The sequence below is a fragment of the Pseudomonas sp. GW458-11-26-14-LB4 genome, assembly GCF_059423925.1.
The window spans coordinates 54,250-169,592 of sequence record NZ_JBWKYU010000011.1 but is presented as its reverse complement, the minus strand read 5'-3'; the positions used below and the strand labels follow the sequence as shown (position 1 = coordinate 169,592).

97 protein-coding genes, 2 tRNA genes and 2 pseudogenes (2 of these 101 only partly in view) are annotated in these 115,343 nt (G+C 60.4%); 50 read left to right on the top strand and 51 right to left on the bottom strand.

All coding sequences use genetic code 11. From position 1 onward, the window contains the following. The 6 genes in view from AC07XZ_RS16715 to AC07XZ_RS16690 are tightly spaced (at most 15 nt apart) and all read left to right on the top strand, a layout consistent with a single transcriptional unit that may run on beyond the window. A protein-coding gene (locus AC07XZ_RS16715; RefSeq protein WP_102686667.1) for a non-ribosomal peptide synthetase crosses the window boundary here: on the top strand, positions 1-3,541 show its end. Its footprint begins 5,468 nt before the window's first position; only the last 3,541 of its 9,009 coding nucleotides appear in the window; its start codon lies off the left edge, out of view; its stop codon occupies positions 3,539-3,541. Continuing rightward, entirely contained in the window at positions 3,538-7,650 is a 4,113-nt protein-coding gene (locus AC07XZ_RS16710) for a non-ribosomal peptide synthetase (RefSeq protein WP_102686668.1), read from the top strand. The genes AC07XZ_RS16715 and AC07XZ_RS16710 overlap by 4 nt, the downstream gene beginning before the upstream one ends. Further along, the gene (locus AC07XZ_RS16705; protein ID WP_102686669.1) at positions 7,647-16,742 is read left to right on the top strand and encodes a non-ribosomal peptide synthetase; all 9,096 of its coding nucleotides are present in this window, start codon (positions 7,647-7,649) and stop codon (positions 16,740-16,742) included. Before AC07XZ_RS16710 ends, AC07XZ_RS16705 begins: the two co-directional genes overlap by 4 nt. After that, positions 16,739-17,428, top strand: coding sequence for a hypothetical protein (locus tag AC07XZ_RS16700; protein WP_256590523.1), 690 nt, complete (start codon positions 16,739-16,741; stop codon positions 17,426-17,428). Before AC07XZ_RS16705 ends, AC07XZ_RS16700 begins: the two co-directional genes overlap by 4 nt. Then, positions 17,421-17,627: an MbtH family protein gene (locus AC07XZ_RS16695; RefSeq protein ID WP_102686670.1), complete on the top strand. Its 207-nt coding sequence runs from the start codon at positions 17,421-17,423 to the stop codon at positions 17,625-17,627. Before AC07XZ_RS16700 ends, AC07XZ_RS16695 begins: the two co-directional genes overlap by 8 nt. Positions 17,628-17,642: 15 nt before the next feature. Further along, complete coding sequence (locus tag AC07XZ_RS16690) at positions 17,643-18,512, top strand: TauD/TfdA dioxygenase family protein (protein WP_102686671.1); 870 nt, start codon at positions 17,643-17,645, stop codon at positions 18,510-18,512. A 45-nt stretch (positions 18,513-18,557) separates the two neighbouring features. Here the strand turns inward: AC07XZ_RS16690 and AC07XZ_RS16685 are convergent, their stop codons facing one another. The 5 genes from AC07XZ_RS16685 to AC07XZ_RS16665 form a co-directional block, all read right to left on the bottom strand. Continuing rightward, the gene (locus AC07XZ_RS16685) at positions 18,558-19,247 is read right to left on the bottom strand and encodes a hypothetical protein (RefSeq protein ID WP_102686672.1); all 690 of its coding nucleotides are present in this window, start codon (positions 19,245-19,247) and stop codon (positions 18,558-18,560) included. Continuing rightward, positions 19,216-20,256: a GSCFA domain-containing protein gene (locus tag AC07XZ_RS16680; protein WP_102686673.1), complete on the bottom strand. Its 1,041-nt coding sequence runs from the start codon at positions 20,254-20,256 to the stop codon at positions 19,216-19,218. The genes AC07XZ_RS16685 and AC07XZ_RS16680 overlap by 32 nt, the downstream gene beginning before the upstream one ends. Before the next feature lie 37 nt (positions 20,257-20,293). Further along, positions 20,294-20,809 carry a GNAT family N-acetyltransferase gene (locus AC07XZ_RS16675; RefSeq protein WP_085747531.1) on the bottom strand — a complete coding sequence of 172 codons (516 nt, stop codon included), beginning with the start codon at positions 20,807-20,809 and terminating at the stop codon, positions 20,294-20,296. A 166-nt stretch (positions 20,810-20,975) separates the two neighbouring features. Next, positions 20,976-21,389 (bottom strand): cupin domain-containing protein, encoded by a 414-nt coding sequence (locus AC07XZ_RS16670; protein WP_102686674.1) that lies wholly within the window; start codon positions 21,387-21,389, stop codon positions 20,976-20,978. A 30-nt stretch (positions 21,390-21,419) separates the two neighbouring features. Next, the gene (locus tag AC07XZ_RS16665; protein WP_102686675.1) at positions 21,420-22,175 is read right to left on the bottom strand and encodes an SDR family oxidoreductase; all 756 of its coding nucleotides are present in this window, start codon (positions 22,173-22,175) and stop codon (positions 21,420-21,422) included. Between the two features lie 251 nt (positions 22,176-22,426). On the opposite strand from AC07XZ_RS16665, the gene AC07XZ_RS16660 reads away from it, so the two are divergent. Beyond that, positions 22,427-23,995 carry a winged helix-turn-helix domain-containing tetratricopeptide repeat protein gene (locus AC07XZ_RS16660; protein ID WP_102686766.1) on the top strand — a complete coding sequence of 523 codons (1,569 nt, stop codon included), beginning with the start codon at positions 22,427-22,429 and terminating at the stop codon, positions 23,993-23,995. Between the two features lie 4 nt (positions 23,996-23,999). Here the strand turns inward: AC07XZ_RS16660 and AC07XZ_RS16655 are convergent, their stop codons facing one another. From AC07XZ_RS16655 to AC07XZ_RS16645, 3 genes are all read right to left on the bottom strand, one after another. After that, a complete protein-coding gene (locus AC07XZ_RS16655) occupies positions 24,000-25,049 on the bottom strand; it encodes an NAD(P)-dependent alcohol dehydrogenase (RefSeq protein WP_102686676.1) in 1,050 nt (349 codons plus the stop codon). 151 nt (positions 25,050-25,200) lie between these two features. Continuing rightward, complete coding sequence (locus AC07XZ_RS16650; RefSeq protein WP_102686677.1) at positions 25,201-26,049, bottom strand: AraC family transcriptional regulator; 849 nt, start codon at positions 26,047-26,049, stop codon at positions 25,201-25,203. Positions 26,050-26,217: 168 nt separating this feature from the next. After that, on the bottom strand, positions 26,218-28,185 hold the full coding sequence (locus AC07XZ_RS16645) for an alkyl/aryl-sulfatase (protein WP_102686678.1): 1,968 nt from the start codon (positions 28,183-28,185) through the stop codon (positions 26,218-26,220). Between the two features lie 105 nt (positions 28,186-28,290). Between AC07XZ_RS16645 and AC07XZ_RS16640 the strand changes: the two genes are divergently transcribed. From AC07XZ_RS16640 to AC07XZ_RS16620, 5 genes and pseudogenes are all read left to right on the top strand, one after another. Further along, positions 28,291-29,214: a LysR family transcriptional regulator gene (locus AC07XZ_RS16640; protein WP_102686679.1), complete on the top strand. Its 924-nt coding sequence runs from the start codon at positions 28,291-28,293 to the stop codon at positions 29,212-29,214. A gap of 91 nt (positions 29,215-29,305) precedes the next feature. After that, positions 29,306-30,516 (top strand): annotated as a pseudogene (locus AC07XZ_RS16635) (colicin E3/pyocin S6 family cytotoxin). Continuing rightward, positions 30,513-30,743, top strand: a complete 231-nt coding sequence (locus tag AC07XZ_RS16630) for a DUF7683 domain-containing protein (RefSeq protein WP_085688188.1) — start codon at positions 30,513-30,515, stop codon at positions 30,741-30,743. The pseudogene AC07XZ_RS16635 and the gene AC07XZ_RS16630 overlap by 4 nt, the downstream one beginning before the upstream one ends. A gap of 71 nt (positions 30,744-30,814) precedes the next feature. After that, positions 30,815-31,066 (top strand): pyocin S6 family toxin immunity protein, encoded by a 252-nt coding sequence (locus tag AC07XZ_RS16625; protein WP_102686680.1) that lies wholly within the window; start codon positions 30,815-30,817, stop codon positions 31,064-31,066. Next, positions 31,011-31,382, top strand: coding sequence for a colicin E3-like toxin immunity protein (locus AC07XZ_RS16620; RefSeq protein WP_371921026.1), 372 nt, complete (start codon positions 31,011-31,013; stop codon positions 31,380-31,382). Before AC07XZ_RS16625 ends, AC07XZ_RS16620 begins: the two co-directional genes overlap by 56 nt. A 75-nt stretch (positions 31,383-31,457) precedes the next feature. On the opposite strand, the gene AC07XZ_RS16615 is transcribed toward AC07XZ_RS16620, so the two are convergent. Continuing rightward, positions 31,458-32,789 (bottom strand): amidohydrolase, encoded by a 1,332-nt coding sequence (locus AC07XZ_RS16615; protein WP_102686681.1) that lies wholly within the window; start codon positions 32,787-32,789, stop codon positions 31,458-31,460. A gap of 193 nt (positions 32,790-32,982) precedes the next feature. Here AC07XZ_RS16615 and solA point away from each other — a divergent pair, with 193 nt between their 5' ends. Together solA and AC07XZ_RS16605 are read left to right on the top strand one after the other, a co-directional pair. Then, positions 32,983-34,146 (top strand): N-methyl-L-tryptophan oxidase, encoded by a 1,164-nt coding sequence (gene solA, locus AC07XZ_RS16610; protein WP_173892759.1) that lies wholly within the window; start codon positions 32,983-32,985, stop codon positions 34,144-34,146. Positions 34,147-34,272: 126 nt separating this feature from the next. Further along, positions 34,273-35,091, top strand: a complete 819-nt coding sequence (locus AC07XZ_RS16605) for a DUF2971 domain-containing protein (protein WP_102686682.1) — start codon at positions 34,273-34,275, stop codon at positions 35,089-35,091. 194 nt (positions 35,092-35,285) lie between these two features. Here AC07XZ_RS16605 and AC07XZ_RS16600 read toward each other — a convergent pair whose 3' ends face one another. From AC07XZ_RS16600 to AC07XZ_RS16580, 5 genes are all read right to left on the bottom strand, one after another. Beyond that, positions 35,286-37,304, bottom strand: coding sequence for a hypothetical protein (locus AC07XZ_RS16600; protein ID WP_158247725.1), 2,019 nt, complete (start codon positions 37,302-37,304; stop codon positions 35,286-35,288). Next, entirely contained in the window at positions 37,261-38,409 is a 1,149-nt protein-coding gene (locus AC07XZ_RS16595) for a DEAD/DEAH box helicase (RefSeq protein ID WP_102686684.1), read from the bottom strand. Before AC07XZ_RS16595 ends, AC07XZ_RS16600 begins: the two co-directional genes overlap by 44 nt. Beyond that, positions 38,399-39,211, bottom strand: a complete 813-nt coding sequence (locus tag AC07XZ_RS16590; protein ID WP_102686685.1) for a Hachiman antiphage defense system protein HamA — start codon at positions 39,209-39,211, stop codon at positions 38,399-38,401. Before AC07XZ_RS16590 ends, AC07XZ_RS16595 begins: the two co-directional genes overlap by 11 nt. Positions 39,212-39,555: 344 nt before the next feature. Then, on the bottom strand, positions 39,556-39,918 hold the full coding sequence (locus AC07XZ_RS16585) for a DUF6124 family protein (protein WP_102686686.1): 363 nt from the start codon (positions 39,916-39,918) through the stop codon (positions 39,556-39,558). A gap of 530 nt (positions 39,919-40,448) precedes the next feature. Next, positions 40,449-41,459, bottom strand: a complete 1,011-nt coding sequence (locus AC07XZ_RS16580) for a zinc-dependent alcohol dehydrogenase family protein (protein WP_102686687.1) — start codon at positions 41,457-41,459, stop codon at positions 40,449-40,451. A gap of 172 nt (positions 41,460-41,631) precedes the next feature. Here AC07XZ_RS16580 and AC07XZ_RS16575 point away from each other — a divergent pair, with 172 nt between their 5' ends. From AC07XZ_RS16575 to gabP, 3 genes are all read left to right on the top strand, one after another. Then, a complete protein-coding gene (locus tag AC07XZ_RS16575) occupies positions 41,632-42,546 on the top strand; it encodes a LysR family transcriptional regulator (protein WP_102686688.1) in 915 nt (304 codons plus the stop codon). A gap of 60 nt (positions 42,547-42,606) precedes the next feature. Next, the gene (locus AC07XZ_RS16570; protein WP_102686689.1) at positions 42,607-43,821 is read left to right on the top strand and encodes an aldose 1-epimerase family protein; all 1,215 of its coding nucleotides are present in this window, start codon (positions 42,607-42,609) and stop codon (positions 43,819-43,821) included. A gap of 329 nt (positions 43,822-44,150) precedes the next feature. Further along, on the top strand, positions 44,151-45,557 hold the full coding sequence (gabP, locus tag AC07XZ_RS16565) for a GABA permease (RefSeq protein WP_039771089.1): 1,407 nt from the start codon (positions 44,151-44,153) through the stop codon (positions 45,555-45,557). A gap of 58 nt (positions 45,558-45,615) precedes the next feature. On the opposite strand, the gene AC07XZ_RS16560 is transcribed toward gabP, so the two are convergent. The 5 genes from AC07XZ_RS16560 to AC07XZ_RS16540 form a co-directional block, all read right to left on the bottom strand. Next, positions 45,616-46,242, bottom strand: a complete 627-nt coding sequence (locus AC07XZ_RS16560) for an eCIS core domain-containing protein (protein ID WP_256590524.1) — start codon at positions 46,240-46,242, stop codon at positions 45,616-45,618. 75 nt (positions 46,243-46,317) lie between these two features. Continuing rightward, positions 46,318-47,829, bottom strand: a complete 1,512-nt coding sequence (locus AC07XZ_RS16555) for a GGDEF domain-containing protein (RefSeq protein WP_102686691.1) — start codon at positions 47,827-47,829, stop codon at positions 46,318-46,320. Between the two features lie 157 nt (positions 47,830-47,986). Continuing rightward, positions 47,987-48,493: a peptide-methionine (S)-S-oxide reductase MsrA gene (msrA, locus tag AC07XZ_RS16550; protein ID WP_011333723.1), complete on the bottom strand. Its 507-nt coding sequence runs from the start codon at positions 48,491-48,493 to the stop codon at positions 47,987-47,989. Positions 48,494-48,710: 217 nt separating this feature from the next. Continuing rightward, positions 48,711-49,046, bottom strand: coding sequence for a hypothetical protein (locus tag AC07XZ_RS16545; RefSeq protein ID WP_158247726.1), 336 nt, complete (start codon positions 49,044-49,046; stop codon positions 48,711-48,713). Positions 49,047-49,591: 545 nt separating this feature from the next. Continuing rightward, on the bottom strand, positions 49,592-51,193 hold the full coding sequence (locus tag AC07XZ_RS16540) for a sensor domain-containing diguanylate cyclase (RefSeq protein WP_085747581.1): 1,602 nt from the start codon (positions 51,191-51,193) through the stop codon (positions 49,592-49,594). 219 nt (positions 51,194-51,412) lie between these two features. On the opposite strand from AC07XZ_RS16540, the gene ycaC reads away from it, so the two are divergent. Beyond that, a complete protein-coding gene (gene ycaC, locus AC07XZ_RS16535; protein WP_007958138.1) occupies positions 51,413-52,045 on the top strand; it encodes an isochorismate family cysteine hydrolase YcaC in 633 nt (210 codons plus the stop codon). Between the two features lie 88 nt (positions 52,046-52,133). Here ycaC and AC07XZ_RS16530 read toward each other — a convergent pair whose 3' ends face one another. Continuing rightward, positions 52,134-53,123: a zinc-dependent alcohol dehydrogenase family protein gene (locus tag AC07XZ_RS16530; RefSeq protein WP_102686692.1), complete on the bottom strand. Its 990-nt coding sequence runs from the start codon at positions 53,121-53,123 to the stop codon at positions 52,134-52,136. Positions 53,124-53,249: 126 nt separating this feature from the next. Between AC07XZ_RS16530 and AC07XZ_RS16525 the strand changes: the two are divergent. The 3 genes and pseudogenes from AC07XZ_RS16525 (at position 53,250) to AC07XZ_RS16515 (ending at position 56,614) form a co-directional block, all read left to right on the top strand. Continuing rightward, positions 53,250-54,131 (top strand): annotated as a pseudogene (locus AC07XZ_RS16525) (LysR family transcriptional regulator). Between the two features lie 107 nt (positions 54,132-54,238). Then, positions 54,239-54,313 (top strand) — tRNA-Lys (locus tag AC07XZ_RS16520). A 24-nt stretch (positions 54,314-54,337) separates the two neighbouring features. Beyond that, positions 54,338-56,614, top strand: a complete 2,277-nt coding sequence (locus AC07XZ_RS16515; protein ID WP_102686693.1) for a hypothetical protein — start codon at positions 54,338-54,340, stop codon at positions 56,612-56,614. 77 nt (positions 56,615-56,691) lie between these two features. Here AC07XZ_RS16515 and AC07XZ_RS16510 read toward each other — a convergent pair whose 3' ends face one another. The 4 genes from AC07XZ_RS16510 to xylA all read right to left on the bottom strand — a co-directional run bounded on the left by AC07XZ_RS16510 (position 56,692) and on the right by xylA (position 61,924). Beyond that, complete coding sequence (locus AC07XZ_RS16510; protein WP_102686694.1) at positions 56,692-57,828, bottom strand: sugar ABC transporter permease; 1,137 nt, start codon at positions 57,826-57,828, stop codon at positions 56,692-56,694. Further along, positions 57,829-59,385: a D-xylose ABC transporter ATP-binding protein gene (gene xylG, locus AC07XZ_RS16505; protein ID WP_102686695.1), complete on the bottom strand. Its 1,557-nt coding sequence runs from the start codon at positions 59,383-59,385 to the stop codon at positions 57,829-57,831. Between the two features lie 78 nt (positions 59,386-59,463). Further along, positions 59,464-60,465, bottom strand: a complete 1,002-nt coding sequence (xylF, locus tag AC07XZ_RS16500) for a D-xylose ABC transporter substrate-binding protein (RefSeq protein WP_102686696.1) — start codon at positions 60,463-60,465, stop codon at positions 59,464-59,466. A gap of 142 nt (positions 60,466-60,607) precedes the next feature. After that, positions 60,608-61,924 carry a xylose isomerase gene (gene xylA / locus AC07XZ_RS16495; RefSeq protein WP_102686697.1) on the bottom strand — a complete coding sequence of 439 codons (1,317 nt, stop codon included), beginning with the start codon at positions 61,922-61,924 and terminating at the stop codon, positions 60,608-60,610. 202 nt (positions 61,925-62,126) lie between these two features. Between xylA and AC07XZ_RS16490 the strand changes: the two genes are divergently transcribed. Continuing rightward, complete coding sequence (locus AC07XZ_RS16490; protein WP_102686698.1) at positions 62,127-63,302, top strand: XylR family transcriptional regulator; 1,176 nt, start codon at positions 62,127-62,129, stop codon at positions 63,300-63,302. Between the two features lie 8 nt (positions 63,303-63,310). On the opposite strand, the gene AC07XZ_RS16485 is transcribed toward AC07XZ_RS16490, so the two are convergent. From AC07XZ_RS16485 to AC07XZ_RS16465, 5 genes are all read right to left on the bottom strand, one after another. Then, a complete protein-coding gene (locus tag AC07XZ_RS16485; RefSeq protein ID WP_102686699.1) occupies positions 63,311-64,573 on the bottom strand; it encodes an NAD(P)/FAD-dependent oxidoreductase in 1,263 nt (420 codons plus the stop codon). Beyond that, positions 64,563-66,155, bottom strand: coding sequence for an aldehyde dehydrogenase (NADP(+)) (locus tag AC07XZ_RS16480; RefSeq protein ID WP_102686700.1), 1,593 nt, complete (start codon positions 66,153-66,155; stop codon positions 64,563-64,565). Before AC07XZ_RS16480 ends, AC07XZ_RS16485 begins: the two co-directional genes overlap by 11 nt. 80 nt (positions 66,156-66,235) lie before the next feature. Beyond that, entirely contained in the window at positions 66,236-67,183 is a 948-nt protein-coding gene (locus tag AC07XZ_RS16475; RefSeq protein ID WP_102686701.1) for a dihydrodipicolinate synthase family protein, read from the bottom strand. Positions 67,184-67,237: 54 nt separating this feature from the next. Next, positions 67,238-68,164 (bottom strand): 4-hydroxyproline epimerase, encoded by a 927-nt coding sequence (locus AC07XZ_RS16470; protein ID WP_102686702.1) that lies wholly within the window; start codon positions 68,162-68,164, stop codon positions 67,238-67,240. 22 nt (positions 68,165-68,186) lie between these two features. Then, positions 68,187-69,818 (bottom strand): APC family permease, encoded by a 1,632-nt coding sequence (locus AC07XZ_RS16465; RefSeq protein WP_064595752.1) that lies wholly within the window; start codon positions 69,816-69,818, stop codon positions 68,187-68,189. Between the two features lie 239 nt (positions 69,819-70,057). Between AC07XZ_RS16465 and AC07XZ_RS16460 the strand changes: the two genes are divergently transcribed. Together AC07XZ_RS16460 and AC07XZ_RS16455 are read left to right on the top strand one after the other, a co-directional pair. Beyond that, complete coding sequence (locus AC07XZ_RS16460) at positions 70,058-70,828, top strand: AraC family transcriptional regulator (RefSeq protein ID WP_085747504.1); 771 nt, start codon at positions 70,058-70,060, stop codon at positions 70,826-70,828. Positions 70,829-70,889: 61 nt separating this feature from the next. After that, a complete protein-coding gene (locus tag AC07XZ_RS16455) occupies positions 70,890-71,171 on the top strand; it encodes a hypothetical protein (RefSeq protein WP_102686703.1) in 282 nt (93 codons plus the stop codon). 57 nt (positions 71,172-71,228) lie between these two features. Here the strand turns inward: AC07XZ_RS16455 and AC07XZ_RS16450 are convergent, their stop codons facing one another. Further along, positions 71,229-71,657 carry a hypothetical protein gene (locus tag AC07XZ_RS16450; protein ID WP_102686704.1) on the bottom strand — a complete coding sequence of 143 codons (429 nt, stop codon included), beginning with the start codon at positions 71,655-71,657 and terminating at the stop codon, positions 71,229-71,231. A 144-nt stretch (positions 71,658-71,801) separates the two neighbouring features. Here AC07XZ_RS16450 and AC07XZ_RS16445 point away from each other — a divergent pair, with 144 nt between their 5' ends. The 14 genes from AC07XZ_RS16445 (at position 71,802) to AC07XZ_RS16380 (ending at position 87,368) form a co-directional block, all read left to right on the top strand. Then, entirely contained in the window at positions 71,802-73,928 is a 2,127-nt protein-coding gene (locus AC07XZ_RS16445; RefSeq protein WP_102686705.1) for a TonB-dependent receptor family protein, read from the top strand. A gap of 60 nt (positions 73,929-73,988) precedes the next feature. After that, a complete protein-coding gene (locus AC07XZ_RS16440) occupies positions 73,989-74,471 on the top strand; it encodes a hypothetical protein (RefSeq protein WP_178084654.1) in 483 nt (160 codons plus the stop codon). Positions 74,472-74,479: 8 nt separating this feature from the next. Next, positions 74,480-74,920 carry a hypothetical protein gene (locus AC07XZ_RS16435; RefSeq protein WP_102686706.1) on the top strand — a complete coding sequence of 147 codons (441 nt, stop codon included), beginning with the start codon at positions 74,480-74,482 and terminating at the stop codon, positions 74,918-74,920. Between the two features lie 86 nt (positions 74,921-75,006). Then, the gene (locus AC07XZ_RS16430) at positions 75,007-75,270 is read left to right on the top strand and encodes a PAAR domain-containing protein (RefSeq protein ID WP_039771176.1); all 264 of its coding nucleotides are present in this window, start codon (positions 75,007-75,009) and stop codon (positions 75,268-75,270) included. A 183-nt stretch (positions 75,271-75,453) separates the two neighbouring features. Further along, positions 75,454-76,506, top strand: coding sequence for an isopenicillin N synthase family dioxygenase (locus tag AC07XZ_RS16425; RefSeq protein WP_102686707.1), 1,053 nt, complete (start codon positions 75,454-75,456; stop codon positions 76,504-76,506). A gap of 27 nt (positions 76,507-76,533) precedes the next feature. Then, the gene (locus AC07XZ_RS16420) at positions 76,534-77,343 is read left to right on the top strand and encodes a MetQ/NlpA family ABC transporter substrate-binding protein (protein ID WP_102686708.1); all 810 of its coding nucleotides are present in this window, start codon (positions 76,534-76,536) and stop codon (positions 77,341-77,343) included. Next, complete coding sequence (locus AC07XZ_RS16415) at positions 77,340-78,140, top strand: methionine ABC transporter ATP-binding protein (protein WP_102686709.1); 801 nt, start codon at positions 77,340-77,342, stop codon at positions 78,138-78,140. Before AC07XZ_RS16420 ends, AC07XZ_RS16415 begins: the two co-directional genes overlap by 4 nt. After that, positions 78,137-78,808 (top strand): methionine ABC transporter permease, encoded by a 672-nt coding sequence (locus AC07XZ_RS16410; protein ID WP_074690781.1) that lies wholly within the window; start codon positions 78,137-78,139, stop codon positions 78,806-78,808. The genes AC07XZ_RS16415 and AC07XZ_RS16410 overlap by 4 nt, the downstream gene beginning before the upstream one ends. Before the next feature lie 8 nt (positions 78,809-78,816). Continuing rightward, positions 78,817-80,373 carry a sugar ABC transporter ATP-binding protein gene (locus tag AC07XZ_RS16405; protein WP_102686710.1) on the top strand — a complete coding sequence of 519 codons (1,557 nt, stop codon included), beginning with the start codon at positions 78,817-78,819 and terminating at the stop codon, positions 80,371-80,373. After that, positions 80,366-81,391: an ABC transporter permease gene (locus AC07XZ_RS16400; protein WP_007955505.1), complete on the top strand. Its 1,026-nt coding sequence runs from the start codon at positions 80,366-80,368 to the stop codon at positions 81,389-81,391. Before AC07XZ_RS16405 ends, AC07XZ_RS16400 begins: the two co-directional genes overlap by 8 nt. A 31-nt stretch (positions 81,392-81,422) precedes the next feature. Next, positions 81,423-82,478 (top strand): substrate-binding domain-containing protein, encoded by a 1,056-nt coding sequence (locus tag AC07XZ_RS16395; RefSeq protein ID WP_102686711.1) that lies wholly within the window; start codon positions 81,423-81,425, stop codon positions 82,476-82,478. Positions 82,479-82,487: 9 nt separating this feature from the next. Beyond that, the gene (locus tag AC07XZ_RS16390) at positions 82,488-83,153 is read left to right on the top strand and encodes a sulfite oxidase-like oxidoreductase (protein ID WP_102686712.1); all 666 of its coding nucleotides are present in this window, start codon (positions 82,488-82,490) and stop codon (positions 83,151-83,153) included. A gap of 387 nt (positions 83,154-83,540) precedes the next feature. Next, complete coding sequence (locus tag AC07XZ_RS16385) at positions 83,541-85,928, top strand: TonB-dependent receptor plug domain-containing protein (RefSeq protein WP_102686713.1); 2,388 nt, start codon at positions 83,541-83,543, stop codon at positions 85,926-85,928. Between the two features lie 42 nt (positions 85,929-85,970). Then, positions 85,971-87,368: an APC family permease gene (locus AC07XZ_RS16380; RefSeq protein ID WP_102686714.1), complete on the top strand. Its 1,398-nt coding sequence runs from the start codon at positions 85,971-85,973 to the stop codon at positions 87,366-87,368. Between the two features lie 131 nt (positions 87,369-87,499). On the opposite strand, the gene AC07XZ_RS16375 is transcribed toward AC07XZ_RS16380, so the two are convergent. Further along, on the bottom strand, positions 87,500-87,961 hold the full coding sequence (locus AC07XZ_RS16375; RefSeq protein WP_102686715.1) for a DUF3574 domain-containing protein: 462 nt from the start codon (positions 87,959-87,961) through the stop codon (positions 87,500-87,502). Positions 87,962-88,351: 390 nt separating this feature from the next. Between AC07XZ_RS16375 and AC07XZ_RS16370 the strand changes: the two genes are divergently transcribed. Further along, complete coding sequence (locus AC07XZ_RS16370) at positions 88,352-88,861, top strand: hypothetical protein (RefSeq protein WP_007955499.1); 510 nt, start codon at positions 88,352-88,354, stop codon at positions 88,859-88,861. A gap of 65 nt (positions 88,862-88,926) precedes the next feature. Here AC07XZ_RS16370 and AC07XZ_RS16365 read toward each other — a convergent pair whose 3' ends face one another. The 6 genes from AC07XZ_RS16365 to AC07XZ_RS16340 all read right to left on the bottom strand — a co-directional run bounded on the left by AC07XZ_RS16365 (position 88,927) and on the right by AC07XZ_RS16340 (position 93,504). After that, positions 88,927-89,517 carry a helix-turn-helix domain-containing protein gene (locus AC07XZ_RS16365; RefSeq protein WP_162130482.1) on the bottom strand — a complete coding sequence of 197 codons (591 nt, stop codon included), beginning with the start codon at positions 89,515-89,517 and terminating at the stop codon, positions 88,927-88,929. 53 nt (positions 89,518-89,570) lie between these two features. Beyond that, positions 89,571-89,732, bottom strand: coding sequence for a hypothetical protein (locus AC07XZ_RS16360; protein ID WP_173892762.1), 162 nt, complete (start codon positions 89,730-89,732; stop codon positions 89,571-89,573). A gap of 112 nt (positions 89,733-89,844) precedes the next feature. Beyond that, positions 89,845-90,729 (bottom strand): LysR family transcriptional regulator, encoded by an 885-nt coding sequence (locus tag AC07XZ_RS16355; protein ID WP_102686716.1) that lies wholly within the window; start codon positions 90,727-90,729, stop codon positions 89,845-89,847. 105 nt (positions 90,730-90,834) lie between these two features. After that, the gene (locus AC07XZ_RS16350) at positions 90,835-92,022 is read right to left on the bottom strand and encodes an MFS transporter (RefSeq protein ID WP_102686717.1); all 1,188 of its coding nucleotides are present in this window, start codon (positions 92,020-92,022) and stop codon (positions 90,835-90,837) included. A 153-nt stretch (positions 92,023-92,175) separates the two neighbouring features. After that, on the bottom strand, positions 92,176-93,207 hold the full coding sequence (gene ahr, locus AC07XZ_RS16345; protein ID WP_085747480.1) for an NADPH-dependent aldehyde reductase Ahr: 1,032 nt from the start codon (positions 93,205-93,207) through the stop codon (positions 92,176-92,178). Positions 93,208-93,258: 51 nt separating this feature from the next. After that, on the bottom strand, positions 93,259-93,504 hold the full coding sequence (locus AC07XZ_RS16340) for a hypothetical protein (protein WP_085655376.1): 246 nt from the start codon (positions 93,502-93,504) through the stop codon (positions 93,259-93,261). A gap of 163 nt (positions 93,505-93,667) precedes the next feature. Between AC07XZ_RS16340 and AC07XZ_RS16335 the strand changes: the two genes are divergently transcribed. The 3 genes from AC07XZ_RS16335 to AC07XZ_RS16325 all read left to right on the top strand — a co-directional run bounded on the left by AC07XZ_RS16335 (position 93,668) and on the right by AC07XZ_RS16325 (position 95,288). After that, on the top strand, positions 93,668-94,315 hold the full coding sequence (locus AC07XZ_RS16335; RefSeq protein WP_102686718.1) for an ATPase: 648 nt from the start codon (positions 93,668-93,670) through the stop codon (positions 94,313-94,315). A gap of 85 nt (positions 94,316-94,400) precedes the next feature. Next, entirely contained in the window at positions 94,401-94,742 is a 342-nt protein-coding gene (locus AC07XZ_RS16330; protein ID WP_102686719.1) for a YajG family lipoprotein, read from the top strand. A gap of 153 nt (positions 94,743-94,895) precedes the next feature. After that, the gene (locus AC07XZ_RS16325) at positions 94,896-95,288 is read left to right on the top strand and encodes a DUF1801 domain-containing protein (RefSeq protein WP_102686720.1); all 393 of its coding nucleotides are present in this window, start codon (positions 94,896-94,898) and stop codon (positions 95,286-95,288) included. Positions 95,289-95,338: 50 nt separating this feature from the next. Here AC07XZ_RS16325 and AC07XZ_RS16320 read toward each other — a convergent pair. The 3 genes from AC07XZ_RS16320 to AC07XZ_RS16310 all read right to left on the bottom strand — a co-directional run bounded on the left by AC07XZ_RS16320 (position 95,339) and on the right by AC07XZ_RS16310 (position 97,325). Next, positions 95,339-95,413: transfer RNA gene (locus tag AC07XZ_RS16320), tRNA-Gln, on the bottom strand. 229 nt (positions 95,414-95,642) lie between these two features. Then, on the bottom strand, positions 95,643-95,849 hold the full coding sequence (locus AC07XZ_RS16315) for a hypothetical protein (RefSeq protein WP_007955480.1): 207 nt from the start codon (positions 95,847-95,849) through the stop codon (positions 95,643-95,645). A 138-nt stretch (positions 95,850-95,987) separates the two neighbouring features. After that, positions 95,988-97,325, bottom strand: a complete 1,338-nt coding sequence (locus tag AC07XZ_RS16310) for a 2-hydroxycarboxylate transporter family protein (protein ID WP_085747475.1) — start codon at positions 97,323-97,325, stop codon at positions 95,988-95,990. A 131-nt stretch (positions 97,326-97,456) separates the two neighbouring features. On the opposite strand from AC07XZ_RS16310, the gene AC07XZ_RS16305 reads away from it, so the two are divergent. Further along, positions 97,457-98,374: a LysR substrate-binding domain-containing protein gene (locus AC07XZ_RS16305; protein ID WP_039773187.1), complete on the top strand. Its 918-nt coding sequence runs from the start codon at positions 97,457-97,459 to the stop codon at positions 98,372-98,374. Between the two features lie 38 nt (positions 98,375-98,412). Here the strand turns inward: AC07XZ_RS16305 and leuD are convergent, their stop codons facing one another. From leuD to AC07XZ_RS16290, 3 genes are all read right to left on the bottom strand, one after another. Beyond that, positions 98,413-99,021 carry a 3-isopropylmalate dehydratase small subunit gene (gene leuD, locus AC07XZ_RS16300; RefSeq protein ID WP_085747473.1) on the bottom strand — a complete coding sequence of 203 codons (609 nt, stop codon included), beginning with the start codon at positions 99,019-99,021 and terminating at the stop codon, positions 98,413-98,415. Between the two features lie 3 nt (positions 99,022-99,024). After that, entirely contained in the window at positions 99,025-100,446 is a 1,422-nt protein-coding gene (gene leuC, locus AC07XZ_RS16295) for a 3-isopropylmalate dehydratase large subunit (protein ID WP_102686721.1), read from the bottom strand. Positions 100,447-100,568: 122 nt separating this feature from the next. After that, positions 100,569-100,985: a RidA family protein gene (locus AC07XZ_RS16290; protein ID WP_085747471.1), complete on the bottom strand. Its 417-nt coding sequence runs from the start codon at positions 100,983-100,985 to the stop codon at positions 100,569-100,571. A gap of 134 nt (positions 100,986-101,119) precedes the next feature. On the opposite strand from AC07XZ_RS16290, the gene AC07XZ_RS16285 reads away from it, so the two are divergent. Both AC07XZ_RS16285 and AC07XZ_RS16280 read left to right on the top strand, forming a co-directional pair. Continuing rightward, complete coding sequence (locus tag AC07XZ_RS16285) at positions 101,120-102,067, top strand: LysR family transcriptional regulator (RefSeq protein WP_102686722.1); 948 nt, start codon at positions 101,120-101,122, stop codon at positions 102,065-102,067. Positions 102,068-102,137: 70 nt separating this feature from the next. Then, complete coding sequence (locus AC07XZ_RS16280) at positions 102,138-103,298, top strand: radical SAM protein (protein WP_085747469.1); 1,161 nt, start codon at positions 102,138-102,140, stop codon at positions 103,296-103,298. Here the strand turns inward: AC07XZ_RS16280 and AC07XZ_RS16275 are convergent. Beyond that, a complete protein-coding gene (locus AC07XZ_RS16275; protein ID WP_085747468.1) occupies positions 103,280-104,167 on the bottom strand; it encodes a LysR substrate-binding domain-containing protein in 888 nt (295 codons plus the stop codon). The two genes, AC07XZ_RS16280 and AC07XZ_RS16275, sit on opposite strands and share 19 nt — an antisense overlap. A 137-nt stretch (positions 104,168-104,304) precedes the next feature. On the opposite strand from AC07XZ_RS16275, the gene AC07XZ_RS16270 reads away from it, so the two are divergent. From AC07XZ_RS16270 to AC07XZ_RS16255, 4 genes are read left to right on the top strand one after another with little or no spacing between them, the layout of a single operon-like run. After that, positions 104,305-105,357 carry an agmatine deiminase family protein gene (locus AC07XZ_RS16270; protein WP_102686723.1) on the top strand — a complete coding sequence of 351 codons (1,053 nt, stop codon included), beginning with the start codon at positions 104,305-104,307 and terminating at the stop codon, positions 105,355-105,357. A gap of 3 nt (positions 105,358-105,360) precedes the next feature. Beyond that, entirely contained in the window at positions 105,361-106,269 is a 909-nt protein-coding gene (gene aguB / locus AC07XZ_RS16265) for an N-carbamoylputrescine amidase (RefSeq protein WP_102686724.1), read from the top strand. Position 106,270: 1 nt separating this feature from the next. Beyond that, positions 106,271-107,374, top strand: coding sequence for an extracellular solute-binding protein (locus AC07XZ_RS16260; protein WP_102686725.1), 1,104 nt, complete (start codon positions 106,271-106,273; stop codon positions 107,372-107,374). A gap of 47 nt (positions 107,375-107,421) precedes the next feature. Next, entirely contained in the window at positions 107,422-108,540 is a 1,119-nt protein-coding gene (locus AC07XZ_RS16255) for an agmatine deiminase family protein (protein WP_102686726.1), read from the top strand. Between the two features lie 9 nt (positions 108,541-108,549). Here the strand turns inward: AC07XZ_RS16255 and AC07XZ_RS16250 are convergent, their stop codons facing one another. The 5 genes from AC07XZ_RS16250 to AC07XZ_RS16230 all read right to left on the bottom strand — a co-directional run bounded on the left by AC07XZ_RS16250 (position 108,550) and on the right by AC07XZ_RS16230 (position 110,960). After that, positions 108,550-109,212 carry a glutathione S-transferase family protein gene (locus AC07XZ_RS16250; RefSeq protein WP_102686727.1) on the bottom strand — a complete coding sequence of 221 codons (663 nt, stop codon included), beginning with the start codon at positions 109,210-109,212 and terminating at the stop codon, positions 108,550-108,552. Positions 109,213-109,242: 30 nt separating this feature from the next. Further along, the gene (locus AC07XZ_RS16245; protein ID WP_102686728.1) at positions 109,243-109,650 is read right to left on the bottom strand and encodes a RidA family protein; all 408 of its coding nucleotides are present in this window, start codon (positions 109,648-109,650) and stop codon (positions 109,243-109,245) included. Positions 109,651-109,681: 31 nt separating this feature from the next. Then, positions 109,682-110,059: a hypothetical protein gene (locus tag AC07XZ_RS16240; RefSeq protein WP_127797871.1), complete on the bottom strand. Its 378-nt coding sequence runs from the start codon at positions 110,057-110,059 to the stop codon at positions 109,682-109,684. Continuing rightward, a complete protein-coding gene (locus AC07XZ_RS16235) occupies positions 110,056-110,562 on the bottom strand; it encodes a PaaI family thioesterase (protein WP_102686729.1) in 507 nt (168 codons plus the stop codon). The genes AC07XZ_RS16240 and AC07XZ_RS16235 overlap by 4 nt, the downstream gene beginning before the upstream one ends. 113 nt (positions 110,563-110,675) lie before the next feature. Next, on the bottom strand, positions 110,676-110,960 hold the full coding sequence (locus AC07XZ_RS16230) for a FecR/PupR family sigma factor regulator (RefSeq protein ID WP_011333799.1): 285 nt from the start codon (positions 110,958-110,960) through the stop codon (positions 110,676-110,678). Positions 110,961-111,174: 214 nt separating this feature from the next. Between AC07XZ_RS16230 and AC07XZ_RS16225 the strand changes: the two genes are divergently transcribed. Next, entirely contained in the window at positions 111,175-113,085 is a 1,911-nt protein-coding gene (locus AC07XZ_RS16225) for a tyrosine-protein phosphatase (protein WP_102686730.1), read from the top strand. Positions 113,086-113,114: 29 nt separating this feature from the next. Here AC07XZ_RS16225 and AC07XZ_RS16220 read toward each other — a convergent pair whose 3' ends face one another. Next, positions 113,115-114,083: an AraC family transcriptional regulator gene (locus AC07XZ_RS16220; RefSeq protein WP_085747458.1), complete on the bottom strand. Its 969-nt coding sequence runs from the start codon at positions 114,081-114,083 to the stop codon at positions 113,115-113,117. A gap of 124 nt (positions 114,084-114,207) precedes the next feature. Beyond that, positions 114,208-115,343, bottom strand: the 3' portion of a protein-coding gene (locus tag AC07XZ_RS16215) for an MFS transporter (RefSeq protein WP_085747457.1). It continues 541 nt past the right edge of the window; 1,136 of the gene's 1,677 nt are visible here — the last part of the coding sequence; its start codon lies off the right edge, out of view; the stop codon is at positions 114,208-114,210.

The window sequence follows — 115,343 nt, the reverse complement described above, 5'->3', positions numbered from 1 at the left end:
GCACATCAGCCTCGACGCGCTGATCGTCGACGCCGCGAGCACGCAGATTCTCGCCCGCGAACTGATGGTGTTCTACGTTGATCCGAACCTGGAACTGGCGGAACCGGGCCTGACTTTCCGCGACTATGTTCTGGCCGAACAACAGCTGCGCAACGGCCGCCGTTACGAGCAGGCGCTGAGCTACTGGCGCGACCGAGTGACTACTTTGGCCCCGGCGCCAGACCTGCCATTGGTGCGCCAACCCGAAAGCATCGCCAACCCGCACTTCACCCGCCGCGACCGCGACATGTCGGCGGCGCAGTGGACGCAGCTCAAAGCCGTGGCCAAACAGTTTGCCGTGACGCCGTCGGTGATGCTGCTGACCGCGTTCAGCGAAGTGCTGGCGCTGTGGAGCCGCACGCCGCGTTTCACCCTGAGCCTCCCCCTGTTCAACCGCATGCCGCTGCACCCGGATGTCGATGAAATCATCGGCGATTTCACCTCGCTGGTGCTGCTGGAAGTCGGCATCGACGGAACACAAACCTTTACCGACAAGGCCCGCGCCGTGCAGGCGCAACTGTGGCGCGACATCGACCATTCGGTGGTCAGCGGCGTGCGGGTGCTGCGCGAATTGTCCCAGGCCCGGGGCGTGCAGCAGACGGCGATGCCGATCGTGTTCAACAGCACACTGTCGGAAGCGGCGCCGGAGTTGGCCGAGTTCAACCTCGCCGACGCGTTGAACGCCAGGCACATGCACAGCATCACCCAGACCCCGCAAGTGTGGCTCGACCACACGTTGCTGGAGCTCGAAGGACGCCTGTTGTTCAACTGGGACAGCATCGACGAGCTGTTCCCGCAAGGCATGATCGAGCAGATGTTCGTCGCCTATAACGCGCTGCTCGACAGCCTTTGCGAACCGGCAGCCTGGGGCGCGAACACGCCACAACTGCTGCCGCAGGCACGCTTGCCGGCACCGGTCGACCATCAGCAAACGCTGCCATTGATGCACGAACTGTTCGAACGTCAGGCCCTTGCCACACCGGACGCACTGGCGGTGATCGGCATGCGACAGCTGACGTACGCCCAGCTTCGCTTTGAGGCCCGACAACTCGGCGCCCGATTGCAAGCACAGGGCGTGCTGCCGAACCGCTTGGTCGCGGTGGTGATGGAGCGCGGCTGGGAACAAGTGGTCGCAACGCTGGCGATTCTGTATGCCGGCGGCGCTTACCTGCCGATCGAGCCGACGCAACCGGCGGAACGGCTGCGGCATATTCTGGAGCGGGCCGAGACGAGTCTGGCCCTGACCCAACCGGCGCTGCTCGACAAGATCGAATGGCCGGCGCAAGTCACGACCATTGCCGTGACCGATGAAGTTTCAAACGATGGACTGTCACTGCAACCGGTGCAGGTGAACGAAAGCGACCTCGCTTACGTGATCTACACCTCCGGCTCCACCGGTCAGCCGAAAGGCGTGGTGATCGACCATCGCGGCGCGGTCAACACCTTGCTCGACATCAACCGGCGCTTTGCCGTCGGCCCGAACGACCGTGTATTGGCGATCTCGTCGCTGAGCTTCGACCTGTCGGTCTATGACTTCTTCGGCACGTTGGCGGTGGGCGCGGCGGTGGTCATCCTCGACCCGCAACTGACCCTCGATCCGGCGCACTGGCTCGAATTGATCAAGCGTCATCACGTCAGCCTGTGGAACTCGGTGCCGGCGCTGCTTGGCATGCTGGTCGAGTACGTTGAAGGCGAGGGCGGAGCGTTGCCTGCCAGCTTGCGAGTGGCGATGCTGTCCGGCGACTGGATTCCGTTGACCCTGCCCGAGCGGGCCTGGGCCTTGCAGCCGGATTTGCAACTGATCAGCCTGGGCGGTGCCACCGAAGCGTCGATCTGGTCGATCTGTTACCCGGTACAGCACGTCGACCCGGCCTGGCGGAGCATTCCCTACGGCAAGGCCCTCGATCATCAGCGCTTCTACGTGCTGGATGAAGCGCTGCAAGTGCGCCCGACCTGGGTTGCGGGGCAGTTGTACATCGGCGGCATCGGTCTGGCGAAAGGTTACTGGCGCGATGAAAAATTCAGCGCGGGCAGTTTCTTCAATCATCCACTGACCGGCGAACGGCTGTATCGCACCGGCGACCTGGGCCGTTTGCTGCCCGACGGCAACATCGAATTCCTCGGTCGCGAAGACAATCAGGTCAAGGTCCAGGGTTATCGCATCGAGCTGGGCGAGATCGAAGCCGCGCTCAATCGCCATCCCGGCGTGCAGAGCGCGGTGGTGCGGATTCTTGGCAGCACGCTGGGCGAGAAACGTCTGGCGGGCTACGTGCTCAAGGCCGATCCGGCGTTGCAGGCCAGCGATTTCAGCGCGTACCTGAGCGACAAGCTGCCGGCCTACATGATTCCGCCGTCGTTCACCTTTGTTGAAGCGTGGCCGTTGTCGTCCAACGGCAAGGTCGACAAGAAACGCCTGCCGGAGCCTGAGCAAGTCGAGGAGCAAGGGCCGGCGCTGGAAGTCGACGGCCCTCAGGAACAGCGGCTGGTGGAAATCGTGCAGGATGTGCTCAAGCGCGAATCGATTGCCGCCAACGCCAATCTGCTGAACCTCGGCGCAACGTCGATCGATATCGTCCGGATCAGCAACGCGTTGTCCGGCGCCTTGCAGTTCCGCCCGCACGTGGCGCAACTGCTGGCCCAGCCGACGTTGCTGCATCTGCTTGGCATGTACCGCCAGAACCGGGCGCGGCAGGATCTGCTCGGCAACGTGCAGCAGGCTCCGGAGCCCGTGCAGGACATCATCGAAGATCCCCAGCAGCGGGCGCAGTTCAAGGCCGAACAACGCGGACGCCGCGACTTCGCTCAGACTTTGCCGGCAGTGGCACTGGATCTGCCGCAAGACCCGGCCTTCGCCCGGCGTTTGAGCGATTACCGCTCGGTGCGTCAATACGACCTGCAACCGATCGCCGCCCAGGCCTTCGCGCACGTACTGGCGGCGCTGGCTCAAGGACAACTCGACGGCGAAGTGAAATACCAGTTCCCGTCGGCGGGTGGCCTTTACCCGATTCAGGCGTACCTCTACGTCAAGCCGGATCGCGTGCTCGGCGTGCCCGGTGGCGCGTATTACTACGATCCCCGCCAGCATCGTTTGCTGGCGCTCCAGAGCGGAGCGCTCGACCCGGACACCTACGACTATTTCGTTAACCGTCCGGTGTACGAGAACGCCGCGTTCTCGCTGTTCTTCATCGCCGACATGGCCGCGATCCGCCCGCTGTATGGCGAGCGCAGCCGCGACTTCTGCCACATCGAAAGCGGTGCCATGGCCCAGTTGCTGAGCATGACCGCCGTCGAGCACGGGTTGGGCCTGTGCGGCATCGGCTCGGTCGAGGAACAGCAACTGACGACGCTGTTCGACCTCGGGCCGAGCCATGAATTGATCTACTCGATGATCGGCGGGCTGCGCACAGCCGATGAACAACACCGCGCGCCGGTCGAGGCGTTTGCCATCGAGACTGTGACCGCCAGCCTGGACGACGAAGACATGGAGGAGTTCGAAGTATGAATGCCGATCAATTGCTGGCGTTGTTCGCTCGCCATGGCGTGGTGCTCGAGGTGGACGGTGACAGGCTGCGCTGCAAGGCGCCGCGCGGGTTTCTCACCGAAGAGCTGACCCAGGCGCTCAAGCGTCACAAACAGGAACTGATCGCCTTGCTCGGCGGGCACGATGACGCGGCGATTCCCCGCCGTGCCGGCGCGCACGCGTCCTGGCCATTGTCGTTCTCGCAGCGGCAACTGTGGTTTCTCGATCAACTGGAACCCGGCAACCCGTTCTACAACGTGCCGACGGCGGTAACACTGAAAGGGCAGTTGGATGTCGCGCAGCTGGAGCGGGCGCTGAACGAATTGGTGGCCCGGCACGAAGTCCTGCGCACGACGTTTTGCAGCGTGGACGGTGAACCGCGTCAAGTTGTTCATGCATCGATGCCGCTGTCGTTGTCGGTAACGGATCTGCGCCATTTGTCTGCCGAAGACCGCGAGCAGCACGTGCGATCCGCCGTCGAGCAGGACGCCCGGGCGCCATTCGATCTGGCGAGCGGGCCGTTGCTGCGGGCGTCGTTACTGCGCGTGGCCGACGATGAATACCTGTGGCTGTACAGCGTGCATCACATCATCGCCGACGGCTGGTCGATGGGCGTGATCCTGCACGAAGTCGCCACGTCGTACGGCGATTATCTGCGTGGCGAAACCCCGACGCTTGCGCCGCTGCCGGTGCAATACGCCGACTACGCCTGCTGGCAGCAACAGCGAGTGGGCGGCGCCGTGCTGGACGCACAGCTCGATCACTGGCGGCGCACCCTGGACGACGCGCCGCTGTTGTCGACCTTGCCCGCCGACCGGCCGCGTCCGTTGGTGCAGCGCTATGTCGGGGCCACGTTCAGTTCCTCCGTCGATGGCGGCACCTTGCGTGAACTCACGGCGCTGGCCCGGCAGACCCAAGGCACGCTGTTCAACGTACTGCTCGGTGCTTTGGCTGTGTTGTTGTGGCGCCACAGCGGTCAGCAGGATCTGTGCATCGGCACGCCGTTCGCCAACCGTAATCGTCCGGAAGTCGAGCCGCTGATCGGCCATTTCGTTAACACCTTGGTGCTGCGTCAGCGCCTGAATCCGCAGCAAACCTTCGCCGAGCTGCTGCGCGAGGTGCGGGGTCAGATGCTCGACGTCCACGCCCATCAGGACGTGCCGTTCGACCGCGTGGTGGAGGCCGTCAACCCGCAGCGCGATCCCGGTCATTCGCCGTTGTTTCAGGTGATGCTCGTGTTGCAGAACACGCCAGGTAACGCGGTGCAGATGCCTGGCCTGGAACTGGCGCCGTACGGCACCAGCAGCGCCACAGCCAAGTTCGATCTGGCGTTCGAATGGGTCGAGCGGGAAGGGCGGCTGGACTTGCTGGTGGAATACAACACCGACCTCTACGACATCGCAACCATCGAACGCCTGAGCGGGCACTACCGTCACCTGCTCGAACAGATCGCCGCCGACGCCAAGCAACCGATCAATGCCTTGCCGCTGATGAATGAGGCTGAGCGTCAGCAAGTGCTTGTGGACTTCAACCGCGCCGCGCCACTGACGCAAACGGCGCCCTGCGTGCATCAACTGGTTGAAGCGCAGGCCGCGAGCAACCCTCAGGCCTGCGCGGTGGTGTTCGAGGGTGAATCCCTGAGCTACGCCGAACTCAATGCCCTGGCCAACCGACTGGCGCGGCATTTGCGCACCTTGGGCGTCGGCCCGGATGTGCGCGTGGCGGTGTGCATCGAGCGTTCGCTGGAATTGCCGGTGGCGCTGCTGGCGGTGCTCAAGGCCGGTGGCGCCTACGTGCCGTTGGATCCGGATTATCCGCTGGGACGCCTGAGCCATATGCTCGGCGACAGCACGCCGGCGGTGCTGCTGACACTTGGCTCGGCGCACGCAATCTTGCGTCAGGCCGTGCAGGGTTCGAACTGGGAAGCGCCGATCCTCGACCTCGAAAAGGACGCCGCGAGCTGGGCGTCGTTGCCGACGGACAATCTCGACCCACGCAATGTCGGCGTCACCCCTGACCATCTCGCCTACGTGATCTACACCTCCGGCACCACCGGCTTGCCCAAGGGCGCGATGGTCGCCCATCGTGGCTTGAGCAATCTGCTGCTGTGGTGTTTGCAGGTCTGCGGCGAGGCGGGGGCGATGCTGCACAAGATTCCGTTCGGTTTTGATGCCTCGGCGTGGGAGACCTTCTGGCCGCTGGCAACCGGCGGGCGGCTGGTGATCGCACGGCCCGGCGGGCATTACGAACCGGCGTATCTGGCTCGCGAGGTGCGCGAGCAGCAGGTCACGGCGCTGGTGTTCGTGCCGGCGATGTTGCAGCTGTTTCTGGAAGTCGACGAGGTCAGCCAGTGTGTGTCGCTGACCGATGTGTTCAGCGGCGGCGGTGAACTGCCGCCCGCGCTGGCGCGGCGCTTTCAGGAGCGTCTGCCCCATGCGCGGCTGCACAATGTCTACGGCCCGACCGAAACCACGGTGATCAATAGCATCTGGACCCTGGAGCCCGGCGCCGAGGTACCGGCCCGGCAACTGCCGATCGGTCGGCCGATTTCCAACAACCGTTTTTATGTTCTTGATGACCGCGATGAGCCGGTGCCGGTTGGCGTGACCGGGCATCTGCACATTGGCGGCGTCGGCGTGGCCCGGGGTTATCTGGGGCTGGCGCAGCTCAGTGCCGAGCGCTTTATCGACAATCCCTTTGTCACAGGTGATCGGCTCTATCGCAGTGGCGATCTGGCGCGTTATCGCCCGGACGGTCAGCTGGAGTTTCTGGGTCGCAACGACTTTCAGGTCAAGTTGCGCGGTGTGCGCCTGGAGCTGGGTGAGATTGAAGCCCGACTCGAAGCATTCGCGGGTATCCGCAGCGCCGTGGTGTTGATGGTCGGCGAAGCAGCGCAGGACCAGCGGCTGGTAGCTTGTTGCGTGGTGGCAGAGCCCGTGGACGAAGCAGCGGTGCACGCCCATCTGGCGACAACCCTGCCCAGAGCGGTGATCCCCGGCAGCTATCTGTGGCTCGACGCGCTGCCGCTGACCGCCAACGGCAAGGTTGATCGCGCCGCGCTGACCGCGTTGGCGGACGAAGAAATGGTCAACCGTCAGGTCAACCTGAGCAGCCCGCGCGACCACATCGAACTGGCGCTGTACCAGATCTGGAAAAGCCTGTTGCTGGCGCCGCAGATCGGCATTCGCGACAACTTCTTCAATGTCGGCGGCACCTCCATCGCCGCGATCAAAATGGCCCATGAAATCAGCCAGCAGTTCGCGGTCGAAGTGCCGGTGCGCGTGGTGCTCAGCTACCCGACCATCGAAGCGCTGGGCGGCTGGCTGCGGGTCGGGGCGAATCCGGCGCTGGCTCAGAGCAACCTGATCGAATTCCGTCGTGGCAGCGGCCAGCACAACGTGGTGTGCATTCACCCGGCGGGCGGCACGGCGTTCTGTTACCTGTCGCTGGCCAAGGTCCTGCCGGATGAAACCGGCGTGTACGGGGTGCAATCGCCGGGGCTGAATCCGGGGGAAAGCACTGAACCGACGGTCGAAGCGATGGCCGAGGCTTACTTGCGCCAGATCGAACCGCTGACACAGCAACCGCTGATCCTCACCGGGTTGTCGTTCGGCGGCCTGGTGGCCTATGAAATGGCGCGGCGATTGACGGCGGCGGGGCATCGTCAGGTGACGGTGGTGTTGCTCGACACCCAGGGCAGCGACGATCCGGGTTTCCGCGAGCAGATCGGCACCGTGGACATGGCCGAGTTCCGCGACAAGCTGGTGCGTTTCAACGGCATGTACCCCGGCATCGAAGACGCGCAGGTCGAACGCTATTTCAACATCTACAACCACAACCGCCTGGCCATGGCCGCCTATGAGTGCGCACCGCGCGCCGGTCGCGTGGTACTGATCCAGGCCCGGGAAGATTTCAGCCGCCATCAATTGCATGAGCTGCGCGGCTTCTGGCGACGCCGCGCTGGCAGCGGTTATCTGGCGAAACTGGTCAGCGGCGGGCACTGGGACATGCTCGAAAGCGCGGAAATCCACCGGGTCTCGCAAATCATCCGTCGGGAGCTGCAACGCTTCGACGCGCAGGAGGCGAAATGATGAGTGCGTCCAAAGACATGCCGTTGCTCACGCGTTTCGCCGAGCAAGTGCGGGGTAATCCGCAAGCTCCGGCGGTGATCGATCAGTCGCTCACGCTGACTTACGCGCAACTGGCCAGCGCCAGCGAACGTATCGCCCGTGGGTTGCTGGCGCGCGGTGTTGAGCCCGGTCAGTCGCTGGCGTTGTGCATGCCGCGCTGCTGGCAGTGGCTGGCAGCGATTATCGGCACCCTGAAAGTCGGCGCGGTGGTGGTGCCGCTGGATCGCGCCAGCCCACGCAAACGCCGGGAACTGATGCTGGCGGATGCGGCGTGTGTCGGCCTGATTACCCTGGATGAAGAACCGCTGTGGTCGCCTTCACTGTGGCAAACCAGCGTCGAGGCTTTGCTCGATCAGCCGGACGCTCCAGCGCAAGCGCTGGCCGAAGACTTTGCCGAGGTGATGTTCCTGTTCTACACCTCGGGCACCACCGGCACGCCGAAAGCGGTCGAGGTGGGCGAGCGCGGCTTGCTGCGGCTGGCGCACACCAACGGCTATATCGAGATTCGCCCGACGGACCGGTTTGCCTGCCTGTCCAACCCGGCGTTCGATGCGTGCAGTTTCGAGCTATGGGCGCCGCTGCTCAACGGCGGTTGCTGCGTGATGATCGCCGACGAGGACGTGCTGGACGCGCGACGTCTGGCGGACGTGCTGGAGCGGACGCAGGTCGACAACCTGTTCATGACGGTGTCGCTGTTCAACACCTTGATTGCCGAGTGGCCGTCGTGTTTTTCCAGCGTGCGTCAGGTGCTGATTGGCGGTGAGCAGATCAGTGCCGCCGCTGTTCGTGGTTGGTATCGGGACAATCCTGAGAGCCGCTGCCGGATTTTCAACGTCTACGGCCCCACCGAATGCACCACGTTTGCCTTGTGCTGGCCGATCAGCCGCGACTTTGCCGGCGACTCGGCGCCCATTGGCCGACCGTTGCCGGATACCGGTGTGTTGGTGCTGGATGAGCAGCAACGGCCGGTGCCGCCGGGCGAGGTGGGCGAGCTGTATTTGAGTGGCAGTGGCGTCGCCCGTGGCTATCGCAACCGTCCTGAAGAAACTGCCCGCCAGTTCGTTCGTTTGCCCGACCTCGACGGTGGTGCGCAGGTGCATTACCGCACCGGTGATCTGGTGCGGTGCAATGCCGAAGGCTTGATCGAGTACCTGGGGCGGGTCGACCGGCAAGTGAAGATTCGCGGCTTCCGGATCGAGCCGGGAGAGGTGGAGCAACGGATGCTGGAGTATCCGGGTGTGGCGCAGGTGTACGTCTGCACCCGGCGGCAGGCGGCTGAAGATCATCAGTTGCTGGCGTTCATCGTGCCTCGCAGGGATCTGGACTATCACAAATTCGAAAACCATCTGCGAGCGCAACTGGCGCCGTATATGCGGCCGCATCAGTTGTTTCTGCTGGAGCGCCTGCCGCTGACGGCCAATGGCAAGATTGATCGTGACGGATTGCTGGCCCAAGGGTTGAGTCCGTGGCATCCAGCGATGGATGCCGTTGACGATGGCGCTCTTTCGCCTGCGTTGAGCTGGCTACTGAACGAAGCCCGCTCGCTGCTCGGCCAACCGGCCCTGAGTGCGCAGGATGACTGGCTCGGCAGCGGCGGCGATTCGCTCAAGGCCATGCGCCTGCGCTCGGCGATTCGTGTTCGTTGGCAGCGCGAGATCGCTCTCGACACGTTGCTCAACGAGCCTTTCTCGTCACTGGCCGAACAACTGACCGGTGAAACGAACGGCGATTCGATCTACCCACCTGCGCCCCCGATCAGTAGCGCCAAACGCCTGCCAGCCACCGCCGAACAGCGCCGTTTGTGGCTGTTGCAACAACGCTCGCCGACCTCAACGGCTTATAGCGTGCCGCTGATTCTGCAACTGGCGGCGGGTGTCGAAGTCGCCGCACTTTCCGAAGCCGTCGGGCGACTGGTACAGCGTCATCCTGGATTGCGCACGGCTTTTGCACCCGGTAGCGACGGACTCGATCAAGTAATTGCCGAGCAGGGGCCGACCTGTCGAACCTTCGCGGTCGGGCATTTCACCGAGGACAACTGGCAGGCCTTCGCAGAACTGGTGTTCGCCGCGCCGTTCGATCTGACCACGCCCAACCTGTTTCAGGCCTGGCTGTTGCCGTTCGCCGATGGCAGCTGCCGGTTGTTGCTGAACTTGCATCACATCATCGTCGATGGCTGGTCGGTGAACCTGCTGTTCGACGACCTGGCGCAGCTTTACGCCGATGTCCTGCAAGGCCGCGACAGCCCGCAACCGGCCGCCCGGTTGACAACGCTGGAGTTTGGCCAGTGGCAGCGCCAGTGGAGCGTCGATCCGCATTATCGCGACCAGCGCCGCGCCCTCGCCGAATTGCACCGCCGTCAGGAAGAACCATCGTCTGCATTGATGCCAATGCGTGAAATCAGCCCGGACGCCCGGTTGCACCGCGAACCCTTGGGCACTCTCCGTAGCGCTGCCCTCGAACGCTTTTGCACCCAACAACGGCTGACCCGTTTCGAAGTGCTGTTCAGTGTTTTCGCCTGGAGCCTGTACGCCCTGACCGGGTGCGAGCGGCCACGGATCGCCAGCCCGGTGTCCAACCGGCCGCTGGCGGAGTTCGAAGACACCGTCGGCATGTTTGCCAACACCGTGCTGATCCCCACCGCCGTTGAAAACCCATTGCCCCTGAGTGAGCAGTTGCGCAAGCAGACCGCCACTGTGCGCGAAGTGCTGGCGTTGCAGGACGTGGCGCTGGCGGATCTGGTGGAAGACCTGCGGCTGTCGTCGAGCCCCTTGCTGTTCGATTTCATGTTCGTGCTGGAAAACACCGATTACGCCGCGTTGGCCGACTCGAACCTGCGCGCCACGCTGGCATTCAACCAGCAATTGCACGCCAAGTGCCCGCTGACGTTGTTGATGGTGGGCAGCGGTTCGCAACTGGAATGCTGGTGGGAATATCAGTGCAGCTATTTCGATGCCGAACAGATGCGGGCGGTGAACGCATTGTTCAGCCGTGGTCTGGATTTGTTGCTGGAAACTCCGGCGGCCAATCTCAACGATTTGCTCAGTCCGTATCGACGCAACCTGCCACCGGCCAGCGAAGGTCCGCAGATTGCGCTGCCGTTCAACACATTGGCGGATGGGTTCGAGCATCAAGTGCATTGCACGCCTGAGGCGGTTGCGCTTGTTCAGGGACAGCACCGCCTCACCTACAGCGAACTGAATACGCTGGCCGATGCTCTGGCGGCGACTCTGATCGAGCGACATCCATTTCCAGCCGGGAACCCGCCGCTGCATGTCGTGCTGTTCCTCGATGCCTCGGTGGAACATATCGTCGCCTTGCTGGCGCTGGCCAAACTCAACCTGACCGCCGTGCCGCTGGATCCTGCTTATCCGGTGGCGATCCAGCGTCAGGTGCTGGAGCAGGCGCAACCGCACTGTGTGCTGTTCAGCGACACGACGGCGGCCGCACTCGACGACCTGAACGCCGGGCGATTCGCCACGCATCGGATCGATCTTCACGCCGATGCCGAAGCGTTCGAGCGTCCGCGCCACGCCGGCGAGCGGCCGCTGTACACGCTGTTCACCTCCGGATCCACCGGCACGCCCAAAGGTGTGCAAGTGTCCGAGCGCACCCTGTGCAACCTGCTGCAATGGCAGCGCACCGAAGGGCAGTTGCCGGCGAAAGCGGTGACCCTGCAGTTCTCGATGCTGTCGTTCGATGTGTCGTTCCAGGAGATTTTCAGCACCCTGTGCGGCGGCGGTTGTTATCACCTGATCACTCCGCGCTGGCGTCAGGATGCCGAGGCGTTGCTGGATTACATGGTCGAGGCGCGGATCGAGCGCCTGTTCCTGCCATACGTGGCCTTGCAGCATCTGGCGCAAACCGCCTTGAACCGGGGCATTTACCCGTCGGCGTTGCGTGAAGTGATCACGGCCGGCGAGCAACTGCTCTGCACCGACGCGCTGCGCAACTGGTTCGGCGGCATGCCGCAAGCTTCATTGTTCAACCACTATGGCCCGACTGAAACCCACGTGGTCAGCGCCTTGCGCCTCCCGCCCGTGGCGCGGGACTGGCCATTGCGCGCACCGATCGGCCATGCCGTCGGCAATGCGCGGTTGCTGCTGGTGGATGAGCACGACCGCCCGGTGCCGATCGGCAGTCGTGGTTATCTGTTGGTAGCCGGGCCGATGGTTGCCCGCTGCTATCTGGCAGATTCTGCGCTGAACGCCGCGCGGTTTGTCGAGCTGGCAGACGGCTGTTTGTACTATCGCACCGGCGATCTGGCGTGGGCCGATGCCCAAGGCTGCCTGCATTACCTGGGACGTGACGATCAGCAGATCAAACTCAGCGGCCATCGTCTGGAACTGGGGCAGATCGAGGCGGCGCTGATGCAGGTGCCGGAAGTGGTCAACGCGGTGGTAGCGGTTCAGGCCGATCCGCCCCGGCTGATCGCCTGGCTGCAACTCGATGGCCAACCTGCGACGTCGCAAGCGCTGGATCGTCAGGTCGCGCGGTGGCTGCCGGCCCATGTGCGAATCGATGAATACCGACGGATCGACCGCTGGCCACGCACCCCCAGCGGCAAGATCGATCGCAAGGCCTTGCCGAATGTGGGCGAGGCGTTGGAACGGCGCAGCACGCCAGCACCGGTTGTTCAATTGACCGCACTGGAACGGCAACTCAGCGAGTTGTTCCAGGCCGTCATCGGTCGTGACATCGAGCCGGAGCAGACCTTCTTCGAGGCCGGCGCCACCAGCCTCGGCTTGATGCGTTTGCATGGCCGTTATGCCGAAGAGCTGCCGCACAAGGTGACGATGGCCGATCTGTTCGAACAAGTCACGGTGCGGCGGCTGGCGGCGCATCTGTCGACCGCGCCTGTGGACGTGGCGGAGCGTGTACGGCAGACCGATGATGGTCATCAGCCGATGGCGATCATCGGCATGTCGGTCAATGTGGCCGGGGCGCAGAACCTGTCCGAGTTCTGGGCGATGGTGCAAGGCAATGGGCTGGGCATCGAGCACTTTGCTGCCGATGACGGGCTGGTCGGCGCCCGCAGTCAGCTGGCGGGCATGCTCGATTTCGATCCCGAGTACTTCGGCATCAGCCGCCAGGAAGCTCGGCTGATGGACCCGCAACAGCGGCATCTGCTGATGGCGTGCGTGCAGGCCCTGCAACACGCGGCCATCGTTCCTTCGACCGGCGGCCCGCGCATCGGCCTGATCGCCAGTTGCGGCGAAACCACCTACTTCCAGCAGATGCTGCGCGAAACCGCCGAAGACGATCTGCCGGACGGTTTTCAACTGGCGCTGCATCACGACAAGGATTTTCTGGCGACCAAAGCCGCGTATCACCTGGACCTCAACGGCCCGGCCCTCAGCTTGCAGGCCGCTTGCGGCAGTTCGCTGATCGCCGTGCACCTGGCCAGTTCGATGCTGCGTCAGGGCGACAGTGACGTGATGCTCGCGGCCGGGGTGCTGATCGACCCGACCCTGACCGAGGGCTACCGGCATCGCTCGCAGCACATCTTTTCCGCCGACGGTCTGTGCCGTCCGTTCAGCGACGATGCCAGCGGCACCCTCGGCGCCAGTGGTTACGGCGTGGTGGTGCTCAAACCGTTGGCCAAGGCGCGGGCCGATGGTGACCGGATCTATGCGTTGGTCGAGGGCTCGGCGTTGAACAACGATGGCCGGGCCAAGATGAGTTACACCGCACCGTCGGTGGCCGGGCAGAGCGCGGTCATCCGCGATGCCCTGAGTCGGGCCGGGTTGACCGGTGCCGACATCGGCTACATCGAGGCCCATGGCACCGGCACCTTGCTGGGCGATCCGATCGAGGTTGCGGCGTTGACCAAGGCTTTCGGCGATGCGCCGGTCGGTCATTGCGCGCTGGCTTCGGTGAAAAGCCAGATCGGTCATTTGGGCGCGGCGGCGGGCGTGGTCGGGCTGATTCGCGCCAGCCTTGCGGTGTTCCATGGCGTGCTGCCGCCGAACCTCGGTTTTGGCCGGATCAACCCGCAGATCGATCTGGAACATTCGCCGTTCTACGTGCCGACCACGTCCCGGCCATGGCCGCAAGGGCGGCGGCGACTGGCCGGTGTCAGCAGTTTCGGGATTGGCGGGACCAATGCGCATGTCATCGTCGGTGCTGCGCCCACGGCGCAGGAAAGTGTCGAGGAAACGTTGCCGCTGCTGATGATTTCGGCTCACAGCCGGGCGGAGTTGCTGCGCGATATCGCGGTGATTCGCGAATATCTGCATGCGAACCCGGAACAGCAGACTGCGTTGCTGCGGCACTTGCAGTCAGGTCGCCGGCAGTTGCGCTGGCGCTTCGCAATGGTTTGTGGGACGGGTGAGGCCATTCCATTGCAGCCGACAGCGATCAAGGAAGTCACGGTCTCAAGCGCGCAGGTGATCGCCCGAGATCAATCGCCGCAGGAACTGCTGGACGCTTGGTACGAAGGCGCGAATATCCAGTGGTCGCAGCGCTCGGCACCGCCGCCCTGGGATTTGCCGCCGTCGTCGTTCGATCTTCAGCCGTATCGTTTCCAAACCGCTGTAGCTGCCGAACCTGATGCGCCAGCCCTTGAGCGACAACCGCTAGCGGACTGGTTTCACCAGCGGCAGTGGGTGCGCACCCGACGTCTGAGCGCGACAGCGACGGCCGGATCCCGTGAGGTGCTGATTCTGTGCAGCCATGAGGCGCCGGAATCGACCTTGCTGGCGAGCCTGAACACTGTCTATCGACGCGTGATTCATGTGCGCGCCGGCAACGGCTTCAAACGCTTGAGCCCGGACCGTTTCGAGCTTGATCCGCTGGACACCGAAGCCCTGAACCGGTTGCTCGCCGAAGTTGCAGAATCTGTCCTCGGCGAACTCGACTGGCTGCATGCCTTGCCGCTGGCGGTGTCGGGCGCGGTCAACGAGCAATCGCTGGATCTGGCGCAGTGGGCTTGCCTGGACACGGTCAGTGCGCTGATGCAGGCCTGGGGGCAAACCCCGCGCACGACACGTCTGCGCTTGTGGTTGATGTCATGGCAGGCGTGTCCGGTGGACGGCGAGGTTCAGCGTCCCGAATTGGCAGCGCTGGCCGGCATCACCGAAGTGGTGCCGCAGGAATACCCGGTGCGTTGCCACTGGCTGGACTGGCCGTCGCCACGTCTCGAAGCGCAGGCCGGCGAGTTGGCAGCGTTGCTTGCCGATCCGGTTTCGTTGCCTCGGCGAATGGCGGTGCGCGACGGTTACCTCTGGCAGCCACGCTTGATGCCTCAGCCATTGACCGGCCCGGCAACGACGTCACTTTTACCGGAAGATGGAACATTCCTCGTGCTGGGCGGCAGCGGCGGCATCGGTCGGACCTTGTGCGAACACCTGCTACGGGCACCCGTGCGCCGTGTGGTGCTGATCTCGCGCCAAGGGCAATTGCCTGAGTCGCTGGCGGCGTACGCTTCGCGAATCGACTGCATCAAAGCGGACATCGCCGACCTGCCACGCTGGCCGCAGATCCTCGATCAACTGGCCGTTCGTTACGGTCGCCTGAGCGGGGTGATTCACGCGGCGGGCGTCGGTGCGGGCAGTCTGATTCGCCACCGTGATCCTCGGCAAATGGCCGAGGCCATGGCCGCCAAGACTCGCGGCATGCTGGCGGTCGAGGCGTTGATCGAGCACCTGAAGCCGGGATTTGTCCTGTACTGCTCGTCGATGTCGGCACTGTTCGGCGGCGCGGGGCATGTGGATTACGCGGCGGCCAGCGGGGTGCTCGACGGCTTCACTCACTATCGCTCGAACCCGGCCGACGCTTGCCTGCGTCTGGGGATCAACTGGGACATCTGGCGCGACATCGGCATGGCCACCACCAGCAACGGTGGAGACGCCGCGCATCTGGAGCATCTGACGGTCGGTTTGTCGGCCGAAGAAGGCTGTCGGGTGTTCGATCTGGCGATGGCGACGCAGTTGCCGCAGCTGCTGATCTCCACCACCGGCATCGACACGGCACGGCGGTTTTATCCGGTTCGTCACGGTGCTGTGGCCACCCCGGTTGAGGCGCCGAAGGGCGTGGATCTTTCGACGCGCTTGCGTGAGTGCCTGTGCAAGTGGCTCGGTGTGGCCGAGCTGGAAGATGACGATTCGCTGTACGACCTGGGCGCGGATTCGCTGACGCTGCTCGACCTGATCGACGAACTGCAAGCAGCCACCGGCGAGGTTTTCCAGCTGTCGCAATTCAGCCACAAGGTCAGCCTGAGCGAGGTGCTGGGGCTGGTCTCGACCGCTACGGTTGAAGAGGCTCCCGGCGTAACACTGCAGGGCTGGCACGACGCAGTGCGGATCGATCAATGGCATGCCGGTGACGGCCGTGATTGGCTGTACCTGATCCACCCGGTGGGCGGCGATGTTCAGGCCTATCGGGAACTGGTCTCGGCGCTGCCGGCGGAACTGGGCGTGTGCGTGATCGGCGATCCGGCGCTGCGTCTGCCGCAGTTGCCGAACGTCAGCGTGGAGGAACGTGCACGCTGGTATCTGGAGGCGATCAAGGAGCATCTTCCGCACGGCAGCACTTGGCGTCTGGCCGGCTGGTCATTCGGTGCATGGGTGGCGCAGGCGCTGTGTCATCAGGCCCAAGTCGACGGTTTCCGGCAACCGTTGCTGTACCTGATCGACCCGCCCGCGCCGGATGCCGGTAGCGAACTGGCCGACATCGACGAGCAGACCATCGAGCAGGTGTTCCAGCGCGAGTTTGCCCAACGCTGGCCGGAGGTCGAAGGGCAGGGCATGGCCGAAGAACGCCAGGCGTATCTGCAACGGCTGACGGTGTGCTGCCGCAACAACATGACCAGCATGATCGACTTCCAGCCGCCAGCATTGGCGACCACAGTGGTGCGGCTGTTCAGCGCCGGGCACGCCAATCCTTACGGGCTGGGCAACGACTGGAACCCGGACGACCTGCAACGCAACTGGCAGGCCTTGCTGCCGCAGTTGCGCAGCTGGCAAACCCTGGACACCGATCACTACGGCATCGTGGCGGGCCGCTGGGCGCGGTTGCTGGCCGAAGTCATCGGTACGGATGAGCCATCGCCATGAGTGAACCGATCTCGATGCCGCGATGGCTGCTGAATTTAGTGCAAGTGCTGTGCGAAACCGGACAGGCCGACGACCTGCGCAAGCGGATAGACAATGGCGAGGGTGCCGTGCCGTTGCGGCTGTTTCATCTCTGGCAGGCCGACGTGGTCATGCCGATGCTCGGCGAAGCCGTGCCGGAACATCAGCAGGCGCTGCTCGCGTTGCAAAGCCTGCATCAGCGGGCGGCGCTCGGCGTGATCGGGCGTCAGGGCGAATGGCGAGCCACGCTCAAACCGGTGTTGCTGGCGCTGTATCGCAAGGCCTACGCCTACGACGCTGCTTACGCCAAGGCCCACGCCAGTGCGCTGACCTACGGCCTCGCACCGGCCAACACCGCGATGATTGCCGAGCACTTTGGCGACGCCGAGGCGTTCGCCGAGTATTACGCGCAATTGAATACCGAGGCCGCTGCCACCGCATTTGCCCAGGCTCATGCCAGTGCCAACGCCGAAGTGTCGGCCCGGGCTTTCGCGGACGACGATGCAGACACCTGCGCTCAGGTCTGCGGGGCGTCCGTGCGGGTTTACGTCGGGGCTTGCGCGCAGACCGATGAACAACGAAATGCCGTATTCAACCAACTCGCCGCCGGGCTCGAGCGAAGCCTGGCCACGCGGCAATCCCGTTCAACAGGAGAACGACATGAATGACGCACAACTGCAATTCGATGTGGTGATCAACGCTCAGGGTCAGTATTCCCTGTGGCCGGCGGGCAAGCCGATGGCCAGCGGCTGGAGCGAGGCGGGGATGCGCGGCGAGCGTCAGGTCTGTCTGGATTACATCAACGAGCACTGGATCGACATGCGCCCGCGTTCGCTGCGCGAGCAGTCATCGGTGGCGTTCCAATAAAAAAGGTGAGGGAACATGGATCAGTTGGCACTCAAGGCAATCGAGCGCATCGCCGCAGAACGGCGCGCACCGTATCAGCACATCACGGTCGAGCGGATCACGCCGATCATCGGGGCCGAGATCGGCGGCGTCGATCTTTCGCAGCCGCTGAGCGACGAGCAGCTCGCGGAAATCCGCCGGGCCTTTCTGGAGAATCACGTGGTGGTGTTCCGCGATCAACATCTGACGGTGGACGAGCACAAGGCGTTTGGCCGGTTGTTCGGTGAGCTGCGGGCGCTGCCGGTGGAAGACATCGACGGCGATGACCCGGAACTGGTGGTGATCCGCGCCAACGCGCAATCGCGCTACGTGGCCGGCGAAACCTGGCACACCGACGGCACCGCCGACCTGGCGCCGTCCATGGGCTCGATGCTGTACGTCAAGGAAACCCCGGCCATCGGCACGGGCGGCGATACGCTGTTCGCCAACATGCACCTGGCGCTGGAAATGCTGTCGCCGACGATGCAGCAGTTTCTCGGAGAACTGACAGCGATCCATGACGGCGCGATTCCGTGGAAGGGCTATGAGGCGCCGGCCAACCTGCCGAAAACCGAGCACCCGGTGGTGGTTCGCCACCCGGAAACCGGTCGCAAAACGCTGTTCGTCAATTCCGGGTTTACGTCGCACATCGTCCAGTTATCCGGCGGGGAAAGCCAGGTGCTGTTGAACATGCTGTTCGATCTGGTGGCTCGCGAACCAGTTCTGAGTTGTCGCGTGCGCTGGGCGCCGAATACCTTGGTGTTCTGGGACAACCGTTGCACCCAGCACCATGCGGTCTGGGATTATTTTCCGCACTCGCGGTATGGCGAGCGGGTGACGATTCTGGGGACGCAGCCGAAAGCTTGAATCTAAAAAAACGGCGGGAGCGGCGGTGCCGTTCCCACCGGTCATTCACAGGCCTTGTTTGAGCAGTTGCTCGACGATCAACTCGCCGAACGCCAGATTCCCGTGCAGCGGGTCATCCACTTCGCAGTACGCCGAACGCTGAAAGCCCTGCTCATCATTCGCCGCCGTGCGCACGTCGATCAGCTCGATGCCAAGTCCTTGCAGACGCTCGATCAGCAGCGCCTGCGCGGCCATGAACACTCGTGAGTCGGACAACTCCGGCACCCGCTGCGGCGGCAATACGGCGAACACCTTGAGGTCCATCGCCCGGGCCTGTTCATAGAACGCCAGTGCAGGCCGGGACAAGGTGTCGACAATGGATTCGAACAGCGGCCCGGCGAAAAAACCTTCGTCGAATTCGCCGTCCAGGGTCTGGTAGCACGTCCAGTTCGGCGCGGTCGCGAGGTAGTGCAGGCTCAGGCCAATGGTACTCACCAGCGGCACGCCGACCTTCGCCAGTTGCGGCACTTCGAACGGCTCAAGGGCCTGGCGATACAGGCGCTCCATCTCGGCTTCCCGAAACACCACGTCATGGCGGGTCAGGCTGAAAAAGTCGACCGCGAAATCCCGGCCGGTGCCCAGCGGGCCGCCGCTGAAAGGCAGCTCGCGGGCCTGCGCCGCCTTGCCGATGACCCCGGCATGGGAGTCGCCCAGCAGCAGAAACCTAGGCGTAGTAATCGAGCACGGCGTCTTCACAGACAAGCTCCTCGCTGGACACGCAGGTGGAGGGCACGCTGGCCGGCGTGTGCACCGGTTGAACCGCATCGAGCCCGGCGAAAAACTGCTGCATGACGAACGCCACGCCTTCGGGCGTGACTTCCCGCTGGTTGGGCTGATAGAACGCGCCCTTGAACGGTGTGCCGGTGATGATTTCGTAGGAAGGGAAATAGTCGACGTCGTGCAGGTCTTCACACAGCTGCCCGGCGACGGCGCGCAGGACCGATTTGGAATAGGTGGTGGCGCTCAGCACATGCTCGCCCGTGGCGGTCGCCGTCAGGGGCACCGGTGACACGGTGAGCAGCAGGCGCAGTTGCGGGTTGATCGAACGCATCAACTCCAGCGCCCGGACCATATCGCCATAGGTGTCCATGAATCCGAAGTTGCAGAACTTGTGAAGCAGCGGATCGAAGGTGCCGCGCACGGTGCCAGGGCACACGGGGTACACCAGTCCGGTCTGGCGGTTTTGCCAGGCTTCGGTCAGGCCGAGGGTAAACACGAACACTTTGGCCTGGCGCAGGGCGGTGCGGATGGCGTCGAGGGTGGCTTCGCGCGATGCGAACAGCGCGTCCTCGCTGGCAAAACCTTCGGGCTCCACGGCGGGGCGGAACGGGTCGAAGAAACGCCCGTCATGGGCCCAGGTTTCGTCGGGGGGCAGGCTCACGCCCAGCGCCCATTCCAGCCATTGGCACAGCATCGCCGGGGTGTACAGATTGCCGGTGCGGAAGGAGAACACCCCGTAGTTATGGGCCTTCCAGTCGTCTTTGGGCAGTTCGGTGGGGGCCGGTTCCGCGTCCAGCCAGTTCATGCCGCGTTCCACCAGCGCGCGGCCGATGTGCTGGGCGAAACACGAGCCGGCGGTGACGATGGCGTCCTTGTTGCCGATCTCGAACTGCGGCGTCCACAGTTGATCGATGGTCAGCGCGGGCTTGTCAGCCACGGCGGTGCGCCAGAAAGCGCGGGGTGGCAGGCATTGATAAGGATTCACGACGAGGGCCTCCTTGGCGGTCGCTGATAAAACGGGGTCAGCTGATTTGATAGCGGTAGATCAGGTCGTCAAACCACCGATCTCCAATCTGATAGGCCTGTGGCACGCGGCGCTCGAATACAAAACCGCATTTCTCCAACACCTTGCAGGAGGCGATATTACCGTCGGTCACGGTCGACTCCAACGAGTCCAGGCCGATGGCGGCGGCATAGTCGATGATCGCCTGGCGCGACTCGGTGCCAAAGCCTTTGCCCTGATGCTCGGGCAACAGCAGGCAACCCACCTCGGCATGCCCCGGCGACAGAATGCGGAATCCGGTCACGCCCAGTTCCTGCCCGCTGGCCCTGTCGGTCACCACCAGACACAACCAGTGATCCGACTGCGGCCCCCAGGCCGGAAGCCGATGCTCGAAGCCTTTGCGCACCTGGTCCTCGGCGATTTCACCGAACACGTACTGCATGGTTTGCGGCTCGGAGTGCAGCCTGAGGAACAGCGGCCAGTCGGATTCGACCATCGTGCGCAGGTCAAGGCGTTGCGTGGCGAGTTCGAGCATCCGCTGCTCCTTGCAAGGGTGGAAAGGGAAGACGGTTTTTTACTGGGTGTGGGGCGAAAGATCAATGCTTTGATCGGGCATGTTTTGCAACGCCGACCTTGATCGCGCCCCGTAGCGGTACTCTCCGGCAGCCACGCTGCCGGAGGTGGATTGGCGTAAGGATCGGTTACGGCTTGACCGGTTTGACCAGGTCGGTCTCGCTGCTGTCGAGCACGAACACCGCCAGCAGACGGGACGGCTCAGTGGTGCTGGCATTGGCGCTCACCGCGTGGAAGTCACCCGGTTGCTCGACGAAGTTTTCCCCGGCCTTGTAGACCTTCTCCGGCGCGTCACCGACCTTGCTGCGCACGGCGCCCTCAAGCACCGTGGCGTAGATGAACGCGGACTTCGGATGGAAGTGCGCCGGCGAAGATCCACCGGGCGCGTATTCCACCAGCACGCCCCGCATGGATTTGCCCGGAACGTTGGGCAGGGCGCGGTCGAACACCACGGTGACCTTGCCCGCCTGCGGTTCGGCGGCCGAGGCAGATGATATCGACAGGGCCGCAAACGTGGCGGCCAGCAGGATTCGGCTGAACATGGCGATACTCCTTCAATTGAGTGGGGTGTTTCAGCGCTGGGTCGATTTCGCCAGCCAGTCTTCAAAGCGGGTTGGGCCCAGGCGCGGGTTGCTGCTGCCGGGGGTGAGCGACTGGTCGTCGAGCTCGCCGCCAAAGTAGCGGGCGTGGACGTCCGGGATCACTTTGCGGGTGTCGTGGGTGGCGCGGAAAAAACGCCGGACCAGCTCGTCGAGGGGCATGGCTTCGGGGCCGGCGATTTCCTGCGTGCCGTTGATCGGCGCTGCCAAGGCAACGTCGGTGAGGGCAGCGGCGACATCGTCGGAGGCCATGGGCTGGATCAGTGCCGGCGACAGGCGCACTTCCTCGCCGACGGTGGCGGATTGGGCGATGCCGCCGACAAATTCGAAGAATTGCGTGGCCCGCACTAGGGTGTACGGAATGCTCGAGGCCTTGATCAGGTTCTCCTGCGCGACCTTGGCGCGGAAGTAGCCGTTGGCAGGCGAGCGCTCACTGGCGACGATCGACAGCGCCACGTGATGGCGAACCCCGGCTGCGGCTTCGGCGGCGAGGAGGTTGCGAGTGGAGGTCTCGAAGAAGTCGAGTACAGCCTGGTCTTCCCACGAAGGGGCGTTGGAAACGTCGACCACCACCTGGGCGCCGTCCATCGCTTCGGCCAGGCCTTCGCGGGTGATGCTGTTGACGCCGGTGTTAGGGGAGGCGGCGAGTGCATCGTGGCCGCGTTCGCGCAGATTGTTCACAAGTTTCGATCCGATGAGGCCGGTGCCTCCGATAACGACGATCTTCATGGCAACTCTCCACTTGCCGACGGCAACCATTGCTGTCGATGTGGGTTGAGCATGCTTGCGGCGCTCGGGCAAATCCTTGTGGTGACCTTGGATTTGTCTTGGTTTTTTGTCCAGACAGGCCAATCCGTCGGCAGATGCGTAGACCAGTGTGCAGACCGGTGCGGCGGCCCGAGGTCTGCCGTATGATCGAGCGCAAAACAATCGCCTGCCCGGACACGGCGTCGCGGGCGCCAGACCAGAGAACAGCCACCGTGCAATTTGTGTTTGAAGACTACCTGCTCGACCAGCAGCGCCGGGAACTGACCTGTCACGGGCAAGTCGTGACGGTCGGGCCGCAGGTCTTCGATCTGCTGTTGCTGCTGGTCAGCAACCGCGAGCGGGTGGTGAGCAAGGACGAACTGTTGAGCGCCGTATGGAGCGGCCGGATCGTTTCCGAATCGACCATCACCAGCCACATCAACGCCGTGCGCAAGGCCATCGGCGACACCGGCGAGCAGCAGCGCCTGGTGCGCACGGTGCCGCGCAAGGGCTATCGCTTTGTCGGTGAAATCACCTCGAGCGACAGCCCCGTCAATGCGCCCGAAGCGCCTGCGATACCCGAAGTGGCCACGACACTTGTCCTGCCGGAAAAACCTTCGATCACCGTCCTGCCCTTCCAGAATCTCAGTGGAGACGCCGAGCAGGACTATTTCGCCGACGGCATCGTCGAAGACATCATCACCGCGTTGTCGCGCCTGCGCTGGCTGTTCGTCATCGCCCGCAACTCCAGTTTCACCTACAAGGGCAGGGCGGTGGATGCGCGAGGCGTCGGTCAGGAACTGGGTGTGCGTTACGTGCTGGAAGGCAGCGTGCGCAAGAGCGGCAACAAGATCCGCATCACCGGCCAGTTGATTGATGCGTGCAGCGGCACGCACCTGTGGGCCGAGCGCTTCGAAGGCCTGCTCGACGATATTTTCGAACTCCAGGATCAAGTGGCCGAGAGCGTAGTGGGCGCCATTGCGCCGCAGCTTGAACGCGCGGAAATCGAGCGGGCCAAACGCAAGCCCACCGACAGCCTCGATGCCTATGATTACTACCTGCGGGGCACGGCCAAACTGCACATCGGCACCCAAGAGGCGATCGAGCAGGCACTGGCGTTGTTCTCCCGGGCGATTGAACTGGATCCGGAATTCGCCTCGGCGTATGGCATGGCCGCGTGGTGCCACTTCTGGCGCAAGCTCAACGGCTGGATGACCGACCGGCCCCGGGAAATCGCCGAAGGTGCGCGGCTGGCGCGAATGGGTGTGGAACTGGGGCGCGATGACGCCGTGGCGCTGACCCGCTGCGGTCATGCCCTGGCCCATCTGACCGGGGATGTCGATTGTGGCATTGCTTTGCTGGATCGGGCTCGAGTGCTCAACCCCAATCTGGCGCCGGCCTGGTATCTCGGCGGTATCCTGCGCGCCTTGGGTGGCGAAACCGAAGCCGCCATTGCCAACCTCGAGCATGCCGTGCGCCTGAGCCCGCTGGATCCGGAAATGTTCCGCATGCAGGTCGGGATGGCGCTGGCACACTTCTTTGCGGGTCGCTTCGAGCTCTCGACTTCCTGGGCCGAGAAAGCGCAGGGAAATCTTCCCAGTCTTTTGGTAGCGGCGGCCCTGATCGCCGCCAGCCACGCGCTCGGCGGGCGAACCGACAAAGCTGGGCAGGCCATGGAACGGCTGCGTCAGCTGGACCCGACATTGCGGGTGTCCAGCCTGAGCGCGTGGCTGCCCATTCAACGGCCTGAAGACGTCGCCCGGTTTGCCGAAGGTTTGCGGTTGGCGGGTTTGCCGGAGTAAGGGCTCAGCCAGCCAGCGTCGAGTTATCGATCACAAAACGATATTTCACATCACCCTGCAGCATCCGCTCGTAGGACGCGTTGATTTGGTCCGCGCGAATCAGCTCGATGTCGGAAACGATGCCGTGTTCGGCACAGAAATCCAGCATCTCCTGGGTCTCGGCAATGCCACCGATCATTGAACCGGCAATGGTCCGGCGCTTCATGATCAGGTTGAACACGTTCGGTGACGTATGCGGTGAGGCGGGCGCACCGACCAGCGTCAGGGCGCCGTCACGCTTGAGCAGCACCAGAAACGCGTCGAGATCGTGAGGCGCGGCGACGGTGTTGAGGATCAAGTCGAAGCTCTTGGTGTGCGCGGCCATTTCTTCGGCATTGCGCGATACCACGACCTCATCGGCGCCCAGTGCTTTTGCGGCTTCGCGCTTGGACTCGGAGGTGGTGAACGCCACGACGTGCGCGCCCATCGCATGGGCCAGTTTGATGCCCATGTGGCCCAGGCCACCGATACCGACCACACCGACCTTTTTGCCCGGCCCGGCGTTCCAGTGACGCAGCGGCGAGTACGTAGTGATGCCCGCACACAGCAGCGGCGCGACGGCAGCCAACTGCGCCTCAGGGTGACGGATACGCAGGACATAACGCTCATGCACCACGATGTTTTGCGAGTAGCCGCCGAGGGTCCAGCCCGGTGCGTCCGGGGTCGGGAAGTTGTAGGTGCCGATCATGCCGTCGCAGTAGTTTTCCAGACCGGTCTCGCAATCCTCGCAGTGTTTGCAGCTGTCGACGATGCAGCCGACACCCACCAGATCACCGACTTTGTAGTCGGACACATGGGCGCCGACTGCCGAAACGCGGCCGACAATCTCGTGCCCCGGCACGCAGGGGAATTGCGTCCCGGCCCATTCGGCGCGCACCTGGTGCAGGTCGGAGTGGCAGATGCCGCAGAAGGCGATGTCGATCTGCACATCATGGGCCGCCGGCGCGCGGCGATTGATCTGCATCGGCTCAAGGGGTTTATCGCCGGCGTGGGCACCGTAGGCGTGTACAAGCATGGGAACGTCCTCGAAGGATCAGTCGGACAGCCATCTTCACGTTCCGTGTCCCCATTCTGTTAGCGCATTTCTCCGGATTGCTTGCCTGATTCTGTTCGCAGTCGTGCGCATTTGCCCGACCTGCTGCACGAGCAGATCGGGCATGAGCAGGCTAGCGCAGCGGCACGTAGATATCCGTTTGCCACTGATCTTTCGGGGTCTCGGGGCTGATGCTCAAGTATTCGAAAAACAGTGGGTGATCACGCAATTCTTCGCCGCTGGCCGGTAACCAGTCACGGTAGATCGGGTAGATGGTTTCGCCGATGTGATCGGTGGAGCCCACATGACGGACGACGGCGCAGCGACCGGCGGGAATGATCAGTTCGCCGACATTGAATGCATTGGGCGCCACGGTGTCGTGAATCTCACCGCAAATCGCGAAATGAAAGTCTTGCGCTGGTGTCGTGTCGGGATTGCCATAGGGAATCCCGAACGTGCGGCTCGACGCCACGGGTGACTGGCCACTTTGCTGGCGCCACCGGATGAACGTTTGCACGCTTTGATTGAGAAGCCCTGGCGGGCCGCGGTGTTCGAGTGCGGCGACGCGAACTTCGGGGAAGTCGACAATTCGTACCTGCATGGCAATGCTCCTTGAGAAATGCGGAATGGCAAAGACCGAATGCCAGACCTTCCAGTCCGGTGCCTTGCGAAAGGCCCCGGGCGAGAGGCCGAGGGCTCGCTTGAATGCCCTCGAAAACGCCTCGGGACTCTCGAAGCCCGTATCCAGCGCGGCGTCCATCACCGAGAGGTGAGGCAGGGCGATCAAGCGGTGCGCCGCACGACGCAGGCGCATCAACTGCACATAACGAGAAACGGGCACGCCGACGAATACCGTAAATTGCCTGTGAAAGTGGAACTCGGAAAAGTTCGCAACCTGACTTAACGCCTTCACCGACAGGTCGCCTTCAAGGTTGGCGTCGATGTAGGCGAGTACCGCCGTGAAGCGTCTCGCGTAGGCCATTTGAGTCGGAGTGTCGGGCACGGTGTGGAAGTCCTGGAAATTCGGTCGGCCTTAGCATCGACGATCGCGGCCTGAATGCGCCTAGCCGTATTTGCTCAAGGCAGAAAGTCGGTGCTGACACACTGCACCGACTGGCCGAATCATTACACTCGCACGGTGCGTTGTGAATCAGTCGCGCGCCCGCGCAACAATCGCAAAATTCCCCGGCGCCTTTTCCAGCAGCCCCAGAAACCTCACGAGATCGACCTTGCTGCCTTCCACCTTCAGATCATCGGAGGTAAGCGTTTCCTTCAGCCCGGCGGTGCCCCCCAGCAACTGGACGAACAGGTCCTTGGTGACAGTCAGCGTTGCGTTGGCATTCTCTGCCGTCGGGCCTTTTCGATAGTGCAGCACGGCGTTCTCGATCCATAGCACGAACGATTCATTCGTATCGGTCAGCACCAGATTGAAGGTCCAGTTCTTGCCATCCGCCGCCGGCCCGTCGAGGCTTGCGGCCATGGCTTCGAGGAAGCGCTCAGTGGGGGTCTGCTTCATCAGTTCGATCAGATCGGAGCGTTTGACGCCCTTGGCTGGCGGGCCGTTGCGCAGCTCCATGGCCGCGGTCAGGTAGCTGTTGCGCCAGGTCGCCGATTCCGCCTGATAGCCCATCTGTTCGTACGCGCGGGCCAGCAGTTCTTTGGCGGCCGTGTCGTCGGGTTTGACGAGCACGGCCTGATCCAGCAGCTCGGCGACCCAGCGGTATTCGCCCTTGTCATAGGCTGCGCGAGCGGCTTCGAGCACCTTGGCATTGCCCCCCATCAATTCGACGTAGCGCTTTGCCGATTCTTTGGGCACCAGCGGATTCAAGTGCGCGGGGTTGCCATCGTAGGCGCCCAGGTACAGCTGGTAGATCGCCTTGACGTTGTGGCGCAGGTCGCCGTAATAGCCGCGAGTGCCGAAGTACGACGCCAGCGAATCCGGCAGCTGGATCTTGTCGGCGATCTCGTTGGGGGTGTAGCCGGCGTTCATCAGGCGCACGGTCTGGTCGTGCAGGTATTTGTAGACGTCGCGGTGCTTGGTGATGAATTCGCGGATCCGCTCGTTGCCCCAGATCGGCCAGTTGTGCTGACCGAAATAGACCTCGGTGTCGCCCAGTTCGTCGAGGGCGATTTGCGTGTATTCGGACCAGCGCAGCGCATCGCGCACCTTGGCGCCACGGATCGGCAGCAGGTTGTGCATGGTCTGCGCCAGCAGCTCCGCGCCGCCATACGCCTTGAGCGCGGGGATCGAAAAGGTCAGCTCGGCCGGGGCTTCCGCGCCGGGCATGTTGTGGAACACGAAGCTGACGCCGTCCAGCACCAGCGGCTGGATCGGCTGGTCGATGATCTGCGTCGGCGGCAGGATGCCCATGCTGCCGTAGGCGACGTTTTTGCCCAGACCGGTGTCGACGATGCCGGTGGCGCCCGGCGTCAGGTTCTTGCCGAACTGATACATCGAACGCCGCGCCATCGCCGGGCCCGCCAGGATGTTTTCGCTGGTGGCTTCCTCCATGAACCCGGCAGGCGCGACGATGGGAATATTGCGCTGGGCGACTTCGCTGCTTGAGGTGATGCCCAACACACCGCCGAAATGGTCGGCATGGTCGTGGGTGAAAATGATCGCGGTGACGGGCTTGTTGCCCAGATGCTCGCGCGCAAATGCCAACGCCGCTGCGGCAGATTCACGGGAGGTCAGCGGGTCGACCACGATCCAGCCGGTCTGCCCGTCGATCAGCGTCATGTTGGCGATGTCGAATCCGCGCAACTGGTAAATCCCATCGCGAACCTTGAACAGACCGATCTGCGCGTTGAGCATCGCGTGCCGCCACAGGCTCGGGTTGACGGTGGCTGGCGCCTGGCCTTCGACGAAGCGGTACGCATCGAAATCGATCAGCACATTGCCGTCGGAGCTGAGGATCTTGCCGGTGGGCCGGGCGATGAAACCGCGCTGGGCATCTTCCATGTCCCGGTTGTCGCTGAGGTCCAGGCCCTTGATCGACGCCTGGATCACCGCTGCCGTGGCGGGCGTGGCGTCGCCGGCTGCGACGCTGGGTTTGTTGTCACAGCCGCCGAGGGACACCAGCGTCAGGGCGAGGATCGTGTAGAGGGTCGGTTTCATTCTTGTTGTTCTCCGAGGGTCGAATGCGCTCCAGCCTAGGGGCAGGGCGGTGATGTATCCAATGCATTGTTTACATCCGGATAATGCGTCGCTAGCATCGGGCGAATGGACCTCAAACGACTGTCACACCTTCTCGCGCTGGCCGATGAACGCCATTTTGGCCGAGCGGCCGAGCGCGTGCACCTCAGCCAGCCAGCCCTGAGCCGCAGCATTCAGGCGCTGGAGAGCGAAACCGGGCAGCGCCTGTTCGACCGCGACAGCGGCGATGTCCGCCCGACGCCGGCGGGAGAGTTTCTGATCGAGCGGGCGCGGCGGCTGCTGTTCGATGCCCGGTCGCTGGAGCGGGACATGGCGCTCTACAGCGATCGCCAACTGGGCAGCCTCGCCTTTGGCGTCGGACCGTTCCCGTCGGCCATGTTGATGCATCAAGTCGTGCCGCGACTGCGCCTGGATCACCCGGCAGTCACTCTGCGCGTGGAAGTGAACAACTGGCAGATTCTCGAAGCGCGGCTGCGCGCTGAAGGGATCGAATTCTTTGTTGCCGATATCCGCAATTTCACGGCGGAATCCGATCTGCTGATCCGTTCGCTGGGCCAGGTTTCGGCAGGCTTCTTCGTGCGTCCGGAGCATCCGCTGGCCGGGCGTAAAGTGGCGATGGGCGAGCTGGAAGGATATGGCATCGCCACGACGCGCTTGCCCGAAGTCGTGAAGCTCGAGACCGCCCGAACCCTCGGCATCTCCACCCGCCAGGCGCTGCCCATCGTGCTGGAGTGCGACGACGTGGCCCTGCTCAAAACCGTCGCTGGTTCAACCGACACCATCCTCGGCGTCATTCATGGCGCTGTGGCTGAAGACATTCGGGTGGGGCGTTTGATCGAGCTTCATGTTGTCGACCGGCCGGGATTTCATTCTGAAATCGGCGTGGTGAGCTTGCAGGGCAGGAGCCTGTCGCCGACGGCTTTGTGTGTGATTGAGGCGGTCGTTGCCGAGATGCAATCCGTTCACGTCGAACAATCCCCACGTCTTTAGAGATACGTCCTACAGCCATGATTTTCCTGGTTCGTTAACGTCGTGCGGCCTCTTGCGAGGGGATGCCGATGCATGAACGAAAGGACAATCAGTGGCTGGTCAAAAGGACATTCCCCGGGTTCCCAACCCACCGGCGGGCGACGGGCATCACGTCACTTACCGCTACATGACGGCCACCGAACTGGCCGATCAGCAAGACCGACAAGACAAGTACGACGCCATGCTGGCGAGACAGGAGGCCTTCGAGCGCAGCCGTGAGGTGGCGGCGAACAAGCCTGAGCCGGTGCGCGCCGGCTGCGTGTTTGCCAAGTCGTGCAAGCTGCCGGACGCGATCATCGATTACTCGAATCCTTCGGGGATGGTGCCGACTGATAGCCTGAAGGATTACGGCGAGCTGATTTTGCTCGGTGGCCGTGAGGCCGATGACAGCGGTGGCGTCGCACTCAAGAAAATAAGCGGCACCGCAATCCCTGCGGGGCTGGGCACTTTCGCCCTTGCCGGTGAGGCGTTCAAGGCATTGCCCGCGATGGCCTCTGCTGCTGTCATCAGCCCGTTGCTCGGTTTGGTGGCGATGTTCATGCCCTCGAACCTGGGCGACAGCGCGCTCTATACCGAAGACCAGTTGCTCGCCCTCAAACAGGCCCGAACCCGTGTGCGTCTGCGTGTTGAACAGCAGGCCGATGGCAGCCTCAAGGGCTACGGCTTCTACACCGGCAAGAATCGTGATTGGGAGATGGTTGATGTCGTGCAGTTCGCTGCACGTGGTAGCCGGTTTATTGCGGATCTTGGCGAAGGTGTTGAGCTGGTCTGGACGCCTGCCGTGGACGGTTCCGACATCCTCGGTATTCCGGCACTGGAGGCTGCTCCGCAGGCGCCGCATATCTGGGTGTATCCGCCGACGAAAGCGGCGGACGGGATTCTGGTGAATCCGGTTTATCCGCCGGAGTATCGGGATTTCATTCTGGTGTTTCCGGCAGAGTCAAGGCTTAAGCCGGTATACATTGTTGTCAGCACCCACGCGGGGACCACGAGTACCATCCGGCTCCTGACGTGCTCCCAGCCTTTCCTGATGCAAGAATCGTAGGCCGTAAAACGTCTGTACAAGGTGGTGGGGCGAAGCGCAAAAGATGGAAAACTGCAAAGGGCTTGATTCTTGAGTGGGACTCTATGCACGGTACGGTCGAAAAATATGATGCGAGAGGTAAACACCTCGGAGAGTTCGATCCGAACACAGGCGAGCCGACATCAACAAAAAAGAATAAAAAATCTAAAAAAGGCAAGAAAAGGAGCGTTGAACCTTGAGATTTTTAGTAGAAGCTTTTGACATCGAGACAGACTTCCAGGCTTTCGTTATCGAATTGCCACAGGGATGTGATGAGCAAATCAAAGCCATCATGGGTTGGAAAGAAGAACCGCAGGGGTGGGAAGGCTATGATTTGAGCCAGCCACAAATGCAAGCAATCGAAGAGCTTGTCGGTAGGTCGATTGAGGATCGAAATTTCTATTTCCAACTGACATGCAATGTATAGACAGAAAAAGTAAAGGGGGCGGATCTATTCACGAGAATATATTTGGCCTTTTTTTCATGAAGGAACAAGCGATGCTCTTCCTTTCAATAACCGGCTTTTACCCCGGTCACGTCCAAGACGACACGCTGCAGTTCGAGCTGGATATCGACGGTAGCGAAATGAATGAAAAAGTTGCGCAACTCATTGAGTCCAAGCCCCTGAGCGAACTGGAACCAGGTGAGTTGTTACTGCGCGAGGATCAGGTAGCGGCACTGGGAGCCCTGCTGGATGTCAGCTTCCCGAGCGGTCTGGAGTATTTCATGGGCACCTGTGCGAAGTACTGATAATGCGGAGAGCAAAGGGGACGGGGCCACCGTCCCTTTTTTCGTCAAAAAAGATATTTGTGAGAAAGAGATGGGACTGGAGCTGAGACTGGAGTGGTACGACACTGCAACCCTGGAATTCCAGGGCGAGGAGACGTCAAAAGATCTGGGGGATGATGAATCAGTATTGAATGCCTTAGGCATTCCAGTGGAGGGCAACATCAATAATGGCGGCTTCAACGTCGTCGAACAGTGGGTTGCGACCATTCAGCCGTACTTTCAACATCAGATCGCTCTGAGTACCAACGACTACCAAATTTCGTTTGACTACAGTTAGTACCCGCAAAGGGGACGGATGTATTTACGAAAATACATCCGTCCCCTTTTCACATTTATCCTTAACTGGAAAGAGTCAGCCCCGCTGACCCCGCCCCGGATAATTGAGCACAAACTGCACATGCGCTTTCACTCCGGTGGCCAGTGTCGCGTCATCGGCGGTGAAGTAGGGGCTGTGGTTGTTCGGCGCCTTGCTCATGTCCTGGCCTTCCGGCGTTGCGCCGAGGAACACGAACAGCCCCGGCACTTTGCGCGCGTAGTAGGAGAAGTCTTCGCTCGGCGACAGCGAGGCGGGCAGGCGCTCGACCTTGCCCGGTGCTGCCCGTTCAAGGGCCGGGATCATGGCTTCGGTCAGGGCCGGATCGTTGGTGGTTACCGGCGCATTGTTCACCAGCAGCAAATTGGCCTGGGTCTCGTAGGCGCTGGCGATGCTGTTCACCAGCGGCGGCATCTTTTTCAAGATCGTGTCGCGGATGTCGGCGTTGTTGGTGCGGATGGTCCCGGTCATTTCCACGGACTCGGGAATGATGTTGGCCGCCGAACCGCCATTGATCGTACCGACGCTGATCACGCCCATGCCTTGGGTCAGGTCGATGCGCCGACTGACCAGCGTCTGCAATCCGCTGATGATGCCTTGGCTGGCGACAATCGGATCGACACCGCTCCAGGGCGCCGAGCCGTGAGTCTGCTGGCCCTTGACCGTGATGCGGAACGAGTCGCTGCTGTTGAGCACGGTCCCGGATTTGTAGAACAGATGCCCGGTCGGATAACCCGCCATCACATGCACCCCAAACACCGCTTCGACCTTGGGCGAATCGAGCGCGCCATCGCGGATCATCGCTTGCGCACCGATCAGAGTGTCCGTCTGGAACTCATCGACGTCAGCCGCGCCTTCTTCAGCCGGCTGAAACAGAAACACCACCGTCCCGCGCACCTGATCGCGATGCTCGGCCAGCACCTTCGCGGCGCCCAGCAACATGGCGGTGTGGGTGTCGTGCCCGCAGGCGTGCATCACCGGCACGCTCTTGCCGAGCCGCGTGCTGGTGGCCTGGCTGGCGAACGGCAGGTTCGTCATCTCCTTGACCGGCAGTGCATCCATGTCGGCGCGCAACGCCACGACCGGCCCCGGCAATCCACCTTTCAGCACCCCTACAACACCCGTCTTGCCGACCCCGGTGCGCACTTCAATATTCGACGCCTTCAACCGCTCGGCCACCAGCGCGGCGGTCTTGAACTCAAGATTGCCCAGCTCTGGATGCTGATGAATCGTGTGGCGCAGGTCGACGACTTCCTGATTGACCGCGCTCACGGCGCTATCGACCCACGGCGCATCGGCGGCATGACTGGCAGTGGCAACAAACGAAGACAGAACGGCGAGGCACAGCGAGGTTTTGCAGAAACGGATCAAGGCGGGACTCTCTCTTATGGTTTTTATTGGCGTCAGAGGGTATGCCGCGATGCAAGACGGAACAAACGAGTCTGGCCGGTAATCGCACGGCTTTTGGATTTTCGCGTTTTTGCCAGCGCGCGGCGTTCAGCGGATTGTTTTCCAGCGCCCGATCCGCTTCACTGTGGCTCTTTTGCCTGAGCGGAAATCAATCATGGAACGATGCGAAGCACTGGTCATCGGCCTCGGCGCCATGGGCGCGGCCACGGTGTATCAACTGGCGAAGGCCGGGGTCAACGTGGTCGGCATCGACCGCCACCATCCGCCGCACACATTCGGCTCCAGCCATGGCGACACCCGCATCACCCGGCTGTCCGTGGGCGAGGGCGCGCAATACGTGCCCATCGTGCGCAACTCCCACCGCATCTGGCGCGAACTGGAAGCGCTGTCAGGCGAGTCCCTATTCGAACAGACCGGCCTGCTGGTGCTGACCTCCAGCCCCGACTTTGATCCCGCCGACGAAACCGACTTCACCCTGCGCACCATCGCCCTCGCACAGACCTACGGCATCGAACACGAAGTCCTCGACGCTGCCCAGATCCGCCAGCGCTTCCCGCAGTTTGCCCAGGTGCGCGACGACGCCATTGGCTACTTCGAGCCCGAAGGCGGTTTTGTACGGCCCGAGCGCTGCATCGACGTGCAACTCAGACTGGCCGAACAACACGGCGCCACGCTCTATAAGGGCGAGACCGTGACTCACATCAGCTCGGACGAACAGGGCGTCACCGTCACCACCGACCAGCGCACCGTGTGGGCGAACAAATTGGTGGTCACCGCCGGCAACTGGGCGGGCGGCTTGCTCGGCGCGCCGTTCGACAGACTGCTCAGCGTCTATCGGCAAAAACTGTTCTGGTTCGAAACCGAGCCCGACGCGGGACTGGTCGGCCACTCACCCACGTTCATCTTCACACACGGCCCGGACGACGATTTCTACGGCTTTCCCGCGTTGCCGGGGGAGGGCAGTTTGAAAGTGGCGACGGCGCAGTATCACAGCACGTCCACGCCTGAGACTCTGGATCGCACAGTCTCGGCCGAGGAAGAACGCGAGATGTACGAACAGCAAGTGCAGGGGCGGATTGCCGGGCTGACGGATCGGGTAGTGAAGTCAGCGGTTTGCGCCTACACCGTCACGCCGGATCGGCATTTCATCATTGATGAGCATCCACGGTTGCAGCACACGTTGGTGGTGTCGGCGTGCTCCGGTCACGGGTTCAAACACTCGGCGGCGCTGGGGGAGGCGTTTGCGCAGTGGTGTTTGCGGGGGGAGAGTGAGCTGGATCTTTCGTTGTTTTCGGTGGGGCGGTTTGAGGGGGAGTGACGGTGCTTGCAAGTGACTGCTTTCGGCCATAAGCGGACGTTAAAACGGTCGCTAATGCCAGCAGCGGATAGTGGACAGACTGATGGCGAAGCAGTAGCGTCAGGTTTTATCTAGGAATTTGAACCCATGTCATCGCCGCTGCACCTCTACAAGTACGAGCGCTTTACCGCACAGTCGCTTCAGAACCTGAAGGATCAAATAATTTATTTCGCTTCCCCGCTCGCTTTCAACGACCCTTACGACTGCGCGCTTTCACCCCGAATCAAGGAGCCAACTGACGCCGATGTTGAGAAACTACGAAGCCATTACTTAGCGAAGACCGAAATCGAAAATGGAGTTCGGCGAGAGTTCGAGAAGGCATCTCCTGCTGTACTTCGGGATATGCTCCTTCGCATAGGTCGAAAAACCTTAGATGACATGATCAAAAGGTTTCTTTCACAACGTGGGGTCAGCAGCTTTTCAGAGAAGAAGGACAACTTGTTGATGTGGTCCCATTACGGCGATCATTGCAAAGGTTTCTGTCTGCAATTTTCAACTTCGGCCGATCCATTTCACAAGATTAAGAAGGTCCGCTACACACAAGACATGCCTATTATCGACATCGTTCCAATCCTATGCGGTGAAGACTCCGACCCTGTATCCGATCTCTATTGTACAAAAGCGATTGATTGGGCTTACGAGCACGAGTGGCGTGCTATTCATAGCCAAGCTGGCACGGCGTATCGGTATCCTTCAGAAGCACTCACCGGCATCTACTTCGGCCCAGACATGCCCCACACTGCGATTGAGATTATCGCGTTAGTTCTCGCAGGACAAAATGAACATGTCCAGCTCTTCCAGGGTTCGCGTAGCAATTCTAACTTCTCAGTTGAATTTCAGCCCATAAAATACATGTCACATCTGGAAGCTAAGCGGCTAGGATTGCTGGGAGTAGCAGGTACGTAATCACCCACTCAAATTGCACCCTCGAACCACGACTTCACCATGATTTTTCGCACTTAGTGTTTTGGGCAAGAGCGGTTTAAGTTCCTTCTCAAATCTTCAGAAATTACCTTTTCCTACACAGCCGATCCGAGATCGTCAGGGTTAAGCAAGAAGAGCCTTCAAATTCGCTGAGCGCTCCTATTCGTCAGGACAGATCAGCCAAAAAAACTTGGCGCTAAAAACGCGCTAGGCAACATTGACAGAGCATCCTTTAAAACTTCCTTGTTGTTTTTTAATATTTTGTAATCAATGATATTTTTGTTTTCTCGAACGCTTTCTAATTTCTGGCTGACGAACTTGCATACCTCTCTATCAGGGAAGCCTTGCCCATGCAACCAAATTTTGAACTCGTCTGATAGGCCGAACTTAAGCTGATTTTGAAGCAATCTTGCATGGTTAAGCAATGTTTCATTCATAGCCTTGCCTTCGACGATATCTCCGACAGCTCCAACTATTAACATCCCATCGTAAGAGAGAGAAGAGCAAAAGTCTACAATATGCTCTTGAGTAATAGAGTAGTAAGTGTTCTTTGCCCTGAAAGAAAAACTGTTTGATTTGGCGTAAGCCAGGATCTCTGCGTAACTGATTTCATTGCACCACTGAGCGGCAATTTTTACCGCCTCTTCCTGCGGATAGATATTAGAAGTAATTTTCTTTCTAGAAAACATTGTGATTAAGGGCCAGCACACTTCAAGAAAGTCTTGAGGAGAGTCGCAAAATTCAAGTTCAAACAATTGAGACTCTATCCAACTCTCAATGTAAATAAGCTGATCAAGCCCAAGTAAGGTTCGCCCATAATAGGAGAATTTTTCTACAGGTATCACGCTCAACCTTGAATGGATCGCAGAAAATATCGCCACCAACTGATCTTTAGCGACGTCAGTGGCAAGATAGTAAGCAAGTGTTTCGTAAGCGAGGTCTAGAAAGTACTCCGTCGACAGCAAAGTGCTGTCATCCTTCAAGGTTGACATGAAATAGCTTTCAATGGAATGAAGGACTTCCTCCTTTTTATCGAAATCTTGCATTAGCTCAATTGAGCTATCCTCAGGAATTGCGTTTTCCTCGCACCATTTACGCCATAATAATCTTTCGCTCAGCGGATTTAAAACAAAGTCGAGAACGTCATTTTCACCTTTTATCAAAGGGAATGGCTGAACTATCTCCATCAAGCTGCTCATGCAGTCTTCAGCGTTATTAAAATTCAAAAGCTTTAGTGTTCTTTCCCATTTTTTACCTCCACTCCAATGAAAGCGATTGTCGTAAATTTTTGGATCGGTAAAAATTATAATTCCTTCAGTGTGATAGCCAGCTCGTCCAGCTCGACCGATCAGGTTTTGGAACTCTCTAGTGGAAATCCTTTTACCACCTTGCATCAAGTTTGAGATTAGAAGATATTTGATAGGAAGATTCACACCCTGAGCGAGAGTCGAGGTGCAAGCGACGAGGTGTCCGGCCCCCTTGTTCATAGCCCATTCAACCGCGATTCTGAGTCCATTTGGAATGGCTGAACTGTGAGGTAATACTCCCAACGGAATGGATTCAGAAAAAATGTGTTGATCTGAAAAGTGTAGATTTGACAGGAACGCAATTTTCTGTAGTTCATCGGCGTCTGAAACTGAGCTTGGTGTAGGAAGTGATAATCCTCGCTTGTACACATCTACAACATTTGAACATAGACTAATGACTGTTCTTTTATCGCCGCAAAATATAGCTGTTGGCCCTTGTTGACACAGTCGAAGTCCCAGATAGCAAGAAATGGACTGAACTTCGGTCTTTATTGGAAACAACCGAGGCCTCCATTCTTTCCCCCGCAGAGCAAGGCTTGACTGTTGGATTATCTTTGGGACATATAAGCCGCTATCGCGTTTATTGTCTGGCCGGAGGTAACTCAGTTGGCCCATATCGTGAAACCAGCTCAGAAAAGCTACACTTTTGATAGATGGCAGCCAATTACTACCTTGGATACTTAGGCTGGACTCCCCATTTAGCCAGTCGCCAATAGTTCCTGCATTAGACATAACCGCTGAAATCAATACTTTCTGCGCATTCTCAGGTATTGTTTTTTTCAGCGAAGCAATCAAGAGCTCGTAGGTTACCCCCCTTTTCCCGCTATCAAATTGATGGCCCTCGTCAAATATCAACAAGTCGATTTTTTTTTGCGAGACTAGGCTCATGCCTAAGTAGATAAACTAACTTCTCCGGAGTTGAAACAATCACAGTATGATCGTGTTTTCCTTTAAAATCTTCACCAAGCAAAAATTTAAGAAATTCCTGCTCATCCTCATCCACACTTGTTACATCTCTAAGCTCGTTGATGTTTACAGAGTCATGCTCAAAGGATTCCATGAACCCCTGAGTAATTTCTCGGCATAATGCACGAAAAGGGGCGACTATCACCGCTAGTTTTGCACGGCCTGATAGAAAACCGCTCCGAATTATAAGTTCGATGGACTTGGTTTTACCCGCGCTAGTGGGCATCTGCATAACTGCTGACTCGCCCTTCAACACTCCCAGGCGTCCCACTAAGCGCTGCGCAGGCCAGAACTCCTTCATAAACTTTTCGTTAGCGAGCGTTTGATGCCATCGATTCTGCTCCAATCCGGTATACTTAGGTAAGCAAATCAATGACGAATTATTGATTTTTCTTTTGATTAGAGCATTGATAGTGTCGACCAGCAACACCTCACGATCTGAGCCGCTCGCATAGACAGTACTTCGAAATTCATTCAGCTCGTCTTCTACATCTGATAGATCTGCCTCCGTATTTATAAATGCGCGGTAAGCCATTGCTAATCTGCGAATCTGGTCGTTATAGCTCCCCAATGAAGCAAGAGCGAAGTTTTGGTTCAGTTCGGATTTTAGCAACCACACTAATAAGCATTCCAGTCTGCTGCTTGTCAGCTCTGGGGGATTTGTTGCAACTGCCCTGGCTAAAACCAATGAACTACCAGGCATATCGGCAAGATAATAGGAAGCGGAGCTCAAAATCTTTAAATATTCATCTATTTCAGTTGTCAGCCGAGACAGACTTAAGGATTCAAAAAACTGTCCAGCAAGTACTAATTGTTGCTTCAGTTCTTGTTTATGTCCTTCGCGTTCATCTGAAGGGCGGGATTCAAGTGCAGCCAACTCCCCGAGCACTCCAATTGTGAATACTAGCAATCGCTTAGGATCCTGAGGAAGGTCAACGTGATATTCCTCTTCAATCCCAAACTCATACTGTTTTGCTTTAGCACGTGTGATATCAAGGATTTCACGTCCCTTATTTTCAAGCTTCATCTGCCGCTCTCCGATACAGCTCGTGAATCAGTGACATCAGCTCAGCCCCACTCACTATGAGTAGCTCCAAGCTATCGGCGCTAGGATGATTGCCAGCATGTGAGGCACTTACGACGCTCTCGTGCAGCGATGACGAGGTGTAAACTGCAGCAGCGCCATACTTACGCTTGCAAGGGAAATCAGGCTCGCGCTGGAAGCGCTCTATCAAATCGACCCCATCATAATCTCGTCGATCAAACAACCTCTGACGCATGGCATTTAAAGACTCTGCGATACGGACTTCGTCTTTAACGGAGTCATCAATTGCATTTTGAAGTACGTTGACTTTTGTCTTTTCAGTTACTTTTGCCTTGACTTCAAATATCAATAACTCATCGTTTTCACTGATTACGTTCGGCGTTTTTTTAAACGCGATTACGTCTGACCCCTTGATAGATTCATTTGCAATGATCTTACGATCATAGCGCGTTCGAGGGACTGCGTAATTTCTAATGTATTGAAGATAATCGGCTATTAGAATTTCTGCAAAATCCCCGGCTCGAATGCTAGGGCCTGGAGCAATCGATTCACCGGGAAATTTTTCGGTTATTAAATATTCAGACTTGGTCTTTGTGGGATTTTTTAAGTAACGTATTTCTTGGTCGTTGCAATAGTGATTTCTAAAATGTCTCGCCCAATCGGACATTATGGAACTATCCATTGCGTTATGATTGAATCGATAAACTTTGATTGAGCGCCCACACGCCGAGGTATAGGTTTCATTGTGCTCAAGCCAAGTGAGGTGGGCTGCCAGCGATGTCATTGCACGTCCTATGTGTACGCCAGCATGAGGCATTCTCAACGACGTATGAAGTCATATTGCCATAACCCTTTCACCTGTACAGTGCTCGCTATCGCTTCTCCCACCGGCGAACAACCAGTCTCCGCTAGCGATTTCTTTCCTCAATCATGCACAGCGGTAGTCATAACGAATCGTGGCTCATCTCTGTTGGTGAACTTTACTCCCTATTTATTGAGGCATGAGCGGGAGCTAATGGCCGGAAGCTGTCGCTCATGAACGTCCGCTTATGGCCGATAGCTGCCATTTAGTGTGGCAGCTTCGGCTGGCATCGTTTTCTCAAGCCGTCATGACGGACGGCTTAGCTTTCAGGTCTTCACCTCAACATGATCCAACGCCTGATTCACCGCCAACTCACTCAACATCACCAACTGCGCAATCCCGATCGCAGTCTTGCGATGGGCAGGCTCCAGAGTCGCCGCAAAGTTATTAAGCATTTCACTGGCGGATCCCAATGATTCGCTGGCGTTGGCCAAGAGGGATTCAGTGTTGTAGGCCGGGTTGGCCATGTACATGGGGTCGTGTTTATGGTGGCTGCCCATGATCCGTTGCTGCGGAGTTAGGTAGTGATCAAGCGCGCGTTCTGCCGCTTCGTTGAGCGTTCGGGAATCGGGAAATTTGTAGGGAGAAACCGGATCGCTTTCCGGTGGGTTCGGTGTTGGTTTGAACATAGATGAATCTCCAGCACTTATTAAATGGGAGTCATCCACTCTCGCTACCAAACGAGGGGTGGCGACCATACGCAGGTTGGTAGACCGGAGCACTGGAACCGGCGCTTCCGAAGAAGCCCTGAGCATGGCCACCATAAATCCAGTCGCATGAATGCAACTGCATGAGGTGACGCAATGCGTCAGCGCTGCGGGCTACCAAACCCGATCACTGTTTTTCAGTGACCCGGAAACGATAAAACCCGCACCCCAGACGCACAAGCCGGCGGATTCTGGCGTAGTCGTAGGCAATGACGCAAGACGCTGTAGCCGTGGGGAAGTAATGCCGGGCGTTTCTAAACACAAATCAAAAAAGGCTTTAAACACGGCGGCTTTCTGCCCGGTTTACTCGTTTCTGGAAACCAGCCGTAATCTGTTGTGTGAAGCATCGGCTGCGCTGCAGAGGTCTGATCGCGGCTCGCGATGTCGAAATTCGACACACCTCTGAGCGCTGAGGCAGGCAAAAAAGGCGCCGAATTGGCGCCTTGAGGTTATCAAGCGATTTTGATCACAACCTTCCCAAATGCTCCCCTTGCGAGATGCTCATAAGCCTCACGTGCTTTCTCGAACGGATACACCTGATCGATCACGGGGCGGATCTTGTGCTGGTTGAGGAATGTGTTCATTCGATCGAATGATGAGCGCGGCGCCACGGCGATTCCGCGAATGGTCGTCTGGCGGAAGATGAGTGGCATCAGATTGAGTTCCACGGTTTGCCCCGTTAAAAATCCGATCTGCGCAATGCGCCCCGATGCCTTGGTTGCGGCGACCGATTGATTGATGCCACTGCCGCCGGCTACGTCGAGCAGTAAATCCACGCCTTTGCCTTCGGTCAGCTTCAGCACTTCGTCCGCCCAGTTCGGCGTCGTTCTGTAGTTGATGCCTGCCACGGCCCCCAGCCCCTTGACGGTTTGCAGATTCTTATCGCTACTCGATGTTGCGATGACCTTCGCGCCAAGTGCAGTTGCGATCTGCACGGCAAATATCGACACACCTCCCGTGCCTTGAACCAATACGGTTTGGCCCGGTTGGATCTGTCCAAAGTCCACCAGCGAATACCAGGCTGTGAGCGCAGCAATCGGAAGTGTGGCCGCCTCTTCGTCGCTCATGTTGTCCGGGGCACCGACGGCGCTGTCTTCATGGATGATCATGTATTCGGCCAAGCCGCCGGGTAGCGGTGAACCGAAGCAGTAATCGGGTTCGTTCGGGCCTGGCTCGCCATCCAGCCACCGTGAGTAAAGATGTGAGTTGACCCGATCACCGACTTTGAAGCGCGTGACGTTGTCACCGATCGCTACCACCGTGCCGGCGGCATCGCTCACCGGGATCAGTGGTTTGGGCACCATGTGCGGTTCATAAATGCCGTCGACGATTGCCTTGTCGCGAAAGTTGAGCGAGACAGCACCGACCTTGACCAGCAATTCGCCCGCCTTGGGTTGCGGCGTCGCGACCTCTTCCAATTGCAGGTTGTCGAGTCCGAAATCTTTCAATAACCACGCTTTCATCGCGAATCTCCAAATACACGTTAATGGCCTTGAACCAGAGCAGGTTCTGCCTTGGATGCATTTTTCGCTTTTGACGATGCGCAATAAATGCGTGGCAAAAGACATGATTGTTCTATCCTTGAGCAACAATCATGTTCAACTCGCGGTCAAGCGGGGTTCATAGGGTAGCGACATGGAACTGCTTCAATCGATGCGACTGTTTGCCAGGCTTGCGGAACTCGGCAGTTTTACCAAAGCCGCCGAATCGCTGGACATCGGGCGGCCCCAGGTCACCCGGTATATCCAGGAGCTGGAAACGTCATTGGGCGTGCGCCTGTTTCAGCGCACCACGAGAAAGGTGGCCCTTACCGCCGAGGGCGAGAGGTTCTATGAGCGGGTGCAGGAGATTTTGGCGGATATTTCTGCTGCGACCTCAATGTTTGACCGATCCGGAGCAACGCTCACGGGCCGACTTCGTGTCGATATCCCGACCGCTTTCGCGCAGTTGGAATTCATCAAAAGCCTTAAAGAATTCACCGCCTCCTACCCAGGTATCAACATGGTTCTGGGCGTGACTGACCGGGCTGTCGACTTGATCGGCGAGGGCGTCGACTGTGCGTTGCGTATTGGTGATCTACCGGATTCGACCTTGATCGCTCGCCCAATCGCAATGGCGACCATGGTGACCTGTGCCGCGCCCGAGTATCTGCACCAGTACGGGGAACCCGCGACACTCGACGATCTGGTCTCCCATCGAGGCGTCAACTTCTTGTCCGGTCAGAACAACAGGACATTGCCTTGGCATTTCACGTTAAAAGGTCAGGATCGATCCTTTGTGAGTAACGCCGGCATCACCGTCACCGAGTCGAATGCGTATGTCCAGTGTGGTGTGTCGGGTTTCGGAATAATCCAGGCGCCTGGGATTACCGTTGCCGAGCATTTGGCCAGTCGCGGGTTGGTGGAAATTCTAAAGCCCTATCGGCCAGCTCCTCGCCCTGTTTCGTTGCTCTACCCAAGTCGGACGCATTTGGCACCCCAGGTTCAGGTTTTTATCGAATGGCTGCAAAAGCGTTTTCCGCAGCTTCATTCTGACTGGCTGGAAACATAGCTTGATGAAACGTTTCAGCAGGTTTATAAAAACGGCACAACTCCAAGAAAGGCTGCTCCCATGACCCCGCTCAAACTCGTTGTTGCCCTCAGCGCACTGTCTGCTGCCTCCCATGCCATGGCCTGGGATTACGTTCTGCTCGACACCGATAAAGCTGCTCAAAACTGGCAGATCACCAGCCAGCAACTGGGCGTGAAAACCGACAAACCCTTCAGCGTCAGCCTGCGCACCTTGCATGGTGGTCGGCAGGAGGGCGTCAGCATTGTCGACATCGATAACGGCACGATGAAACTCTCGGTGGTGCCGACGCGGGGAATGAACGTCTTGCAGGCCTCGGTCGGCAATGTGCGTATGGGCTGGGATTCGCCGGTCAGGGAGGTGGTCAATCCGTCCTTCATCGAACTCAATGGGCGCGGTGGTCTGGGCTGGCTGGAGGGTTTCAATGAGTTGGTGACCCGCTGCGGATACGAATGGGTCGGTCACCCCGGCGTCGACAACGGCGAACTGCTGACCCTGCACGGTCGGGCCGCCAACATTCCGGCGAACAAAGTCACCCTGCACATCGATGAAAAGCCACCGTACGCCATTACCCTGCGCGGTGAGCTGAAAGAGCAGGCGTTCAAGAAAGTCGACTTCTCCGTCGCCACCGAACTGGTCACCGAACCCGGCAGCGCAGTGTTCGCCCTTAACGACACGCTGACCAACAACGGTGACTATCCGAAGGAATATCAGGCGCTGTACCACAGCAACTTCAGCACCCCGTTCCTGGAGCAGGGCGCTCGTTTTGCCGCGCCGGTGAAACAGGTGTCGCCGTTCAACGACAAGGCCAAGGGCGATTTGGCTGAATGGCAAACCTACCGCGCACCGACCAAGGACTACGACGAAACGGTTTACAACGTCGTGCCGTATGCCGATGCCAAGGGCGATACGTTGACCGTGTTGCATAACAAGGCCGGCAGCCTGGGCGTTTCAGTTGGCTTCAATACGCAGACATTGCCGGTGTTTTCTCTGTGGAAGAACACCGATACCCAAGGTCAGGGTTATGTCACCGGGCTGGAGCCGGGGACGAGTTTTTCCTACAACCGCCGTTATCAGCGACCACTGAACCTGGTACCCACCATCGGGCCGAAGGAACACAAACAGTTCCGCATCAGTTACAGCTTGTTGGCGGATAAGGCGGCAGTGGACAAGGCCTTGAAGCAGGTGAGCGACATTCAGGGCGGGCGGGAGACCGAGGTGCGGCAGACACCGTTGGTTGATCTGACCAAGGGCTGACACCGGCCAGAAAAAGGGGGGACTGATTTATTTTTCCTGAATAAATCAGCGCCCCTTTTTTATTCTGTGATGGCGCTCTCGAACGGGCCCGAATGCCATTCACCATGTCGAAATCAGACACCGTCGTGCCGCTCCCAGGCTATTTGCGATCAACTCCAGGCACGTAAGGTGACGCATCATTTCATCGCCCTGCGTCGTCGTCCGACCGATTTGTAACGCTGCAGCGCTTGAGGTGCGCCGCTCTGGAGCAGGGCAACAGGAAGAAATGATGATCGCCTGACACGTCGTCAGTACGCCCAAACGTCGATCACCAGAGAACAACAAAAACAATGAATAGCCTGAACTCGAAGGACTCGAACGGTCAGTTGGCGCAGGGCTTCAAGCCGCGTCATGTCACCATGCTTTCCATTGCCGGCATCATCGGTGCGGGGCTGTTTGTCGGCTCCGGCCACGCCATTGCCGCCGCCGGCCCGGCCGTCTTGCTCGCTTATCTCTTCTCCGGTCTGCTGGTCGTGCTGGTCATGCGCATGCTCGGTGAAATGGCCGTGGCCCACCCGGACACGGGATCGTTTTCCACCTATGCCGATCAGGCCATCGGCCGTTGGGCGGGGTTCACCATTGGTTGGTTGTATTGGTGGTTCTGGGTGTTGGTCATTCCGATTGAGGCGCTGGCCGCCGGGCACGTCTTGAACCAGTGGTTTCCCCAAGTCGATGCGTGGTTGTTCGCGTTGCTGTCGATCATTTTGCTGGTGGTGACCAACCTGTTCAGCGTGTCCAAGTACGGCGAGTTCGAGTTCTGGTTTGCGATGGCCAAAGTGGTGGCGATCATCGGGTTCATCGGGCTGGGTTTTGCGGTGTTGATGGGCTGGATTCCGGAGCGTGAGGCCAGCGGTTTGAGCCGTTTGATGGAAGAGCACGGCGGGTTCGCCCCGAATGGTTTGTCGGCGGTGGTCGGGGCTTTCATCACCATCATGTTCAGTTTTATCGGGACGGAAGCGGTGACCATCGCGGCCGCCGAATCGAGCAACCCGGCGCAGAACATCGCCAAGGCCACGCGCTCGGTGATCTGGCGCATCGGCGTGTTTTATCTGTTGTCGATTTTCGTGGTGATTTCCGTGGTGCCCTGGAACGATCCGCTGCTGGCGTCCGTTGGCTCTTACCAGCGCGCGCTGGAGCTGATGAACGTTCCCAACGCCAAGTTCCTGGTCGATGTGGTCGTGCTGATCGCGGTGGCCAGTTGCATGAATTCCTCGATCTACATTTCCTCGCGGATGCTGTTCTCGCTGGGTCGTCGCGGCGATGCTCCGCAACCGTTAAAGGTTACCTCTGCAGCGGGCGTGCCGAGGGCAGCGGTGATTGCCAGCACCGTGATCGGTGCCGGGGTGACGCTGTTCAGCTATTTCATGCCGGCGGGGCTGTTCCAGTTTCTGCTCGCCAGTTCCGGCGCGATTGCGTTGCTGGTGTATCTGGTGATCGCGGTTTCGCAATTGCGCATGCGCCGGATGCTGCGTCGGCAGAATGTCGAGCTGACGTTTCGCATGTGGCTGTTTCCATGGCTGACGTGGCTGGTGATCGCGTTCATCTGCGCTGCGCTGGCGGTGATGATGGTGACGCCCGAGCATCGTCTGGAAGTGACGTCGACCATTGGGCTGGCGCTGGCGATTTCGTTTATCGGGCTGGTGACCACGCGCCAGCATGGACAGGCGAGGGTGGCGGTTTCAGCGGGCAAGGCCTAGGTTTTTCTGGTGCTTGAAAGGTGGGGCTGGCCCCGGCATGGACGCAGGGGATGTCCGATCACCGGGCTTCGGCTCGCAGCCAACGTCTGACCTCGCCCTGTATCGCATACGCCGGAGCCTCGACCGCATTGAAATCCTGCGAATACCGCTGCGCAAACCCTTCGACTCCCCATTCCTGAAACTGCTGCACATGCTTCAGTTCGTGCGCCCAGAGCGCCACGTTCTGCTCTGCGGTTTCAGCGTCGCGGAACAGGATGATGTCGATCAGCGTCACCGCGCCGACATCCGGGTTTTGCAGGATGGCCGTGGCGGCGTTGTATTGGCCGTCATCGGTGACTTTGTAGTGCACGGCATCGAGGACGCCGGGTTCATACCAGCGCAGCAGTTGCTCCCGGATGTGCGGTGGAATCGGTTTGATGTCGGTACTGGCGGCTTCGGCGCGGGCCTGAGTCAAGCCCTGCGCCAGGACCGGTGCCGCCATCCGGAAAAGGTCTTCAGACAGACGTTCCGGGTCCGGCAGGCAAATGCAGCTGTCGAGGCATACTTGTTTTTCGCCGGCAGGGCAGGTGTCAGCCTGGGCTGGTGCTGCAAGCGTCAAGCAAAGGACCAAGGACAAAAAGGAGGACGCGCCAAAGGCCCCTCGGTGTACGACCCTTTCATTTTGCGTTGCCCCATACATAGTCATTCCATCTACGGGTTGTCAGCGCGAGTGGCTCGGGGAGGGGCATGGTGGTTTTCTCCCGCGTGGTTTCACTTAAGGCTAGATCAAGCCCGGCAGTTTCACCGACCTGTTTCGCCCCAAGGCCTTGGCACTGTACAGCGCCTGATCGGCGGCTTCGATCAAACCTTGCACGGGGGTGAGTCGGGAACCGGCGGCAGTGGCAATCCCGATGCTGACACTCACTCGCCCCAACGGACTGGATTCGTGGGAAATGTTCGCTTGCTGCAACCGGTCGAGGATCAGTTGCGCCACGATCTGCGCACCTTCGCTGTCGGTATTGGGCATGATGACGCCCATCTCTTCACCGCCATACCGCGCCACAAGATCCGAGGGACGGCGCACGCACGTCTCCACGACGTTGCCAACGCGTTGCAGGCAATCGTCGCCGGCAACATGCCCGTAGGAATCGTTGAACAGTTTGAAGTAGTCGATATCAATCATCAGCAGTGCCAAGGACGTGCCGTCGCGCTGCGCTCGTCGCGCCTCCAGGTCCAGCGTCACATCGAAGCAGCGTCGATTGGCCAGACCGGTCAGGGCGTCCTTCATCGCCAACAACTCGAGTTGCCTGTTTGACGAAAGCAACTGCTGCTGAGTGCCCATCAACTCCGCTTCTACTTGGGTTCTGCGTCGGATATCCAGTATCAAAAACCAACCGATGAGACCGGTAAGCGCGAGAAGGCCCGTTACCACCACGGCCGATAGCAGCGCCTCCGTTCGCCACGCGGCGAGGGCTTCGCGTTTCCCGAGTGCGACGGTCGTGATCAGCGGCAGCCGGTCACTTTTGCGAAAGGCGTAGAGCCTTTCCACACCGTCCAGGCTGGAGGTGAACGAGGCGGTGCCGACAGAGCGATCCACCAGATACTTGGCGTAGATCGGTGATTTTGAAAAATTGCGCCCCATGTCCTGCTCGCGGAAGGGGTAGCGAACCAACAACGTACCATCGGTATAAGACAACCCGATGGCACCCTCCTGGCCGACATCGATCTTTCCAAACAGCCGCAGAAAGTTTTCGATGCCCAAGGTCACCGCGACCACTCCGGCAAACTCACCGCGAGCATCATTGAAGCGTCGACTGACGGTGATGACCCATTCCTGATTGGAGCGGCTCTGAATGGGCGGACCGATAAAGGTCTCGGGGGAGGGATCATCGCGGTGATGAATGAAATAGGCCCGATCACTGCTATTTGCCCCGGCCGGAATCGGCCGGTTGGACGACATCAGCCAGCGTCCCTGACTGTCGTAGATGGTGATGCCGCTGAGCTGTGACATCAGCGGTTCCTGCCGGTCGATCAGCGATCTGATCCGCTGGATCTGAACGGGGCCACTGCCTTCGGTTTCCAGGCGTTCGACGAGCCCGAGCAAAAGCGCCGAACTTTGGCGGACAATGCCTTCGGAATAGGTGACAAGCGCCTGGGTCAGGTTCAACCCGTGAACGTCCACTTCCTCCAGCGCTCGCTCTCGAGAGGCCAGCACCTTCCAGACAGTCAGTGAGGCCAGGGAACAGCCGATAACCAACAGCAAAAGCACAACCAGGTGCGTATCTCGCTTCACGTCACTACCTTATGGAAAGTCCGTTTTTCCGTTCCAGAGGCTATTGGATCAAGGCAATAACGGCAGCCGTTCGTCCTCATCGCGCGCAAGGATACAAGCAGTCAGGTGTCGCTGCAGCAATAGATGAACGGGTTACAGCACCGAGCCCCTCTCGACCTCAACCGCGTTTCGGCAGCTTCCAGTTCGGGCGAATGAAGTGGCAGGTGTAGCCATTCGGAATGCGCTCGAGGTAATCCTGATGCTCCGGCTCCGCTTCCCAGAACGGCCCCGCCGGTTCGATTTCGGTGACCACCCGGCCTGGCCACAGACCTGATGCGTCGACATCAGCCGCAGTGTCTTCGGCGATATCGCGTTGCTGCTCGTTCAGGTAATAGATCGCCGAACGATAGCTCGGACCGAGGTCGTTGCCCTGACGGTTGGGTGTGCTCGGGTCGTGGATCTGAAAGAAAAACTCAAGGATCTGCCGATAGCTGATCACGGCGGGGTCGAAGACGATTTCGATGGCCTCGGCGTGGTTGCCATGGTTGCGGTAAGTGGCGTTCGGCACATCGCCACCGGTGTAACCGACCCGCGTCTGCAGCACGCCGGGGTAGCGGCGCAGCAGATCCTGCATGCCCCAGAAGCAGCCGCCGGCGAGAATCGCAGTTTCGGTTTGAGTGGTCATGGCATGTCCTTCCTCTCGAATGGGTCGCAGATGTTCCTTGATATGAGGGAGTGTGGGCCGATTCCAAGGTTGAACCGGTAAATAAACCATGAAGTGCGGGCTTTCGGAATTCTCCTGCTTTTGCTTCACGTCACTGTCTTTGGAGCGCCCGGCGCGGGGCACGCCAATATTGAAGCGAAAAAAAACCGCCAATCAGGCGGTTTTTTCAAAGCGGGATTCAGGTTCTGCCACCGGCGAGCCAACCATCAGGCTCCATTTCTTTGCCACAGGCTGCGGCTACTTTCAAAAAATGCCGCTGACTGGCGGAGACCCTGTTGGGCAAACAGGGTTCTTCGGCACGAAGTCTGGAAGCAGGCGCTGATTGGGCTTTTGGCTTCTTGTGTTTCATGGACACCTCTCGTGCCGGGTTGCTTGAGTCGATCTTATGGGTGGACCAGTGGAAAGACAAGGCGGTCAGTCGTGTCAAAATAAAATCCAAGCGTTTGGTAGTAGGAGATAGCACCTGAGTCAGGTTCTTGTACTTCAATTTCGGTACATCCCAGCTTTCGGGCATAGAACTCTGTTGTCAGTAGTGCCATTGGTGCGATCCAGCCTCGCAGGGTATGGGCCTTGTAGGTGTGACCCTGCAAAAGAACGATTTTTATGCAGATTGTGCTTTTTTCGTGGCGTTGCATAGCACAAACCGCACAGCTCATCTTCGTACCAGAAAGCCAAGTCCAGACCTTTTGCATCTTTTGTTTTCCACTCAAGTACATCATCCCATGGGTATCCAATGGGCCCGCTCCACTGATGGTATGCGTTGATTGCCAAGGGCGTGATCGGGTCGATCCTGAGCAACTGAGCATCAATCCCGGCTGCCAGAGCTCCTGGATCCATGGAAAGCGTTTCGTGCGCAAGTTTGCGGGCTTCTGATTTGAGCGTTTGGTTTCGGAGTTCGGTACCTTTGCCTTTTCTTCGCATCGTCTGTGTTCTGTCCGGTTCAGGCAGAAGACGGTATCGAAGGCGAGGGTGCCCACGTAATCAGGCGTGAGGGACGGCTGCTGTAGGACGCTGCTTATGTGCGTGAAGGACGCAGGAATTGGCTGGTTTTAGTCACATTCAGCGATCCGTCCGCGGCATCGCCGCAATCGGCTGGATCTGCCGGAATGCCTGCGCCGAGCACCAGCGATTTCGCCCTTGCTGCTTGGCCTGATACAGACAGGTATCGGCGGACTTGAGCAAAGTGGCCGGGGTCACCGCATCGTCAACCGGAAAGCGCGTGGTAATCCCCGCACTCGCAGTGACATACCCCAGCGGATGCCCGGCATGTTCAAGTTCCAGCGAGCGAATGGTCTGCAAAATATCTTCAGCCACCTGAATTGCCCCGGCGCTGTCGGTGTTGGGCAATAGCACGGTGAATTCCTCGCCGCCGTAGCGTACGGCGAGGTCCGAAGGCCGCTTGACTGCTTTGCGGATGCCGTCGCCGACCGCGATCAGGCAGTCATCGCCGGCGGCGTGGCCGTACTGGTCGTTGTAGCGCTTGAAGTAGTCGACATCGAGCATGATCAATGACAGCGGCGAACCCTGACGTCGGGCCAGGCGAATCTCATCCGTCAGCGCCGCGTCCAGGCGCCGACGGTTGCCGAGGCCGGTGAGGCTGTCAGTCAGCGCCATGTCGCGCATCGTTTTGTGCGCCGAGCGAATCTCCCGTTCCATCGCCATCCGCTGGCGCAACTGGCTCAGGACGATGAGCCCGAAACAGGCCAGCACCAGAATCAGGAACACCAGCACGAAGCCGTTTTTCAGCAGGTCCTGGCGCCACGGCGCAACGATGGAATCCCGGGACAAACCAGCCTCGACCACCAGTGGGTAGGTGGTCAGGGCGCGATAGCCGTAAAGGCGTTCGGTGTCGTCGACCACCGCCCGGATCTGGACAATGCCCTGATTGGCGTTGGGCAGGTAGGTCTTGAAGATCTCGCTGTTCGCCAGGCTTTTGCCGACCACGGAGGCAATGAACGGCCGGCGCACGAGGATCGTGCCGTCGCGCATCGCCAGCACCAGTGCGCCTTTGTCATCGATGCGGAAGTCACCGTAATAGTCGACGAAATAACTGACCTTGACCGTCCCCAGCAGCACGCCGGCGAACGATCCGTCGGGGTTATTCAAACGCCGCGAGATCGGAATGATCAGGTCATGGGTGGAACGGCTTTCCACCACCTGGCCGATGCGCACGCGCCGGTCTTCATGGGTGCGGTGATACTGGAAATAATCGCGGTCGGCATTGTTGGCCGTCTCAGGCGTGACCTCCTTGTCGGTCACGATCCACTGGCCGTCCGGGCCGTAGATGAACAGGCCATGCAGCTGCGGCATGATTTTCGATTGCTGGATGAGCAGCTTGTGAATCCGCGCCACATCCAGGTTCTGCAAACCATCGCCTTCGACCCGCTCGGCCAGCCCCGCAGTCAGCACATCGACCTGACGGATGGTGTCCTCGGCGTGTTGCGCCGTGGCGCGGGCGAGGTTGGTCACCGAATCGCGTGCGGAAGCAAACACCGAACGGTAATCGCGCCACGTCCTCCAGCTCTCGACGGTCAGAAAAGCCACAACCACCATCAGCATGAAACTGACGGTCAGGCGAAAGGTCGAGCCGGCCTTCACGCCTTGGCGAGGCGCGCGCGGTGTTTCATCTGGGGTGGGCGCTTGCGTCTTGCGTCCGGGCATCAACATTCCCTGGCTGTCGTTGTGAGCGAGTGAACAGTATGACAAGGATCGGAGGGAAGGTCGGGCTGGCTGTGTGATCTGCTCGGCAGTTAGAGCGAATTGTCCGTTTTGAGTTGACGGTGAAACGCTTTTCAGACGATTTATCGCTTTCAGGCGAGTCAGTAATCTGTGCCCATCTTGAACGCAAACGCACTTCCACAACTAAAAAGGGATTCACACATGAGCACTCCAACCTACAACCGCCTGAACAAAGACGACGCCGTGGTTCTGCTGGTCGACCACCAGACCGGTCTGATTTCTCTGGTTCAGGACTTCTCGCCAAACGAGTTCAAGAACAACGTGCTGGCGCTGGCCGATCTGGCCAAATTCTTCGAGTTGCCGACCATCCTCACCACCAGCTTCGAACAAGGCCCGAACGGCCCACTGGTGCCGGAACTCAAGGAAATGTTCCCGGACGCGCCGTACATCGCCCGTCCAGGCCAGATCAACGCCTGGGACAACGAAGACTTCGTCAAGGCGATCAAGGCCACCGGCCGCAAGCAGATCATCATTGCCGGTGTCGTGACCGATGTGTGCGTAGCGTTCCCGACCCTGTCGGCGCTGGCGGAAGGGTTTGACGTGTTCGTGGTGACCGATGCCTCCGGCACCTTCAACACCACCGTGCAGCAAGCGGCGTGGAACCGCATGACCCAGGCCGGTGCACAGATGATGAATTGGTTCTCGGTAGCCTGCGAACTGCACCGCGACTGGCGCAACGACATCGAAGGCCTGGGCAACCTGCTGTCCCAGCGCATCCCGAACTACCGCAACTTGATGAACGGTTATGCGGCACTGACGGCGCATCAGAAATAACCGGATGCCGGATAGACGAAAGCCTGCTTTGAAAAAAGCAGGCTTTCGTCGTTTCTACCGCAAACAGCAGTGCAGGGGACTCGTCACCTCAAACCGTGACGACAATTTTCCCGACCTGCTGGTTGGCCTCAAGAAAACGATGCGCTTCCTGAATGTCATCCAGGGCAAACGTCCTGGCGATGATCGGTTGCAGCGCACCCGATGCCAGCCCGTCGCCGATGAAAGCCTTGGCGCGTGTCAGGATGGCCGGGTCGGAGACGATCTCCGTGTAGAGGTAACCCTTGAGCGTCAGGCATTTGCCGAGCACGGTGAACAGCGGGAACGGCGTTGGCTCCGGGCTCAGGGCACCGTACTCCAGCAGGATGCCGCCGCGCGCCATGCTTTGGGTCAGCGGTTCGAACGACGGGCCGCCCACCGGATCGAACACCACCCGCGCGCCTTTGCCGTCGGTCAGCGCCATGACGGCTGCAACCATGTCTTCTTCGTCGCTGACGATCACGTGTGCGGCGCCAGCGTCGAGCAAAGCTTGTTTCTTGGCGCGGGTCCGGGTGACGGCAATCGAGGTGGCGCCGACCATTTTCGCGATCTGGAAGGCTGCCAGGCCGACGCTGCTGGAGGCGGCGGTGACGATCACGAAATCGTCCTTTTGCAGTTTGGCCTGTTCGACCAGCGCACCCCACGCGGTGACGTATTGCATCCAGGACGCCGCCGCTTGTTCAAACGACAGGTTCTGCGGGTGTTTGACGGTGAGGTGGGCGGGTACGTTGGCCAGTTCGCCGTAAGTGCCCCAGCGCGCGATGTCCAGCGGCGGAATCAGGCTGACGGCATCACCGATCTTGAACTCGCTGACGTTGGCGCCGACCGCCACCACCACACCGGCCGCTTCGTAGCCGAGACGGCTGGGAAACTCCGCTTCCTGCAGATAGGCGTGATTACGGAACATCACTTCGGCGCGATTCAGGCCAAAGGCTTTGACCTCGATCTGCACTTCGTCCGCAGCGGGCGCCGGGACGTCGACGTTTTCCAGTTTCAGGACGCTCGCGTCACCGTATTCATGAATCCTGACAATGCGTGCCATCTGTACTTCCTCGGTTATCGATGAAATTGCACCGACGTGAGCCGGTGCCATGGACGCCAATTTAGGCTTTGGCCTGCTCCGGATAAAGGCCTAGGATGGCGCAACACTAGAAACAACGAGTTTCCAATGGATCGCCTCACACTCATGGCCACCTTCGTCAAAGCGGTGGAGCTGGGCTCCTTCAGCGCGGTGGCGGACGAACTCAACCTGTCCCCGCAAATGGTCGGCAAGCAAGTGAAGATGCTCGAGCAGCATCTGGGCGTTTCGCTGCTCAACCGCACCACCCGCAAGCAAAGCCTCACGGATTTCGGCCGCACGTTCTATCAGCGGGCCAAGCTGATTCTGGCCGACATGGACGCCGCCGAAGAAATGGCCGCCGTGACCCGGGGCGTGCCCAGCGGCCGGTTGCGGATCAATGCGCCCGTCACGTTCGGCGTCAGCACGCTGTCGCCGAAGCTGCTGGAGTACATGGTTCGTTATCCGCAAGTGTCGGTGGACCTGACGCTGTCGAACGAACTGGTCGACCTGGTGGACGGCGGATACGACGCTGTATTTCGCATCGGCGAACTCGCCGACAGCGGCCTGAAGGCACTGCCGCTGATGCCCTATCAAATGGTGCTGTGCGCGGCACCGTCCTACCTCGCACGCCGCCCAACCATCACCACGCCTTGGGACCTTCAGGAGCATGAATGTCTGGCGTTCGCCTATTCGGACGGCCGCTCACACCTGCGATTCGAAGGCCCGGAAGGCTGTATCGATGTACCGATTAAAAGCCGATTGACGATTAATCAGGGCGATCCGTTGCTGTCCGGAGCAGTGGCGGGGCTGGGGGTGGTGATGCTCCCGCTGGAGCTGGTCAAGGATTCGCTGAGAAGCGGGACACTGGTGAGTCTGCTGCCGCAGTACAAGGTGCCGGTTTAGCCGATGAATCTTCTGTATGCGCCGGATCCGAGGCTGACGCCGAAGTTGAGGAGTTTTATTGATTTTGTGCGCGTAGCGTTTGGATAAGCGCTGCATTGAGTGATGAAGGCTTAACGATCAGAGATTTGTCGCAACAAAATCCCTGAATCCGAGCTTCACATACTTTCGCGACTCATCGACAATGCGCGCTCTGTTCCGGGGTAGTTCAGCGGTAGAACACTCGGCTCTTAACCGGGTGGGCGCTGGTTCGAATCCAGCCCCCGGACCCACTACATAGTAGGTCACAAGGAAGTATGTCCAGGCCTGAGGGTGAATCGGGTGCGCTCGGCGAAATAAACGCCGGTTATGCGCACTTTCAACTGTCTCGCGCGCTCACTGCACGCGACAACGACGCCAGTCCGCAAGCACTTGCCCGGATCGAACGCTGGCAAAAGGTTCTCGAAAACCTGATGCATGGCCGTGCACTTTATGGCTCGCGGACGCCGTTTGCCGACCTGCCAGAATGGATCACGCTGGAAGTGGCCACTGGCGGCTTTGCAACGGGCAACCTTCTGGCCGGTGGCGAGTTGACCGCTCATGAGCGCCTGTTGGCGTCATCGATTCCTGGCATTCGAGCGGGTTACGAACGACTCGATTTGAATAGGTGGCATCTTTCAGACGAAGGCGTCAGAACGCTGCAAGAGCGATTGACGAACGAAGACTATCGGATCGATGTACCGGAAGAGGCCGCTTTGCTGACAGTGGCCTGGTTTCTGGGGCAACAACGCGTCGAAGAAGCCAGGACGTTGATCGAGCAGATCGCGCCTTTCTTCGAACGAGTGCGTTTCTTTCCCGCGGCAGCCAACGAGCGCCCACTCTCGATGGCTGAAGTTGAAGTTTTCAATGCTGGTCAAATCAGCCTGCGGCTGTCCGACCTCTTACCCCAGCCTCGTCTTACCGTCCAAAAGCATGTTGTTGAACACAGGTTGCCCCTCTACGACACGGCGGTCTCGCTGTTCCTGCTGACGTACAACGATGGTTGGCCTTGCAGGCATTACCCTGAAGGCTGGTTCGAGCGCGCTTCGGTGCTCGGTAAAGAATTTGATATCGCCACTGAGGCTGATCCCCGCCGCGCGGGTAACTCCAGTGATCGGGCGGCGGAGTTGCTGGCATTGCTCAAGCAATGCTCTATCGATCCTGCATCGCTAACGGGGCGCCAGGTTGGGCGCATTCGCAGAATCGTCGACGACTTTGTAGCCAAGCATGGACACCCTGAGTCCGAAGAACATTCCAGCAAGCGCGCACAGCAGCGCCATCACGTATCAGCCTCGGCACACCATCTGATTGCCAAGGCTGCTTCCGCGCGACTGGCGAGATATCCAGTCTCGGAAGGCATCTCTGATTTCGCGCCGTTACTGACGCCCATCACCAACGAAGAGGCGAAGGCTTATTCATTGAAGGAGGGGGAGACCATTCCTCCTTCGATTCGTCGACGCCTCGAACGCTGCCGAAAGGGAACGGTTGCAGAGTTGATTGAACATGGGGTCATTACATCCGCAGATACCGTGGCGAAAGTGCTGCCAGCGATGACGGCGCAAATCTGTAGCGCCGGATATCGAGACGTAGCGCTGCGGGCACTGTCTGTCGCAACTTATTGTGCGTTCAGGCGTCGACGCTCTCTATTACTGCTGAACATGCAGCGTCAGGTGAGAGTCGATGATTTACCTTGGGTGAAAGCCCTGGAGACCGAGTACGAGGCGGGAGCTCTGGCGATTGAAGGTGCCAGACAGGCTTTGGTCGAGGCGTCCGCATTGACCCTTGTTGCATTTCCTCAGGCCATTCTGCCAAACAAGTTGCTTCAGGAATTTTCCTCGCTTGCCGAATTGGCCAAGCTGGATCTTCCCTTCGTAGAGGAGATCGCGGCTGACATTTTCATGGGCGCTTTCTCCGGCAAGTTCGTGAAGGCTGCCAAGCGTTCAGTCCGGCTGATGGCCGGATCTCTTTACGCACGCTATTACGATATCGATATGGATCAGTTGGCTGCACTACCCAAGCAGCGGAATTCACGAAGCAACAGTGGTGTGCTGGCTGGTTTGTGCGCGCGGCGGGCGAATGCCGATATCGGTAGATGGAGCCCGGCGAACAACGGCACGATCATCGAACAGCAACAGATATTGACCACGCAAAATCTGGCAATCCTGTTTGATGATCTGGACCTGAAGACGCTGTTACATGATCGCTTGGGTTCAATGGCCGAGGCATGTTTCAAATGGATATGCAGTCGGCAGCAGATGCAGATCAAGTTCTACCATGCACGTCTGGTCATGTTGAAAAACACCGCGTATGCGTGGCGCCAGATGATGTTTTATCTGTCGATGCTGGATCAGTCTCGATTGGAGAGCGTGCTTGGAAACATTGAAGTGCACTTCGCCGCTCAATCCGGCGCATTTCAGGGACGATTTCTTCCCGCCATGATCGGGTTGCGCATGGCGGTATCTGGGTGTCGGTTGACTTCGGCTCACCAAGAGCGCGAGGGAAGTAAGGTTTTTCTTGGGTGGACCACTGAACGGCACTGGCTGATGCCTTCCTAGATATCGGAAAGCTCCAGGCGTAACGAAAAGCCTGCCTTCAAAAGCAGGCTTTTCGCATTTTCAGAGATGCCTTCATTTCAACGCCGCCCGGTCCGCGTACTCACATCCACCCAAACCGCCAACACCAGAATGCTGCCCTTGACGATCATCTGCCAGTAACTGTCGACGTCGAGCATGGACATGCCGTTGTCCAGGCTGGTGATGACCAGCGCGCCGAGGAGGGCGCCATAGACCGTGCCGGAACCGCCGCGCATCGAGGTGCCGCCGATGAAGCAGGCGGCGATGGCGTCGAGTTCGCCCATGCTGCCGGCCGAGGGGGAGCCGGCGGCCAGGCGCGCAGTGTTGACCACGCCGGCGAGGGCGCACATCACGCCCATGATCCCGAAAATCCAGAGTTTCACGGCCTGCACATTGATACCGGACAGGCGCGTCGCTTCCATGTTGCTGCCCACGGAATAGACGCGTCGGCCGAACACGGTCTGGCTGGTCACGTAGCTGAATCCGCCCAATAGAATCAACAGAAGCAGGACCGGCACGGGAATGCCGTCATAGCTGTTGAGGGTCTGGACAAACCCGGCCAGCACTGCGCCGATCAACAACACGCGTGCCACGTCACGCACCAGTGAGTGTGCCGCGAGGCCGTGAAGGGCGCGATTGCGCCGTTGTTTCCAGGTCAGGAACATCGTCAGTGCGAACAGCAGGACGCCCAGGCCGGCGCCGATTGCATGTGGCAAATAACCTTGGCCAATGTAAACAAGCTCCGGAGACACCGGCGCAATGGTCGTGCCTCCGGTGATTCCCAGCAAAATCCCCCGGAACGCCAGCATCCCGCCCAGCCCCACGATAAATGACGGAATGCGCAGGTACGCCGCCATGTAACCGTTGGCGAGGCCGATCAGCAATCCGCACACCACCACAAGGCTCAGGTTCGCCAGCAGTGGTACGTGATAGACAACGTCGAGAATGGCTGCCACGCCACCGAGCAGGCCCAGCAATGAGCCGACCGACAGATCGATCTCGCCGCTGATGATGACCAGCACCATGCCGCAGGCGAGGATCCCGGTGATGGACATCTGGCGCAGCAGGTTGGAGAGGTTGCGCGGTGTCAGGAATCCGCCCTCGGTCTGCCAGCTGAAGAACAGCCAGATCAGCGCCACGGCAAACACCAGTGCGAGCATCTTGTAGCGGGTGAAAAGTTGTTTGACCTGATTCATTTACGCGGATTTCCGATCTTTATTGTTATGGCTGTCAGGCTGGCTGAGTGCTGCGGCGAGCACCTGTTCCTGAGTGAGTTCGCGGTTGATGAAATCGCCCTGCAACCGGCCTTCGCCGATCACCAGTACGCGGTCGGAAACGCCGAGCACCTCGGCCAGTTCCGAAGACACCATGATGATCGACACGCCTTCGGCGGCCAGCATCCCCATCAACTTGTAGATCTCGTACTTCGCGCCGACATCCACCCCTCGGGTCGGCTCGTCGAGGATCAGCACCCGGGGCCTGGTCAGCAGCATCTTCGCCAACACGGCTTTTTGTTGATTGCCTCCGGACAGGCTGGTGATCGGCAGGAACGGGCTCGCGGTCTTCAGGTGCAGGCGCGAAATTTCCCGATCGATGCTGCCCAGTTCGGCTTCGGCGTCGATGCGGGTCAGTTTCGAGAAACTGTCCAGCACGGCCAGGGTGATGTTCTGGCCGACACCCAGGTCGGGAATGATCCCCTGACGCTTGCGGTCTTCGGGCACCAGGCACACGCCGGCGCGAATTGATTTGAGCGGCGTACGGGTGTCGATGGGGTGGCCGTCCAGCCAGACTTCGCCTTCGTGGCGACCGGGGTAGGCGCCAAACAGCGCGGTCACAAGCTCCGTGCGGCCGGCACCGACCAGCCCGGCGATGCCGAGGATTTCCCCGCGTTTGAGGCTGAACGAAACGTCGTCGACCCGTTTGCGTTTGGGGTTGTCGACGTCGTAGCAGGTGATGTGGCGCGCCTCGAAAATCACCTCGCCGATGTCGTGGGGTTCGGTGGGGTAGAGGTTGCTCATTTCCCGGCCGACCATCTGGGTGATGATCTGGGGAATATCCATGTTTTCCATGGCGGTCGTGGCGATGTGTTTACCGTCCCGGATCACCGAAATGGTGTCACACACGGCGGCCACTTCATCGAGTTTGTGCGAGATATAAACGCAGGCGACGCCCTTGGCCTTTAGGTCGCGGATGATGTCCAGCAACACCTCGATTTCCGAGCGGGTCAAGGCCGAAGAAGGTTCGTCGAGGATCAGCAGGCGTGCCTGCTTGTTCAGGGCCTTGGCGATTTCCACCAGTTGCTGATAACCGCCGCCGTACTGCGAAACCGGCAGCGACACGTTCATGTCCGGCACTTTCAGTTCACGCATCAGGGCTTCGGCGCGGTGGATCATCGCCGGGTAATTCATCCGCCCACCCGGCAGCGTCAGCTCATGGCCCATGAAAATGTTCTCGGCCACCGAGAGGTCGGGAACCAGCGTCAGTTCCTGATGGATGATGACGATGCCGGCGGCTTCCGTTTCGCTGATCGATTGCGCCTTGAGCGGTTGACCGTCCCACAGGATTTCACCGTCCCAGGTGCCATGGGGATAGACCGCAGACAGGATTTTCATCAGCGTGGACTTGCCGGCGCCATTCTCGCCGCACAGCCCGACGCACTCGCCTGGCCTGACCTTGAGGTCGATGCCATTGAGTGCTTTGACACCGCCGAAGGTTTTGACGATGCCGTTCATTTGCAGCAGAAAGTCGGACATGGCAGAGACTCATAAGCGGCAGATACAGGACTGAACCCGCAGGCGCAAAACGCCTGCGGGGGCATCACTCACTGAGTGTCACTTTCCGGCGAGCTGCGCCTTGGTATAGAAGCCGTCCTGTTCCAGCAGGTCGATGTTGTCCTTGGTCAACGGGGTCGGGGTGAGCAGGATGGTGTCGACTTTTTTGCTGCCGTTGTCGTACTGCGAGCTGTAGGCGGGCTTCTCGTTGCGCGCCAGTTGCACCGAGAGTTTGGCGGCTTCGGAGGCAATCAGTTTCAGCGGTTTGTAAACGGTCATGGTTTGAGTGCCGGAGATCACCCGCTTGACCGCTGCCAGGTCCGCGTCCTGTCCGGAGATCGGCACCTTGCCGGCCAGTTGCTGAGCGGCCAGGGCCTGAATGGCGCCGCCGGCCGTGGCGTCGTTGGAGGCGACGATGCCGTCGATTTTGTTGTCGTTGCGGGTCAAGGCGTTTTCAACAATGCTCAGCGCCTCGGTCGGGTTCCATTCCTTCACCCATTGCTGGCCGACGATCTTGATATCGCCCTTGTCGATGGCCGGTTGCAGCACTTTCATCTGACCTTCGCGCAGGACTTTCGCGTTGTTGTCGGTGGGCGCACCGCCCAGCAGGAAGTAATTGCCCTTGGGCGCTGCGTGCAGCACGCCGCTGGCCTGCATCTCGCCGACCTTTTCGTTATCGAAGGAAATGTAGGCGTCGATATCGGCGTTGAGTATCAGACGGTCATAGGACACGACCTTGATCCCGGCTTTCTTCGCTTCGGCCACCGCATTGGTCAGCACGGTAGCGTTGAACGGCACGATGACGATGACATCGACGCCGCGGGAAATGAGGTTTTCGATTTGCGAAATTTGCTTTTGCTCGTTGGCATCGGCCGACTGCACGAAGACCTTGGCGTCCATTTTCTCCGCTGCCGCAACGAAGTAATCCCGGTCACGGGACCAGCGTTCCAGCCGCAGGTCGTCAATGGAGAAACCGATTTTCGGGTGGGCAGCGTCGGCCATAACCGGCAGCGACAACAGGGCCAGGGCGCTGGCCAGCAGCGTGCGTTTTACATTCTTCATGGTGGTGCGTCCTTTTATTTTTGTTTGAAAGACACGGCCTGACGATGAATATCGGGCTGATGGAACTGTAGAGAATCAGCTGGCGCAACGGACTACAGATTTGTCGCGCAAATGTCACAGCGCCCGCAGTCCCCATTGGCGATCAGCGATAGATGAAACGGTTGACGACGTTTTCGAGCATTTCCTGCCGGCCGCTGACGGCCTGCGGGTTCAGTTCGTTGGCGAAGGCGTGCTCGGCCAGTGACTGGAGATTGAACTCGCCTTCAAGAACCGCCTGGCCGAACGGCTGCTGCCAGCCGGCGTAGCGTTGGTCCTTGAGCCGTTGAAGCTGGTCGTTCTGGACCATGGCGGCGGCCCGCTCGAGCGACAGGGCGAGTACGTCCATGGCACCGACGTGGCCGTGAAACAGATCGACCTCGTCGAGGCTCTGGCGGCGCACCTTGGAGTCGAAGTTGAACCCGCCATTGCCGAACCCGCCGGCCTTGAGGATTTCATAAGTGACGAGGGTCATTTCCTCGACGCTGTTGGGGAATTGATCGGTGTCCCAGCCGTTTTGCGGGTCGCCCCGGTTGGCATCGATGCTGCCGAAAATCCCCAGCGAGACGGCCGTCGCCACTTCGTGATGAAAACTATGACCGGCCAGGGTCGCGTGGTTGGCCTCGATGTTGACCTTGATTTCCTTTTCCAGACCGAACTGCTGGAGAAAACCGAACACCGTGGCGCTGTCGTAATCGTATTGGTGTTTGGTTGGCTCCTGCGGCTTGGGCTCGATCAGCAGGTCACCTTTGAAACCGATCTTGTACTTGTGCTCGACCACCATGCGCATGAAGCGACCCAGTTGTTCGCGCTCGCGTTTCAGGTCGGTGTTGAGCAGGGTTTCGTAGCCCTCGCGACCGCCCCACAACACATAGTTGGAGCCTTTGAGGCGTTGAGTCGCGTTCATGGCGCTGAAGACCTGGGCCGCGGCGCAGGCGAACACTTCAGGATCCGGGTTGCTGGCGGCACCGGCGGCAAAGCGCGGATTGCTGAAACAGTTGGCGGTGCCCCACAGCAGCTTGATTCCGCTTTCTTCCTGATGGCGTTCCAGGTGATCGACCATTTGGGCGAAGTGGTTGCGGTACTCCTTCAGCGAGTGGCCTTCGGGGGCGACATCCGTGTCGTGAAAGCAGTAGTAGTCGATACCCAGCTTGGAGAAAAACTCGAACGCGGCCTGCGCCTTGCCAATGGCCAGTTCCATCGGGTCGCCGGCGTGTTGCCATGGGCGCTTGAACGTCCCTGCGCCGAACACGTCGGAGCCCGGCCAGACAAAGGTGTGCCAATAACAGGCGGCCATGCGCAGGTGTTCGCGCATCGGCTTGCCGAGGATGATCTTGTCGGCGTCGTAGTGACGGAAGGCAAGGGGAGAATCGCTGGCAGGACCTTCGTAGCGGATCCGCTCGACATCGGGGAAGTACGGCATTGGCAATGTCCTTGTTGTTCTTGGTTGTTGTTCTCGGTTGTTGTTCTTGGGGCGTGTCCCGATACTAGCAACGGCCCTGTGCCTGCCGATTACGAAAATCACCAACACGGAGTGCGATTTTGCGTATTGAGATTCGCCCTCTGCGCGCCTAGTCTGTGCAGACCGCCTCTACGGCAAGGGGCCCGGAACAAGCCTGAAAACAATGAAAACCGTACCGCCTGTTCACCGCATCGCCCTGTTGTTCAACGGGAGCAAGATCTATGACCGCGGCATCATCAGCGGCATCGGCAACTACCTGAGCAGCACGCGCGCGTCCTGGGATCTGTTTCTGGAGGAGGATTTTCTCTGCCGCTTGAAGGGCATCGAGCGCTGGCAAGGCGACGGAATCATTGCCGACTTTGACGACCCGCTGATTGGCGAGGCGCTGGCCGACATCAAGTTGCCCGTGGTGGCGGTGGGTGGTTCTTACCAGGATGAGCGCGCCTATCCCAAAGGCATCCCGTACGTCGCGACCGACAATAACGCGCTGATCACCATGGCTTACGAGCACTTGATCGAGGCCGGGCTGCAACGGTTCGCCTGCTTCAGCCTGCCCGAAGCGCAGGCGAACCGATGGGCCCAGGAGCGCGAAAAGGCTTTTCTAAAATTGATGCAGCGGGACGGCTTGCACGCCGAGGTCTATCGCGGCATGGGGACCAGCGCGCCGCTGTGGGACAGCGCCGTCGAACAACTGATCGCCTGGCTGCAAAGCCTGCCCAAGCCGATTGGCATCATCGCGGTCAGTGACGCTCGCGCCCGGCAGTTGCTGCAAGCTTGCCTGACCGCCGGAATCGCCGTTCCGGAGCAGGTGGCGTTGATCGGCATCGACAACGACCCGCTGACCCGCAGCCTGACCCGGGTCCCGCTAAGTTCGGTGATCCAGGGCACTGAAACCATGGGCCGCACCGCCGCGCAACTGCTGCACCAGATGCTCCACGGCAAACCGTCAACGGGTGCGCATTTCCTGATCCCGCCTGAAGCGATCAACGTCCAGGTGTCGAGCCTGCATCAACCTTTGGGCAACCCCTACGTGATGCAGGCGCTGCTGTTCATCCGCCAATATGCCTGCCAGGGCATCAAGACCGCGCAAGTGGCGGCTTATGTCGGCGTGTCGCGTTCCTCGCTGGAGTCGCACTTTCGCGCGGTGCGTGGTTGCAGCGTGCATGACGAGATTCTGCGTTTCAAACTGGCGGCGGCCACTCGCGGACTGGAAAAAACCGACACGCCGATTGCGGATGTTGCCCGCACCTGTGGTTTCAAATCCGCACAGTACCTGCACACGGTGTTCCGTCGAGAGTTCGGGTGTACGCCCCGGGAATATCAGCAGGGCGCCCGATAGCCGGCCACTCAAAAACGATCCAGCCGGTAGCGCTCGCTCGACGGGAGAATACGCGCCGTGTCCTGCGCCGACGGCAATACCATCCCCCCAACCATCTCCGCCGTCACCGCCGCCTGCGTCAGCCCCAAATGCTGATGCCCGAACGCAAGGAACACCCTCCCGTCACACACCCGATCAATCACCGGCAACGAATCCGGCAGCGACGGCCGAAATCCCATCCATGGCGTGGCTGCCTCGACACTCAACTCATCACGAAACAACCCTTTGCTCAACCGATGCAACTGCCAGGCGCGGGCCATGGTCGGTGGGGCTTCGAGGCCGGCGAATTCGACGGTGCCGGCCAGGCGCAGCCCGTCGGACATCGGTGTCATGATGAATTTACGTTCCAGCGAGGTGACGGGGAAGGGCAGTCGGTTGTGTTCGTGAGGCAGCATCAGGTGATAGCCGCGCTCGGTATCCAGCGGGACGTTTTTGCCGGTCAGTGCGGCGGTGAGTTTTGCCGAGTGGGCGCCGCAGGCGATCAGCACCTGGCGAGCTGACAGGGTGCCGGTTCCGGTCATCAGATTGACGCCATGCTCATGCAGTTGCCCGCCCTGAACCGCCTGTTTCACAAACTGCACGCCGCTGGCTTTCGCCGCGTCCACCAACTCACGCACGACGCGGTAGGGATCGATGAAGTGCCCGGTGTTCGGGAAAAACAGTCCGCCTTGAATCTGTTCGCTCAGTTGCGGCGCGGTCTCGCGTACCGCACCGGCCTGCCACCAATCGACCGGCACCTGCTGCTGTTGCATGCGTCGCTGTAATGCTTCGAGGGCCGGACGCGAGTCGGGGCGTTCGAACACCAGCAGCGAACCTTCCATCTTCAGCAGGTCGGGGCGCTGAATGTCATGAAGCAAGCGCTGCCAGGCGTCGAGCGAGCTTTCATTCAGCGCCCTCAACCCGGCGACGGTACGCTGGAACGGCGCCGAGCGCAGGTTCAGCAAAAGCCGCGCAAACCAGGGCAAGGCGCGGGGCAGGTATTTCCAGTCCAGGCGCAGCGGCCCCATCGGGTTCATGAGCATGGCGGGCAGGCGTTTGAGGATCGAGCTGTCGGCAATCGGAAATACTTGCTCGGTCGCCAGGTGCCCGGCGTTGCCGAACGAGGCGCCGTGGCCCGGTTCCTGCGGATCGATCACCACCACCCGCAAACCCTGACGGGCCAGGCGCAGGGCGCTCGCGACGCCGATGATGCCGGCGCCGACCACGGCGATGTCGTGCGGGTTATTCGGCATTTTTCGCGGTTTCCCTTTGGCCATCGAGCAAGCGACGCAGCGACAGTGGATTGGCGTGTTTGAGCGCGGTCGGCAGCAGGCTGTCGGGGAAATCCTGATAGCAGACCGGGCGCAGGAAACGCAGGATCGCCGCCGTGCCCACCGACGTGGTGCGCGAATCGGAGGTCGCCGGGAACGGCCCGCCATGCACCATCGCATCGCAGACTTCAACGCCGGTCGGCCAGCCGTTGACCAGCAGGCGCCCGGCCTTGCGCTCCAGCGTTGGCAGCAATGCGCGGGCCTGTTGCAGATCCTCGTCATCGAGATGCAGCGTGGCGGTCAGTTGGCCTTCCAGCTGCTCGAGCACCTGACGGATTTCAGCGTCGCTGGCGCATTGCACGATTACGGACGCGGCGCCGAAGGCTTCGGCCTGCAACGAATGATCAACAAGGAAATCGGCGGCGTTGGTGACGAACACATGAGCCTGGCCCTGATTCGGTTCCGTCGCGCGCTGGCCGACGGCGGCAATGTGCGCCCGGGTATTTTCCGCGAGAGCATTCACGCTGGACTCATAGGCATTGAAAATCCCCGGCGTCAGCATGGTCTGCGCGGGGCTGCGTTGAACGAATTCAGTGGTGGCGCCAATGAAGGCGTCCAGCGCCGGCCCCTTGTGGGCGATGACCAGACCGGGATTGGTGCAGAACTGACCGGCGCCCAAGGTCAGCGAAGCAACAAAACCCTGGGCCAATGTTTCGGGGCGATTCTGCAACGCTGCTGGGAACAACAAAACCGGATTGATCGAACTCATTTCAGCGTATACCGGAATCGGCTCGGGCCGGGCTTGGGCCGCTTTGATCAGCGCGAGGCCGCCACTGCGCGAACCGGTGAAGCCGACGGCCTTGATCCGTGGATCGCTGACCAGCGCAATCCCCACTTCGCGGCCGGAGCCGTACAACAACGAGAACACACCTTCCGGCAACCCACAGGCCTTGACCGCCCGCGCTACGGCGCGACCAACCAGTTCGCTGGTGCCGGGATGGGCGCCGTGGGCCTTGACGATCACCGGGCAACCGGCGGCCAGGGCCGAAGCGGTATCGCCGCCCGCCACCGAGAACGCCAGTGGAAAGTTGCTTGCACCAAACACCGCCACCGGGCCCAGTGGAATCTGCCGCTGACGCAGATCCGAACGCGGCAGCGGCTGGCGCTGTGGTTGCGCGCTGTCGACTCGCACATCCAGCCATTCACCGGCCCGCATGGTGCGGGCAAACAAACGCAGTTGCTGGCAGGTGCGGCCCCGCTCGCCCAGCAGGCGCGGGCGCGGCAGGCCGGTTTCGGCCAGGGCGCGGTCGATCAGTTCGTCGCCCAGCGCTTCGATTTCGCAAGCGATGGTTTCAATGAATTCGGCCCGTGCCTCAAGCGATGTCTCGCGATAACGGTCGAGCGCCGCCCAGGCCAGTGCGCAGGCCTGCTCCACATGCTCGGCAGAACCGCCGGCGTAGGCCGGTTGCAAAGGCGTGTTGGTGGCGGGATTGATTCCGTGGATGACGTCGCGGTCGCCGGTGAGGGTGTGCTGACCGATCAGCAGTTGGCCCGTCAGAGTCATGGCGCATTCCTTATCAATAAAACAGGTCACGAATAGAGCCCGCCACCGTGGGGGGCGGCGGGCTTGAGCGCAGTGGCAGGTCAGGCGAAGTTCTGTTCCGCCGACCAGTTTTCGTACCAGTGACGGAACAGCGCGTACTGGGCTTCTGCGTAACGACGCTGGGAGTCGCTGAGCGCATCGGTTTCGTTGAAATGCAGGGTGTATTCCTTGTCGCCGTTGAGCACCATCAGGTGTTTGTAATACAGCACCAGATCCGTGCCTTCGTCGAAGGACGACAGCACCGCCAGCGCCGATTCCAGCTCGCGGGCCTGACGCCGGGCCTTGGCGTCACCCTTGGCCGCCTGCTTGCTCAGGGCCACCAGTTGCAGCACTTCGCGGGGCAGGGCGTTGCCGATGCCGGTGATGGCGCCGGTGGCGTTGCAGTTGACGAAACCGTGCACGACCTGGGTGTCGACACCCACCATCAGGGTCACGTCATCCTCCTTGGAGGTGATGTTTTCAGCGGCGTAGCGCAGATCGGCGCCACCGCCGAATTCCTTGAAGCCGATCAGGTTCGGGTATTCACGGCGCAGTTCGAAGAACAGGTCGGCGCGGGTGGCGAAGCCGTAGTAAGGACTGTTGTAGATCACCGCCGGCAGGTTTGGCGCGGCTTGCAGAATCGCCGCGAAGTGGGCTTTTTGCGCCGCCGCCGAAGCGCCACGGGACAACACTCGAGGAATCACCATCAAACCCTGCGCGCCGACTTTCGCCGCATGGGCCGCGTGGGACACCGCCTCACGGGTGTTGACCGCGCCGGTGCCGACGATGGTCGGAATCCCGGCGGCCACCAGCCGCGCCACGCCTTCCTGACGCTCGGCTTCGGTGAGCAGCGGCCAGTCGCCCATGGAGCCGCAATACACGACGGCGCTCATGCCGATGTCGATCAGCTCGCGCCCCTTGGCCACCAGCGCATCGTAGTCCGGTTTGCGCGTGGCGGTGCACGGGGTCATCAGGGCGGGCATGCAGCCGGTGAAGATGTTGTCGCTCATTATCGTTCTCCTTGGAACGGTCATTCAGAGGGGTTTGAAAAAAAGCGCAGCGGCTCAGATGCCCCACGCGAACGGATCTGTTTCGTCGATCAGCAGCGTGCTGTCGGCGGTCATGTGGGCGCGGCCGGTGATGTAGGGGCGGATGCGCTCGCCTTCCCATTCAAAGCGGCCTTCGAACTGGCTGCCGGTGATGCTCGCCTGCACCCAGCGCTCGCCCGGCGCGAGTTTTTCGTCGGCGGCCAGACACGCCAGTTTGGCGCTGGTGCCGGTGCCGCAAGGGGAGCGGTCGTAGGCTTTGCCGGGGCACATCACGAAGTTGCGGCTGTTGGCCTCGGCGTCATCGGCGAACAGTTCGATGTGGTCGATGATTGCGCCGTCCTCGCCATGGATGCCTTGGTCTTCGAGGGCCCTGAGCATTTTCCAGGTGAGGTCGGTGAGAGTTTCGACGTTGTCCATCGTCAGGGTCTGGCCGTGTTCGGAGACCAGGAAAAACCAGTTGCCGCCGTAGGCCACGTCACCAAGGAAGCGGCCGTACCCCGGCACTTCCACCGCCACCTGTTTACGGAATCGATAAGCCGGCACATTGCCGAGCGTCACGGCGCCGTCTTCATGCAGCGTTGCGCTGACCGGGCCGACCGGGGTGTCGATCTTGTGCACGCCCGGCGCGATCAGCCCCAAGTGTTGCAGCGATGCAACGAGGCCGATGGTGCCGTGGCCGCACATGCCGAGGTAACCGGCATTGTTGAAGAAGATCACGCCGCAGGTGGCGTCCGGCGACACCGGATCGCAATACAGCGCGCCCACCAGCACATCGTTGCCACGCGGCTCCAGCAGGCAGGCGCGGCGCCATTGGTCGTGCTGGTTGCGCAGGGCGTCGCGTTTCTCGGCCATGGTGTGGCCGGGCAGGTCGGGAAAACCTTTCATCACCAGACGCGTGGGTTCGCCGCCGGTATGGGAATCAATGACGTGTACTCGTTTCATGGACAGGTCCCGTTGAGTTATTTCAGTAAGCGCCGGCAGCGCGCGGGTTGGCAGCGGAGGCAGGGGACGGCGAAGCGACTTCGCTTTCATCCTCTTCCGATTCCAGGCGCAGCAGGTGTGCCGGTACGCCGGTGGCCGCGCCCCAGTAATAAATGCCCATCGCACAGGCGGCGACGACCAGGGTGTCGAACGGATGGGTGAGGATGCCCAGACCGCCGAAGGTGCCGAGTTTCGACAGGACGATGGTCACCGCGTAGAAGGCGATCAGCCACGCCGACGAGCGCACTTGGCGAGACAGGCTGAGGTGGGCGGTCGGCACGAAACGGCCGCAGAGCAGGTAGACGACGAACATCAGGATTTGCAGGCCGAGCAGCCAGGACACGGTGTTCCAGCCCGACCAGTAAACGATCAGCGCGGCGATGATGAACGACACCGGCCCCAGCACGCCCATGCACTTGACCCGGAACGGGCGCGGCATGTCGGGTGCATTGCGGCGCAGCGCGGCGACGGTCACCGGGGCGACGGCGTAGCTCAACACCAGCGCGGCGGACACCACATTGATCAGCGCTTCCCACGATGGGAACGGCAGGGTCCAGAACACCGACAGGGCGAAGGTCAGCCACAGCGCCGGACGCGGGATGCCGGACTTCGCGTCGATGTGGGTGAAGACCTTGAAGAACGTGCCGGTCTGCGCCCAGCCGTAGATCACCCGAGGCGTGGCGTTCATGTAGATGTTGCCGCAGCCGCTGGGGGAGATCACCGCGTCGGCGACCACCAGATACGCCAGCCAGCCCACGCCCAGCGCCAGGGCGATGTCGCGGTACGGCAGGGCGAATTCCTTGGAAACTCCGGCCCAGCCATTGGCGAGCAATTCGGTCGGGATGCCGCCGAGAAAGGCGGTTTGCAGCAACACGTAAATCGCGGTGGACAGCAGCACCGACAGGATCAGCGCAATCGGAATGGTGCGCTGGGGATTTTTCACTTCGCTGGCCACCGAAATGATCGGGGTCAGGCCGAGGTAGGCGAAGATCACGCCGCCGGCGGAGACGGCCATCTCGATGCCCGAAAGTCCGAAAGGCGCGAAGCCTTGAACCTGGAAGTTTTCCGGTTTGAAGAAAGTGAACAGCACGCCGATCACCAGCAGCGGCACGATGAACTTGAACACGCTGACCAGGTTGTTGGCCTTGGCGAAGGTCTTCACGCTGCGGTAGTTGAGCAGGAAGAACACGCACAACAGGCCGAACTGCACCAGCCAGCCGAGCAGGGTCGGATCACCGCTGCCAGCCTTGGTCAGGCTCGGAAACCAGGCCGCCGCGTATTGGCGGGAGGCAACCACCTCGATCGCCACCAGACTGGAAAACGCGATCAGCGTAATAAAACCCATCAGGTAACCGAGCAGCGGCCCGTGGCTGTAAACCGGGTAACGCACCACACCGCCAGCGCGGGGCAATGCCGCGCCCAGTTCGCAGTAGACGATGCCCAGCAGCAACACGGCGAACCCGCCCAGCAACCAGGAAAAAATCCCCGCCGGCCCGGCAATCGCCGACACGTGACTGGCCGCGAACAACCAGCCGGAACCGAAGATCGCGCCCAGCCCGATAAAGGTGAGGTCGATCAATGAAAGTTGTTTTTTGAACTTGCCTTGGCCTGACATGGCATCGCCTTCTTGTGAGTTATTGGATAGGCAGGTGTGAGTCACTGGAACGGCTAAACAGTGAACTCATCAGGCGTCGGGCGATTGATGTTTTGCGCAGCTGCGGATGACGAAATCGGCACAGTTGCGAAGAAAGACAGCGGCGCTCGACACGCCGCAAACGTTGCTGCAATCTGCACGCGCACGCCTCAGGGCGGACTCGTTTTCAGGCCGATCCACTCACCGGGGAAGACCTTCACATGCAGAACGCGTTTGCGATCCTCTGTCAGGGCGATGAGCGCCATCGGCCGCATACTCTCGATGCACTGCTGGGCGGCGTTGCACCGCTGTTGCCGATGCTGGATGCGATTCCGAACGCGGCGATCTTCATCAAGGATGTGCAGGCGCGGTACGTCCTGGCCAATCGCACGCTGGTGCAGCGCTGCGGCTTGAAAGACCTGAAACCGCTACTCGGCAAAACCAGTGCGCAGGTGTTTCCGGCGCAACTCGGGCCGGGTTATACCGAGCAGGATCGGCGGGTGCTGGAAGAGGGTTTCGTGCTGGAGGATCAGCTGGAACTGCACCTGTACGGCAGTCGTGAACCGGGCTGGTGCCTGACGCACAAGCGTCCGCTGTACAACCGTGACGGCGAGATCATCGGCCTCGCGGGGATTTCGGTGGACCTGCAATCGGCCAGCGAAAAACATCCAGCGTTCCAGCGCCTGGCGGCGGTCGACGAACACATCCGCGCGCATTTCAATCGGCGTGTCACCTTGGGCGAATTGACCCGGATCGCCGGTATCTCGGTGGCGCAACTGGAGCGCTACTGCAAACGGGTCTTCCACCTGACGCCGAGGCAGATGATCCAGAAAGTGCGGCTGGAACATGCCCATCGCCTGTTGCACACCGAACTGCCGATCACCGAGGTGGCGCTGCAATGCGGCTACACCGATCACAGCGCTTTCACTCGCCAGTTCAAGGCATCGACCGGGTTCACCCCGCGTCAGTACCGGCAGGCGACCACCCAGTGAATGTCCGGCGGGAGCGACTAGACTCCATGGATCACGGTTGTCTTTCGAGGAGTGAAACGGGATGAGCAGACCAGTCGCGCTTCACTGCTCGTCGTGGTTCTTGATCGCCTTCAGCGTGATGCTGGCTTCGGGATGCTCAAACAGAACGCATTACCCGCCATCAGGCGTTGGCGACAGCTGTTACGCCAAGGCCTTGCCGACGGTTGGCGAGGGCGGCCTGGCCTGGGGCTCCAGCCTGAACATGGCCCGGCAAAAATCCATGGCCAACTGCATGCGTTACGCCGGGCGCTCCGGAGGAACGCCGGACACCTGCCAGGTGGTGTTGGCCAAGTGCAAGAATTGACGGGGTGATCCAGGCGCCACCTCAAAGGTCGGTGGCGCTGTTGCCTTCAGAGCAGAACTACCGCGCGCGTTTCAGTGATTGCGAAAGGGCCTGTTTGGCGATCAGTGAGGCAACGTCCTTGGCACCATAGCAACGGAATTTGACACTGTAGGCGTCTGTGTCGAGACGGACGATCTTCGTCACGAAACCGCCTTCGACGGTGACCTTGCGGATCGCCGGCATTGGTATCTCGACATCCAGTGTCCCGTCCTGAACCATGCGGTTCATGGCATTGGCATTCAAGAAAACGGCGTTTTCGGTGACGGTGACTCTGCCGCCCACCCACAATCCGCCATAGTGATTTCTGAATCCCTCGAGCACCCCGGCGAGTACGCCGACATTGCCGTTCCCCACGACCTCGTAGAACTCGCCCACATCTTCGTAGTTCAGTTCAGCATCGGTCACCAGAAAGTTGACCATCTTCGACTTCAGAACTTCTTCGGCCATCCCTGCATCTCCCTTGTTCAAATCAATGTCCCGAATTTCAGCCGCCTGTTTACCTGACAAAAAACAAAATCGCCATGTGTTTCCTTCGTTCTTTCATACGTCGCAGTTGTCACTGTCCGTTCCCGCCTGTCTGGAGTTCACCCGATGCCTTCGCTCAAAACCCTGCCCGCTGCCTTGCTGGGACTGGCCCTTGTCTGTCCGCTCAAGGCGCAATCCCAGGGGCTGGAACTGGGGCAAGTGCTGATCGGGGCCGAGGATCAGAGCGGTGAAGATGCGTCGGTGGAAGAGGCGAAGGCTCGTCTGGCCGAGGTGCCGGGTGGCAGCAACGTGGTGGATATGCGCCAGCCTTTGCAGGGCCGGGTCGCCAGCAATCAGGACGTGCTGGCGTATCAGCCCGGCGTCTATGCCCAGTCGGCGGGCAACGAAGGGACGAAAATCTCGATCCGTGGCTCGGGCATCAACCGCGCTCCCGGCGCCCACGCATCAGGGCTGTACACGATGCTCGACGGCCTGCCGCTGACCGGCCCCGGCGGCACGCCTTATGAACTGCTGGAGCCGCTGTGGCTCGACCATGTGGAGGTGCTGCGCGGTGCCAACGGTTTTGATCGCGGTGCGCTGGCCCTCGGTGGCGCCGTCGATTACGTCAGCCACACCGGCTACAACGCGCCGTTGCTGAATGTGCGTTACGTCATGGGCAGCCACGGTTATGCCCAGCGGCAAGTCAGCTCCGGTCAGGTGCTGGGCGACTTCGATTACTACCTGTCGATGACCGACGCGCATTCCGACGGTTATCAGGATCACACCGCCAGCAAGAGCCAGGGCGTGATCGCCAACTTCGGTTATCGCTTCAATCCGAATCTGGAAACCCGCTTCTACATTCGTCACCGCGAGACCGACAACGACCTCGCCGGGCGGGTGACCAAACATTCCATCGAGCACGATCCGCGCGCAGCCAACCCGGCCTACGTGACGCGCAACGACAGCCGCGATCAGCCCGGCAGCACCTTCATCGGCAACAAGACCACGTACTACATCGACGACGATTCGAGCATTCAGACCGGTCTGGTCTATCACGATTACCCGATGGACCTGCGCGAAGGCCCCAATCGCCTGAAGGTCGCCTACACCGATGTCAGCGGCACGTTCGACTACAAGCGCCGCGACACGCTCTGGGGGATGGAGAGCAACAGCACCGTGGGCCTGCGAGTGACCAAACACCTGCCCAACGACGGTGCCAGCGAACGGGTGCGGATTCCCACCGGCAATACCGCCGGTTATGCGCCGGGCACTCACATGCGCAACTTCACTTATCAGGGTTCGGATTCTGTCCTGCATGTGGGCAACGACCTGGAAATCGCCGACGACCTGTGGCTGACCACCGGCCTCGCCGCGATCTACACCCGACGCGAAAGCGCGGTCACCTACCCGGAAGGTGGCGGCAAGACCAGCCTTGGCGACTGGGATTACGCGCCACGTCTGGGTCTGCGCTATCAGGTGACGCCGGATCTGCAACTGTTCGGCAACCTCAGCCGCTCGGTCGAAGCGCCGCATCCGTGGTCGCTGATCTACAGCTCCAACGTACGCTTCCCCGCTGGCAGCGGCGCCGCCACCGGCACCCAGCGCGATCCGGTCAAGCTGCAAAACCAGACCGCGACCACCCTGGAACTCGGCGGCCGCGGCGACAGCGCGCTCGGCGAATGGAGCCTGGCGTGGTACTACGCTCAGGTGCGCCACGAATTGCTTTCGGTGTTGCCAGACGCCAACGCGACCACGCCTTACGAACTCAACGCCAGCCCGACCGTGCACCAAGGTATTGAAGCCAGCCTGAACAGCAACCTGTGGTCAGCAAACGATGGCGGCAAGTTGAGCCTGCGTCAGGCCTACACCTTCAGCGACTTCCACTACCGCGACGACGACCGCTTCGGCGACAACCGCCTGCCGGGCCTGCCGATGCATTACTACCAGGGCGAGCTGCGCTACGACTTTCCACAAGGTTTCTTCGCGGCCGTCAACACGCAACTGGTCTCGAAAACCGCAGTGGATTACGCCAACAGCTATTACGCCGATCCTTACGCCACCTTCGGCGCCACGTTGGGCTACAACGCACCGAAAGGCGACTGGCAGACCTGGCTGGACATGCGCAACCTGACCGACAAGCACTACGCGGCTACCGTTACGCCGGGCTATGACGATAAAGGCCTGGACGCCGCACGCTCCACACCGGGTGAGGGGATGGCGATGTATGTCGGGGTGTCGTGGAGTTTGCTCTGACGCTGGTGTGTGAGTGTCGAACCCTATCGATCAGTTTCCTCTGGTGCATGGAACCAATAAATGAAATTGCGATTCTCCTGGGAAGAAGCGTTCGGCGACTTGTTTCCGCACTGTAGTTCAGACGTCGTGAACGAGGATGGCACGAGCCTTTTGTCCTGCATCCTGACCGATGATGGCGGCTGCCAGCTCATACATTCGCTGAAGTGGATAGACGTGGGTTTGGCGCGGATCAAATCGGTGAAGGAGTCAAAGGTCGAATTCGATCACTGGGATCGTGAAGATTGGGCTGCAGATTTTTCAAAGGAAATGGAGCCCTATGACCATAGCCAAACAATGAGTCACGGCCACCAGGGTAATCCCGGAAAAGCCTATCGAGCTCAGGTTCAGTCAAAAATCGAAGTGGGAGACATGAGAGGTGCAATGGCGATGGAGATCAGAGATGTGCGCCGTGTAGCCACTCAGGTCGGACAACCCAGAAAGTACAATGAAGCAATGCAAGAAATGCTGGCGTATGCCAAGTGCCGTAAATTTCTGGATAAGTGAGAGAAACCATGAATGATCAAGCGTTCAAAGTGTGGCGAGATAAACTGGTTTCATTGGATCGCTACGAGAACCAGGAAGATGCTCGTGAGTTCTCGGCGCTCGTGAGCAGTGTCCGCGACGAACTCGATGCAAAAACCATTGATGTACTACTGTCGACCTTTTGCGATGAAGACGACTACGGTGTGCAAGAGCGCGTGGTGGGTGTTCTTGATCATGCTGAAGCGGGCGTTTTTGCTGAAAGGCTTGCGGTGAACTTCTCAACGTTGCAAAGACAGGCAAGTGGCAAGGAATGGCCTCTTGTTCTGATCGGTCGTGTCGTGAACTCGGACAACGCAGAGAAGATCAAGGCGATTGTCGCGGCTGCGAAGAAGTCCCCGGATCTTGACGCCTTTATTCGAAGTGATGAGTTCCTGGATGAGTATCCGGAGATCGAAAGCTACTTCCCCTGATACGACTCAAGGCCCGCCGTTTTCACGTTTGATGGGTTCCACGGCCCCATTTGGCATGCCAGAAGTCAGGTCAAAGGAGTGACAACATGAAAGACGCAATCCGCCTCGGCGACTCCACCACCCACGGTGGCAAGGTCCTCGAAGCCTTCTCCCGGACTGACCTTAACGGCAAGCCGATTGCCGGGCTCGGTCACAAGGTCAGTTGCCCATTGTGCAAGGGGATTTTCCCGATTGCCGAGGGCAGCAGCACCTACACCGTCGATGGGGTACCCATCGCGCTCGACGGCATGAAAACTGCGTGTGGGGCGGCGCTTATTGCCAGCGGCCCGAAGGGCGCGGTGGTCAGCTGAGTCCTGTAGTAATACAGACCTAAGCTAATGCAAAAAAGATATTTGTTCGGTGTTTTTAATATCGTTTAGTTTTGTTTCATAGACGAATCAAAAGCATCAAACCGATAGACCTCCCGATTGCCATGACGGCACACGCTGAATCGATCACGGACTCTTCAGGTTTGATTCACACGGGAGTGAATCATGCCGCACACCTCAGACATCACCGCATTACCCATCCTCGACCTGTCCCAGTTCGACGGTACGCCGTCGCAACGCCAGGCATTTCTTGATGACTTGCGCCATGCCGCCCGCGATGTGGGTTTTTTCTACCTGACCGGCCATGGCATCGACGCCAACCTGCTTGAGCAAGTGCAGGACTACGCGCGCCAGTTCTTCGCCTTGCCTGACAGCGAGAAAGCCGCCGTCGGCATGATCAATTCGCCGCACTTTCGCGGTTATAACCGCGCCGCGTCCGAGATCACTCGAGGCCAGCCCGATCAACGTGAGCAATTCGATCTGGGCGCCGAGCGCGACGTCTTGCCATTGAACGCCGACAGTCCGTTGTGGGCGCGGCTGCAAGGGCCGAATCAATGGCCCGAAGCGTTGCCGCAACTCAAGCCGCTGCTGCTCGACTGGCAGCAGGCGATGACCCAAATGTCGCTGCGTCTGCTGCGCGCATTCGCTCAGGCGCTGTCCTTGCCGGAAGACGCTTTTGATCGGTTGTACGGCGACAAACCCAACGAACACATCAAGCTGATGCGCTATCCGGGGCAAGCCTCGACGGCGAGCAATCAGGGCGTCGGCGCGCACAAGGATTCGGGTTTTCTCAGCTTCCTGCTGCAAGACCGGCAGGCCGGTCTGCAAGTGGAGATCGAAGAGGGGCGCTGGATCGATGCGCTGCCTCGGGACAATACCTTGGTGGTAAACATCGGCGAGTTGCTGGAGCTGGCCACCAACGGTTATCTGCGTGCCACGGTGCATCGGGTGGTGTCGCCACCGGTGGGCAGCGAGCGCTTGTCCATCGCGTTTTTCCTCGGCGCGCAACTGGATGCAGTGGTGCCGCTTTATCCCTTGCCGACGGCGTTGCTGCGTGAGGCTCGCGGCCCGGCCAGCGATCCGCTCAACCCGCTGTTTCGCGATGTCGGCTGGAATTATCTGAAGGGCCGACTGCGCTCCCATCCCGATGTCGCGCAGCGCTTCTACGCCGATGCGTCGAATACCCAGACACCGCTTCGCAAGACCGCCAACGCCTGATCCATCACTCGCTTAAGGACTCTTCCCATGTTGAAAAAAGCAGGCTTGACCCTGGCCGTCCTCGGCGCGTTGGTGACTTCGTTCAGTGCTCGAGCGCTGGAACCATTGCGCGTTGCCGCCGACCCGGTGCCCCACGCGCAGATTCTGGCGTACATCCAGAAGCTCGATCCGCAGCTCAACCTCAAGGTGATCGAAATCCCGCAGGGCGTGAACTCCAACGAGTTGCTGGTGCACGGCGATGTGGACGCCAACTACTTCCAGCATCTGCCGTACCTGCAATCCCAGGAAAAGGCCCTCGGCGAGAAACTCGCGGTGGCCGCCACGGTGCACATCGAACCGCTGGGGATTTATTCCCATCGCCACAAAACCTTCGCCCAGGTGCCGGACAAAGGCACGGTCGCCGTGCCGAACAACGTCACCAACCTGAGCCGTGCGCTGTACCTGTTGCAGGACAACGGCCTGATCAAGCTCAAAGCCGGCTTCAATGACCCGGCGGCCGATCAGGCGACGCCCAAGGACATCGCGGAAAACCCTAAACACCTGAAGATCCTCGAAATCGAATCGCCGCAATTGCCCCGTGCGCTGGATGACGTGGACCTGGCGGTAATCAACGGCAACTACGCGCTGGAAGCCGGGCTGGTGCCGGCCAAGGATGCGCTGGGGCTGGAGAAGGCCGAGCACAACCCCTACGCCAACATTCTGGTGACCACGCCGAAACTGGAAAACGATCCGCGCATCCAGCAATTGGCCAAGGACCTGACCTCGCCGCAAGTCGCCAAATACATCGCCGAGAATTTCAAGGGCTCGGTGATCCCGGTGGCGGACGTCAAGCCATGATCGTCGTCGAGCAGTTGAGCAAGACCTATCCGTCAGCGTCGACCCCGGCGCTGGATCAGGTGTCGCTGAGCATTCCCGATGGGGCGATCTACGGGATTCTCGGGCGCAGCGGCGCGGGTAAATCGACGCTGCTGCGTTGCCTCAATCTGCTCGAACGCCCGGATGCCGGGCGGATTCTGCTGGACGGCGAAGACCTCACGGCGCTATCCGACCGTGAGTTGCGCCGCCAGCGTCAGCGCATCGGCATGATCTTTCAGGGCTTCAACCTGCTGCATTCGCGCAACGTGTTCGACAACGTCGCGGTGCCGCTGGAAATCGCCAAGGTTACCAAGCCACAGCGCCATGAACGGGTTCGCGAGCTGCTGGAGCTGGTGGGCTTGAGCGACAAGGCCGAAGCCTTTCCATCGCAACTGTCCGGTGGGCAGAAGCAGCGAGTGGGCATCGCCCGGGCCCTGGCGGCGCGCCCGGCGTATCTGCTGTCGGACGAAGCCACCAGCGCCCTCGACCCGGAAACCACCGCGTCGATTCTGGAGCTGTTGCGCGACATCAACCGCCAGCTCGGTTTGACCATCGTGCTGATCACCCACGAGCTGGACGTGGTCAAGTCGATCTGCGATCACGCCGCGTCCATGGCCAATGGAAAACTGGTGGAGGCGGGGCCGGTGGCCCGATTGCTCGCCGATCCGCAGTCCGCCCTCGGTGCTTCACTGCGCCCCAGTTGCGGCTTGCCGCTGGGGCATGACGCGCCCGGTTTGAGTTTTCTGCGGCAATACGGCGTACGGGCGGCCCACTCATGAACCGCGTGATCGACTGGAATGAAATCCTGCAACTGGTGCTCAACGCCACTGGCGAAACCCTGTACATGGTGCTGCTCGCCGGGCTGTTCACGTTACTGATCGGTTTGCCGCTGGGGGTGTTGCTGTTCATCAGCCGCCGTCAGGGTCTGTACCCGTTGCCGAGGCTCAATCAGGCCTTGGGCGCGGTGATCAACCTCGGCCGTTCGCTGCCGTTTGTGGTGATGCTGATTGCCCTGATCCCGCTGACCCGGCTGGTGGTCGGCACCACGCTGGGCAGCACCGCCGCCGTGGTGCCGATCACCATCGGCGCCTTCCCGTTTTTTGCGCGGATCGTCGAGAACGCTTTGGACGAAGTCGAAAAGGGCCGGATCGAAGCGATCCTCGCCATGGGCGGTGACATCCGCCACGTGATTTTCAAAGTGTTGTTGCCCGAAGCGCTGCCGGCCTTGCTGGCGGGCATCACCCTGACGCTGGTGATGCTGATCGGTTTTTCTTCCATGGCCGGGGTCATCGGCGGTGGCGGACTGGGCGATCTGGCGATCCGCTACGGCTATCAACGGTTCAACAATGAAGTGATGGTCGCCACCGTCGTGGTGTTGGTCATCCTCGTCCAGGGCGTGCAAAGCCTGGGCGATCGACTGGTGCGTTCGCTGGCTCATCGACGTTAAGGAATTTTATGGGTGCGCCTGTCGCCGTGGTCTCCGAACCACTGATTCGTGTACGTGAACTGAGCAAGACCTTTGGCTCGAACCGGGCGCTGGACCGGGTCAGCCTGGATATTTTTCCCGCCGAAGTGGTGGCGCTGCTCGGCGCCAACGGGGCGGGCAAGTCGACGCTGGTGAAGATCCTCGCCGGCAGCCAGACCCACGATGGCGGCGAGATCCGGATTGATGGCCAGCCCCGGCATTTCAGTTCGCCGCTGTCGGCGCGCCGCTTCGGCATCGTCGCGGTTCATCAACAGATCAATGAAGGCATCGCGCCCGGATTGAGCGTGGCGGAAAATCTGCTGCTCGATGAACTGTGCCGTCCCGACGCCGACTTCTGGCTCAACCGCAAACGTCTGCTGGAGCGCGCCGCAAGCATCGCCGCCGGCCTCGGTCTGGTGCTGCCGCTCGAGCAACCGATCGAACACCTCGGCCAGGCTGAACGGCAACTGGTGGTGCTGGCCCGCGCCTTTGCCCTGCAACCGCGCCTGCTGATTCTCGACGAGCCGACAGCGGCCCTGTCGAATGCCGAGGCGCAGCGCCTGTTCGGGCTGATCGACACCTTGCGCAGCCATGGTGTGGCGATTTTGTACATCTCCCATCGGCTGTCCGATCTGCAACGGGTGGCCGACCGCGCCGTGGTGTTGCGTGACGGGCAACTGGCCGGTGAGTTCAGTGCCCGGCAATTGCCCGAGGCACTGGAAGCGATGCTTGGTCAGGCGCTGGAAGCTCACGTCTACACACCGCGAGCGGCGGGGCGTGAAGTGCTGAAACTGCGCGACATAAAAGTCCTGCCGCGCACCCGCGCCTTTGATTTGTCCTTGCACGAAAACGAAGTGGTGGTGCTGACCGGATTGCTTGGCGCCGGCAAAAGCGAGATCGCCGAAGTGCTGTTCGGGCTGCGCAAACCGGTGTCCGGCTCTCTGCAACTGGACGGCATCGAGTGGCAACCGGGCTCGCCCCGCCAGGCGATCCAGAGCGGCGTGTTCTTCGCCGCCGAAGATCGCGCGAGCCAATCACTGGTGCCGGATTTTTCTTTGCGCCGAACCCTGACCTTACCCTTCCTCGAACGCTTTACCCGTGGCGGTTTCATCCGCAACCGTGCCGAAGCAGCAGCGGTGGAGGCGCAAGTCGCCGCGCTGGGAATCAAGACCACCGGCATCGATGTGCCGATGAGTGCGTTGTCCGGCGGCAATCAGCAGAAAGTCGTGCTCGGTCGCTGGCTGCTTGGCGAGGGCCGGGTGCTGATCCTCGACGAGCCATTTCAGGGCGTTGATGTGCGTGCCCGGCGCGAGATCGGCCAGTTGTTGCGCGACAGCGCCGCTGGCCGCGCCACGCTGGTGATCTGCTCGGACGTCGATGAAGCGCTGGAGATCGCCGACCGGATCCTTCCGGTGCGCGATCACGCGGTGGTGGCCGAGTACCCGCGTGCCGGGCTGGATCGCGCCACCCTGGTCGCCGCGCTGGCCGGCAGCGATCCGCAAAATTCTATTGTTCACGCCGCGCCAAGGAGTAGAGCGAGTGCCTGATTCGAGTTCCCTGTTGTCATCCGCCCCGGCGCCGACCGAGCGCTTCGTGCAAGCGCTGATCCGATACGGCCTGCTGTGGGTGCTGGCGTTGATCGTGGTGTTTTTCAGTGTGGCGGAACCGGCGTTCCTGCGCGTTGGCAACCTGTTCAGCATTCTGCAATCGGTGTCGATTGTCGCGCTGCTGGCTTTGGGCGTGACGCTGACCATGGCCGTGGGCGGGCTGGATCTGTCGATCGGCGCGGTGGCCGCCATGAGCCTGATGATCGCCAGTTACGTGATGGTGGTGCTCGGCTGGGGCGCGGTGCCGGCAGTGCTGATCAGCCTGGCCGGTGGCGCGCTGGTCGGGCTGCTCAACGGCTGGCTGATCGTGAAGATGCGTGTGCCGGACATTCTCGCGACGCTCGGCAGCATGTTCCTGGTGATCGGCGTGCAACTGATTCCCACGGGCGGACGCTCGATTGCGGTGGGCATGACTTTACCCAACGGCGATGAAGCCGAGGGTTCGTTCAGCGCAGTGTTTCTGGCATTGGGTCGAGGACGACTGTGGGACATCGTGCCGGTTCCGGTGTTGATCACGGCGGTGGTCGCGGTGGCGGTGTGGCTGTTTCTCGAACGCACGCGCATCGGCCGGTTGTTCTATGCGATTGGCGGCAACGAGCAGGCGGCGCGTCTGGCCGGTGCGCCGGTACAGCGCTTCAAGTTGCTGGCTTACGTGCTCTCGGCGCTGCTGGCCTCGCTCGGCGGTTTGTTACTGGCGGCGCGATTGGGGCGCGGTGATGTCAGCTCCGGCAATGGCCTGGTGCTGGATGCACTGGGCGCTGCGCTGATCGGTTTTGCCGTGCTCGGGGCGAAGAAGCCCAACGCGTTCGGCACGCTGGTCGGCGCATTGCTGGTGGCTTCGTTGCTCAATGGCCTGACCATGCTCAACGCGCCGTATTACGCGCAGGATTTCGTCAAGGGACTGGTGCTGGTGCTGGCCCTGATGTTCACCTTCGGCCTCGCGCATCGGGCGCGCTGAGCCGTTTCATTGATGCTTCAAGGAAAGATCCATGCACGGTTCAATCAAGCAGTTCGCACGTCATTGCCTCGCCGGGGCGCTGCTCTCGGCGCTGGCCCTCAATGCGCAGGCCAAGGCCCTGCCCGGCGCACCGGCGCCGTTCGATAAAGGTCAGGTACAGATTGCGCTGGTCGGCTATCTGTTTTCCGGGGATTTCCCTGAAGCCTATCTGCGCGGCGTGGAGAAACAGACCGAAGCGCTGGGCGCCAACCTGCGGGTGTTCGACGCGCGGCAACAGGCGGCGAGCCAGGGCGAGATGATCGATCAGGCCGCCGACCTCGGCGTCGACGGCATCATCGTGCAACTGGGGCTCGCGGAAACCCTCAAAGGCCCGATTGACCGGGCGCTCGCCAAAGGCATCAAGGTCGTCGCGTTCGACGTCGATCTGAACACGCCGCAAGTAACCCAGGTCGAGCAGGATCACCACGCACTGGCGCGTCTGGCACTCGATCAAGCGGTGAAGGACAACGGCACCCGCTTCGACGCCGGGTATGTCTACATCAGCGGCTTCACGCCGATGGAGCGCCGCGACGAGATCTGGAGCCAGGTCAAGGCGAGCAATCCGGGGATCGTCGAGAAGGCGCGTTTCGGCACGCTCAATCCGCCGATTGCCAACTCGGTGGCCGATCAGGCCAGCGCCGTGTTGCGGGCCAATCCGGGGATCAGCGTGATTTTTGCGCCGTTCGACGAGTTCGCAAAAGGCGCGAAGATCGCGGTGGACGAGGCCGGTCTGAGCCGCAAGGTGAAGATCTACAGCGCCGACATTTCCACTGCCGACATCCAGATCATGAAAGAACCGGACAGCGCCTGGGCCGCCACCGCTGCGGTCAATCCGCAAGTGGCCGGGGCGATCAGCGTGCGCAGTCTGGCGATGCTGATTGCCGGGGAAAATCCGGGGCACAAGGTGCTGGTGCCGCCGACTCTCATTACCCGTCAGCAACTGCTGGATCTGGACGTGAAAAACGTACGGGATCTGGGGCAGAAACTGCCGGCCTTCGGTGACACCGCCAATGTCGCGCGGGCACCGTGGATTCCCGTGGCGAACTGAGGAACCGACATGCACGACAAGGCTGCGCGCCTGCGCAAGAGCCGTTCGCCGAAAGCCGATGTGGCGCTGGGCGAACGGCTGCCACCGGGGCAGGTGCTGACGGAGCGCTTCCCGATCCTGCACGAGGGCGAGGTGCCGGCGTATGACCTGGCGACGTGGTCGCTGCGCCTGTTCGGCACCTTGGCCAAGCCGGTCGAGCTGACCTACGCCGATCTGCAAGCGCTGCCGCAACGCTCGTTGCAATGCGACATTCATTGCGTGACACGCTGGTCGAAATTCGACACCCGCTGGAGCGGCGTGCACCTGCAAGATCTGTTGCAGGCCCTGGACATCCGGCCGACGTCGTCCTTCGTCATGGCCCACGCCGATCACGATTACCAGACCAACCTGCATCTCGATGACTTGCTGCACCCGGACAGCCTGCTGGCCACCCATTACGACGGTCAGCCGCTGACCGCGCAGCATGGCTGGCCGCTGCGGCTGGTGGTGGCGGGGCGGTACTTCTGGAAGAGCGCGAAATGGCTGCGCGGGCTCGAATTCACCGATCAGGAACAACCGGGCTTCTGGGAGCGCAACGGCTTTCATTTGCACGCCGATCCGTTCATTGAGCAGCGCTTCAGCGGCGATGCGCTGGACATTGCCGAAGATGCCTGGCGGGAAAAGGACTTCGACTGACGGCATCTAACTTCGCACCGAAAAAACACTGATTAATAACGCTCTCTACAACAACGTGGATTGCGTTTTTGTGCGTGATTAGTTGTTGGTTAGTTGGGTGTTCATGTTGTTTCGCAAACACAAGTGTTGCTCAGGCAACACTCCGTTCGTCGGGCATAACCTAAGCGTTATTGGTTCTTTTGCGGCGTGCGACCGCTCGTCTAGGATCGGTAAACAGGGGGTTCTACTAACTTTGGGGTTCTTGCGCTCTAACAGCCGATAGTTGTTCAGCACACTTGGCTGCCTTTCTGAATATCAAAACTACAGCAGAAATTGCCGTGCACCGATTGCCGATACTTCATGATTCGGCAGCGGCCGGTTATTAACTGCGATTCAAGGAGCTGTCGCATGATTCACCGTTCGCGTTCATTACTCGCCATTGCTGTTGTCAGTGCAATCTGGCAACTTCCTGCGCAAGCCGAAGAGACTTCCGCGCGCGTCGACGATGACACACGGCTGGGCACCGTGCTGGTCACCGGCACCCGGGGCACCGCACGCACGGTGCTGGATTCGCCGGTGCCGGTGGATGTGCTGACCGCCGAGGACCTGAAGACCGCCGGCGCCAGTGGCGGCGAGCTGGGCCAGGCGTTGCAGACGCTGTTGCCGTCGTTCAGTTTTCCGCGCCAGTCCAACTCCGGTGGCGCCGACCACGTGCGCGCCGCGCAGCTGCGCGGCATGAGCCCGGATCAGGTGCTGGTGCTGGTCAACGGCAAGCGCCGCCACACCTCGGCGGTGGTCAACGACTCGTCGAAAATCGGTCGCGGCACGGCGCCGGTGGACTTCAACTCGATCCCGATCAGCGCGATCAAACGCATCGAAGTGCTGCGCGACGGCGCGGGCGCGCAGTACGGCTCGGACGCGATTGCCGGGGTGATCAATATCATCCTCGACGATGCCCCCGAAGGCGGCGAAGTGTCCACCAGCTACGGCGCCTACCATACCCATCAGGACGCGATCGGCAAAACCACCACCGACGGCCAGAACAGCGTGACCACCGCCAAGATCGGCACGCGGCTGGGCGAGGAGGGCGGCTTCATTCGCGGCGGTACCGAGTACAAGGATCGCAACCCGACCAACCGCGCCGGCTACGACGGTTTCGCCGACACCCCGGGCCAGCGCAACTACGTAATGGGCGACGGCGTGGCGCGGGACGTCAACGCCTGGTTCAACGGCGAATTGCCGCTGGCCGGCGGCAAGGCCTACAGCTTCGGCACCTACAACGAACGCCACACCACCGGCGCCGAGTTCTATCGCTACCCGTCCGAGCAGCCGCAGTTCTACCCTAACGGCTACTTGCCGCAATCGCTGGGCGACAACACCGACATCTCCGCTACCGCCGGCTACAAGGGCCTGATCGGCGACGACTGGGATTTCGACAGCAGCGTCACCCACGGTCGCAACCGCTTTGAATCGGCGACCCGTCGCACCCTCAACGTCAGTCTCGGCGCGGACTCGCCGACCCGCTTCGACACTGGCGACTATGAGTTGCGCCAGACCACCACCAACCTCGATTTCAGCCGCGAATTGCGCCTCGGTGGCCGCTCGTTCGTGCTGGCGGTGGGCGGTGAATATCGCTACGAAAACTACCTGACCTTTGCCGGAGACGAAGCCTCTTACATCGGTTCCGGGGCCGATGGCGCAAACGGCCTGCGCCCGAGTGAGGAGTCGGATCTGGATCGCAACGTGTTCGGCACCTACGCCGAATTGTCCGGTGATCTCACCGACCGTTTCTTCGTCGATGCCGCCACGCGCTGGGAACATTACGACGATGCGGGCAGCAAACTCACCGGCAAGCTCAGCGGTCGCTACAAGCTGACCGATCAATGGGCGTTGCGCGGTGCGGTGTCGAACAACTTCCGCGCGCCGTCGCTGGCCCAGAGCGGCTTCCAGAACACCACCAGCAACTTCGGCGACGGCGGCACGCTCACCGATATCCGCGTGCTGTCGGTCAACGATCCGATTGCCCGTGCCCTGGGCGCGGAAAAACTCGATCCGGAAACCTCGAAGAACTTCAGCCTCGGCCTGACGTTCCAGTTGAACGAACGCTTCGATGCGTCGCTCGATGTGTTCCGCATCGACGTCAAAGACCGCATCACCCTGTCGCAGCGAATCGGCAGCGACGCGCTGGAAAGCTACATCAATGACAACTTCGGCGTGCCGGGCGTGCACGACGTCAACTTCTTCACCAATGCCGCCGACACCCGCACTGACGGCGCCGAACTGGTGCTCAACTACCATCAGCCGTTCTACGACGGGCAACTGGGGCTGACCACCGCGTACACCTACAACCACACCAAGGTCACCAGCACCAAGGGCACGCCGTCGCAGCTGACCGCCTTAGGGATTGGCAATGACGCGCTGGTCGGCGTCGAGGAACGCAACACCCTGACCGACGCCGCGCCCAAGGATCGTTTCGTGTTTTCCGCCAACTGGACCAGCGAACACTGGGGCCTGCTCGGGCGTCTGACTCGTCAGGGCGAGACCACTCGGGTGTTCGATTTCGGCGACTCGCAGCCTGAGCAAACCTATGGCGCGGTGTGGCAGCTGGACGCCGAGGTGACCTACAAATTCACCCCGAAATTCAGCATCGCCCTGGGTGGCAACAACCTGACCGACAACTACCCGGAACGCTCCGGCTCGGCCATCAACTACGGCGGCAACCTGCCGTACGACGTGCTCTCGCCGATCGGCACCAACGGCGCTTATTACTACGCCACCGCCACCTACGGCTTCTGAGTCTTTTCCGCCATGGATGGCGGATCATCAGCGGGAACCTTCATGACTCAAACCAATGGCCCCAAGCGGCACCTGCCGGTGTTCCAGGCATTGCTGATCACGCTGGGCATGGTCATCACCACCGACATTCTCAAAACCGCGCCGACCGTTGCCTTGAACGTCGGGCCGGAACATTTCTATTGGGTCTGGGTGCTCGGCGGACTGGCGTCGATGGCCGGGGCCTTGTGCTTTGCCGAGATGGCCACCGCGTTCCCGCATCCGGGCGGTGACTATCATTTCCTGCGCACCGCTTATGGCGAGCGCATGGGTTTCCTGTTTGCCTGGTCGCGATTCTCGGTGATGCACACCGGGTGGATCGCGTTGTCGGCGTTCATGTTTGCCGACTACTTCAATGCGGTTGTGCCGTTGGGGCATTACGGATCCGGGGTGTTTGCCGGTGCGATCATTGCTGCGTTGGTGCTGCTGAATCTGACGGGCAAGCACATTGGTTTCATGACTCAGACGGTGCTGGTCGGGCTGCTTGCTCTCGGGTTCCTGAGCATTGCCAGCGCCGGAGTCTGGCTGGCGTGGCAAGGGATCGAGCCGACGCTGCCCAGTGATCCGGTGGTGCCCGAACACACCGGCGCGGCAGGGTTTTCTGCGGCGATGATCTTTGTGTTTCTGGCCTTCGGCGGCTGGAGCGATGCAGCGACATTGTCCGCCGAAGTGCGCGATGGTCGACGCGGGATCTTCATCGCCATGCTCGGTGCGCTGACGGTGCTGATGACGATCTATCTGGCACTGAACTGGGCGTTCGTCCAGGGGCTGGGATTCGAAGGCCTGGCAGCGAGCAATGCACCGGCGGTGGAATTGTTGAACCGCGCCTTCGGTGCCCCGGGCGTGCTGCTGATCCTGCTGATGGTTGGCATCGCGGCCATCGCCACTATCAACTCAACCTTGCTGGTCGGCGCCCGCACCACCTACGCCGCCGCCCGCGATGTGCCGCAACTGCGACGATTTGGCGAATGGGACGAGCGTGACGGTGTACCGCGCAAGGCGTTGCTGGCGGAGGGGGCGGTGGCGTTGGTGTTGGTGGTGTTTGGCAGTTTTACCCAGAGCGGTTTCAACACCATGGTTGAGTATCTGACGCCGGTGTACTGGCTGTTTCTGAGTTTGAGCAGTCTCGCGTTGATCATTCTGCGCAGGCGCTTTCCCGAGGTGCCCCGGCCGGTGAGGGTGCCGCTTTATCCGGTTTTGCCGCTGTTGTTCTTCGGGCTATGCGTGTACATGCTGTATTCCAGCGTGACGGTGGTTGGTTTCGGCGCTTTTCTGGGGATTGTGGTGTTGCTGGTGGGGGCTCTGCTTTTGGCAGTGGTGGGGCGACTGACGCCAGGCCCTCACCCCAGCCCTCCCGAAACGTCGGACCGCCCGGAGGGAGAGGGGGCCGACCGGGTTGTCTGACGCTATCCATCGACCTGAAACACTGAGTCGATTATGGATTCAGAAGGGCAGGTTCAGGTCGGCGTAGTTCTGAAGCATCCCACGGTCAGTTCCCTCTCCCTCCGGGAGAGGGCTAGGGTGAGGGCAGGCGATCAGAAGGACACCGCGGCGGGCTGCGACAACCGCAACACCGATAAATCCCCCGTAATCCGCTTGTACGCCAAACGAATCGCCTCGATGTCACTCTCACGTTTCGCGCTGCTTTCGTGCAGGATCACAATCACCTTGGTCGCCAGCCGCTCGGGCACTTTCGCGTCGTGGTCCTTCCACTGCCCATACGCATCGAACACGCTGAACCCGTCCGGGAACCGCGTCGTCACTTCCTGATCGAGAAACTCGCGCCAGCGCGCAGGGCTCACCACACCTTCCTTGCCTTCCAGCGGCCCCACCGAGAAGTACAACTCGGTGCGCACCCACTGCGCCTGCGCCGGTCGTGTGGCATCGCCTTGCAGGGTCGAACTGGCGGGATCCTTGGTATGCACGGAAACCGGAGGAGAGCTGGCACATCCGGTGACTGCCAGGAACAGTGCTGCCAGTAGTAAACGTTGCGGCATGGAACTTCCTTATTGTTAAGAACTGTCCCCAATTATAGAGGGGAGGGTTAATAGCAATAAAAGATTAAAAAGTGGATCGTTGCTGAACTAATGGAATAAGCAAACACAGTGAAAATAATGCCCGCTGGTTAGAACGATTATTTCTTTAAGTTATTTACTTGGTGTTGGATCGCATATCCATGACATTTAAAAGCCTGCTTCCGCATTTGCCGGATCTGTCATGGCGTCTACTCTGCTGCTGCAACGGTTCGAGTCGCACGGAACGCTGCACTTGAAGCGTTTGAACAGCACTTTTTGCTGCTCGATGGACAGCTTGTTGCGGATTTCCCAATCCTTAGAATCCGCTCCATCAACTTCTCATCCAGTTCTAAATCCTCAGGGAGCTACACCATGATGAACGCCATGCAGATGCAAATGCCGATGAACGCCAACATGCCGATGATGCCGATGACGGGCATGCCGATGATGATGGCGACCATGAGCTGCGACATGATGGACGACGGCATGATGTGCAAGATGATGCCGGCCGCTGGCATGGACATGGCCATGTTCAAGAACAGCGCTGAAATGATGCAGATGATGATGGACTGCGGCATGCCGATGATGATGCATTGCGGCAACATGAGCATGATGTGCATGTCCCCGGCGGCCATGGCCATGCCGATGATGAACATGATGATGCCAATGCCGATGATGGGCATGCCGATGCCATCGATGAAGTGCGTGATGGAATGCACCATGATGGCCGACTGCATGATGTGCAAAATCATGCCGATGCCGGGCATGAACATGGACATGATGAAGAACTGCTGCGCCCTGATGATGAAGATGATGAACGACTGCAGCATGCCGATGATGATGAGCTGCAACGGCATGCCGATGATGTGCTGCACCTGCTGATTTTCGCCAGCGCATGAAAAAGCCCGACCGGGAGATTCCCGGTCGGGCTTTTTGTTGTCTGTTTGTCAGTCCAGGCGTTCGGGGTAAGTGACCACCAGATACGCCACCGCTTCACTGTCGGCGGGGTTGCGGTAACGATGGGGCTGGTCGGCGTAAAACAGAATCGAGTCGCCCGTCGACAGCAGATAGCGCTCGTCGTTGACGCTGATCTCCAGCACGCCCTGAGCCACCACCAGATTTTCCTGGACGCCGGGGCCGTGGCCTTCGGATTGATCTTCGCCCAAGGGGCTCAGGCGCAGTTCATAGAATTCCGACTGGCGCGCCACATCAAAGGGAAACAGCGCGCGGCTGACAAAGGCGCCACTGGCACTGACCAGCCGCTTGCTCTGGCTCGCCGACAACACGGCCACGCCTTCAAACGCGCGATGTTCGAGAAACGCCGCCACCGACACCTTCAAACCCTTGGCGATTTTGCACAGCACCTTGATCGACGGCACGCTGCGCCCGGATTCGATCTGCGCCAGCATCGCCCGGCTCACGCCACACTGGCGGGCGAGGGCATCGAGCGACAGATGCCGCTTGCCGCGCAGACGTTGCAGGTTCTGCGCGACACGTTCACAGATCGGGTCTTCTTCCAGGGAATCGAGGTTGTTCAGGTCCACCACAGGTTCATCGGCGCTCGCCAGAAAGCGCGAGGGTTCACGCGCGTTCACGCTTGACGCGTCTCGCCGGAACGAGCGGCCTGCACCCACTGCCAAGCCTGATAACCGGCATTGCGCGCATACATTTCCCACATCAGCCGGGCCTGTTGCTGGGCGTGACGGCGTTTGCGGTAGGCGGCGAAGTCGATCAGGTTGTCAGTCGGTTTCATGGCGCACTTCACTGTGTTCAATGACGGGATGAGGTGAGAGTACGCCGAGATTTTTATAACGATAAATACTGATTGTTTATTTATTAATTCTTTCTGGTTATTTGCTGGTTTGTCACATCGGGGAGAATGCATTCAACAGAAAGTCCCGCACATACACCCGGCTCGGACTCTGCAACGCGCTCTTGCGCCACACCAGGTACAGCACGTTGACCGGCGCTTCAGCCGATACGGTCGGGGAAATTAGGCGGCCATCGGCAATCGCATCGGCACATTGATAATCCGGCAGGACCGTCCAGCCGTGGCCACCGATGGCGAGGTCTTTGATGATCCGCAGATCCGGAATGGTCAGCGACGCTTGAAGTTGCGGGGCGATCTGGAACATCGACGACCACAGCGGGCGCACCAGGGCGAGGTCTTCGTCGAAGGCAATCAACGGCACCTGGGTCAGTTGCTCCTGAGTCGGGTGTTGGCCCAAGCGATCCAGCAGGCTCGGCGCGTAGACCAGCAGCATGCGTTCGGTCAGCAGATGGGCGAACCCATGGGTCTGTTCGTCGGGCAGGGAAGCGGTGATTGCGAAATCGATCTGTTTTGATTCGAGCATTTCGTAGATGCGCTTTTTCGTGCCGGTGTGAAAACGCAGCAGGAATCCTTCATCCATCAACGGTGCGAGGCGGGCGGCGACTTGCGAGTGAATGAAATCCGAAGGGCCGACCAGATGAATCGTGCCGCCCTTGAGCAGGCCGGGGCGCAGCGAGGCGATCTTGTTTTCCAGACCGTCCAGGTAAGGCGCGACCGAGCGGGCCAACTCATCGGCGGCTTCGGTCGGCTCGACACCTCGTGGCAGTCGATGGAACAGCGGTTTGCCCACCAGCGCTTCCACAGCCTGGACGTGCATCGAAGCCGCCGGCTGGGTGATGCCCAGATGCTCGGCAGCTTTGGAAAACGACCTGGCGCGGTAGGCTTCGAGGAAGGTTCGCAGGTGCGTGAGATGGCTCATGGGTTGGCGATGTCCGGGGGGCTGAATCTGGTTTTTACCATGGCGTGCGGCAGGCGTGCTCGCCTCGGGAAAACGCCGTTGCAGCGTTTCCCGAAGCAAGGTTCGTCAGGCGTTGTCAGCCGGACGATAACGCGGCGCGGAGCTCGCGGACATCTGCCCGAGAATCAGCAGCAGGCCCAGTGCCGAAACCACGGCGCCGGTGAGGCCGACATAGCTCAGGCCTATCTGGCTGATTGTCACGCCACCGGCCACCGAACCGAGGGCAATGCCGGAGTTGAACCCGGCAATGTTCAGGCCGGCAGCGACGCCGTGGGCGTGAGGCGCATGCTGTTCGGCAATCCCGATCAGTCTCGCCTGCAAGGCCGGTACGGCCGCGAAGCTGAACATTCCGAGCAACGCCACCAGCACACCCATCAACACCGACGATCCGGAAAACGCCCACATGCCCGCGGTGACCAGCGCAATGCCGGCAATCAGCGTGGCGCTCGCGCGGTCGACGCCCCAGGCGTCGGTGAGTTTGCCGCCGAGCACGTTGCCGATCGCAGCCATCACGCCGTACAGCAACATGAACACGCCGACGGTGGCGGCGGTGGTGCCGGTGACATCCGTCAGCACCGGAGCGATGTAGGTGTAGGCCACAAAAGAGCCGGCGTAACCGAGCACCGTGACCAGCGCACCGGCCAACAGTTTCCGGTTCAACAATGCCTTGAGGCTATCGAGTGCCGAACCGCTGTCGGCGGCGGTCGGCAGTGGATCGCGCATGCCGAACAGCAGGCCCAAGAAGCCGATCACACCGAACACCGCAATGGCGGCCAACACCAGACGCCACGACATCACGCCACCCAGATAGGTGCTGATCGGCACTCCAATGGCCATTGCCAGCGTAAAACCACAAAACACCACGGCGACGGCGCTGCCCGCCCGGCCGGGACCCGCCAGGCGCGCGGCGGTGCTCGACGCCACGGCCAGGAACAGGCCGTGGCCCATACCGGCGATGAAACGGGCGATCAGCATCAGCGTCAGGGTGCTGGAAAACGCCGCCGCCAGACTGCCGGCGCTGAACACCAATGCGGTGGCGAGCATTACGTTCTTGCGTGACCAACTGGCGGTCAGTGCGCTGAAGATCGGTGCGGCAACGGTAGCGCCCAAGGCATAGGCAGTGATGGTCGCGCCGGTGGCCTCGACGTTAACGCCGAGACTTTGCGCCATGACCTCGGTCAGGCCGATCGGCACGAATTCAGCGAGCCCGAGGGCGAAGGCGCTGAGGGTGAAGATGTAAATGACAAATGGCATGGGAGCCTCTCGCAAGTGGACGATGGCGAGAGGCTAGGGATTGCGTATCTATAAATGAAATTCTGTTTTTGGCGTGCAGGTATAAAAATATTGATGGGTCTTCAGCAAGCGCAAAAAAAGGCGCGTGAGTTTTTGACTCACGCGCCTTTGGGTTCATTTGCTGGCGTTCAACACAATCCGGTACCGCGCCTTGCCGCTGCGCAGATGGTCAACCGCTTCATTGACCTTGCTCATCGGAAATTCCTCGACCTGCGGCAGGATCTGATGCCGCGCGCAGAACTCCAGCATGGTCGCCGCCGTGGCAGGCGAGCCGACCGGGGAGGCTGACAGGGATTTCTGTTGAGGGATGAGATTGAATACGTGCACCGGAATCGCGTCGGGCACGATGCCGACGAAGTGCAGCCGGCCCTTGCCGCGCAGGGTGGCGAGCATCGCCGTCCAGTCGAGGTTGGCGTTGGCGGTGATCAGCAGAAAGTCGAGAGTGCCGGCAATCGCTTTCAGCGCTTCGCTGTCGGTGGAGGCGACGACTTTGTGGGCACCGAGGCGTTTGGCTTCGTCCTGTTTGTTCAGGGAAGAGGTGAACGCGGTAACGTCGCAACCCCAGGCATTGAGAAAGCGCAGCGCCAGGTGACCGAGCCCGCCGATGCCCACCACGCCGACCCGGTCGGTCGGCTTGATGTCGAATTCCACCAGCGGATTGAAGACCGTGGAGCCGGCGCAGAACAACGGGCCGGCGAGGGCCGGGTCGAGGTTGTCCGGGAGTTTCAGCGCCCACGCCCAGTGAGTGCGCAGCCGATCGGCGAATCCGCCATGGCTGCCGATGATCGTCGGTTTGGCGGTGGCGCAAAGGTGATGGGAGCCACCGATGCAGGACGAGCAATGCATGCAGCTGCCCTTGTACCAGCCGATCCCCACGCGCTGGCCGACTTCCAGACCGCGTACCTGCGGGCCTGTGCGCACGATGCGGCCGACCACTTCGTGACCGGGAATGAACGGGTATTGGCTGATGCCCCAGTCGTTGTCGATCAGCGACTGGTCGGAGTGACAGACGCCGCAATATTCCACGGCGACTTCGACTTCCTCATCCCCCAGCGGGCCGGGGTCGTAACTGAAGCGCTCCAGCGGCGCGCCGGCCGAGGTGGCGGCCCAGCCGGTGAATGTCGTGGGTTCGGTGTTATTGCTCATGGGACACCTCCAGGTCTGGCGCTGCGGGCGCAGCCTGAAGAGTCTAGCGTGTCATCGAGCGGGCGCTAGCCAGGTATTCAGCACGCGCCGGTCGAGCTCTTCCCAATCCGCCATGCCCAGCACTCGGGTGGTATTGAGGCCGCGCAGATAACCGCGCAACTGATTGGCCACGGCCCGCACCGACTCTGAATCGTTCGCTGACTGGCCCAGCACGGTTTCGTATTCGACCAGGTATTCGGCCACCCGGTCGCGGAATTCGGGCAGGACGGCATCGCGGATCAGATCAAAGGTTCGCACGGGTAATCCTCATCTGTTTTCGTTGTGATTGAGTGTGCAGCAGTCTGCACGCCGCGCAACTATTGGTTCAAGTAATAGTGACCATCAAGAAACGCAAGTTCTGCTTTGGCGCCGATGGGCGGAAAATCGCCTCCATCGAACACGCTGCTGAAGGAATTGCGCGATGAAGACTTTGACCCGACTGGCTGTAGTCGCCCTGCTGATGGGCGGGGTGGCCGCCACCGTAGCCCCGGCTTACGCAGACGACGCCAAATCGTGCCATTTTCTGCCCGTCGCCGGCAGCAGCGCCGCGCTGCAGCACTCGCAAAACGTTGGTGTGCTGTACAGCGAAAACACCCTGGACAACCTGCAATACCTCGAGCGTTACCACGATGTGGCGGTGAACGGTGCCAAGGATGCACTCGATGCGCGGATCCGTGATGCCTTTGTCGACAGCTCCGATCCGGAACTGGCCATCGACTGGTTGATGAGCTCGCTGCAACAACAGTTTCTCTCGGTGACCGTCTACGACAGCCTCGATGCGCTGGTGCAGGCTCATCCGGACGTGGTGGTGATGCTCGACACCCACAACCGGCTGCTGACCCAACGCAACAGTCAGGTCGAAGCGCGGTTCGCTGCACGCTTCTACGACGCCAACCTGCAATACATCGGCAAGGCCGAAGGCGCGGTGGAGAAGCAACTGCCGTCAGTGTGGGTACACAACAAGGCAGCGCCCGAAATCGCTGCCGGGATCGAACAGCAGCGCGACCTGCAACTGAGTGCCTTGAAGCAGTTCGATGACTCGCTCAAAGCCTTGGTAAGTGCAGGCTGAACACCTAAAGCAAAACGGCAACGGCAGTGCCCGTGACACTGAACGTTGCCGAAGAACCGAACTTTTTATTTTCAGGATTTTATCCATGCGTGCCTTTTTTATCCCTGCCATGGCTTCTGCCAGTTTGTTGCTGACCGCCTGCGCTTCTGCGCCAAACGACCCGACGCTGACCCTGCAGACGCACAAGACGCCCGCCCAGTACGCCGAATGCGTGGTGCCGAAACTGCAGGGCAGTGCGCTGAACCCGACGGTTTCGCAGACCCAGCGCAGCTACCGGATAGTGGTGCCGAGCAAGGTTTCGGCAGACAACGTCCTGGAAGCCTACAAGGCACAGGACGGCGGCAAGGTGTTTTTATATGAGCGCCACTTGCTGGCGTCGAGTTTCCTGCCGTCGAGTTTTGAACGGGCTGCCCAGGAGTGCCTGTAACGCCTGACGGTTAACGCTTTTGACGATGCTCCTTTGGTTGGCCGCAACCAACCAATTCTTTGCCCCGCACCTTGCGGGGCTTTTTTTTGCCCGGCGTTTGGCGCAGTCGGCGCTACGCTGGATAGCGGAAAAGGTTTTCGGGAGAACAAGGATATGAAGAAGGACAGCAGCGGCGCGGCGACTGAGAATCCCTCTGCGCTGATCGATGCAAGAATCAAGGAACTGAATGACTGGCGTGGCCAGAAGCTGGCCGAGATCCGCGCGATCATTCATGAGGCTGACCCGGAGGTCGTCGAGGAGTGGAAGTGGCGCGGCGTTCCGGTCTGGTCACACAACGGCATCATCTGCACCGGGGAAACCTACAAGGCCGTGGTGAAAATGACTTTTGCCAAAGGCGCGGCGATGGAGGATCCGTCAGGACTGTTCAATGCCAGTCTGGAAGGCAATACCCGGCGGGCGATTGATGTTCACGAAGACGACAAGATCGATGCCAAGGCTCTGAAAGCGCTGGTGCGTTCGGCAATTACGTTGAATTCAAAGAAGTGATTTGCCGTTGAGGCGGAGGTGACGCGGAGGAGGGTGAAACGAGGAAAAAATGGCAGGGGCGGCTGGATTCGAACCAACGCATGGCAGGATCAAAACCTGCTGCCTTACCGCTTGGCGACGCCCCTGTAGCTATTGGTTTCAGTCCCGGGAGGACCTCTGCAACAGTGGGCGGCACTTTACCAGCGCTCTTGCGATCTGTGAACCCCTGAAGCCAATAAATTTCAGGCAAAACAGCTACTTATTTCCCGGACGGTATCGCCGGTCAGGTTTTTCGGGCTTTTCAGCGATCGTCATGAAAACCGGCGCGACCGATGTAGCCCGAAAACCTGGCAAAGACCTGCCTCGACGAACCGATCAATTACCGTCCGCAACCTTGCGTTCGATTTCGTCGACCTTGCGTTGCAACTCCTCAGCGTCCTGCTCCTTGGTGCGGGTCGACGAGGGCGTGATGACCTCATCCACGCCGCGCGTGTCGTCGTCCGGGTCTTCAAGATCGCGTTTCACCACATTGACCGGTTTGCCGGACGTATCGGTAGGTGGGGCTTTACTGTCGTTGTTCATGGCGCTGACCTCCGTTGGCTTAAACGTTGGATGCAGCGCTTTGGCGCGAGTTCTAGTTTTTTAGCGGCAACCGTGCGGAAAACTGCGGAGCCGGGTTGATGAACCGCCGGAAGCTCACCGGCAACAAGCCGATTCTGTTCAGGCAACTAACCCCAGCAACAGCGTCGCCAGGATCACCGTCGAAGCGCCGCCGATACGGGTAGAGATCTGGGCAAAGGGCATCAGCGACATCCGGTTCGAGGCCGACAGGATCGCGACGTCGCCGGTGCCGCCCAGGCCGCTGTGGCAGCAGGTCACGATGGCCGATTCGATGGGGTACATCTTCATCAGATTGCCGATGAAAAAACCGGCGACGGTCATCGACACCACCACGCTGAGGCACACCAGCACATAGCCGATCGAAAACACCTTCACCACGCTGTCGAGCGGCACATACAACATTCCAAGGCCAATCATCACCGGCCAGATGAAGGCGGCGGAAACCAGTTTGTAGAAAGACTGCGCGCCTTTTTCCAGTTTCTCCGGCAGCACACGCACGTATTTGAACAGCACCGCCGCGAGAATCATCATCACCGGCCCCGGAATCCCGACGACCTTTTCCAGCAGGCCACCGAGGACGAAGAACGCACAGATGACCAGCACGCCAGCGCCCATGAGTCGCAGGTCGATGGCGGTGGCGGACTCATCCTTGACCTTGAATTTATCGTTTTCGACTTTCGACCGGATCAGGGCGCCTTCACCGTTGATGGCCGGGCGTTTCAGCGCCAGCCGCGCCAGGTAACCGGCGCAGATGATCGCTGCAATGTTGCCGACCACGGCCGCCGGGACCAGTTGCGCGACGTAGATGTCCGGCGTGCCGCCCAGGATCGTCGAATAGGCCAGGGACAGCGGCAGGATGCCTTCGCCGATGCCGCCGCCGATGATCGGCACGATGATGAAAAAGAACGTGTGGTAGACGCTGTAGCCGGCAAGTTTGCCGACGATCAGCCCGCTCGCGACGGCGGCCAGGGTGCCGGCCAGCAAGGGGATGAACATGCGGATCATGCCCTGGACCAGGATGAACCGGCTCATGCCCAGGATGCTGCCGACTACCAGGCTGGCGATCACGAAGTACAGGAAGTTGGCCTCCTTCATCAGCATTTTGGTCGCGTCGATCGTCGGCGCGCCGAAGAAGCCGTAGAACACCAGCACCGACGGCAACATCAGGCACAGAATGGCGCCGCCACCGATTTCCCGCAGGATCGGCAGACGCGAGCCCATCTGGCCGAAGAACACACCCATTGTCATGATCACGGCCAGACCGCCGATCATGTTCTTCGGCAGAAAACCGAGGTGGGCCGACAGAAACACGATCACGGCGATGCCGAGGAAGATCGGCAGCGGGATCACGCCGATCTCATAGCTGCACAGGCGCTGGATGAACCCGCCGGCGCGCGGGCCGTCGACGTTCAGGGATTGCTCAAGGGAGTCGCTCATGACGCATGTCCTCATGTTTGTTTTTATCGAGGATTGACGGGAAACCACGGTGCACCGGGCTAGGGTGGTGAGGCGGTGATTCGATGGTATCCTTCGCAAAATGCGTGATAAACAGCGGAAGCATGCGGCCTATGAACACGAATCGTGACCAATTTCCCTTGCCCGAAGACCTCAAGGTGTTCCTCACCGTCATCCGCAAGAACAGCTTTGCCAGCGCCGCCGACGAGTTGGGCTTTTCACCGGCCTACGTCAGCAAGCGCATCTCGGTGCTGGAAACCACGCTGGCCACCAAGCTGCTGCACCGCACGACCCGGCGCATCGCGCTGACTGACGATGGCGAGCGGGTGCGGATCTGGGCCGAGAAACTGCTGGGGGATTTCGATCAGTTTCTCGGCGAGATTTCCCAGGCCCGGCACCAGCCGGCGGGATCGCTGCACATTTGCAGCAGCTTCGGTTTCGGTCGCAATCATGTGGCGCCGGCGATCAGTCAGTTGTCGCGGGCGTGTCCGAAACTCGATATCCGGCTTGATGTATTCGACCGGGTGGTCGATCTGGTGGGCGAGGGCTTCGACCTGGAGATCCTCGTCGGCGATGACCTGCCGGGCCAGCATCTGGCGCGCAAACTGGTGAGCAACCGGCGCGTGCTGTGCGCCACGCCGGAATACCTCGAACGCCGAGGCACGCCGCAGTCTCTTGAAGACCTGAAAGACCACGATTGTCTGGTGCTCAAGGAACGCAACAACGCATTCGGCATCTGGACCCTGAGCAAGGACGGGCAAGAGGAGACGGTGCGAGTGAATGGCCCGTTGTCCTCCAACAGCGGCGAGATCGTGCTGGAGTGGGCCTTGAGCGGCGGCGGAATCCTGTTGCGCTCGATGTGGGACGTCAAACCGATGCTTGAGCAGGGCAGGCTGGTGCAGGTGCTGGACGGCTACACCCAGAGCGCCAACGTCTGGGCGGTCTATCCGACCCGGCTCAGCGAGTCGGCGAAATTGCGGGTGTGCGTGGAGTTTCTGGAAGAGTACTTCCGCGATTTGTCTGTGGAATGAAAACGGGCGGTTCAATGAACCGCCCGTTTTTTTTGCCATCAACCCAGCCAGGGATTGTCCGCCAGATGCCGCGCTTCAAAGGCGCGGATCTGCTCGGTGCGTTGCAGCGTGGTGCCGATGGCATCCAGCCCCAGCAGCAGCGACTGTTTGCGCAACTGATCGATCTCGAACTCGATCTGCGTGCCGTCTGCCAGCTCGAGGGTCTGCTGCGCCAGGTTCACGCTGATCCGCGCGGTTTCCGGGACGCTGATCGCCTCGGCCACGCGCTTGAATTGCGCGTCATCCAGTTGAATCGCCAGCACGCCATTACGCTGGCAGTTGTCGTAGAAAATCCCGGCGAACGTGGTGCCGATCAAGGCCCGGATCCCCACTTGCTTCAAGCCCCACACCGCGTGTTCGCGGCTGGAACCGCAGCCGAAGTTCGGGCCGGTCACCAGAAACGCCGCGTCCTGCCAGGCCGGCTGATTGAGCACGAATTCAGGGTTGGGTTCGCCGGACGCGAGAAAGCGCAGATCGAAGAACAGCCCGCGATCCAGCCCCTGACGATCGATGCCCTTGAGAAACTGCTTGGGCATGATCACGTCGGTGTCGATGTTGGATGCAAGAAACGGCGCGGCGCTGCCGCTGACGGTGTCGAAAGGTTGCATGGTTCAAGCCTCCAGCGCGACGGTGCGCACGTCAGTCAAATGGCCGCTGATGGCCGCCGCTGCGACCATCGCCGGGCTCATCAGGTGGGTGCGCGCACCGGCGCCCTGACGGCCTTCGAAGTTGCGATTGGTGCTCGACGCACAGCGATCGCCCGGTGCGAGCACGTCGTCGTTCATCGCCAGGCACATCGAGCAACCCGATTGCCGCCACTCGAAACCGGCGTCGAGAAAAATCTGTGCCAGGCCTTCGTCCTCGGCCTGATTGCGCACCAACGTCGAGCCGGGAACGATCATCGCCCGCACATGGGCCGCCACACGCTTGCCGCGCACCACGCGGGCAACGTCGCGCAAATCTTCGATCCGCGCATTAGTGCAGGAACCGATGAAGGCATGGCTGATCGTCACTTCGTTCAGCGGCATGCCGGGTGTCAGGCCCATGTAGTCGAGGGCGCGCTGCAGGCCCTGACGCAGGATCGGATCGGGCTGGGCGGCCGGGTCCGGCACGTGCCCTTTGATCGGCGCGGCCTGATCGGGGCTGGTGCCCCAGGTCACCATCGGCTCCAGCGCGGCGACATCGAGGATGACTTCGCGATCGAACACCGCGCCCTCGTCGCTGTGCAGGGTTTTCCAGCGCTCGATTGCCTGCTCCCAGACCTTGCCCTTGGGCGCACGCGGCTTGCGTTGCAGGTAAGCGAACACCTTGTCGTCCGGCGCCATGAACGCACCCCGGGCGCCGGCCTCGACGGCCATGTTGCAGATGGTCATGCGCGCCTCGACGCTGAGGGCGCTGATGGCCGGGCCGGCGAACTCGATGGCGTAACCGGTGGCGCCGGAAGCGCCGATCTTCTCGATCAGCGCCATGATGATGTCCTTGGAGGTGACGCCTGCGCCGAGCTCACCGTTGACCGTCACCCGCAGGGTTTTCAGACGTTTGTAGACCAGCGTCTGGGTTGCCAGCAGGTGCTCGATTTCCGAAGTGCCGATGCCGAAACCGAACGCGCCCAGTGCGCCGTAAGTGGTGGTGTGGCTGTCACCGGCCGCCACCACCATGCCCGGCAAAATGAAACCCTGTTCCGGCGCCACGACGTGTTCGATACCTTGGCGCTTGTCCAGCACATCGAACAGCTCGATGCCGAAGTCGCGGCAGTTTTCTTCGAAGTACGACACCTGACGCGCGCCCCCGGCGTCAGGCATGGTCGCGATGCGTTTCGGTGCGGTGGGGTTCACATGATCGACCACCGCCAGCGTCGCCGCAGGCCGCCACACCGTGCGCCCGGCCTCGCGCAGGCCGCTGAAGGCTTGCGGGCTGGTGTATTCGTTGGCGACCTGGCGGTCGATGTAAAGCAGCACGTGGCCCTGATCGTCGAGGGTGCAGACGGTGTGACTGTCGATGTGCTTCTGGTACAGCGTTCTCGGGCTGGGCATGGCTTGCGCTCTTTTCTGTCCGGGGCAAAAACAACATGAGGACAGAATATTGATCGCAGAAATGGCATCAAGAGCGCTTCGGTGAAGCCGTTGAACACGGATTGTGAGCAATTGCCGCAAGCCTACGCCCGTGTCTCCTCCGGCAACCTGGCAATCACCTTGATCTCGAACTGAAACCCATACAGCCACGTCACGCCGACTGCGGTAATCGTCGGGTGCGGCGCCTCGCCCCAGAACTCCGGCACCACTTCCCAGATGGTTTCGAAGGTCGATTGCGGATCGACCATGAACACCGTCACGTCCACCACATCATCGAAGCTGCCGCCGGCCGCACCGAGAATCGCGTTGAGGTTGGTGAAAGCCAGTCGCACCTGTTGTTTCAGATCCGGCTCGGGCGAGCCGTCCTCTAGGCTGCCGACTTGCCCTGAGACGAACAGAAAACCGTTGGAGCGAACCGCCGGCGAATAACGATTGCGCTCGTAAAGCGCATGGCGTCCGGGCGGGAAAACCACGTCGCGTTTTGGCTGGGCACGGGTCATGGGGTGTCTCCTTCAATGGGTTGAAAACCTGTGATGGAGCCACTCTAGGCGCTTGCATCGGCACGATAAACGCGCAACCTTGGCGATCACTGTTTGCAAATCCCAAACAATCGAGCCGCTATCAGAGGTGGGTGATGGACCGTTTTGACGCGATGCAAGCCTTCGCCCGGGTGGTGGAGGCGGGGAGTTTCACCAAAGCCGCCGAGACGTTGCACATGAGCAAGACCACCGTGACCCAGCTCGTCCAGCAACTGGAAGCGCGGCTGCGAGTGAAGTTGCTCAACCGCACCACGCGCAAGGTCAACGCCACGGCGGACGGTGCGGCCTATTACGAGCGGGTGATCAAGTTGCTGGCGGACATGGACGACGCGGAGACGAGTCTTCCCGGCGCCGCGACCCAGCCCAAGGGCCGTTTGCGGGTCGATGTGCCCAGCCCCTTGGCCAATCTGATTCTGGTGCCGGCGCTGCCCGAGTTTTACGCGCGCTACCCGGAGATCCAGATCGACATGGGCGTCAGTGACCGGATCGTCGACATCATCGATGAAAACGTCGATTGCGTTATCCGTGGCGGGGAGCTGCGCGATCAGTCACTGATGGCCCGGAAGGTGGCGGATCTTCAGCTTGGCGTGTACGCCGCGCCGAGTTATCTGGCCCGCGCCGGCACCCCGATGCATCCCCGTGAGCTGGAAAACAGCCATCACCGGGTGGTCGGTTTTCTTTGGGCGCGCACCGGCAGACCGGTGCCTTACGCCTTGCGCAATGCCACGGAGAACCTGCTGATCAAGGGCCGGCATGTTCTGGCGGTCGATGATGGCAATGCCTATCTGGCGGCAGGCCTTGCCGGTCTGGGTGTGCTCTGGCTGCCGAGTTACATGTCGGCGGAGCATGAGGCCCGAGGTGAGTTGGTTGCACTGTTCGAGGGCTGGGCGCTTGACCCGATGCCGCTGTACGTTGCGTACCCGCCGAACAGGCATATCAGCCAAAAGCTACGGGTATTTATCGATTGGATCGTGGAATTGATGGCCACGCGTGCCAATGGCGCGGAACTTGCTGACCGCGCTCCCGGACTGTCAAAAAAATAGCGAATATCGGCGATCAATAAAGTCGGCAAGTCTGGATGCACCGCTATTCAATCAAGGAGCTTCACTCGCAATGAATATGTACATCGATATTGTCGGCGCGTGCAATTTGAGCTGCCCCTCGTGTCCGATGGGCAACTCGGAAAACGTCAACTTCAAGAAAGCCATGCAAGTTGACATGTTCAGGAAGATCGTCGAGAAGGCCCGAAGCGAAGGGGTCGAGTCGATTTTTCTGTATAACTGGACCGAGCCGTTGATCCACCCGCGCATCGGCGAGTTTGTCGAGATCATCAATGCCGCCGGTTTGCAGAGCGGTATCAGTTCCAATTTGAATCTGGCGAAAAACATGGAGACAGCGATGCTCGCCAATCCATGGTTCTTCCGTATCTCGCTGTCCGGGTTTTATCAGCAGACGTACGAGCAGGGGCACGTAGGCGGCGACATTGAAGTCGTCAAGGCCAACATGATCAAACTGCATGAGCTCAAGCAGCAACATGGCTTGAACACGCGGATCGAGGTCTACTACCACCGCTACCTCGACAACATGGAAGAAGAAGGGCTGATGCGCGAATTCAGCCAGCGTCTGGGCTTCGAGTTCTCGACCGGGTATTCAGTTATGATGCCGCTGGAGAAGACGCTGGCGCTGATCGAGCGCGACCCGTCGGTGACCGACACTGATCGCGAGACCCTGCAGCGACTCGCGTTGCCACCCTTCGACGACCTGGTCAATCTGGTTCGCCATTATCCGAAGCAGGCATGCGGGCTCAAGGATGACTGGCTGGTGCTCGACTGCAATGGCAACACCATCCTGTGTTGTTCCATTTTCAATCAGACCGAATATCAGGTGGGCAAGTACCTTGATATGCCGCTGGCACAACTGACCAGGCTCAAGTCCACCCAGCCGAACTGCGTCGACATGTGCAATCGCTGTGCGAACAACGGATTGCACATCTACTCGGGGCACTCCAATCAGGGACCGCTGCAGAGCCACGCTGTCAACCGGATAATCGACTTCCAGCGACGCACGATCATGGGCTTGCCGATCGAGAGTGACAGGCTCGGGCGCAGTGGTGAAGTCAGTGCCGAACACTTTGACGAAGCGCAATATCTGGAGCTGAACCAGGACGTCAGAAATGCGATTTCCGCCGGGGCGTTCACCAGCGGTTATCAGCATTACGTACTGTTCGGGCGACTGGAAGGCCGGCCAGGCGCAGGTCATTTGACGGCCGTCTGAGCCGGCGGCTCGGGTTCTGCCAGTTGAGTTGAAAGCCATTGACTGAAGCATCGCGCCATCGGGTCGTTCTCGCTGTCGCGGTGCGTCAGCATCGCCCAGTTCGGGCCGCGAATGGTTTGCTCCACCAGTGGCTGCAACAGCCCGTTTTGCTGCGCCTGACGGCTGAGCAACTGACTGACCAGCGCAATCCCCAGACCTGAACACGCCGCGTCCAACAACAGGCCCGGATCAGAGAAATTCAGGCCCTGATCCTGCTGGCCGACATCGATCCCCGATTCCACCGCCCAATGGCTCCAGTCCATTTCCCGCTCGCCGTGCAGCGTCGTCCGCTGGGCGCTCGGCACGCTTAACAAGCTCGGATGACACGCGGGGTAGAGGCGGTCGGCATGCAGCACCTTGAAGCTGCATTCAGCCTGCGAACTGATGTCGTCGCGCACCGCCAGATCGATGGTCTGGGTCGCCATGTCCGGCACTTCATCGGTGCTGAAAATCCACAGGTCCACATTCGGATGCTGACGGCGGAAATCCCCCAGTCGCGGCAGCAACCAGTGCCGGGCAAACGCCGGCGTGGTGTTGAGCACCAGTTGATTGGGTTTCTGGTATTGCCCCAGCCGCCGGATGCCCACAGACAGTTGCTGCAGCATCGCCTGAGTGGTGCTGAGCAGATCGTGGCCGGCGTCGGTCAGGCTGACGCTGCGTCCGCTGCGGAAAAACAGAGGTTGCTCGAGGTACGCCTCAAGGCTGCGGATCTGCTGGCTGATGGCCGATTGCGTGAGGCTCAGTTCCTCGGCGGCCTTGTGAAAACTGCCCAGCCTTGCGGCGGCTTCGAAGCCGCGCAACGAGCTGAGGGGTGGCCAGTGTTTCAGCATGATCGATAAGTTCCTCTAATCAGTTTTCCGCTAAATCCATCGTTTGTTTGCCCTTCAGGCCGCCATTAGCATGCACGTCAACGCCGCCAAGGCTGTTTTCATTGAACACAATGGCTTAACTCAAAGGGCTTTTTACCATGCAGCAGAACAAAAACAACAACAGCGGTTGGATGATGCCGGCAGAGTGGGTGACGCACGCGGCGACCTGGATGGTCTGGCCACACAATCAGGCCCTGTGGGAATCGGGCTGGGGCGTCACCTTGCCGTTGGTGCAGGAAGATTTCGCCCGAGTCGCCAATGCCATCGCCCGTTTCGAACCGGTGAAAATGGTCGTCGATCCGTCGGCCATCGCCCGCGCCAAAGCCTTGTGCGGGCCGAACATCGAACTGATTCCACTGGCCGTCAACGACAGCTGGTGCCGCGACTCCGGCCCGAGCTTCGTGGTTCACCCGGAACAAGGTCTGGCCGGGGTGAGCTGGCGCTTCAACGCGTGGGGCGGCAAGTCGGCCCATGATCTGGACGAAAGCCTGGCCCGCCGCGTGCTCAACCAGTTGGGCGGCGAGTGCTTCGGCACCGCGCTGAGCAACGAGGGCGGCGCGATCCACGTGGACGGCGAGGGCACGTTGATCACCACCGAATCGGTGCTGCTTAACCCCAACCGCAACCCCGGCGTGAGCAAGGCCGAGATGGAAGAAATCTTCGGCCGCCTGCTCGGCGTGAAGAAAACCATCTGGCTGCCGGGCGATCCGGATTACGTCACCGGCGACATGACCGACGGTCACGTCGATGGTGTGTGCGCCTTCGCCCGTCCCGGTGTGTTGCTGGTGGACGCCACTCACGATCGCAGCTCGGTGTACGCCGAAGTCGTGCGGGAAAACCGCCGCGCACTGGAGCTGGCCACCGACACTCAGGGCCGCAAATTCGAGCTGATCGAGCTGTACGAAGCCACCGATGCGGTGGACACCGAAGCCGAAGTGTTCTGCGCCTCTTACACCAACTTCTACATCGCCAACGGCGCGATCATCATGCCGGCGTACGGCATCGAGGCCGACCATATCGCGGCAGAAACCCTGGCCAAGGCGTTCCCGGGACGTGAGGTGGTGCCGGTGCAGATCAATCATCTGGCCCATGGCGGCGGCGGTGTGCACTGCATCACCCAGCAACAGCCAGCCTGGCCGGTGGAGGGTTGATCGATGACGTTGCTCAAAGTCGCCACCACCCAGATGCCGTGCACCTGGGACCTGAAAAGCAACCTCGACCGCGCCGAGCAGTTGGTGCGTGAAGCGGCCGCGCAGGGTGCGCAAGTGATCCTGTTGCAGGAACTGTTCGCCACGCCGTATTTCTGCATCGAGCAGAGCCATCAGCACATGGCGCTGGCCGAGGAGTACCGCGACAGTCAGGTGCTGTCGCGTTTCGCCGCGCTCGCCCGCGAACTGGGCGTGGTGTTACCGCTGAGCTGGTACGAGAAGGCCGGCAACGCTTACTTCAATTCCCTGAGCGTGGCCGATGCCGACGGGCGCCTGTTAGGCGTGTACCGCAAGACCCACATCCCCAACGCCATCGGCTATCAGGAGAAGGAATATTTCAGCCCCGGCGACACTGGTTTCAAAGTCTGGGACACCGCGTTCGGCCGCCTCGGCGTGGGCATCTGCTGGGATCAGTGGTTCCCGGAAACTGCCCGCTGCATGGCGTTGATGGGCGCCGAAGTGTTGTTGTTTCCGACGGCCATCGGCTCGGAACCGGGCTGCGCGGATCTGGACTCGCGAGATCACTGGCAGATGACCATGCGCGGCCACGCCGCTGCCAATCTGCTGCCGGTGATCGCCTCCAACCGGGTTGGCCGCGAAGTGGCCGGCACCGATGCGGCGTTGCAAATGAATTTCTACGGCTCATCGTTCATCTGCAACCACAAGGGAAAAATGCTCGCCGAAGCCGACCGCGCCAGCACCGGTGTTTTGGTGCAAAGCCTGGATCTGGCAGCCATGCGTGAAGATCGCCTGAGCTGGGGCATCTACCGCGACCGTCGTCCGGAAATGTACGGCGCATTGCTGAGCCAAGACGGCCGTCACCTTAACGCCCGTTGGAATCCCCAAGGAGTCTGATATGCCTACTTCACACAAATGGTTGCTGGGTGCACTGGGCCTTGCGCTGGCCGGTTTGATGTCGACGGTGCACGCCGAAGACAAGACCTTGCGGCTGTACAACTGGGCGGATTATTTCGCTGAAGACACGTTGAGCAAATTCACTGCCGAGACCGGAATCAAGGTGATCTACGACGTGATGGACGGCAGCGAAACCCTGGAAGCCAAGATGCTGTCCGGTGGCAGCGGCTACGACCTGATCTTCCCCGGCGACACCGTGGCCGAACGGCTGATGCGCGCCGGCAGCCTGTTGCCGCTGGATCCTTCGAAGATCACCGCGATGAACGATATCGAATCGGGCCTGCAAAAACTGCGCAGCCATTACGAGCATTCGAACAAGGCCACCGTGCCGTACACCTGGGGCACCATCGGCCTGACCTATAACGCCGAGCAGATCAAACAGCGCATGGCCGACGCCCCGGTCAACAGCCTCGACATGCTGTTCAAACCGGAACTGGCGGCCAAATTCGCCGATTGCGGGATTTCGATGATCGACTCGCCGGATGAAGTACTGGCTGTGGTGCTCAACTATCTGGGCCGCGACCCGCGCAGCGCCAAGCCTGCGGATCTGGCGGCGGCCAGTGACTTGCTGATGAAGCTGCGGCCGTATATCCGCAAGTTCCAGTCGCAACCGGTGACCGATCTGGTCAACGGCAACCTGTGTCTGTCCCTCGGCTACAGCGGCGACATGACCCAGGCTCAGCGCACCTCGGACAGCGCCGGCAAGCAGACCCGCTTCCAGTACCGCGTGCCGCGCGAAGGCACCACGGTGTGGATGGACACCATGGCCATTCCGGTCGATGCCAAACATCCGGAATACGCCTACGAATTCATCAACTTCGTGATGCGCCCGGAGAACATGGCCGCGATCAGCAATTTCACCGGTTACCCGACCTCCAACGCCAAGGCCCGGCCAAACGTGGATGAGGCGATGCGCAACAACCCGGACATCTACCTCGACGAAGCGACCTATGCTCGTCTGATACCGGGCAAGGATATCCCCCAGGCCGACATGCGCGCCCGCATGCGCACCTGGACCAAGTTCAAGACTGCCACTGCCAAGTGATTTTTCCGGGCCGCCCCGGCGGCCCCTTACCCATCAGGAACGTACACATGCCGACTCGTCGCGAGTTCATCAAACAGGTTTCAGTCGCCGCCGGCGTAGGCGCTGCCGTCATGGGCCTCGGTCTGTCACCGGCGCGGGTACTGGCGGCCGGCGAAGGTCGCTGGTTCATGCCCGACGAGGGCGACAAACACGAACGCGCCTACATGGCCTTCGGCGCGCAGGATGCGATCTGGGAAGACTTCACCGAAGACGTTCAGGAAGCGCTGGGCCGGATCGCCCGCGCCATCGCCCGTTACGAACCGCTGACCATCTATTGCCGCAGCGGCGAACGCAGCCTGGCCGAAGAGATCTGCGGCACCTCCAACATCACCTACCAGATCGCCAACCTCGACGACATCTGGATGCGTGACATCAGCGCCAACTTCGTCATCGACGACAAAAACGGACTCGGCGCCGTGGACTTCAACTTCAGCGGCTGGGGCAACAAGCAACAGCATTCGAAGGACGCGAAGATCGCCAAACGCGTGGCGGCCGATGCGCAGGCGACCTACCAGCGCAGCGAACTGGTGGGCGAGGGCGGCGGCATCGAAGTCGATGGTCACGGCACCGCGATCATGACCGAAAGCTGCTGGATCAACGAAAACCGCAACCCCGGCTGGAGCAAGGCTGACGTCGAGGCGGAACTGAAAGCACGCCTCGGTCTGCGCAAGATCATCTGGCTGCCGGGCATCAAGAGCAAGGACATCACCGATGCCCACGTCGATTTCTATGCGCGCTTCGTCACGCCCGGCGTGGTGATCGCCAACCTCGACACCGATCCGCGCTCCTACGACAACAAGGTCACCCTGGCGCACCTGGAAATCCTGAAGAAAGCCACCGACGCCGACGGTCGTCCGTTGCAGATCCACACCGTTTCGCCACCGCTGAAGCCGCGCAACACCAAATTCAACAAGGACAACGACGACTTCGCGGCCGGTTACATCAACTATTTCGTGATCAACGGCGCCGTGATCGCCCCGGAGTTCGGCGACAAGGACGCCGACAATAAGGCCTTCGACCTGCTGAAAAAGCTCTATCCGAACCGCGACGTGGTGCAGATCAACATCGACGCCATCGCGGCTGGTGGTGGCGGGATTCACTGCGTGACCAGTCACCAGCCGGCGTGAGGCCGAGCCTCAGCGGAAACGTTGGGGCAGGGCCTCGGCAAAGGGATAGAAGTCGAACCACGGTTTAGCTTCTTCGATGACCCGACTGAACGACGGGCGCTGCACCAGCCGTTCGAAATAGGCGCTCAGCCGCGGTTGTTCGGCGGCGAACGGCACCAGCGTGCTGGCATAGAACAGGGCCGGTGCGGCGGAGCAATCGGCCAGGCTGAAATCCGCGCTGGCGATCCATTCGCGGTCGGCCAGTTGCTGTTCGAGCATGCCGTACGCCGTGGCCAGCAGCGCTCGCTGACTGCTCAGGTCGCCATTGGCGGACTGGATGCGGTCGGCGACGATCTGCTGCATCGGCGTCATCACGTAATGGTCGAAAAACCGGTCCCATAGACGCACGTCCAGTGCGGTCTCCCAGTCTTCGGGAATCAGTCGTTGCGACTGCCCCGGTTGATGATCCAGGTACTCGATGATCACGCTCGATTCCGGCACCGTGCGCTGGCGCGCGTGATCGCGCAGCACCGGGAATTTGACCAGCGGCCACAATGCTTGAAGCTCGGCCCGTTCGGCTTCGCTGGACAGGTCGATCAAGCGTTTTTCGAACGCGACGCTGTGTTCGTAGAGGGCGATCAGCGCCTTGTGGCAGTAGGACGACAACGGGTGGTAATAGAGGGTCAAGTCCATCGTTCAACACCTCGATGAGGGGGAATGGCGTTACTCAGGTATAGCGCGCCTGCGCACGGCCACGCATTTGATTTCCACCAGCAGCCCCGGATGGGCCAGTTCGCTGACGCCGATGCAAGTCCAGGCGCAGAAGCCCTTGGGGAACACGCGGTTTTTCACTTCGCGAAACACCGGCATGTGTTGGCTCATGTCGACGTGATAGGTGGTCATCTCCACCACATCGTCGAAGGTGCAGCCACCGGCCTTCAGCACTTCGTCGAGGTTTTCCCAGGCACGAATGAACTGTTGCTCGGGGTCTTCGATGACCTTCAAGTCAGCCGTCCGGCCCACCTGGCCGGCGCAGTAAAGCGTGTCGCCGACCAGAACCGCCGGCGCGTATCCGGCGCGTTCGACAATGGTTTTCATGGAGTCGGGGATGATGATTTTGCGGTCGGGCATGGCCGGGGCTCCAGGTAAACGGTAAGTCGGGTCACTTCGCGCGAAAGTACCGGATCAGGTTGATCGATTGCGTGAATACCGCATATACCACTGCTGCGATCATTAGCCCGGCGATGACCAGGGCAATAGTATTGACACCTGTGATGAGCAGAATGTAGATCGACAACGCGAGTATCAACACGACATAACTGGCAAGCGTCTGTTTGAAGTACGCCAGCAGCAGCGGCACGACGATCACTACCAGAGAGTGAAAGGCCACCCCAAACCAGATGTCGATAATCATCTGATCAAAATCACCGCCCGCTTGTGCCAGGGCCAGCAAATACGAATTCGTCAGCCACTCCAGCTTGCCAACCACCATCACGCTGATCGCGATAATCACCACAATGTTTATTGCTCGGTTACTCATTGATCTTCATTCCGTCCATGCGCCGCCGCTGCCAACTGCTCGGTATCCACTCGCACAAACACCGAATCGCCCACCGCCGTCAGCACATCCCCGGCGTAGACCTCGCAGATCACCCGGGTCTTGCGCCCGACTTCACCTTCGACTTTTGCCTTCAATGTCAGCGGCACGCCCATTGGCGTCGGTTTGATGAACTTGATGCCGAGGTTGCCGGTGACGCAGTTGATGCGCGGCAGGCTTTCGGGGTCGCGCTGCTCGGCGCGGTAGTGGTAAGCCATCGCCGTCCAGTTGGAATGGCAGTCCACCAGCATCGCGATCAGGCCGCCGTAGACCAGCTCCGGCCAGCCGCAGTATTTGGCCTCGGGCACATGCTCGGCCATGACGTGCACGCCGTCCTCATGCCAGAAACTCTTGATGTGCAAGCCGTGCGGGTTGCTGCTGCCGCAGCCGAAGCAGACGCCGTCGGGGGCGGCGGTGTCTTGCAGGGAGGTGTCGTGGGTGGACATGCGGGGTCATCCTTAAACTGTTAGCCGAACCGCGCGGATTCTAACCTTGATTCAAGGACAAAACGTTGCTTCGAGTGGGGCGCACTGCTGTTTTCGTCGATCCCGGTGCAGGGCTAATTACGCTGCGCCAGATTGCGTTGAAACTCTTCGAAGCTGCACGGCAGGGTCGTGGCCTTGCGCTTTTTCGACTTTTCGCGCTCGTCCGGCAGTTGATCGCTCAATTCCCAGACCTCAAGCATCTTCGCGTATTCGAAGGCGTGGCGCGGGCTGATCTGAATCCACTGCTGAAATGCCTGACGCTCGTCAGGGGTGCAGCTGTCGTCTTGCAGACGCAGGCACCAGTGCGCCGCTTGATTGAGGATTTCATCATCGGCGTCTTGAGGGCTTTGGAGGTTCATTGACTGCTTCCAGGATGGCCGGAGAGGGCACTTTACCCTGCCTCTTGCAAAAAAAACGTCAAATATCGGCAGGGATTTAGCCCGTTTGACGGACAGAACGCGCAGCCGAAGGACAGATCGCGCCGGGATTGGCTGTCTTCGACGTTTTGTCATATTCAGTCACATTACCTTGCAGATAGTGGGCAGCCCAACCGGTTTTCAATGAGGCTGCATCGTGTTTCCACGTTTTCTGTGTTCGCTGTCCGTGTTGAGTCTGTCCATCGCCGCCGTCCACGCGGCCGACCTTGATACCCCGCGCCTGCAAGGCATCGACAACTTCCGCGATGTCGCCGGTATCACCACGGCCTACTCGACGACCCATGACGGCACCATGCGCTCCGGTGTGTTCTACCGCTCCAACGCGCTGACGCCGACAGCATCGGACCTGGCGACCCTCAACGGTCTGGGGATCAAGGCCGTTTACGACCTGCGCACCCCAAGCGAAATTGCGGCCACGCCGGACACGATGATCAGCGGGGCAACCTATCAGAATATCGACATCATCGGCGCCACCACGTCGGGGGCGAACATCACCACGGTCTCGTTCAAAAACGCGGCCGAAGCGACTGCGATGATGCAAGAGACCAACCGTGCGTTTGTCAGCGACGCCGGCATGCGCGGGCAGTTGGGCGTGCTGTTCAACGAACTGGCCGGCGTCGACGGCGCCGCGCTGTTCCATTGCACCGCCGGCAAGGATCGCACCGGCTGGACGGCCGCTGTGCTGCAAAGCATCGCCGGGGTCGACAACGCGACGATCATGAGCAACTACCTGGCGACCAACGACTACACCGCCGACCGCGTTGCCAAGACCCTGGCGATGATGCCGCCGAGCATGGCCGCGATCTACGCGCCGCTGCTGGGTGTCGAGGCGAGTTATCTGCAAGCGGGCCTCGATCAGGTGGCCGCGCAGTACGGCAGCATGGACAACTACCTCAAACAGGGGCTGGGTCTGTCCCAGGAAACCATCTATGTACTGCGCGGCAAAATGGTCGAGTACAACAGCCTGCCGGGTCAGGTCGGGCTTATCGGCAACGCTGCCGCCGGTGCGCAACTGTTGCGGGAGTTGCAGAACAGTAAACTCTCGGGCACCTACAGCGCCTACAACTACTACCTGCAATCGGCCATCGACGCCGGCACCCTCGGCGGTGTCGAGTCCACGGTCGGCGGTCAGGTGCACGCCGATGCGGCGAGTTACCTGCTGCGTCAAAACGCAATGATCGAGCAGGCCGCCGCGCCGTTCGCCAGCGGCACTGACCTCAAGGTCGGCCATTACCGCTTGTGGAGCACCGCGCTCGCCGGTTACCTGGGCACCGACGGTTCGGCCCATGCGCAAAGCAGCAACGAACACAGTCAGGGCCTGATGGTTGGCGTCACTCAGCGCTTCTCCGAACAATTCAGCGCTCGCGGCGGCATCGGTTACAGCAAAGGTTCGGTGGGCGGCGCAGGTGGCGAGGCAGATACCGATTTCACCTTCCTCGACCTTGGCGCCCGTTATGGATTCACCAGCCTGCAACGTGGGCTGTTTGTCGATGCCAACCTCAGCGCCGGTTACGTCGACTACGACAGTAAGCGCGACCTCGGCGGCGGCTTGGGTTCGGCGAAGGGCGACACCAACGGTAATCTCAGCGGCGCCACGTTGGCACTCGGTTATCGGATGCCGCTGAACACTGTGATTCTGGAGCCGAGCCTCGGCGTGCGCGTCAGCCGTCTGGACCTGTCGGGCTTCCAGGAGAAGGGCAGCGAATTGGCGCTCAATGTGGACGACATTCAAGAAACCCGCCGCAGTGCGGTGGCCAATCTCGACGTCTCGTTCGCCCCGATGCCGATGGGCGCGTGGCAACTGGTGCCGGGCGTGCGGGTCGGTTACGAGCATGTGCTGGGCGATCATCAGGTCGACAGCGAGGGCCATCTGCTGGGGCTGGATATCGAGCAGCGCGCGGCGTTCGACAACCGCGATCAGTTCAGCGGCGGCGTCAACCTGATGGCCAATCTCGGTGCTCTGAGCCTGGGCGCCGAAGTCGGTGCCAGCGGTGGCGGCGACAGCCACGGTTTCAGTGGCGGGCTCAAGGCCAGTTATCAGTTCTGACCAACTGACGTTTAAGACAAAGGACTGCCTCAGCGCAGTCCTTTTCGCATTTCTGCAGGACTCACGCCGTAGGCGTCCTGAAAGTACTGGCAGAACCGGCCGACGTTGCTGAACCCGAATTGCAGGGCCACATCGGTCACCGATGACGATTGGCCTTGCTTCAATGCATCACAGGCGCGCTCCAGTCTGACCTGTCGCTGGTACGCGACAATCGAGGTGCCGACGAACCGCCGGAACCCTTCCTGCAACGCCCGCAGACTGACGTTCACCAACCCCGCCAGATCCGTCCCGCTGACCATACGCTCGGGATGCGCCTGAATGTACTCGATGGCCTGCTTCACATGCCGTGGTGCAATCAACGCCTCGGGTCGGCGCAGGGCCTCGCTGAAGTTGTGTGGCCAGGCCTCCAATACCGCGTCCACCAGCATCTCCCGCAGCCGTGACGGCATCAGCGAGCCAGCGTTCAACAGCAGATCGAATTCCGCACCGGTGGCCAGATCGATCAGCGCGCGAATGCCCTGAAACGCCGGGCTGTTCAGATCCACCCTCGGCTCGAAATGCAGCTTGTGCACGATCGGTTTGCCCAGCAGGGTCGACAGCCGTTCGGTGAGCGCCGCACGGCTGATCGACATGCCGTGCTGGGCATGATTGTCGATAAAACGCATAGAACGCAGGTCAGCTTTGTCGATGGCCAGCCCCACATCGCTCAGCCCCACGGATTCATGGTTGAACACGATCTTGCCGGCGGTGGGAATGACGAAGGTGATTTCATCGAACGGCTCGGGAAACGCCACCGTGAAATCGCCCCGGTAATGCATGCGCCGGAAACTCACGCCTTCGTACCGCCCGTAAACGCCGCCAATGATGATGTCTTTGGGCGGCGGTGGTGTGTCGCCATAACGGTTGCCGAACATTCGCGAGAACAGGGCGCCGAAGTCGTCACTGGCCATGTTGTCGGATCGCAGGATGAGGGTCTGGCGCGTCGGGCTTGAGTACACCGGGAGGGTCACCTTGGTGGTCGGGGCATCGGGGCGCGACGACGTTACCAAGGGAGAATGACGCCGATGTGACAACGCTCGATGCTGTGCGTGAACGCCACGCACAGCATCGAACAGAGTTGAGTCAGGTGTGATGAATGTCCCGATCCTTGGTCTCCGGCATGAAGAAGATCCCCAGAATCGCCGTCATCACCGCAATCACGATCGGGTACCACAAGCCGTAGTAGATATCCCCGGTGGCCGCGACCATCGCAAACGCCACGGTCGGCAGGAACCCGCCAAACCAGCCGTTGCCGATGTGGTACGGCAGCGACATCGAGGTGTAGCGGATGCGCGCCGGGAACAGCTCCACCAGCCATGCCGCAATCGGGCCGTAGACCATGGTCACGTAGATGACGAGGATGGTCAGCAGGAGCAGCACCATCGGGTAATTGGTCTTGGCCGGGTCGGCTTTTTCCGGGTAACCGGCTTCTTTCAGCGCGGCGCCGAGGCTGGCAGTGAACGCGTCGTTACGGGTCTTGAAGTCGGCGGCCGGCAGGGTCGTGCCTTCAAAGCTTTCGATGACCTTGTCGCCGATGCGCACCTGGGCCACGGTACCCGGTTCCGCCACCACGTTTTCATACGGGATCGCCCGTTTGGCGAGGATGGTTTTCGCCAGATCGCACGAGCTGGTGAATTTGGCCTTGCCCACCGGATCGAACTGGAACGAGCACTGGTCGGGGTTGGCGATCACTTTGACCGGGTTCTTCTCTTGGGCGACGAATACGTCGGGGTTACCGTACTGAGTCAGCGCATGGAAGATCGGGAAGTAGGTCACCGCCGCCAGAATGCACCCGGCCATGATGATGCCCTTGCGCCCGATGCGGTCGGACAGGCTGCCGAAAATCACGAAGAACGGCGTGCCGATCAGCAGCGAACCGGCGATCAAAAGATTGGCGGTCTGCGGGTCGATCTTCAGGGTTTGAAGCAGGAAAAACAGCGCGTAGAACTGCCCGGTGTACCAGACCACCGCTTGGCCTGCGGTGCCGCCGAGCAGGGCCATGATCACGATTTTCAGATTCTCCCAACGGGCGAAGGACTCGGTCAGCGGGGCTTTCGACGACTTGCCTTCTTCCTTCATTTTCTTGAACACCGGCGACTCGTTCAGTTGCAACCGGATGTACACCGAGACCGCCAGCAGCAGGATCGACAGCAGGAACGGAATCCGCCAGCCCCAGGCCTCGAACGCTTCGGTACCCAGCGCCGTGCGGCAAGCCAGAA

Bases quoted from the DNA above. Each gene is read 5' to 3' on its own strand.
- AC07XZ_RS16245 (WP_102686728.1), bottom strand. From the start codon at position 109,650: ATGCCCGACCGCAAAATCATCATCCCCGACTCCATGAAAACCATTGTC.
- AC07XZ_RS16710 (WP_102686668.1), top strand. From the start codon at position 3,538: ATGAATGCCGATCAATTGCTGGCGTTGTTCGCTCGCCATGGCGTGGTG.
- solA (WP_173892759.1), top strand. From the start codon at position 32,983: ATGGAACGATGCGAAGCACTGGTCATCGGCCTCGGCGCCATGGGCGCG.
- AC07XZ_RS16545 (WP_158247726.1), bottom strand. From the start codon at position 49,046: ATGCCCGAAAGCTGGGATGTACCGAAATTGAAGTACAAGAACCTGACT.
- AC07XZ_RS16375 (WP_102686715.1), bottom strand. From the start codon at position 87,961: ATGCCGCAACGTTTACTACTGGCAGCACTGTTCCTGGCAGTCACCGGA.
- AC07XZ_RS16415 (WP_102686709.1), top strand. From the start codon at position 77,340: ATGATCGTCGTCGAGCAGTTGAGCAAGACCTATCCGTCAGCGTCGACC.
- AC07XZ_RS16510 (WP_102686694.1), bottom strand. From the start codon at position 57,828: ATGAATCAGGTCAAACAACTTTTCACCCGCTACAAGATGCTCGCACTG.
- AC07XZ_RS16280 (WP_085747469.1), top strand. From the start codon at position 102,138: ATGAATATGTACATCGATATTGTCGGCGCGTGCAATTTGAGCTGCCCC.
- AC07XZ_RS16560 (WP_256590524.1), bottom strand. From the start codon at position 46,242: ATGACTATGTATGGGGCAACGCAAAATGAAAGGGTCGTACACCGAGGG.
- xylG (WP_102686695.1), bottom strand. From the start codon at position 59,385: ATGTCCGACTTTCTGCTGCAAATGAACGGCATCGTCAAAACCTTCGGC.
- gabP (WP_039771089.1), top strand. From the start codon at position 44,151: ATGAATAGCCTGAACTCGAAGGACTCGAACGGTCAGTTGGCGCAGGGC.
- AC07XZ_RS16350 (WP_102686717.1), bottom strand. From the start codon at position 92,022: ATGCCATTTGTCATTTACATCTTCACCCTCAGCGCCTTCGCCCTCGGG.
- AC07XZ_RS16405 (WP_102686710.1), top strand. From the start codon at position 78,817: ATGGGTGCGCCTGTCGCCGTGGTCTCCGAACCACTGATTCGTGTACGT.
- AC07XZ_RS16585 (WP_102686686.1), bottom strand. From the start codon at position 39,918: ATGTTCAAACCAACACCGAACCCACCGGAAAGCGATCCGGTTTCTCCC.
- AC07XZ_RS16690 (WP_102686671.1), top strand. From the start codon at position 17,643: ATGGATCAGTTGGCACTCAAGGCAATCGAGCGCATCGCCGCAGAACGG.
- AC07XZ_RS16240 (WP_127797871.1), bottom strand. From the start codon at position 110,059: ATGAGTAACCGAGCAATAAACATTGTGGTGATTATCGCGATCAGCGTG.
- AC07XZ_RS16700 (WP_256590523.1), top strand. From the start codon at position 16,739: ATGAGTGAACCGATCTCGATGCCGCGATGGCTGCTGAATTTAGTGCAA.
- AC07XZ_RS16640 (WP_102686679.1), top strand. From the start codon at position 28,291: ATGGACCTCAAACGACTGTCACACCTTCTCGCGCTGGCCGATGAACGC.
- AC07XZ_RS16515 (WP_102686693.1), top strand. From the start codon at position 54,338: ATGTCCAGGCCTGAGGGTGAATCGGGTGCGCTCGGCGAAATAAACGCC.
- AC07XZ_RS16355 (WP_102686716.1), bottom strand. From the start codon at position 90,729: ATGAGCCATCTCACGCACCTGCGAACCTTCCTCGAAGCCTACCGCGCC.
- AC07XZ_RS16435 (WP_102686706.1), top strand. From the start codon at position 74,480: ATGAATGATCAAGCGTTCAAAGTGTGGCGAGATAAACTGGTTTCATTG.
- AC07XZ_RS16420 (WP_102686708.1), top strand. From the start codon at position 76,534: ATGTTGAAAAAAGCAGGCTTGACCCTGGCCGTCCTCGGCGCGTTGGTG.
- AC07XZ_RS16285 (WP_102686722.1), top strand. From the start codon at position 101,120: ATGGACCGTTTTGACGCGATGCAAGCCTTCGCCCGGGTGGTGGAGGCG.
- AC07XZ_RS16360 (WP_173892762.1), bottom strand. From the start codon at position 89,732: ATGAAACCGACTGACAACCTGATCGACTTCGCCGCCTACCGCAAACGC.
- AC07XZ_RS16250 (WP_102686727.1), bottom strand. From the start codon at position 109,212: ATGGACTTGACCCTCTATTACCACCCGTTGTCGTCCTACTGCCACAAG.
- AC07XZ_RS16485 (WP_102686699.1), bottom strand. From the start codon at position 64,573: ATGCCGAATAACCCGCACGACATCGCCGTGGTCGGCGCCGGCATCATC.
- AC07XZ_RS16665 (WP_102686675.1), bottom strand. From the start codon at position 22,175: ATGAAGATCGTCGTTATCGGAGGCACCGGCCTCATCGGATCGAAACTT.
- AC07XZ_RS16290 (WP_085747471.1), bottom strand. From the start codon at position 100,985: ATGACCCGTGCCCAGCCAAAACGCGACGTGGTTTTCCCGCCCGGACGC.
- AC07XZ_RS16590 (WP_102686685.1), bottom strand. From the start codon at position 39,211: ATGACATCGCTGGCAGCCCACCTCACTTGGCTTGAGCACAATGAAACC.
- AC07XZ_RS16595 (WP_102686684.1), bottom strand. From the start codon at position 38,409: ATGAAGCTTGAAAATAAGGGACGTGAAATCCTTGATATCACACGTGCT.
- xylF (WP_102686696.1), bottom strand. From the start codon at position 60,465: ATGAAGAATGTAAAACGCACGCTGCTGGCCAGCGCCCTGGCCCTGTTG.
- AC07XZ_RS16575 (WP_102686688.1), top strand. From the start codon at position 41,632: ATGGAACTGCTTCAATCGATGCGACTGTTTGCCAGGCTTGCGGAACTC.
- leuD (WP_085747473.1), bottom strand. From the start codon at position 99,021: ATGCAACCTTTCGACACCGTCAGCGGCAGCGCCGCGCCGTTTCTTGCA.
- aguB (WP_102686724.1), top strand. From the start codon at position 105,361: ATGACGTTGCTCAAAGTCGCCACCACCCAGATGCCGTGCACCTGGGAC.
- AC07XZ_RS16395 (WP_102686711.1), top strand. From the start codon at position 81,423: ATGCACGGTTCAATCAAGCAGTTCGCACGTCATTGCCTCGCCGGGGCG.
- AC07XZ_RS16480 (WP_102686700.1), bottom strand. From the start codon at position 66,155: ATGACTCTGACGGGCCAACTGCTGATCGGTCAGCACACCCTCACCGGC.
- AC07XZ_RS16230 (WP_011333799.1), bottom strand. From the start codon at position 110,960: ATGAACCTCCAAAGCCCTCAAGACGCCGATGATGAAATCCTCAATCAA.
- ahr (WP_085747480.1), bottom strand. From the start codon at position 93,207: ATGAGCAATAACACCGAACCCACGACATTCACCGGCTGGGCCGCCACC.
- AC07XZ_RS16450 (WP_102686704.1), bottom strand. From the start codon at position 71,657: ATGGCCGAAGAAGTTCTGAAGTCGAAGATGGTCAACTTTCTGGTGACC.
- AC07XZ_RS16570 (WP_102686689.1), top strand. From the start codon at position 42,607: ATGACCCCGCTCAAACTCGTTGTTGCCCTCAGCGCACTGTCTGCTGCC.
- AC07XZ_RS16425 (WP_102686707.1), top strand. From the start codon at position 75,454: ATGCCGCACACCTCAGACATCACCGCATTACCCATCCTCGACCTGTCC.
- AC07XZ_RS16315 (WP_007955480.1), bottom strand. From the start codon at position 95,849: ATGAACAACGACAGTAAAGCCCCACCTACCGATACGTCCGGCAAACCG.
- AC07XZ_RS16540 (WP_085747581.1), bottom strand. From the start codon at position 51,193: ATGCCCGGACGCAAGACGCAAGCGCCCACCCCAGATGAAACACCGCGC.
- AC07XZ_RS16695 (WP_102686670.1), top strand. From the start codon at position 17,421: ATGAATGACGCACAACTGCAATTCGATGTGGTGATCAACGCTCAGGGT.
- AC07XZ_RS16445 (WP_102686705.1), top strand. From the start codon at position 71,802: ATGCCTTCGCTCAAAACCCTGCCCGCTGCCTTGCTGGGACTGGCCCTT.
- AC07XZ_RS16580 (WP_102686687.1), bottom strand. From the start codon at position 41,459: ATGAAAGCGTGGTTATTGAAAGATTTCGGACTCGACAACCTGCAATTG.
- AC07XZ_RS16410 (WP_074690781.1), top strand. From the start codon at position 78,137: ATGAACCGCGTGATCGACTGGAATGAAATCCTGCAACTGGTGCTCAAC.
- AC07XZ_RS16625 (WP_102686680.1), top strand. From the start codon at position 30,815: ATGCTCTTCCTTTCAATAACCGGCTTTTACCCCGGTCACGTCCAAGAC.
- AC07XZ_RS16275 (WP_085747468.1), bottom strand. From the start codon at position 104,167: ATGCTGAAACACTGGCCACCCCTCAGCTCGTTGCGCGGCTTCGAAGCC.
- AC07XZ_RS16605 (WP_102686682.1), top strand. From the start codon at position 34,273: ATGTCATCGCCGCTGCACCTCTACAAGTACGAGCGCTTTACCGCACAG.
- AC07XZ_RS16600 (WP_158247725.1), bottom strand. From the start codon at position 37,304: ATGAGCCTAGTCTCGCAAAAAAAAATCGACTTGTTGATATTTGACGAG.
- AC07XZ_RS16310 (WP_085747475.1), bottom strand. From the start codon at position 97,325: ATGAGCGACTCCCTTGAGCAATCCCTGAACGTCGACGGCCCGCGCGCC.
- msrA (WP_011333723.1), bottom strand. From the start codon at position 48,493: ATGACCACTCAAACCGAAACTGCGATTCTCGCCGGCGGCTGCTTCTGG.
- AC07XZ_RS16440 (WP_178084654.1), top strand. From the start codon at position 73,989: ATGAAATTGCGATTCTCCTGGGAAGAAGCGTTCGGCGACTTGTTTCCG.
- leuC (WP_102686721.1), bottom strand. From the start codon at position 100,446: ATGCCCAGCCCGAGAACGCTGTACCAGAAGCACATCGACAGTCACACC.
- AC07XZ_RS16530 (WP_102686692.1), bottom strand. From the start codon at position 53,123: ATGGCACGCATTGTCAGGATTCATGAATACGGTGACGCGAGCGTCCTG.
- AC07XZ_RS16490 (WP_102686698.1), top strand. From the start codon at position 62,127: ATGAAAACCGTACCGCCTGTTCACCGCATCGCCCTGTTGTTCAACGGG.
- AC07XZ_RS16620 (WP_371921026.1), top strand. From the start codon at position 31,011: ATGTCAGCTTCCCGAGCGGTCTGGAGTATTTCATGGGCACCTGTGCGA.
- AC07XZ_RS16460 (WP_085747504.1), top strand. From the start codon at position 70,058: ATGCAGAACGCGTTTGCGATCCTCTGTCAGGGCGATGAGCGCCATCGG.
- AC07XZ_RS16305 (WP_039773187.1), top strand. From the start codon at position 97,457: ATGAACACGAATCGTGACCAATTTCCCTTGCCCGAAGACCTCAAGGTG.
- AC07XZ_RS16270 (WP_102686723.1), top strand. From the start codon at position 104,305: ATGCAGCAGAACAAAAACAACAACAGCGGTTGGATGATGCCGGCAGAG.
- AC07XZ_RS16655 (WP_102686676.1), bottom strand. From the start codon at position 25,049: ATGCTTGTACACGCCTACGGTGCCCACGCCGGCGATAAACCCCTTGAG.
- AC07XZ_RS16465 (WP_064595752.1), bottom strand. From the start codon at position 69,818: ATGTCAGGCCAAGGCAAGTTCAAAAAACAACTTTCATTGATCGACCTC.
- AC07XZ_RS16650 (WP_102686677.1), bottom strand. From the start codon at position 26,049: ATGGCCTACGCGAGACGCTTCACGGCGGTACTCGCCTACATCGACGCC.
- AC07XZ_RS16470 (WP_102686702.1), bottom strand. From the start codon at position 68,164: ATGAAACGAGTACACGTCATTGATTCCCATACCGGCGGCGAACCCACG.
- AC07XZ_RS16645 (WP_102686678.1), bottom strand. From the start codon at position 28,185: ATGAAACCGACCCTCTACACGATCCTCGCCCTGACGCTGGTGTCCCTC.
- AC07XZ_RS16335 (WP_102686718.1), top strand. From the start codon at position 93,668: ATGAAGACTTTGACCCGACTGGCTGTAGTCGCCCTGCTGATGGGCGGG.
- AC07XZ_RS16455 (WP_102686703.1), top strand. From the start codon at position 70,890: ATGAGCAGACCAGTCGCGCTTCACTGCTCGTCGTGGTTCTTGATCGCC.
- AC07XZ_RS16380 (WP_102686714.1), top strand. From the start codon at position 85,971: ATGACTCAAACCAATGGCCCCAAGCGGCACCTGCCGGTGTTCCAGGCA.
- AC07XZ_RS16235 (WP_102686729.1), bottom strand. From the start codon at position 110,562: ATGTCCACCCACGACACCTCCCTGCAAGACACCGCCGCCCCCGACGGC.
- AC07XZ_RS16370 (WP_007955499.1), top strand. From the start codon at position 88,352: ATGATGAACGCCATGCAGATGCAAATGCCGATGAACGCCAACATGCCG.
- AC07XZ_RS16670 (WP_102686674.1), bottom strand. From the start codon at position 21,389: ATGTTCAGCCGAATCCTGCTGGCCGCCACGTTTGCGGCCCTGTCGATA.
- AC07XZ_RS16255 (WP_102686726.1), top strand. From the start codon at position 107,422: ATGCCGACTCGTCGCGAGTTCATCAAACAGGTTTCAGTCGCCGCCGGC.
- AC07XZ_RS16325 (WP_102686720.1), top strand. From the start codon at position 94,896: ATGAAGAAGGACAGCAGCGGCGCGGCGACTGAGAATCCCTCTGCGCTG.
- AC07XZ_RS16385 (WP_102686713.1), top strand. From the start codon at position 83,541: ATGATTCACCGTTCGCGTTCATTACTCGCCATTGCTGTTGTCAGTGCA.
- xylA (WP_102686697.1), bottom strand. From the start codon at position 61,924: ATGCCGTACTTCCCCGATGTCGAGCGGATCCGCTACGAAGGTCCTGCC.
- AC07XZ_RS16390 (WP_102686712.1), top strand. From the start codon at position 82,488: ATGCACGACAAGGCTGCGCGCCTGCGCAAGAGCCGTTCGCCGAAAGCC.
- AC07XZ_RS16260 (WP_102686725.1), top strand. From the start codon at position 106,271: ATGCCTACTTCACACAAATGGTTGCTGGGTGCACTGGGCCTTGCGCTG.
- AC07XZ_RS16705 (WP_102686669.1), top strand. From the start codon at position 7,647: ATGATGAGTGCGTCCAAAGACATGCCGTTGCTCACGCGTTTCGCCGAG.
- AC07XZ_RS16430 (WP_039771176.1), top strand. From the start codon at position 75,007: ATGAAAGACGCAATCCGCCTCGGCGACTCCACCACCCACGGTGGCAAG.
- AC07XZ_RS16330 (WP_102686719.1), top strand. From the start codon at position 94,401: ATGCGTGCCTTTTTTATCCCTGCCATGGCTTCTGCCAGTTTGTTGCTG.
- AC07XZ_RS16475 (WP_102686701.1), bottom strand. From the start codon at position 67,183: ATGAGCGACAACATCTTCACCGGCTGCATGCCCGCCCTGATGACCCCG.
- AC07XZ_RS16675 (WP_085747531.1), bottom strand. From the start codon at position 20,809: ATGCTCGAACTCGCCACGCAACGCCTTGACCTGCGCACGATGGTCGAA.
- ycaC (WP_007958138.1), top strand. From the start codon at position 51,413: ATGAGCACTCCAACCTACAACCGCCTGAACAAAGACGACGCCGTGGTT.